Origin of the sequence: Hyphococcus lacteus (assembly GCF_041058985.1) — a bacterium.
In the GTDB taxonomy this organism is placed as follows: domain Bacteria; phylum Pseudomonadota; class Alphaproteobacteria; order Caulobacterales; family Parvularculaceae; genus Hyphococcus; species Hyphococcus lacteus.
In genome coordinates, this window is sequence record NZ_JBEHZE010000001.1 from 2,570,253 (window position 1) to 2,683,989 (window position 113,737).

Here is a 113,737-nt window from a genome sequence, read left to right on the forward strand (position 1 = left end):
CGCTTATCGGGTTTATGACAACAAGCATCCTCGCGCGACCAATATATTGGTTCGCTCGACGCCAAGGCCCCGTCGTCTTGCTTGTTATCGTGCTCACTTCGACCATTTTGATGGCAATCGCAATGTCAGCGATGAAAGCGCAGACCTTCGGCTTTCTTTTTGGCAATGCATGGATGGATTTACGCGGTGCGAGCCTCGGTACAACAAACTATTTGTTGCTGATCGTTCCCGATCTTCCCGTGAACATCTTTTTACTTGGGTCATGGGCCGGGTTTTATTTTGGTATCAATTATTACTTAAAATTCCGCAGCGAAATGGACCGGGCATTACAATCGGCACGGCTCGCAGACCAGGCACAGTTAAAAATGCTGCGATATCAATTAAATCCTCATTTTTTGTTTAATACGTTGAACGCCATTTCTACACTCGTGATGGAGCAAGATGGCAAACAAGCCAACGCTATGCTTACACAGCTATCTGCCTTTTTGCGATACTCGCTCGATAGCGATCCATTGCAAAAAACAACGCTAGCTGACGAAGTGCGCGCACTGCAACTCTATCTTGATATTGAAAAAACTCGGTTTGCGGACCGACTAAATGTAAAGTTTGACATCGACGAAGATACAATGCGTGCCTACGTACCCTCACTCATTCTTCAACCTGCTATCGAAAATGCGATTAAATATGCCATCGCCCAAATGGAAAGCGGTGGCGAAATTCTAATCGAAGCAAAGCGTGAGCGCGACACCCTTGTATTGCGGGTGTGTGACAACGGACCAAACGCGCCTGAAGACCCGCATGCACTGTTGTCAGACGTAAAAAATGGCGTGGGACTCGTCAATATGCGGGACCGGCTTTTGTTTATGTATCAAAAACGAAGTGAATTCCAACTTGAAAAAATCGATCCGCAAGGGCTTTGCGTCAATTTGCGGTTACCGTACGAAACACGGGGATAAAAATGACAGACGAAAAAATTCGCGTCCTTTTAGTCGACGATGAACCATTGGCCCTTCGCGGCTTAAAGCTCCGGCTAGAGACCTTTCCTGAGGTTGAAATCATCGGTCAGTCCACGAATGGCCGAGAGGCCGTAAGAGATATCAAGGCGCTATCACCGGACCTCGTGTTCCTCGATATTCAAATGCCGGGGCTTGATGGTTTCGGCGTCGTACGGGCGATGATTGGTGCGCCCGCTCCTTTGTTCATATTCGTCACAGCCTACGACAAATATGCGATCGAAGCTTTTGAGGCGAATGCGCTCGATTACATCGTAAAGCCCGTTGAAGAAGAACGTTTAAGTGATGCGCTACACCGCGCACGCGAAGCGATTAAAAACAAAGTGGCATCAAAAAGGGAGTCAAAATTGATTGAAATGTTAGCATCGCTTTCGGACGATGACCGCGATCGCATAAAAGAATTGATCAGTGATCCAGCATGGACCGAAAAACAGCGCTATTCTGAACGGCTTTCATTCAAAGATGGCTCAAAAGTTGTCGTGCTCATGGCCGAAGAAATTGAGTGGATTGATGCCGCTGGTGATTATATGTGCATCCACGCGAGCGGAAAGACACATATTATTCGTGAAACAATGAAAGCGCTTCAATCCCGACTTGACCCTGCCCGCTTCCAACGCATTCACCGTTCAGCCATCGTCAATATCAGCAAAGTAAAAGAGCTACACCCCCATTCTAATGGTGAGTACTTCATCATCCTCGAAAATGGGGCCGAATTAAAACTCTCACGTTCTTACAAAGAGGTCGTCGCTCGTTTTCTCTAAAATTTGGCGCTGGCCTATCGCAGGATCGGTGACTAGATTGAGCTTTTTGCGAGCACGTTCATGTCGGTCCTGCTAGCCACTTTATTTTTCATCACGGCCGCGCTTTATGCATCCGTCGGCTTTGGCGGCGGATCGACCTATAATGCGTTACTCGTTCTATACGGCGTAGACTACCGTGTCCTCCCGACTATTGCATTGGTGTGCAACATCCTTGTGGTCGCGGGTGGATCGTGGCGTTTCGCAAGTGCTGGCCATCTCAATTTTAAAAAGCTTTTGCCCTTTGTGGCGACATCTATTCCGCTTGCGTGGTTGGGCGGGCGAATTCCAATTTCCGAAACAATTTTTATTGGCGCGCTTGGCTTTTCTCTCTTAGCGGCGGGCCTTCATCTCAGCTTTGGTCAAAAAAATAGTCCTATCGAAGCCACAAAACCATCATCGCCCTACATTGGTGCATTGGTCGGCGGCAGCATTGGATTTCTATCCGGTTTGGTTGGTATCGGTGGCGGAATTTTTCTTGCGCCGGTCCTATACTTTCTTCGCTGGGGACGGCCAAAAGAAATCGCCGGCGCGTGTAGTCTTTTTATACTTGTGAATTCAATTTCCGGACTAACTGGACAGGTCACTAAACTAAACGATCTGGGGACGCTGACACTTGTATCGCAATATTGGGCACTTTTTCCGGCAGTATTAATTGGGGGGCAAATAGGATCTCGGTTCGCCAATTACCGATTAAAAAATGCAACTATAAAACACCTAACAGCCATTCTGATTTTATATGTCAGTATTCGACTTATTTTGCGTTGGGTTAATTTAGTTTTTTAACGCAGTCGAATGATCTCGACTTCATGCCCGGCACTTAATGCCGACGCATTCGCTGGGCATCGTATCAGAGCATCTGCGAGATCGAACGGCAAAAGTAGCGAGCTATCTTGATTAGGTGATGCAACTACTTCTAATTTATTATCTGTTTCAAACATTTGAGCACGGAGGTATGACTCCCGCGCGCCATTCGCTGCAATGGCTTCTTTTAATGATGCAATTTCCCGAGCCGACTTGAAATCCTCACCCGCTAGTTTTCGCACCAATGGTTGAAGAAAAAGCGCCGCTGTAACAATAGCCGAAGCCGGATTCCCAGGAAGACCGATTACGCGCGTTTTGTCGATATTGCCAAACCAGGTTGGTTTTCCCGGCCTAACCGCAATTTTTGAAAAGACAATGGTGCCGCCAACCGCCGCGAAAGCCGACTTAACGAAATCATAGTCACCAACTGATGCCCCACCAATTGGGACAATAATGTCTGCATCCTGACCACGTTCAAAAAAACGACACAAGGCCGCTTCGTCATCGGGGGCGCAGCCTAAATAAATTGGTTCTCCGCCCCAACGTTTTATCATTGCGCTCAACGCAAAATGATTAGCGTTCACTATCTGGCCAGACGTTAATTCCGATCCCGGCTCGACCAATTCGTCGCCATTGGAAAAAAGCGCAACTTTCGGTCTGCGTCGCACTGAAACTTTCCCAATATTCGCAGCAGCACAAATTGCGCCATGAATTTCATGAAATCGAGTCCCTTCGCCGACAATCACATCGCCACTTTGAAAATCTACACCCGCTGGACGGATATGCGCCGGTGATTGTTGCTCGCTATTCACCCGAATAACATCGCATTCACGAACAACATCTTCTTGAATGATCACATGGTTCGCACCTTCAGGAACAACGCCGCCAGTAAAAATCCGCACTGCTTCATTCGGCCCTACGCAACCATCGAATGGCACGCCCGCCGGTGCCTCGCCAATAATCGATAAAACCGCGCCTTGACCAGCACTAGAAAATTGAACCGCATAACCATCCATCGCCGAAGCAGAAAATGGCGGCTGGGTCATATGAGCAATGACATCGCTAGCTGCAATACGCCCGGGCAAAGCGGAAAGAGAAACGAACTCTGCGCCAATAGACGTTACGCCACTTAGAATATGATCAATGGCCTCATCAACGCTGATCATTTTACCGCCCGCTTAAATTCACCAGATTTACCGCCCGATTTTTCCATCAATTTGACGTCTTCGATCACCATCGATTTATCAACTGCCTTAGCCATATCGTAAATCGTAAGACAAGCAGTCATAACCGATGTTAGCGCCTCCATCTCAACCCCTGTTTTACCGGTGGTCTTAACTTCCGCCGTCACAACGAAAGCGTGATCATCATCGTGTGGCAGCACAGTTAAATTCACGCCCGTAATAGGCAACGGGTGACAGAGCGGAATTAGGTCGCTCGTTCGCTTGGCGCCCATAACACCTGCAAGCTCGGCGATACTACCGATATCTCCCTTTTTGACGCCCTCGCGACGAATAATATCATAGCTGACTTGGGAGAATACAACACGGCCCGTCGCTTTTGCGCTTCGCATTGTGTCACCTTTGTCGGAGACATCTACCATCCGTACACGACCGTCTTTATCGAAATGCGTAAGCTGATCGGTCATTACTTCTCCATCAGGCGCGGCATTAATTCCACTAAATTACATGGCCGGTACCGCAAATCTAGCTGATAAGAAATAACCTTATCCCATCCATCTTTCACGGCACCATTTGACCCCGGCAAGCAGAAAATGAAGGTTCCACGCGCTAAGCCCGCAGTCGCGCGCGATTGCAACGTCGACAAACCGACGCTTTCGAAACTCACTTGATGAAAGATCACAGAAAATCCTTCGATCTCTTTTTCGAACAACGGTTTTACGGCATCTGGTGTTACGTCCCGCCCCGTAAGCCCGGTGCCGCCAGTTGAAATAACTACATCAACTTCTGGATTGTCTATCCACATAGAGACCTGATTTTGAATAGCGTCTTTATCATCACGCACAATCGAACGCTCAGCGAGGACATGCCCGGCCGCTTCAATCCGCTGAGCCAAAACATCGCCTGATGTGTCATTTTCCGCTGTTCGCGTATCAGAGACCGTCAGTACAGCGACGCGTACTGATTTGAAATCCAATGCTTCATTTATGCCATGCATTCTTTTTAGCCCTTATCCCAACGTTTTACGTCATCGTAATCTTCTGTACGCGGTTCAATCCACGCTTCGCTGCCCGACCGTATCTCTTTTTTCCAGAACATCGCTTTCGTCTTTAAAAAATCCATCAGGAAATCTGCGGCTTCAAAAGCTTGACGTCGATGTGCGGCGCTAACACAAACCATAACAATAGGCTCTCCGGGTGATAAATCACCCACGCGATGAACAATCGACACACGATTAATCGACCATCGTTCAAATACGGTTTTCATAAATTCTTGGATTGAACGCTCAGTCATCCCCGGAAAATGTTCCAGTTTGAGTGTCGTCACCGCTTCATGTTCGGCCTGACCGCGAACCTTACCAACAAAACTAACAATTGCGCCGTCATCCGACGAGCCGTTCTGAAAAATTGACAACTTATCTGCTGGATCGAATGGTTCTTTAGCAATCTCGATCACGGCATTACCCTCCGCTCACAGGAGGTAAAAATCCAATTTCATCACACTCGTTTATGGTCTGAAATCTATCCACTATATTTTCGTTGATAACGTAGCGCACAGAAATTTCGCCGATCGCGTTACCCAAGACGTGATCATCTTTTTCAATCGCTTTGATCAAGTCGTTAAGTGTATTCACGCCGGCCGGAAGCGGTATCTTGCGCTCTCGTCCGCCTGCTAGATCTCCAAGTTTTCCAAAAAACAAAAGGCGGGCCACTCTAACCTCCGGTCACTGACATATGTCTTGATACCGATGGCTGTTCACCACGTTTTGATATGTCAAACGCATGGCGCTCTGGCTTCCTTAACATTGCGCGATCCAACGCTGCGTCTAATGCCTGCTGAGGGTTATCGCCACGCATAGCAGCACGCAAATCAATGCGGTCAGAATGGCCTAAACACATATATATCTGGCCTGTACATGTAACTCGCACACGATTGCATCCCGCACAAAAGTTATTTGTAAGCGGCGTGATAAAACCTAGCGTCCCGCCCGTTTGCTCAACATTAACATAGCGCGCAGGTCCGCCAGTTCTTTTTTCTATTGGTGTAAGCGTCCAACCTTCTTCAAGACTGTCCCGGACAACACTCAAAGGCAAATATTGATCTACGCGGTCTTCGTCAATCTCGCCAAGCGGCATAACTTCGATCAACGTCAATTCCATCCCGCGCCCATGCGCCCACTCAATCATCATGGGAATTTCCTGATCGTTGATATTTTTTAGGGCGACTGTATTGATCTTAACTTCGAGGCCCGCATTTTGGGCCGCATCCAACCCGCGCAGCACCTGTGATAACACGTTTCGCCGAGTTAATTTCTCGAATTTCTTATCGTCGAGCGTATCAAGCGAAACATTTATTCGTTTTACCCCCACCGATCTCAAAACATCCGCATGGTGATAGAGTTGTGTCGCATTCGTCGTGAGGGTTAGTTCGTCAAAGTCACCTTTATCAAGGAGCCTTCCTAAGCGCGCCATCAGTGTCATTATGTCTTTTCGGGTTAACGGCTCGCCGCCCGTCACCCGAATTTTTTTAACACCGCGATCAATAAAGGCGCCGGAGAGGAACTCCAATTCTTCGAGGCTCAGCACTTCACGTTTGGGAAGAAACGTCATTTCCTCCGCCATGCAGTATGTGCAGCGCAAATCACACCGGTCCGTCACTGACAAGCGCAGATAATCAATATGTCGGCCAAAGGTATCTTTTAGTGGTTTCAAGGACATTTGGCTCTAATATCACGGAAGGTCGATAAGCAGCAATCAGGACAAGCTTCACCGTAGCGTGAAGCGACCACGTTAAAGACGCTCCATATGCCAACGGACGTGATCTTCAACAAAGCTCGCAATAAAGTAATATGAGTGATCATAGCCGTCTTGCATTCGCAGTGTATAGGACTGCCCGGCCCGGTCGGCGGCAGCGGCAAAAATTTCGGGCTTTAACTGCTCTTTCAAAAAATTGTCTGCTGTTCCCTGATCGATAAGTATATTGGTTTTACTCGGAATCCGAGAGACCAATACTGATGCGTCATGCTCCGCCCAGGCAGCCTCATCGGGTCCTAAATAATTTGAAAGTGCCTTTATACCCCAAGGCACCTGCGACGGCGCTACGATTGGCGAAAACGCGGAACATGTCTTGAATATTTCCGGATTCTTCAAGTGGATCGTCAACGCCCCATGACCACCCATCGAATGACCAAAAATTCCTGATCGCGCAGCATCAACCGGAAACGCTGTTGACACTAACGTTGGCAACTCACGGGCAATATAGTCATACATATTATAATGCTCTGACCACGGGTCTTGACTCGCATTAACATAAAACCCCGCCCCCAAACCAAAATCATACGCCTCGTCGGGGTCGTCAGGCACCTTCGGACCTCGTGGTGAAGTGTCAGGTGCAACGATAACGACACCCAATTCAGCGGCGATACGTTGTGCACCCGCTTTGGTGATGAAGTTTTCTTCGGTGCACGTCAGCCCCGACAACCAATAGAGAACCGGAAACGTGCCTTTTCCACCTTTATCTTCTGGCGGCAGATATACTGCGAATTTCATATCACAGTTACAGGCTTCACTCGCGTGTGAATAAATCGACTGCGTACCGCCGAAAGACTTAGTGCTGCTTTGTAGATTAATCGTACATCTCCATCCGTGAATAGCGCGACTTGTATAGGCCCCTAAAAAACTACGACCGAACGGATACTTTTGCCTTCATGCATAAGATCAAATGCATCGTCAATTTTTTCTAGCGGCAATGTATGTGTGATCAGGTCATCAATATTGATTTTTTTATCCATATACCAATCAACAATCTTAGGCGTATCCGTACGGCCCCGGGCACCACCAAATGCAGACCCTTTCCAAATGCGCCCCGTAACGAGCTGAAAGGGCCTCGTTGAAATTTCTTTTCCGGCCTCGGCGACACCAATAACAACCGACGTCCCCCACCCCCGGTGACAGCATTCTAACGCTTGGCGCATGACAGCCGTGTTGCCTGTGCAATCGAATGAATAGTCTGCGCCGCCACCGGTAAGTTCAACAATTCTATCAACAACATTTGACGCGCCAACTTCCGCAGCATTTACGAAATCGGTCATACCAAACTGTTCAGCGATCTGGCGCTTTGACGGATTAATATCGACACCAATTATTTTATCTGCACCGACTAAAGCGGCCCCTTGAATGACATTTAGTCCAATTCCGCCAAGACCAAAAACAACAACATTGGCACCTGGCTCAACGCCCGCGGTCCATATCACTGCACCGACCCCCGTGGTTACGCCACAACCAATGTAACAAGCTTTGTCAAACGGTGCATCTTTTCGAATTTTAGCAACAGCAATTTCCGGCATCACTGTAAAATTCGAAAACGTTGAACACCCCATATAGTGATGCAATGTTTGTCCCTTATAGGAAAATCGACTTGTCCCGTCGGGCATCAAACCCTTCCCCTGCGTCGCGCGGATTGAGGTGCAAAGATTAGACTTTTGCGAAAGGCATGTTTTACAGGTTCGGCATTCTGGCGTGTATAGCGGAATTACGTGATCACCAGGAGCGACCGAAGTCACACCCGCACCAACTTCACGCACAATTCCAGCGCCTTCGTGCCCCAGAATTGACGGAAAAATGCCTTCGGAGTCTTTGCCCTCTAGCGTGTAAGCATCTGTGTGACAGATCCCAGTCGCCATTATCTCAACCAGAACCTCACCAGCTTTTGGTCCCTCGAGATCAACCTCTTCGATAACAAGGGGTTTATTAGGCTCAAAAGCGATTGCGGCTCTGGTTTTCATAGAGATTCTCGTGTTTTCCAAAGGTTCAACGGATGAAGATCCTTATATTCCAGCATTGAGCATGTTTCCAGAGTGATGAACCATCGAAATTGAGGCATTTCCGCACTATTTGGATGTACGCTCAAAAATCCACGTCACGGCAAGGGTTAGCGGATCACTCGCAAGGCCAACGGGCAAAATCCTACCTAACAGATTTTCTATTTTCATCGTATACGGATTTTTTATACACATTAAAACACGACAGTTTTCGGACCGTTGACCAAAACTCGATCCTCGAGGAAACAGGTAACGGCGCGTGCGAGAACCCTACGTTCTACATCACGCCCCCGATGAACTAAGTCTTCAGGCGTATCGGCATGTGATATATGTTCGACGTCCTGCGAAATGATTGGCCCTTCGTCGAGATCTGGCGTTACGAAATGCGCAGTCGCACCTATAATCTTCACACCACGAGCATGAGCCTGATGATAGGGTTTAGCCCCCTTAAAACCGGGCAGAAAGCTGTGATGAATGTTGATGCAACGCCCCTCAAGGAAATGCGCGAAATCATCTGATAGGATTTGCATGTATCGGGCAAGCACAACGAGATCCGCACCCGTTTCATCCACGATTTTTTTGATTTTAGATTCCTGATCGAGCTTCGTTTCTTTTGTGACCGGCAGATAGTGATATGGCGTGTCACGAATAGACGTTAGATTCAGTGCCTCGCGCGGGTGATTAGACACAATGCCTACAATATCCATGTTCATCTCACCAATTCGGCGACGATAGAGGAGATCTCCCAAACAATGATCGAACTTAGAAACAAGAATCAAAACGCGTTTGCGCTCTTCTTTCGGTCGAATACGCCAATCCATACTGAATTGATCAGCAACCGGATTGAATTTCGAAACAATATTTTCATGCGAATATTGTTGATCATCAAGATCGAAAACAACACGCATAAAGAACTTGCCCGTTTCGGTATCGTCAAATTGCTGCGCGTCGAGAATATTCCCGCCGGCATCGAACAATAAGCCCGCCACCGTTGCGACAATTCCCGGCTTATCTTTACATGAAAGCGTTAGGATATAAGGCTTCTTCATACGCATATACTCGGTTTCATTTATGAAAATGCAGGCGGGCGGGCATCTTGGACACCAAGTGTTTTTTCAAGCGCAGCCCCAATCGCAATAATTTTTCGTTCTTCAAATAAATCTGACCAAAGACTAACCCCTCTTGGAGCTTTAAATGTTTGTTTTTGTATGGGCTCATCGAACAATGAAACAGTCGGTCGTTGCGAAAATCCGGCTCTCAGCGCCAGCTGCGGATGACCTGTCGCGTTGGTCGCGAGCAAGGCACCGCCGGCAAAATGTGGGCCAATAAGCGCATCAAATCCGTCAAATGCACTGTTCATCGCCTCCATTACGCGGCGACGTAGCCGATCTATCTGTATATAATCAACTGCAGAAACAAACCGTGCAGCGCGCCATGAATTGGGCCATGCCTCCTTCGCCTGCCATGCCAGCTCATCGTCACGATCAGTCAATGTCAGATCTGAAAACGCAGCGGCGGCTTCTACTTGGACAATTTCAGACAAAGCGCTGAGGTCGATTTCCGGCCAAGGAAATTCCTTTAGGGTTATCCCCAATGACCGCAATGCTTCTAATGCTTTTCGGTCTGATTCATCGCCCTCTTCGAACCATTCAGGTACGTAACCAACTGTCATCTGTAATAAATCGAGTGGTTCATATGTAAAGCCAACCCGCGCAGCACCAGGATCATCCGCATCATAACCATTGATAGCGGAAAGGACGGCTGCATTATCCTCCACAGTACGACAGATAGGGCCGACCTTATCAAGCGACCAACACAATGCCATAAAACCAGCGCGGGATACTCTTCCGAATGTTGGTCGCAAGCCGGTTGTCCCACATCGCTCAGAAGGCGAAATGATAGATCCTAATGTTTCTGTACCTATTGCAAAACCACATAGCCCGGCCGCAACAGCAGACGCAGAACCAGCGCTAGATCCTGACGAGCCTTCGTCGCTGTTCCACGGATTGCGCGTGCGTGCGCCAAACCACTGATCACCATAGGCAATAGCCCCACAAGCGGTTTTCCCTAAAAGAACAGCGCCCGCGAGTCGTAATTTTCGAGTAACCTCAGCGTCACTGTCAGGAATTCTGTCTTTGAATGGCGTAGCGCCCCAACTGGTCAATATACCTTTCGTGTCTGCCAAGTCTTTTAGACCATAAGGTATGCCGTGAAGCGGCCCCCGATCACGTCCATTTGAAAAATCGACATCGGCCTTTGCTGCTTGTTCTCTGGCTAATCCTTCCGTGATGGTAATAAAAGCATTAAGCTCGCCATTATGCTTCGTAATCCGGCGAAGATATAAATCCGTCAACTGAGCACTTGTAAGTGATCCGTTGCGCAGCCAATGCCCCAACTCGTTTACGCTCGCATAGGCAATATCTGCTTCGTTCTCAGGTAATGCACGCGATATCAGGGGTAGCGACAAACGGTTTTTCTGAGAGGAAATTTTCTTACGGGGCAGTTTCGGATTGAATACCATTGCTGGCGCTAAACCGTTGGGCATATCCATCAACCGTAAACCGGCCAGTGTTGTTAGGCGGTTCTCGATATCGTCGAGCATCATCCCGCGCTCAGCTGCTGAAAACGAAATTCCCTGTAGTTTTTCAGCTTCGGCAATAGACCGAGTTGTGATTTTCGGATCAATATCAGTCGATGGATTGGCGGCAACGGACCTGATTTGAAAGCGTTCACATCCGCCAATAGCCCCAACCGCGCCGGTAAATGCCGCTCCACGCAATAGCGCGCGCCTATCGGTTTTAATGCTCACCCGTGCCCCCAGCTAATGTTCGGTGCGTTATTATGACGAAATTGCCCCGAACCCTTGTCATTCACAAGCAAAAACCGCCAAGCCTCTGTATTTACTCGTTATTGTCTGTCATTGACGCAGTTGGCCAGTGGCGCCAAACCATAGGGAAGAACGAACGGGATTACGAGGAAACTATGCGCCAAACTTTTTACAACCGAATCGCTGACACAATTGCGGACATCCACGATCAGGGACTGGAAAAGATCGAGCGGCAGATCACATCGCCGCAAGGTCCGGTCATCGAAGTCGATCACAACGGTACGCGAAAACAGGTGTTGAATTTTTGCGCAAATAATTATCTGGGCCTTGCCGATAATCCGGAAATCGTAGAAGCCGCCAAGTCCACGATGGACGAGTATGGGTTCGGGATGGCGTCTGTTCGCTTTATCTGCGGCACCACAGACCTTCACCGAAAAGTTGAAAAAGAGATTGCCGCATTTCTCGGCTATGAAGATGCGATTTTATTCGCCGCATGTTTTGACGCGAATGGCGGCGTTTTTGAGCCACTCCTCGAAGCCGAAGACGCAATTATTTCCGACAGCCTCAATCATGCTTCGATCATTGATGGTGTCCGTCTTTGCAAGGCCAAACGCTATCGCTTCCCAAATTCAGATATGGGCGCGCTACGCAAACAACTGGAGCAAGCCGATCTCGACGGCGCACGGACCAAGCTCGTCGTGACCGACGGCGTTTTTTCAATGGATGGCTATATCGCAAACCTACGTGAGATTTGCGCCCTTGCTGAAGAGTTTGGCGCATTGGTTATGGTCGATGATTGCCATGCTACTGGCTTCATGGGCCCCCACGGTGAAGGAACTCCGGCCCATTGTGGCGTGGCCAAAAATGTAGATATCCTTACCGGCACGCTCGGCAAGGCCCTTGGCGGCGGTATGGGCGGCTATATTTGTGCGAGCAAAGACGTCGTCCATCTTTTGCGCAATCGTGCGCGACCATATCTATTTTCAAACGCACTGACACCAGCGCTGTTGGGCGCAACGCTAAAAACAATCGAGTTGGTTCGAAATGGCGGCACGCTAAGAGAGCAACTTTTTCGGAATGCGACACGCTTTCGCAAACAAATGACCGAAGCTGGTTTTGACCTTTTGCCAGGTGAGCATCCAATCATTCCAATCATGATTTATGATGCACGCAAGGCCGCTCAACTTGCTGACGAGTTAATGGAAGAAGGCGTTTACGTAACCGCCTTTTCTTTTCCTGTCGTCCCAAAAGGAAAAGCCCGTATCCGCACTCAAATGTGTGCGGGCCACAGTGATAGTCAAGTCGATACTGCCGTCGCTGCATTTGTGAAAGCCGGTAAGAAAATTGGTGTGATATAGGAGTGTTCAATGAAAGCATTGATGAAAGCCAAAGCCGAAGAAGGCATCTGGATGGTCGACACCAGCCGACCAGCGATCGGACCAAATGACGTTCTTATCAAAGTCAAACGAACCGCTATCTGCGGAACCGACATGCATATATATAATTGGGATGCATGGGCACAAAAAACAATTCCTGTACCGATGACTGTGGGGCACGAATTTTCCGGAGAAATCGTGGAAATCGGCTCAGAAGTTCATCTTGAACATTTCAATATGAAAATCGGTGACCGCGTGTCAGCCGAAGGTCATGTCACATGCGGATATTGCCGGAACTGTCGTGCGGGCCAACGGCACTTATGCCGTAACACAGTCGGAGTAGGCGTAAACCGCCCTGGCTCTTTCGCCGAATATGTCTCTGTGCCTGCGTTCAATGTCTATAAATTACCAGCTGACATTTCAGATGATATGGGCGCGATTTTTGATCCGTATGGAAACGCTACCCATACTGCCCTCGCCTACGACCTTGTCGGCGAAGACGTTTTAATCACGGGTGCCGGCCCAATAGGCATCATGGCCGCAGCCATCGCCCGTTTCGTTGGCGCGCGCCATGTGGTCATCACTGACGTCAATGACTACCGCCTCGAACTTGCCGAAAAAATGGGCGCAACATGCGCCGTGAACGTTACCAAAAAACCACTGCGTGATGTGATGAATGACCTCGGGATGACCGAGGGCTTTGATATTGGGTTGGAAATGTCGGGCGTTCCGACTGCTTTCGAATCCATGCTCGACACAATGAACCATGGCGGCAAAATTGCCATGCTCGGGATTATGCCGAACGGTGCCGGGATTGATTGGGACAAAGTTATTTTCAAAGGACTAGAGATCAAAGGCATTTATGGCCGTCGAATGTTTGAGACCTGGTATAAGATGGGAGCCATGTTACAAGCCGGGCTTGATCTTTCACCTATCGTCACGCACCGGTTTTCGATCAATGACTACCAAAAAGGCTTTGACGTAATGGGCTCTGGTCAATCTGGTAAAGTTATTTTGGAATGGTAAGTTAGGTTCCGTACGCGGCCCAATGAACGCAATCATAAAAATATCCTTTGGGCTTATCGCCGTAGCACTTCTGGGTGCTGCGGCTTTTACTAGTGATATCATTCCCGGATCTGCATCATCAGCCGAGCAACGCCTGCTTACCAAAGCTAATGCTGCGCTTTCGAATACCCCCAGCATACGTCTACAGGTTAATGGACAAAAACTGATCATCTCTGGCGAAGTGCCTGATATTGAAACACGGACGCGAACCTTAGCCCGTATAGAGAACGCGGATGGGCCAGGCGGTATCGTGATCGGCGGCATCACCACAATTGATGCTTCTGCATTAAAGGTGATCCCACAACTGCCTGTCGCCGATCCGTTCATTTGGATTGCAGAAAATGAGGGCGACGCGCTTGTCTTCTCCGGATTCGCCCCAAGCGAGGCTGCGCGTAATTACCTCTTTCAGCTCGCAGAAGAGTTATTCGGCAATCACGAAATTTCCGGTACGCTCGAATTGGCGAGCGGTTTACCGGCAACAGAAAACCAATGGCTCAAATCCACTGACACTGCTCTCCGCAGCTTAAGCCTTTTAAAAGACGGTGTCGCCGAAGCAAATGGCATTCAGTTTTCGCTGAGCGGTGAAGCGCAAGATATCGATAGTCTCAATAAAGCTCGGACTTCAATGGAAAATGTTGCCGATGTTTTTCAAACACAAACCCAACTCAATCTCCGGCGTACACCTACTTCCATCGAAGATTTAATCACTGAGACCGTTCTAGACGATCCGATTATATCCTCAAACATTGAAGAACCAGCTCAAACGGAAGCCGTCGCTCAATTACCTTCCTGCCAAAGCAATATTGAGACGGCGATCGATCAACGAAAAATTGGGTTTTCCAGCGCCCTTGCGGACATCGACATTAACGCCCGTACGCAGCTGCGTGAGATCGCTTCAATACTCGCCGATTGCGAAAATATCCGCCTACAAATAACCGGTCACACTGACTCAAGCGGCAATGCCGCCCGCAATCTACAGCTTAGCGGCTACAGGGCGGATGCCGTTCGCGCGTTTTTAATTTCCGTCGGTGCCCCGGCCAACCGATTATCAACCCGAGGGGCCGGATCAGCAGAGCCTATCACGAGCAATGCAACCCCCGAAGGTCGCGAACGCAATAGGCGCATTGAGATCGAAGTCGTTAGCGAAAATGGGTAGGTGTTTTAGCGCTCTACCCTTGCAAATCATACGGAAAGACCACACTAAACCAACCTGAAAGACATCAAACGCAGGAGTATCACATGTCTCGCATTGACGACCGTCTCGCAGAACTTGGCATCACATTGCCCGATCCGGTTGCCCCCGTCGCTAACTATGTCCCCTATGTGAAATCAGGAAACCTCGTTTTCATCTCTGGTCAGGTTTCTATAGGCGCAGATGGATTGATTACCGGTAAGGTCGGCGAAGACCTTTCGCTTGAAGACGGCGTCAACGCTGCAAAAGCATGTGGAATTAGCCTGATTGCCCAACTCAAAAATGCTTGTGATGGTGATCTGGATCGCGTTGTCCGCGTGATAAAACTCGGCGGGTTTGTGAACTGTCGTGAGAATTTCACCGACCAACCGAAAATCGTAAATGGAACTTCCGATCTTATGGTCGACGTTTTTGGCGATGCTGGCCGTCATGCCCGCGCCGCAGTTGGTGCACCCGCACTACCACTCAATGCTGCTGTCGAAGTTGATGGGGTTTTCGAGATTAAGTAATGCCAGACGGGCCCGGTTCAGTTACAGCGCGAACACTCGCCTCAATCTCTGAGGTTCGCGCTGAAGTCTGGAATGGATTGGCTAATCCACCGGGCCAAATTTTTAATCCATTTGTTAGCCACGAATTTTTGTCAGCACTTGAAACGTCTAAATCAATTTCGCCCGAAGTTGGCTGGGCACCCATGCACCTCGTCCTAGAGGACGCAAATACAACTACTGGCGTTGCGCCGCTATACGCTAAAGGGCACAGCCAAGGTGAATATATTTTCGACCACCATTGGGCCGATGCCTATGCACGTGCAGGTGGCCAATATTATCCAAAACTTCTATGTGCTGCACCATTCACGCCAGCCCAAGGCCCACGGCTTTTGGCCCAGAGCGAAGCCGCCAAAGTTAACCTTGCCATCGCACTTCGCCAGATATCAGAGCGGATAGGCGCTTCTTCCGCCCATGTAAATTTCATCAATGAAGGTGACAAAACCACGTTGGAGAAATCCGGATATCTACTCCGTATGGGTGAGCAATACCATTGGCTCAATAAAGGGTATGAGACTTTCGATGATTTCCTCGCTGCGATGTCTTCGCGCAAACGCAAAGCCATTCGTCGTGAGCGCCGCGAAGCCAACAATGAGCTTACTATTCGGCGTTTAGTGGGTGATGAAATTACCGAACGTCATTGGGATGCTTTCTGGATTTTTTACCAAGACACCGGTGCTAGAAAATGGGGTACACCCTATTTAACGCGTACTTTTTTTCGGCAAATTGCCGAGAGCATTCCCGAACAAATTCTAATGATTGTCGCTGAGCGAGATGGTGAACCCATCGCCGGTGCACTCAATCTTATCGGTGGTGACACACTTTATGGCCGTTACTGGGGCTGTACCGAAGATGTTCCGTTTTTACATTTCGAATTGTGTTACCATCAGGCTGTTGACTTCGCCATTGAGCGCGGCTTGGCGCACGTCGAAGCGGGTGCGCAAGGTCAACACAAAATTGCAAGAGGGTATGAGCCTGTTTCTACTTGGTCGGCTCATTGGATCAATAATGATAGCTTTCGCGATGCGATATCACGCTACCTTGAAGCTGAGAGGGAAAGTACAAACCTTGAGATCGAGGCACTGAAAGACTTTACGCCTTATAAAAAATCCTAGCGCAGAGGCACCGAATGAAAACGATTAAACGCACCAAAGATCAACAAGAAGCAAAGATCATCATCAGCTACCTTCGGGCAAATGGCATTGACGCTGAAATTTTGGATGGTGCCATTAATTCAGTTTTGCCCGTTATGCCGGGCGGCGTTCGAATTGCCGTTCCTGAGCACCAAGAATCCGAAGCAATAGGGCTTCTTGAGTTAGCGCAATCCGGCGGTGCCGCATTAAACGATGGTGATGAGCAATGAGCCTTTTTGAAACTTATGACGACGACAATATTTTCGCGAAAATCATTCGTGGTGAAATTCCATCGGTGAAACTCTACGAGACTGATTCCGTCCTTTCATTTATGGATGCATTTCCCCAAAGCCCTGGCCATTGTTTGGTTATTCACAAACAATCGACAGCAACAAATCTGTTTGATGTTCCCACTGACGCTCTCGCGGAAATCATCACCACAACGCAAAAAATTGCCGCTGCAGTCAAGGATAGCCTAAAACCAGATGGCATTAGAATTATGCAATTCAATGGCGCACCTGCAGGACAGACCGTATTCCATCTGCATTTTCATATAATTCCAATGTATACTGAACAATCAATCGGTAAACACGCGACCGGCGGCCCGGCTGACTCAGAAAAACTCGAAGAATTGGCGACCAAAATTCGCAGTAATCTGAAACAAAATTAACCTCACATTTGCTCTCGGATATGTGTTTTGCATCATGCAATCCGCATCGCTATTTGTTGTTTCGCTGACGGGAAAAAGCCCCCCTTGAACGAAACGCATTCCCCCCTCAATGCAATTCGTTTCTCCCGTCGGCTGTGTTGTCGCACCCCTGCGACACATGATCTGAACTAACAGGTGCATTAGCCCCCCGCTAATTTTGGTGTACCTGTTCAAGACCGCCGCGTTCCTTCCCTCGCGGCGGTCTTCTTGCATCCGGGGCCCGGCTGGTGACATCATGCTGTTCCCAAAAGCCATGGTCGCCGGTTTATGATTGAAATTTCAGCGCAAGACACTCGAATTCAAATTGCGCCCGAATTCGGTTGCGCAGTGACCCAATTTCAATTTGGTGAGCGCAATATTCTTCGTGGAACATCATCTCTTAGTGCAGTTGCTAACGATCCACGGGAAGCCGCTTGCTTTCCCTGCGTCCCATGGTTCGGACGACTTACGGAACCGCTAGTCTCTGGCACAAAACAATACGCTATCAAGTCAAATTTACCGGTCTGCGATGACCAGTTCGCTATTCACGGTGACGGCTGGGTAAATGCTTGGGTGCCTAGCGTGGTTGATGAAAGCGCCCTCACCTGCACTTATTTGCACCAGCCGACTCGTGGTAATTATCCATTCAAATATAGCGCTCAGCAGCGCTTTTGCGCGACCCCGGCAGGATTGGAAATTTCGCTCGGCGTGAGAAATGAGAGTATGAACGCAATTCCTGTCGGATTGGGGTTACATCCTTTCTTTCTGCGAACGGCGACGACTCGCTTAACAGTGAGTGCAGATGAAATATGGACACCACCGAGCCATGACCAGCCCGGCGATCAACGGCCAACAGAACCATCGACGGATTTCAGGCAAACTAATGTGCTGCCCGACAGCGGCATCGACCACACCCTTCTCGGCTGGGACGGTATTGCTAGAATCGAAAATTCCGGTGGTGTCACAACGTTAAGAAGCGACGCGCCATACCTTCATCTTTATGCGCCAATAGGCCAAGGTTATTTTTGCCTTGAACCGATCACACAGCTTCCAGGAAAGTTCGGGAACAGACTTCTCAATACCGGTGAAGACCATGTGCTTACTCTTTCAATAGAGTACACACCAAACTGACCCGCATTTTTACATGCGGGTCAATGATTTTAATTTACTCAACCAATGCCGGAACATTAGAGCCGTCACCACCATCTTTTGGTTTGTCGACATTTTCTGGATCAGGCAAATATTCAAAATCTAGTTTTGTTGGATCATCCTTATCAAGAATAACACGCACGATGCCACCTTCTTTTAGGCTTCCAAAAAGAATTTCATCGGCGATTGGCTTTTTCACATGTTCCTGAATGATGCGAGAAAGCGGACGTGCACCCATTTCATCGTCGAAACCACGTACAGCTAACCACCCTGTGGCCTCTTCCGATAATTCAAAAGTGACACCGCGATCAGCAAGTTGCACTTCGAGTTGCAATACAAATTTCTCCACGATGCGATTGATAATGGCGGGAGAAAGTCCAGCAAATTGAATAGTAGCATCAAGCCGATTGCGGAATTCCGGCGTAAACATGCGTTTAATCGCTGCTTCCGTTTCATCGACTTTTTTACCACCAGCAAAACCAATAGCAAACTTGGCAGCGTCTGAGGCACCCGCATTGGTGGTCATGATTATAATCACATTACGGAAATCGACCTTTCGGCCATTTGCGTCCGTAAGCTGACCATTATCCATAACCTGAAGAAGAATATTGAAAATTTCCGGGTGTGCTTTTTCAATTTCATCCAATAGCAAAACACAATGCGGGTTTTGGTCGATAGCATCAGTCAGCAAACCGCCTTGATCGAAACCGACATAACCGGGAGGCGCACCAATCAAACGTGAAACCGTATGGCGTTCCATATATTCGGACATATCAAAACGGACCAGCTCAAGCCCCATGACAAGGCCCAGCTGTTTTGCGACCTCGGTTTTACCAACGCCTGTAGGACCCGCAAACAAATACGACCCAATTGGTTTTTCCGGCTCACGAAGACCCGCACGCGAAAGCTTGATTGCCGCCGCGAGTTGATCGATCGCTTCGTCCTGGCCAAATACAACCCGGCGCAAATCTTCGCCCAGTTTTTGGAGGCGTTCGGTATCCGATTTCGATACGCTTTTTGGTGGGATACGGGCCATTTTCGCAACGACCTCTTCAATTTCCGGCTCGTCAATGACACTCTTGCGCTTTTCGGCAGTGTAAAGCATCTGGCGTGCGCCAGCTTCGTCAATGACATCAATGGCCTTATCGGGCAATTTCCGATCCGTCATATATTTAGAGGACAGTTCCGCCGCCGCACGAATCGCTTCGTCCGTATACTTAATTTTATGATGCTCTTCAAAATAAGGCTTAAGGCCCATTAGAATCTGTACTGTGTCTTCTTTAGAAGGTTCCAACACATCAATTTTTTGGAACCGGCGCGCGAGTGCACGGTCTTTTTCAAAATGCTGACGGTATTCCTTATACGTCGTTGATCCCATGCAACGAAGTGCCCCTGATTGAAGCGCAGGCTTCAACAAGTTCGATGCATCCATCGCACCGCCAGACGTCGCCCCAGCACCAATGACAGTGTGGATCTCGTCGATAAACAAAACAGCATCTTCATGTTCTTCAAGTTCTTTGAGAACGGCCTTGATGCGCTCTTCAAAATCACCGCGATACCGAGTACCCGCGAGGAGCGAACCCATATCAAGCGAATAGATTGTCGAATTCGCTAATACCTCGGGCACTTCTTCATCAACGATTTTGCGCGCGAGGCCCTCAGCAATAGCCGTTTTGCCTACGCCCGGATCTCCAACCAAAAGCGGGTTGTTTTTTCGCCGACGACATAGAACCTGAATTGAACGTTCAACCTCAGCGTCGCGTCCAATAAGTGGGTCGATTTTGCCAGAACGCGCTTTTACGTTGAGATCAACACAATATGATTCTAACGCGCTTTCTTGTTTCCCGGCCTGAGCCTCAGCTTCTTCACTGGTTCCACGCGGAGCTGAGCGTTGCTGGTTTTCACCGGCCCGTTTTGCAATACCGTGCGAGATATAATTGACCGCATCGAAGCGGCTCATATCTTGCCCTTGAAGGAAATGCGCAGCATGCGACTCGCGTTCTGCAAACAACGCAACAAGCACATTCGCGCCAGTGACCTCTTCACGTCCTGAAGCCTGCACGTGAATGACGGCGCGCTGAATAACGCGCTGAAAACTCGCCGTTGGTTTGGCTTGCTCACCATTTTCAAGTTTTAAATTGGCGAGATCGTTTTCGATAAATTCGTAAAGTTGGCGTCGCAATAAATCGACATCAACATTACAAGCGCGCATGACGGCCGCTGCGTCTTGGTCGTCTGTCAGCGCTAACAAAAGGTGCTCTAGAGTTGCCAGTTCGTGATCGCGCTCTGTTGCCAGGGCGATCGCACTGTGGAGGGCTTCGTCGAGATTTCTACTGAATGACGCCACTTGCTACTCCCGTTCCATTGTACATTGCAGCGGATGCTGGTTGCGGCGTGAATATTCCATTACCTGCGCCACTTTGGTTTCGGCAATTTCGTAAGTGTAAACACCACACACACCGATACCGCTTTGATGCACATGCATCATGATCCGCACTGCCTCTTCTGCGTCTTTCTTAAAGACCGCCTGAAGAAGCCACACCACAAACTCCTGTGGAGTGTAGTCATCGTTCAACAAGAGCACCTTATAGAGAGAAGGCCGTTTCGTCTTGGGTGCTGTTTTAGAGACTACCCCTACGCCTTGTCCTGGCCCTTGGCCTTGATCGTCGTCATGTTCGTGGTCGTCAGCCATATTACTTCAGTTTCCGTATCCCGGCAGAATTTCTGCGATCCGCCGTTTCCGTCTTTAACACTCAAATTCCGCTCTATTAGATATGTAATCGGATCAGGTTGAAAAGGCGCAAATTTTTCGTAACACCAGAAAGTTTCCAAAATTAGGACAAAAAAAGGCCCGGCAATACGCACCGGGCCTTCACGCAACTGTTTACAAAGTGAACGCGTACTAAAACTTTTAAGGACGATATGCCTGAATTTTCTCGACGAGATCGCTGTAGCGTGTGGTCAAAGGCTCGACCGAGTCCTTCGCGGTTTCAGAACAGATGTCTGCCACCTTGTTGATTTGACCGAGGTTTTTCTCGATTGACGTGCGTACAAATTGGCTATTCAGCTCAACCGCATCGTTCAAAGATTTTGTTGCTGACGCCGCCTTTACGTTTGCAACAGTTTCTTCAAAAGCGGCCTTAGAGAACGCTGTTTGTTCAGCAGTCAACTTTTCGATACCTTTTGTGAACGCGCCGGCAGAAGCCATAATCGCACTCAATGATTCTTTTTGGAAATCAGCGAAGGATGAAACGCCTTCGGCAAATTTCTCATAGCCTTCTTTAAAGCTTTCGGGGCTGAACGCCTCAATATCGAAAGCATCGGCAATATTTGTCGTCTTGGCAGTTGCCATGATTGTCTCCCGGATAATTCTAAACGCTACTGATTTGTTTCAATTGCGTTCTAACCACCAGAACGCCCATTGTGCAACGCAACATAGTCGCTAATGTTACTATAGTCAAGCATTTTTGTGCGATGCACAATTTTCTGCGCGCCGCTATCTGTAAAGTTTTTGTTAACTTTCCATTTACCGCGCTCACCCATAATCTGAGTTCGGCATGGTGTTTGCTCATATTTAGCTCTGATCTACCAGAAATGGGACGGGATCCGCGCTAAAAGGGGTGTGAGCGAAAAAAAACGCCAAATCTTGGGGCTGCGCGTCTCTCGAATATTGAAAACGACTTTGAATTAGGCGAGGCTCGCTGTATGGTAATGGCGTTTCGTAGCGTAACAATCTGGGCATTAGCGTTGACCGTGGGTTTATTTATATCCCCACAGGCTCATGCCAACTCAAAATATGCCGCTTTTGTTATTCATGCCGATTCTGGCGACGTCTTTTTTGACCGTTATTCAACGGGCAAACGGTATCCCGCCTCATTAACCAAGATGATGACGCTCTATCTCCTCTTTGAAGCCATAGAGGAAGGAGATCTGACCCTTGAATCTAAGATTAAAGTGACTGCCCATGCGGCCGGACAGCCTCCTTCAAAGCTTGGGCTGACGTCTGGCTCCACAATTAAAGTTGAGACCGCGATCAAAGCCCTCACCGTAAAGTCGGCGAATGATGTCGCAGCCGCGGTTGCCGAGGCGCTCGGCGGGTCGGAATGGCGCTTCGCCCAGACGATGACCGCGAAAGCTCGAAAATTGGGAATGCGGAATACTACTTTCCGGAATGCATCTGGCCTACCCAATTCAAAACAAGTGACCACAGCCCGCGACATGGCCATCCTTGGACGCCGGGTGATGCAGGATTTCCCGCAATATTATCATTATTTCTCAACCCAGAGCTTCACATGGGATGGCCGGACATACCGCACACATAATGCCCTCGTCCGAACCTTCGACGGCGCGGACGGCCTGAAGACCGGTTACACACGCCGCTCAGGCTTTAACCTTGCGACGTCTGCAACCCGTGACGGCAACCGCCTTATTGGTGTGGTCCTTGGTGGTCGCTCGTCTGCTACTCGCGATGCACATATGCGCAAAATTCTGAATGAAGCTTTTGCAGCAATCAAACAAAAGCCTACCCTTATCGCATCGCTCCATCGCAACACGCCAGAACCTCGAATAAAGCCGACATTAATGGCTACCCTTACCTCACAAGCTGGTGCACCAACCATCGCGGAAAATAACGCGATGCGCGAAGAAATTACGATGGCCGCCGCCACATTTGTCTCCGACAACGGCGTCAGCCTCGACAAAACAAACGACAGTATTGGTGCATTAATCGCTTTAGCAGACACCGATGATTTCAATGAGTTCCAACGAAATCGTCTCGCGGCTCTTTCTGCAGAGCCTGAATTCGCCAGCGAAGGCGACACCGACAGCAATATTGATTTCACGTGGAGCGTTCAAATCGGGGCTTATTCCACAAAGGATATGGCTCAACGTGAATTAGAAAATGCGGTCCAGCTTTCCGGAATGGATAATCGCGATCGCGCCGTGCTGCCCACACCACGCGACAGTGGCAATATGCTTTACCGCGCCCGCATCACTCGGTTGACCGAGATTGAAGCTACCGCAGCATGTAAGGCTTTAAAAACCAATCGCAAAACCTGTTTCGTGGTTTCGGACGCGGATACGAAACTGAATTAATCTGACACTGCTGCTTGGCGACCATTCGGCGACGACGGTTTGAACGTCACGCCCGTCGGTAAACTTTAAGTTCCGTAGCGGTCATTAGAAATAGACGCAGCGTCTTTTGCGCTCGCAATCGACACCCCTTTCCTAAGGCAAGCATTAGAAAATATTATGCCCGCCGCAGTTTGCGCAGTGTCATTGTATCCACTATCTTCCGAGAAAAATGCCGGAGAGAAACAATGACGCACGACGCTATTTATAAAGTCACACCCGACGCCGCCAAAATCACACTGACAACTAAAGAAAAGGCGGAGGCTGATCGTGCACGCGCAAAGGAAAACCCCGAAGAATTTTGGGCGAGTGTGGCTCAACGCCTGACATGGTCAAAGCCCTTCACCAAAGTAAAAGACGTATCCTTTGACGCAAAGGATCTGCACATTAATTGGTTTGAAGATGGCGAGTTAAATGCGTCTGTAAATTGCCTCGACCGCCATCTTGAAAAACATGGCGATGATATTGCCATCATCTGGGAAGGTGATGATCCTGATACGCATAAAAACATCACTTATCGCGAAGCTTTTGAAGAAACCTGCCGGATGGCTAATATTTTGAAAGCGCGTGGGGTCAATCGCGGGGATCGTGTGGCTATCTATATGCCAATGGTGCCAGAGGCCGCATATGCCATGCTAGCTTGCGCGCGTATTGGCGCTGTTCATACTGTTGTCTTCGGTGGTTTCTCCCCCGACGCCCTGGCTAGCCGCATCAACGACTGCAATGCCGTTGCCGTTATCACCGCCGACGAAGGTGTTCGTGGCGGACGAACCGTTCCCCTTAAAGCCAATGTCGACAAAGCGCTTAAGCAAGTTGATAGCGTTCGATTTGTTCTCACCATTGAACGTACCGGCGGCAAAGTAGAGATGACACCGGGCCGGGATCTGTTTTGGTATAACGAAGCGCGTAATGACGTTGCACCCGATTGCCCAGCTGAGCCAATGAAAGCTGAAGACCCGCTTTTCATTCTTTATACCTCAGGCTCGACTGGTACGCCAAAAGGCGTATTGCATACGACGGGTGGTTATTTAGCCTTTGTCGCCTACACCCACGAAGCCGTGTTCGACTACCGCCCTGGCGATATTTATTGGTGTACGGCAGATGTGGGTTGGGTTACAGGGCATTCATACATTGTTTATGGTCCGCTTGCGAACCGGGCAACGACACTCATTTTCGAGGGTGTTCCAACCTACCCCGATGCTTCTCGCTTCTGGAATGTCATCGACAAGCACAATGTCGAGATTTTTTACACGGCACCAACAGCACTTCGCGCATTAATGCGCGAAGGCGATGAGCTTGTTAAGAAAACTAACAGATCCTCGTTGCGCCTTTTGGGGTCCGTAGGAGAACCCATTAATCCCGAAGCATGGTCGTGGTATCACCGTGTTGTTGGTGACGGAAAGTTACCGATTGTAGACACATGGTGGCAGACAGAAACCGGCGGTATATTGATCTCTCCATTGCCTGGTGCAACGGACCTAAAACCCGGCTCAGCAACATTACCACTCCCCGGAATTGAACCTGCCATCGTCGACGCGCAAGGGAATTTCCTCGAAGGTGCGTGCACCGGTAATCTGGTACTAACAACATCATGGCCGGGTCAGATGCGTTCAGTCTATGGTGACCATCAACGTTTCATCGATACTTATTTCAAGACATATCCCGGCATGTATTTTACTGGCGATGGCGTGCGCCGCGACGAGGACGGGTATTATTGGATCACCGGGCGGGTAGATGACGTTATCAATGTATCCGGGCACCGCATGGGCACCGCCGAAGTGGAAAGCGCCCTCGTCTCTCATCCGGCCGTCGCGGAGGCCGCCGTCGTTGGCTATCCCCACGACATCAAAGGTCAAGGCATTTACGCCTATGTTACTTTGATGGAAGGTACAGAACCGTCTGAAGCGTTAGAAAAAGAACTGTCAAAAACGGTTCGGGCAGAAATTGGTCCAATCGCAAAACCAGACCTTTTACACTTCACTCCAGCGCTTCCGAAAACTCGATCAGGCAAAATCATGCGTAGAATTCTGCGCAAAATTGCGGAAAACCATTTCTCAGCTCTTGGCGATACTTCGACCCTTGCTGACCCTAGCGTCGTCGACGCGCTAATCGAAGGCAGAAAAAACCGGTAAATCTAGCGAGAATGTAACCTACGGCTGGGTCTTTCTTAACAAAACGGAAACGCCCGGCCACTAATGTCATTGGCGGGCAATTCCGGAAAGAAACCGCCGCGTTGAGCGAAGCACTATTACATAAAGGTCGCAACCAGTGGGCCGCGCCAATCGCCATTTTTGGCGGCTTTGTAATTGTGTGCATCGGTACGTTGCACCCGACAGCACTCGACATGGCGCGCCAGTGGATATTCTCATCGACATATCATCACGGAATTCTTGTGGCTCCACTTGCCCTATGGATGATATTACAGCGCCCCCTACCCACACCGAACACTCATTTTCCATCACTTTCGATCATTATCGTTGCTGCCTTAAGTTGGTTGATCGGCCGCACAAGTGGGATTGCGTTAATAGAACAACTTAGCTTCGTCGGTATACTGATCGGTGGTGTCGGCGTTATCTTCGGTAGTAACGCGCTAAAGCAATGGGCATTTCCGCTCGCTTTTCTCTTCTTCATGGTTCCGTTTGGCGAAACCATTGTCCCATTCTTGCAGGATATGACAGCCGCAACTGTTGTTTGGCTATTAAATCTATTCGGGTTTCAAACTTCTATTGACGGTATTTTAATTAGAACTTCCGCCGGTGTTTTTGAAATAGCCGAAGCATGTTCGGGTCTCAATTTTTTGCTTGCTGCACTAATGATTTCTAGTCTTTACGCCTATTTATCATTACGAACCTTTCGTTCACGCATGGTTTTTGTCTTCATCGCCGCTGTTGTTGGGTTAGTCGCAAATTTTATACGAGTCTTTTTGTTGGTTCTCGTCGCAACAATCACCAATATGAAAATTGCTGTTGGTCCTGACCATATGATTTTAGGGCTGGCGTTCTATGCTCTTGTTTTTCTATCGCTGTTTTATATTGGCGAACATATGCGTCTAAACGCCCCCGCAATAACTGCCAATGCTCCTCTCGTCACTCATGATCATTGGCGAAGTTGGGTCGCAGTTACAGCCGCTTTACCGGTGATTTTTGTCAGTCTCTATACAAATTTTCTTGGCATATATACCGCGCAAGACATAAACACAGCCGACATCGACCCATTACAAGCAACGCAATGGCGGATGCGTACCGCACCCGAAAATTGGTCACCGGTTTTTGTAAACCCAGATTTCAAAACTGGGGCAACATATGAAAAATCAGGAGATGCGGTTTATGTAAACCTTGCGGCCTATACTCATGACCGTCCAGGCGCAGAAATTATTACCAGCATGAACCGGGCTTGGGATGATCGGGATTGGCACCGCATTGCCACAGAAAAATATGTCATTTTTCTGTTCGGGCGGTCACAACAAACAAACGTCGATATCGTCGCTGGCACCCAAGGAAGGCGACTTGCTGTTGCAACCGCGTATTGGCGCGGGTCAGAAGTCTATTTAGACAAGAAAAAATTCAAAATTGATCAGACCCTTGATAAGCTAAAAGGTGTGAACCCTCCGGGCGGTATTGTGATGATCGCAGCGACTTTCGTGAACGACCCAGAAGAGGCCGTACGCAAAATCCGCGCCTTTACAGGTGACGTTGAAAAACTCAGCGTCTGGCAAGCGCGCAACAAAGTCATTCCTTAACGTGTGCGGAATAGCAGGCATTTTTGATCTTCGCGGGGAACGGGATGTTGATCGCCGTGCCCTCAAAGCGATGAACGACCAATTAATCCATCGTGGCCCCGATGGTGAAGGTTATTACTTCGCCCCTGGTATTGGCTTTGCTCATCGCCGATTGGCGATCATTGACCGCGAAGGGGGCGCACAACCATTTCATACTCAAACCAATGAAGCCGTTTTAAGCTTCAACGGTGAAATCTATAATTATCGCGATCTGGCGCGGGGTCTAACCGGTGTTTCTCTTAAAACTCGTTCGGATACAGAGGTTTTGGCCGAAGGTCTCGCACTCCAGGGGCCAAAATTCCTACATGAACTGCGCGGCATGTTTGCAATTTCATTTTGGGATCCAACCTCAAAAAAACTATTATTGGCGCGTGACCGTCTCGGCGAACGGCCCCTTTATTACGCAACAACGAATGATGGTTTTTTGCTCTTTGCCTCTGAAATCGGCGCGATCATCGCCTCGGGCCTGGTTGAAACCGGTCACGACCCCCGAGCCATCTCCGACTATTTCTACTACGGCTATGTCCCTGATCCAAAAACGATCTATCGTGGTATTTATAAGCTCCCGCCTGCTCATACGTTGACTGTAAGGTCCGGCGGCAGAGTTGAACCTGAGCGATACTGGCGGCCAGTATTCGCCAACGGGTCGACGTTACCGTTTGGCGATGCGTCTGAACAGTTAAGAGAAAAAGTCGATCAGGCTGTAAGCTACCAAATGGTTTCCGACGTACCTTTAGGTGCTTTCCTCTCTGGTGGCGTCGACTCGGCCAGCATCGTCTCGTCGATGGCAGAAACGAATACGGATATTATTGCGTGTACGATTGGATTTGATCAAAAAAGCCATGACGAACGCGCTGCCGCCCGTGAGATCGCATCGCAATTCGGCGCAACCCATCATGAAGGAATGGCCGAATGTGACGCCACGTCACTGATTGATGTGATTGCGACAACCTATGGCGAACCATTTGCCGACGCGTCAGCATTACCCTCGTATCTCGTAGCAAAAATCGCACGGCAACATGTAACGGTTGCACTCTCAGGTGACGGCGGCGACGAAATTTTTGCGGGTTATCGGCGTTATCCATTTCATTTGGCTGAAGAAAAGCTGCGCTGTCTTGCGCCGCATGCTCTTCGTCAGATGGTTTTTGGTCCTGCTGGCGCATTATACCCAAAACTTGATTGGGCACCGCGCCCACTGCGGTTTAAAACGACGTTTCAATCACTCGCACAGTCTTCTGCGGCGGGCTATGCGTCGGCAGTCGCAATCAATCTACCCGATAGAATCGACAAAATGCTCAATGGCGATTTTCATCGGACTTTGTCGGGGTACCAACCGCAATCGATAATCAGCGATGCCATGGATAAAGCAGGTACGGCCGATCCACTTGCCCGTGCGCAATACGCGGACCTGATGACCTGGCTGCCCGGACGCATGTTGACCAAAGTTGATCGAGCGTCGATGGCGCACTCATTAGAGGTTCGTCCACCATTGTTAGATCACAAAATTGTCGAATGGGCCGGATCGTTACCTGCCAACTATAAGCTCGAAGGACATCTTGGTAAGCGTGTTTTGAAAGAAGCGTTTACACCGCGTCTTGGTGAGGCATTTATCGCACGGAAAAAACAAGGATTTGCACCGCCAATAAGCGAATGGATGCGCCGTGAAAACAATAACCCGGCGCTTCGGCTAAATGCTTCTCGGCATTGGCGCGAGGCCGGCATTTTTAATGAAAAACAAATCGATAAAATGATTATTGATCATAAAAGTGGCAGCACTGATTGTGCACAAGAGCTTTGGAGTGTTGTCATGTTTGATGCATTCTTGCGCACCAGTCGAAATTAACGCGCAACAATTTCAGAAAATATCTCTGTATAACGATTAATCATTTGATCGCGAGAAAAAGTACTGCGCGCTTTTTGCTGATTGGCGAGACCAATCGTTTTTCTCAACGCGGGTGATTCAATCAACGCCTCCATCGCCGCATGATAAGCATGCTCATCACCCAGCGCGGTGATATATGGCTTGTTTTCATCTGAAACCATTTCGCGAATATCACCGACATCAGTGGAAACCACGGGCAGCCCTGCGGCCATCGCTTCCATCAAACTTATTGGGGCCTGTTCCGTATCTGACGACAATGCAAACAGATCAAATGTTGCAATAGCATCCGCAGGGGACGATGTGGCACCCGGAAGCATTATATTGCTTGTGTCGCCAATTCGTGCCGCAAGCGACTGTCGCTCCGTTCCCTCACCGACGATTACTAGCTGAGCGTCAAAACTGCTCTCCAGCGCACGAAAAGCAGTGATCAAGCGGCTGTAATTTTTCTCTGGCCGAAGCGACCCAAGCGAGCCAATGTTAACCCTTTCCCCTGTCGGTCGTGGCCGGTCAAATCGAGCGAGATCAATACCGTTTTCTACGCGGCGAACGTTTTTTAATTTCCATTGTTCGCGCGCTGCGCGCTCAAGCCCATGCGAAGGTACGATGACCATACTTTGACGCAACAAAAACCGGCGACCCAATACCCTTTTATTCGACTGTTGATCAATTTTTTCGTCTGGCCCAAAGCCATCCTCAAAATGCAAATTCGGAATATTCGGCCCTGCTCGGTTCGCTATAACAGCTTCGATTGAACCCCAATTATAGGTGCAAACGATGACGGGCTTACATTTCTTTATAACCCCCATCAGACCACGGATGTTTGTCAAACTGATCCCTGATGATTTTTTCATCGCAAAACTTGAATAGGCAACATTGGCGTTTTCTGACACCAATCCGCGCGCCGAATGATCACCATCAAGGGCGACAATATGATGAGAAAATTCAGCCCCGAGGCCATCAATGAGCGTCGCCAGCCGCGCTTGCTGTCCGCCGAATGCAAAACTCGGAATAATATGTAGTAACGCTGTTAGGTCCGTCTTCTGACCCTTGCCATGCGTTTTGAATTTGATTCTCGTCATGCGGATAGGTTTGGCAGAAATCGCGTCACGCGCAAAGCCCTTGAGTCCGACCCCGCTAAACCACAGCAGTCAAAATATAACGCGCCTCGCCAGGTCCGTAATAATCCTCATCGCGTTCGATTTCACGAAATCCGATTGATTTATAAAGGCCAATCGCAGGCGCATTCTCTGGACTTACAGTTAACGTGATCGTTTTCACGTCGCGCGATTTAGCCCATACAAACGCGGCATCAAGTAGTGCCCGGCCCAACCCAGCGCCCCGGGATTCAGACGAGACGGCAACCGAGTAAATTTCTGCGATTGAGGCGTCACCGTTATGCTGACCAATGATCAAATAACCACAAGGCCGACCATTCAGCATAGCCACCAAAAATCCATCGCCAAAAATGGATAAAGCCTGGCGGAAGAAAAACGCCGGATAGATTGCCGGTGACATCACTTCACGTTCGATCGCGGCGATGCGATCGATATCACTCAGTACGGCTGTTCTTATAGTCGCACTCGATTTATCGACCGCGGCCATAAATGCGATCAAGCGTAAATGTCGGTGAAGAGTTCAGACGTTGCTGGTTCCGGGCTTTCGAGTGAGAAATCAGCGGCTTCTTTAACGATTGCCTTAATTTCTTTGTCCATCTCTTTAAGCGCGGCTTCGTCCTTAAACCCATTATCCGCAAGGCGTTTTTCACAACGTTTAATCGGATCATTATGCTCGCGGATGTCATCAACTTCTTCGCGACTACGATATTTCGCGGGGTCTGACATCGAGTGACCACGATAGCGATAGGTTTTCATCTCGAGGATATAAGGGCCTTCACCATTGCGTGCATGCTCTACGGCCTGACGGGCAGCCTCACGAACGGCAAGCACATCCATGCCGTCGACTTCCATGCCTGGAATACCGAATGCGGCACCGCGACGATAAAGATGCGTATCGGAATGAGATCGCGTAACGCTCGTTCCCATTGCGTATTGATTGTTTTCAATGACGAACACCACCGGCAACTTCCATAGCTGGGCCATGTTCATCGCTTCAAAGACCTGTCCCTGATTGGATGCGCCGTCGCCAAAATAGGTCAAACTGACTTTTTTCTCGTCGCGATAACGATTGGCGAAGCCAAGACCAACACCCAACGGGATCTGCGCACCAACAATACCGTGGCCGCCATAGAATTCTTTTTCTTTGGAGAACATGTGCATGGAGCCCCCCTTACCTTTGGAGTAACCGCCTTCGCGGCCGGTAAGTTCAGCCATCACACCTTTTGCGTCCATCCCACATGCGAGCATGTGGCCGTGGTCACGATATCCAGTGATCGTTTGGTCGCCCTCTTGCTTGACGGCTTCCATGCCCACCACAACCGCCTCTTGGCCGATATAAAGGTGACAAAAACCGCCAATATGGCCCATGCCATAAAGCTGGCCGGCACGCTCTTCAAAACGCCGAATAAGCAGCATGTCGCGGTAATATTGTAATAGCTCTTCGTTGGTCGCAGTCAGGTTTGATTTAGCTGAGGCGTCAGCGGCCATTTCTTGTCTCTCCACAGTATTTTGGCCCACTCATACGCGGGCAGATCGCTGGCGACAAGATCTATGGTCAAACTGTATACGAAAAAACGATTACTCGCCGAGAATCCGGTCTAATTCTCGACGCGGAACCACTACGTCGCCCTTCCGAGAGTAGCCCAAAATAGCGCGGATGCGCTCATCGAGTATATCTGGATCAAGTGATTTAGAATTCAAAAGGTCCGCATTTTTCTCAAGGGCCTGTCGGCGTGCGATCAAAGCTTCGAGTTCCGCTGACTTCGTCTCAGCTTCCTTGCGGGCGTCAGCCAACGCCCGATAGCCCGTATCGCTAACGACCGCACTGTAAAGCAGCACACTGGTCAAGCACATCACCAGTGCCGGAAACGCAATTTCTAAGAGGAAGCGACTACGCAACATAAGATTGTTTCTTTTCGTTGTTGCGTTTCAAAAGAATCAATCTTGGTTAAAAATTGATTAACATAGCGCTGAAGTCGGAAATTATAAATCTAGGGCCAGTGCCTGATCACACCGTCGCTCTAGCCCGATTGTATCGGAAGGTTGAAATCCGTGTTTTTGATAAAGGCCGACGGCCTCTTCCAAAACGCGAGCCGTTTGCAATTCTATGCGCTTAAACCCCAACTCTTTTGCACGCGCGATAGCATGGTTCAAAAGCTTCCTGCCATAGCCGCGCCCACGGAAATTGGACTTGAGATACATTTTGCGTAACTCACAGACACCGTTCCCCAACAGTTCTAACGCCACAGTTCCAATGATAACGCCATCAGTCGTTTCAAGAACATCGAAAATACCATCGGCATAATATCCCTCGATATCACTTAGATCCCGATCCGTCGTTTTCGGGGCCGGCTCCATATCATACTCATCAAGGATGGTAAAAATTAGCGCCCGAATATTCGGTCCGTCATCATTGGTCGCTTTACGGATGACCAGAGATATAGAAGGATTATTTTGCAAAAGCTTCGCCGCCAGCATAACGCGCTGTATCGCCCAGTTCTTGTTCTATACGCAGTAATTGATTGTACTTTGCGAGCCGGTCTGAACGAGCAAGTGAACCCGTTTTGATCTGACCGCAATTTGTCGCGACCGCCAGGTCTGCAATCGTCGCATCCTCGGTTTCACCAGAACGATGTGACATCACAGCCGTATAACGTGCCCGGTGGGCAACATCGACCGCCGCGAGTGTTTCCGTCAGTGTACCAATCTGATTTACTTTTACGAGGATTGAGTTGGCGCAACCAAGCTCTATCCCCTTCCGAAGTCGTGTTTCATTAGTAACAAAAAGATCATCGCCAACTAACTGGCATTTATTGCCGACAGCATCGGTTAGCGCGCGCCAACCATCCCAGTCATCCTCTGCCATACCGTCTTCGATCGACACAATTGGGTAACGGGCGACCAGATCAGCAAAATAAGCGGCCATCCCCGCGCCATCGAGAGATTTCCCCTCACCTGCGAGTTCATATTTACCGTTTTTGTAAAACTCAGTAGACGCCGCATCGAGAGCAATGAAGACATCTTCACCGGGACGGTACCCCGCACCCTCGACAGCTTTCATGATGAAACCCAATGCATCGTCTGTTGAGCTTAAATTTGGCGCAAAACCACCCTCGTCACCAACATTGGTGTTGTGCCCTGCATCTTTCAGGCCTTTTTTGAGGGTATGAAAAATCTCTGCCCCCATCCGCAGCGCGTCAGAAAAACTTTCTGCGCCAAGCGGCATGATCATAAATTCTTGAATATCAATGGGGTTATCCGCGTGTTCACCACCATTTATGATGTTCATCATTGGCGCAGGAAGCACGCGTGCTGAAACACCGCCAACATAACGATAGAGCGGCATCGCCGACGCATCGGCCGCAGCTTTTGCAACTGCAAGCGAAACACCCAACAGGGCATTTGCGCCAAGGCGACTTTTGTTTGGCGTGCCATCTAGGGCGATCAATGTTTCGTCAATCTCAGCCTGTTCTTCGGCGTCATAACCAGACAACGCATCGAAAATCTCGCCGTTGACCGCATCAACAGCCTTGAGCACGCCCTTGCCGCCATAACGTTCGCCACCATCGCGCAACTCGTGGGCCTCATGAGCCCCTGTTGAAGCCCCAGAAGGTACGCCCGCGCGGCCCATCGAGCCATCTTCTAGCGTAACATCAACCTCAACGGTCGGGTTGCCCCGGCTATCAAGAATTTCACGGGCAAAAATATCAACAATCGCGGTCATTTATGTGGCTCCGTTCGCGGCAGGAATCTCTCCGGGCCTTATTAACGCGAATGGAGCCACGCGCAACGGCTAGCGGTGTTCTTCTTCTGAATTACGCTCACCTCGAGCCGGCGGGTTTGGCTTCGACGGTCTACGTCGTGGCGGAGTAGCTCGAGGCGCTGGCGCAGACGGGGTAGCCTTTGGTGGCGAAGATTGAGGCGGACGACTTCTAGGAGGCTGATTCCGGGGTGGACGGGCGCGCGGCGGTTGGCCCGCTGGCGGCGTCACATTATTATCGTTCCGCGGTGGACGGTTGCCGCGTGGCGGTCGCTGACCTTGACCGGGTCTGGTACGTGGGTGGTCATAAGCATTATCGCGTCGTCTATCCCGCCGTTGATTCCGTCGGCGCTGTTCCCGGTCATATCGGCGGTTGCTTCGATGAATCCGGCGACCATGACGACGATTATAGTAATAATCGGTGCTCGAGAAATAATTGAAGTTGAAGAAAAACCCGTTTTGAGGCCCCCAACGACTATATTGTCCCGTCCATGGCCAATTATCATATCGATTATATGCATAAGCCGATGAATATTGGGTGTCATATGCCGACGCGAAGCACTGATTGGCTTCATAGTCACAATCGGCGTGACATGCGCGATATTCGCTTTCGGTATCAGCGAAGTCTTCGCAATATCGGTAACACGCCCCTGCCTCGTAGTCACAAGACGAAAACGCTGTTTGATATGGATCTGTGGTAACGCAGCCCGCAATCGCAAATAGCGACGCAATTATAATCGCTTTGACCAGGTTCATCCCAATCCCCCTCGACATGTCATCGCACCCGGCCCCGGAAGCGATACCAGCATAGGATTGAGGTTCCGCAAATGCAAACGCCGCCCAGAAGGGCGGCGTTCAGCGAATAGAAAAATGGCTAAAAGCCAGAACCAATTAATCTTCTTTTGGCTCAAGAACCTGACGGCCACGGTATTTGCCGGATTTGAGGTCGATATGGTGCGGACGACGAAGTTCGCCCGAATCTTTGTCCTCAATATATGTACCGCCGTTCAAGCGATCATGCGCACGACGCATGCCGCGTTTGGACGGCGTGACTTTCCGCTTAGGAACTGCCATGGGAAAACCTCTGTAACTTCTCTATAGGTCAATGCTGCGACGCAGGCAGGGCAACAGCCCATTCCGCGCGCACGCGCAAATGCGAAGTTCGGTCGTCTAAGCCAGAGCGAGGCGCTTGGCAAGGCTATCCCTGAGGAAAATCATTATTTTCCAAATTAACTAGAATCGGAAAATTTGAAGAGATCCTTTTCAGCCGCTGGAAAGAGCTGATGCGTATGGTAGCTTAAATCTCTCGGGGGAATGACCTTTGCCGATACGACCGATTATTTCAGCGCTGTGTTTAGCGGTAATTGCAAACTCCGCAAATGCACAAGATCACCAACAGAGCGCACATTTTGCGCCCGTGGACGCTTCTGCCCTAGCTGACCAAATACCTAGTACCCGCGAAAAGCCAAAACTCGCTTCCCTCACCCGTGGCGAACCTGGGGCGGCGTCCGTTTTCGTCGACCTCGTTGCGGCTGATTTTTTCGAACACCAATTGCGGCTCACGCAATCACGGAGGATCGAAGCGGCGACAGCCGATCGTTATTTATCGCTGTCTTCAAAAGAGCGCGAACTCTATCGCCAGGAACGACAGAAAATCTGGATGGAGATGACAGATGCGGAACGTGCATCCCTACGCTCAGTGAAACGTCCACGTTTTGCCAATCTTGATGAAGGACAAAAACAGACATTTCGGCGCATCGCGTCAGAAGAGCTCGGGCGCACTAATCTCGCACCCGAAAATGTCGCCCACAAAGACGACATTTAGTTCACGACAAAAAATTAGCCATTAGTGCGCGGACGATGCGTCAACAGATATTCACGCGCTTGACGTTGAGCTTCGGCGACTTCTTCTGTCGTCATCTCATTAGCCAGCTCTGCGCGATAGGCGCGTGCCTCAAGATTGCCTTGCATCGCCGCTAAATTGAACCACTTATGCGCAGTAACCAGATCAAATGCGCCCTGCTCGCCGCCCGTTGATGCGACTAAGCCCAATTGATACATCTCTGCATCGTTCATGATTGGCTCAGCGGCGGCTTCTAGTACCTCGGCACCTACAACTATTGACATATTCTTTTCCCCTTTATCGATCCCCACATAAGTCGGGTCCAAATGAATTAACCAAGTCGAGGATGATAGGGAGAGAACTAAATTCTCGTTAATGACGCGTTAGCCAATCCTTTACGTTTCGCAAAGGTTTTGTTAACAAAGTCATTTAATCCGTATTCTGAATAGTTTATTCAAAAACAACAAAATCCAAGATAAATACTAGGCAATATCCAAATCGCGCGTTTTATCCATACTATGATGAAGGGCTGTGTATTCCCGAGTTAAAATTACTCAGGCTGAGAAATTTCTTTTAATTTTTCAAAATTTCCAAAAGAACAGGACCCAACCGGCGTACCAAAATTGCTGACAACGCGGATCGTATCGCCCCGACACATTTTATTAGTGGTCGCATCGTGGATGTATCGTTGCTCTCGCCCGAGACCAATACACCGCCCATGAAGCTCGCTGAGATAGACCTTTCCGCCCTGCGCCATAATGATCATCGCGTGGTCATCAATCGCCTTCGTTGAACGAACGGCGGTTAAAGAGAGGCAGTAAACACTCTCTCCGGTTTTTTCGAATTGGGCGAGAATTTCCTTGGCTTGCTCGTCCTGCCGCTTGGTAGCAGCGGCTGCGTTAGACGCAACCGCCAGCGATATTACAACGCCAGTAATGACCGCATTGGATATGTATCGAGAACTCATCAGTTGGTTTCTTCTCGGTTATTCAGCAGCATCGTCTTCGGGAATTTCCTGTAATTCCTCAAACGAGCCGAGACCGCACGATCCAACGGTCATATTCAACGTATTGTCTACCACCGTAATAATTTCATTTCGGCAGAGCTGGTTCGATGAAATGCGATACTGCAAACGATTGCCAGACCGACTCGCGCCGCTACATTTTCCCGAAACCTTGTTCAGATACACATCGCGGCCCGTCCCGCGTACCAAAAACGTGTAATCATCAATTGGATCAATCGACCGAATTTGGGTCGTACTGAGACAAGTGCGCGTTTCGCCTGTTGCTTCGTATTTCGCTAACTCTAACGCGGCCTCTTCAGACATTTCCTGATCGCCCGCCTGTGCTGAGACACATGCCGACAATCCGATCGCCGCACCCGCTAATATAAATAAATTCTGTTTCACGCTCGTCCTCCTAGACGCCCCTGCCCTTGAAGACCTCAGGCGACCAGCGCCGCCCATCCAAATCATACTACTAGAATTCGAACACGCGTAGAGACCTAATTGTTCAAATTTACGCGATCACTAGCGCAGCACCTTACGCAGAAAGCTGATAACCGGCTGTAGAGCGTGAAATTTCCATCTCTTCCGCACTCATAACCGCCTCAACATCCGCAAATAGTGGCGTTGATAGGTAGCGTTCACCTGTATCAGGTAACATACAAAGAATATTGGCACCTTTGGATGCGGAATTCGCAATTTCCATTGCTGCCGCAAATGTCGCCCCAGCCGATATCCCCGTAAAGATGCCCTCGCGTTGCGCCAATGCCTGAGACCACTTAATGCCGTCTTCTGGAGCGGTCTTCAAAACCTTGTGAATCACGCCGGTCTTTACCGCCTCATCGGTGATGGCTGGAATAAAGTCAGGGCTCCAGCCTTGGATCGGGTGCGGTGCCCACGCTGAATGTGATGCGGCCGGACTGCCATCGTCATGCCGTTCTTGCACTTCGCCGCTTGAAAGCATCGCGGCCCCGGCTGGTTCGCAGACAACAATTTTCGTGTCCGGACTATGTTTTTTCAAAACCCGCGAAACCCCCGTCAGGGTACCGCCTGTACCAAAACCCGTAATCCAGTAATCCAGATTTTGCCCCTTGAATGCTTCAATGATTTCAGGCCCGGTAGTTTTTTCGTGAATCGCAGGGTTTGCGTCATTTTCGAATTGGCGCGTTAAGAACCAATCATTTTTCTGTGCGAGTTCTTTCGCTTTTTCGACCATGCCCGTGCCTTTGGCCGCGGCGGGGGTTAAGACTACTTTTGCCCCAAGAAAACGCATCAATTTTCGTCTTTCGACGGAAAAACTCTCCGCCATAACGATCACTAGCGGATATCCCTTCGCCGCGCAGACCATAGCAAGACCGATCCCGGTATTGCCGCTTGTCGCTTCGACTACGGTTTGGCCCGGTTTCAAATCACCGGACTTTTCCGCGGCCTCGATGACACCCAGTGCTAAACGGTCTTTGACCGAACCGAGCGGATTAAACGCTTCAAATTTGACGAAAATATTGACGCCTTCGGGCGCTAGCCTGTTAATTCGGATCACAGGCGTATTACCAACGGTTCCGAGAATATTGTCGTGTATCATTGGCTTTCTCCTGACTATTTTTAACAAACTAGGCCCTCAGCGAACCATCATCAATAAGAGCTATTGCTTTGATAGCTCTTTTAACATGACATACCAGTGATCGAGGCCACCATAGAACGCATCCACTGCTAGGCGTTCATTCAGACCATGGGCAAACATATCGGTCGGCTTACTCCACGCGCCTGAGATCGCCACCGTGTCATATCCTTTTGTCCGGTAATGCATTCCGTCAGTGCCACCCGATTCCATGTAAGGTATAATCGGAGCATCCAAACCGCGCGCATTCAATGACGCCTTGATCGCATTCAAAACATCCGGGCGCAATTTCGACTCCGGACTTTCGGTTACATCGGTCATTAATTTGAATTGCACAGCGTCGTTATCGACGACCTTTTCTAGCGTTTCCTGAGTAGCCGCAACACCAACTCCTGGGAAAATACGACAGTTCACTGTTGCCGTCGCTGATTGCGGCAATGCGTTTTCGGCATGACCCGCCCTTAACATCGTCGCGACACAGGTGGTACCCGTGGTCCCGACTGTTTCGGGGTCAGCCCTTAGCGTCGCAATCGCCTTTTTATTTTTTGGATTTTTCGAAAAGTCCCGCATTGCTTTTCCCAATGCACCGGGTGTCACCGCACCCGAGGCGTTGAATGATGCGAGGGTCAAGTCAGAATAGCGAACCGGGAATTTATAAGCTTCAATATTTTTCAGAGCACTGGCGAGATCATAAATCGCATTATCACTACGCGGACGAGAAGAATGCCCGCCCGGGTTCGTAATAGTCAGCTCAAAAGTCGCAAAGGTCTTCTCTGCACCCTGAACTGAATAATACAAAGGTGATCCATCTTCGGCGAGAACACCCCCACCAGCATCGGTATTAAGAACAAACGCGGGGTCAATGTTTTCTGCGACAAAATTCGCTTGATCCCGGGTAGAAATCATGCCGGTTTCTTCATCACCACTGAAAACGATGACAAAATCCCGACTGGGTTTCCATCCTTCTTTCTTTAGGCGGATGAATGTCGAAGTGATATTCGTGACGCCGTATTTGTTATCCATTGTTCCGCGCCCAAAGAAATATCCATCTTTTTCAGTGAGGGAAAATGGCGCACGCTCCCAATCAGCGGCTAACGCATCGACAACATCCATATGTCCCAAGATAACGACCGGCTTTTGTTTCGGCGTACCGTCGGCGCGATAATAGACCATCAAGCCTTGGGTATGTTCGCCATTAGCATCATAATCCGTAACTTGAATATCTTCATCTGCGAAACCCGCTGACTTTAACTGTGCAACCAGATAGTCAACCATCGCTGGCACTTGCTCTTGCCCACGCGCGGTACGGAAAGAAATCACATTTTCATAGATATCACGGGCCATTTGATCATGTTCAGACCGCTCTTGCCCGTTAGCCGTCGGTATTGATACCGCTAATGACAGCGCCAAAGCCAATGGAATATTTGAAGTTTTCATGCTGCTCCCCTGAGTTGATTATAGTATGCCCTTTTCGCGGACATGACCTGCGCCACCGTAAACCGTTCGGTGCAGATGTCACCACAAAAGCCTCAGGCGTGATGCGGCGAGCGCCTACAACACCACTCTAAGTTTCCAACATAGCCAAACCACAACTATTCAACGCCGAGTTTCTTGCGGAGCAATTCGTTGACTGCTTGCGGGTTAGCTTTACCGCCAGTCTTTTGCATCACTTGCCCGACGAACCAGCCCATTGTCTTCGGCTTTTCTTTAACCTGCTCGACCTGTTTCGGATTTGCCGCCATGATTTCATCAATCACAGCTTCAATTGCGCCCGTGTCGGTAACCTGTTTCAAGCCGCGCTTTTCAACAATTTCTGCTGGGTCGGATTTTTCCTCGCCAGAGAACATCAATGCAAAAACGTCTTTGGCTAGCTTACCTGAAATGGTTTTGTCAGAGATCAAATCAATCAGCTTGCCAAGGTGGTCAGCACTGATGGGGCTGTCGATAATGTCGATATTTTCTTTATTCAGCGCACCAAATAACTCACCTGTAACCCAGTTGGATGCCATTTTACCATCGCGGCCATGAGCAACTTCTTCAAAATACGCAGCGCTCGGCTTGTCGGCGGCAAGAACCGCCGCGTCATACGGTGAAAGACCGTAGTCGGATACAAAACGCCGTTTCTTCGCGTCGGGAAGTTCAGGCAAGCTCGCACGAATTTCTTCCACCCACGCTTGATCAATCTCTAGTGGCAATAGGTCCGGATCAGGAAAATAACGATAATCATGTGCGTCTTCTTTTGACCGCATGGTTCGTGTCGTACCAGATTTGACATCGAACAAACGGGTTTCTTGATCGATCTCGCCACCACCTTCGATCACTTCGATCTGGCGGCGCGCTTCGTAATCAATGACCTGGCGAACATAACGAATTGAGTTGACGTTTTTCGTCTCTGTCCGGGTACCTAGATATTTAAAATCCCCTGTTTCGCGGAATTTATCGTAATTGCCAGCACGACACACGGACACATTCACGTCTGCCCGCATGGAGCCTTCATCCATGTTTCCATCACAAGTGCCGAGATACCGAACAATAGTCCGAATTTTTGAAAAATACGCAGCGCCCTCTTCGGCAGAACGCATATCTGGTTTCGATACGATCTCCATCAACGCGACACCCGAGCGGTTCAGATCAACGTAGGATTCTTTTGGCGCAAGATCGTGGATGGACTTGCCTGCATCTTGCTCTAGGTGAAGACGCTCGACACCGATGGTGACAGTTTCACCATTATCAAGCTCGACCTCGATCTCGCCCTCGCCCACAATCGGGTCTTTGTACTGCGATATCTGATATCCCTGCGGCAGGTCGGGGTAGAAGTAATTCTTACGATCAAATCGCGACCAAAGATTGATTTTCGCGTTCAAGCCGAGCCCGGTCCGAACAGCCTGTTCGACGCAGTATTTATTGATGACCGGCAACATGCCCGGCATCGCCGCATCAACGAGCGAAACATTCTCGTTCGGACCAGCGCCATATTCCGCCGATGCCCCTGAGAAAAGCTTGGATTGAGATGATACCTGCGCATGGATTTCCAATCCGATTACAACTTCCCAGTCGCCAGTTGCACCTTGCAGCAGTTTTTTTGGTTCAGCGCTCATCTCTTTTTCCTGTCCTAGTCACAAGCAATCAGGCGGTTTTGCCCGCGCTTTGCGCTTCATGCAAGCCGTTCTAACCAGTCTATTGCTCTGCTCGTGCAATTACCCGCTGGATCGCCCGATGCAGACGGCGCGGATATTGGACTTCGAGATAATGCGTCCCGCCGGGAATGATCTCTAGGCTCGCATTTGCCTCAGGGCCCAGAGCTTCCATCAGCGTGTGGGCATTAGATCGCGGTACCAAAGCGTCAAAATCGCCGTGAAGGACCTCTACAGGCTTTTTCAACGATGGCAGTGCGCCAAGCAAAGGGCCGATTTGCGCACGTCGCCCGGCGATCTCTGTCCTAACTCGTTGCCAACGATTAGGCACAAACGGCTCGATCGCGCTTGCGCCACCTATTTGTTCAAGCTTAAGGGCATAATCATGTGGCTCGTCGATAAGAGCCGCGACCGTCACAACGCCATGGACCTGATCGGGGAAGTCGAGCGCGGCCTTGAGCGCAAGCTCGCCGCCATAGGAGACACCCAGCGTGATGATTTTCTTGTCGCCAAATTCGCCACCGGGCAAAAACGGTTTTATCGCTGCCAACTGATCGTCAAAGTCAGGGTAAACATTCACATGGCCTCGCCCAAAACCGGGCCGCGACAACACCACCATATCGATGCCCTGTGGTGCAGTACGCAATAGACGGGTGAATAACAGCCGATTGCAAGGCGATCCGGGAAAAACCACCACACGCCAGCGACCAGAGGCCGGCAAGTGGAATGCATCCATTTCCAGCGGAGACGACAAAGGTGCAGTGAAGTTAATCTCTCGAAAGCGGCCAAACATATGGTATTTTCTCACAACTAAAGTGCAAAATTGTTTCAAAGAAATTATATGCTACATTTACGCACTCAGTGGGGAGTGGGTCAAAGTATTAAGCCGAACCAACGGGACGAAAAGCGTGTCTACTGAGTCTGTACAATCTTTGCGAGATCTCAAAATCATCGCGCGCGATGAAACACGGGGCTTTCAGTGGCCAACCTTGTTTTTTTCGCTGTTCGTCATTTCAATGACCTTAGCTTCGACCTCAATCGCCGTTGCCGGATATATCCCGCTCTGGCTCGGCATGATCATCAATGCGTTTTTCATGACCCAGGGCTATACGGCGGTGCATGAATGTGCCCATCGCAGCATGAACGGAAAGCACACCAAGCTACGATGGATTAATGATGTCTTTGGAGTCGCTGGGTTTTCGTTCACCCTGCACTCATTCACCGTGCATTGTCATGTGCACCGGCTGCATCATGCACACACAAACGATCCGTTTCGCGATACCGACGCATGGGTTTCAGACGCACCAAACCTACTCTCTGCAATCCTGCGGTCATTCGCATTCTATTTCTATACAAACTATCATATTTTCAAAATCTATCCGTTGGTGCAGGATAAAAAAAACTTTGTTATGCGCGCAGTTCTTGAAACAGCCGTCCCGATTGCGCTAGCCATCTTCTTCGCCTCTATCGGTTATTGGCGTGAAGTGCTGTTGCTTTGGGTAATCCCTGCGCTCACAGCCTTTGCGGGCGTAAGCTTTTTTGTGGATTGGCTACCCCATCACGTCAAAGACAAATCCGACTTGATGCAATCAACGGCAATCCGCGTTCCAGCCAAAGGGTTACGCGGCAAGGTGTTTTCGTGGCTGTATAACTTCCACAATTTCCACCTTATTCATCACCTCGTCCCGAGCGTACCGTGGTACGCGCAGGAGAGGACTTTTGCTAAAGCAGAAAAATTTTTGAACGAAAATGGTGCCCGGATCAAATATTCAAAATCCGCTTAAGCCCACCATTCATTCGGACGGCGCGTGACGTTCGCGGCTTGCTCAAGCGCATACATACCCTTGAACATCGTTTCTTCGTCGAATGGGCGCGCAAGCAATTGTAGCCCCAGCGGCAGCCCATTGGCGTCAAAACCGGCTGGCACGGACGCGCCGGGAATTCCCGAAAGATTACCCGTTACAGTGAACACATCGTTGAGATACATCTGAATAGGATCATTTGATTTTTCACCTAAACCAAATGCCGCCGATGGCGCTGAAGGCGTCAGGATCAAATCGACCTTGCTGAAGGCACCGGTAAATTCATCAAAGATCTTTTTCCGGACCTTTTGCGCACGAAGATAATATGCGTCGTAATAACCTGCGGACAAAACATACGTCCCAATTAAAATTCGGCGTTTTACTTCGTCGCCGAAACCCTCCGCACGGGTATTTTCATACATCGATAAAATGTCATCGTATTTATCGGCGCGATGACCAAACTTTACGCCATCATAGCGCGCAAGATTCGACGATGCTTCCGCCGGTGCCACAATGTAATAAACCGGCAACGCATATTTCGTCAGCGGCAATGAAATATCGACAATTTCACAACCAGCGTCTTTCATCCACGCAATTCCATCAGCCCAGAGCTTTTCAATTTCGGCGGGCATTCCGTCAAGCCGGTATTCTTTTGGGACACCGATCTTTAGGCCCTTAACCGATTGACCGAGGGATGCCTCGTAGTCAGGCACCGGACGATCTACGGATGTAGAATCTTTGGGGTCATAACCCGACATTGATTTAAGCATGATCGCCGCGTCGCGAACATCTTGGGTAATTGGCCCTGCCTGATCCAGCGAGGAGGCAAACGCCGCAACGCCCCACCGCGATACACGACCATAGGTTGGCTTTACACCAACCGTAGACGTCAGTGATGCCGGTTGGCGAATTGAACCACCGGTATCGGTCGCCGTTGCCGCCGCACAAAGCCGCGCGGCGACCGCAGTCGATGATCCCCCAGAAGACCCGCCGGGCGTTAGCGGCGTATCATCACCTTCGCGACGCCAAGGATTAATGACATTGCCGTAAAAGCTAGTTTCATTCGATGAACCCATGGCAAACTCATCCATATTGAGCTTGCCAAGCATGACGCCGCCATCGCGCCAAAGCTGGCTCGTGATGGTTGATTCATAGCGGGGCGTAAAACCATCAAGGATGTGCGACGCTGCGGTCGTTAAGGTCCCCTCGGTACAAAACAGGTCTTTAATCCCAAGCGGCACACCTTCGATCGGGCCGCCCTCGCCTTTGGAAAGCTTCTCGTCGGAGGCTTTGGCCATCTCTCGCGCTTTGTCACCAGTGACGGTGATAAAAGAATTGAGCGCTTTGGCCGCTTCCATTCGATCAAGATAAGCGTCGGTCGCCTCTAGCGAAGTGACAGTTTTCGTTTTCAGCGCATCACGTAGCTGTGCGAGCGTCAGGTCAGCAATTTTCGTCATTATTCAACAACCTTCGGCACGACGAAGAAATGGTCTTCGGTTTTTGGTGCATTCGCGACGACGTTATCTGGCTGCCCACCGCCCGTCGGCCCGTCTTGAAGCACATCTTCGCGGAATGGCATTGCCATATCGACAGCCGAAGCCATTGCCTCAACGCCCTCAATATCGACTTCATTCAATTGCTCAATCCAGCCGAGAATGCCGGAAATCTCTTTTGCAAGCGGCTCTAGGCGCTCTTCGGGCTCCGCAATTCGCGCTAGACGCGCAACCTTGCGCACAGTGTCTTTATCAACTGACATGAGGCTCTCTTATTTTTTCGCAGTAGCGTTGTTGACTATCAATGCCCCGCGCCGCTGGCAAGCATTCTGGCGCGCAGACCTTGGTAAATACTTATCGTGCCACCGCTGACGCTTCGTCAAAAAGCTCATTGATCGCTCGCTCTGGGTCCGCAAATGGCGTTCGCGCAAACCGTCTAAGCATACGGGCAAAGGCCGGGCTATCGGTACGTTCGGCCACCAACGCGAAATACATCTCGTCGTTGTAACCCTTTCCGCCACCCTCAGCGCGTCCAATAAACGCGCGCCAAAACTCGCCAGTGGAGGACTTGTCGGCAAGGCTTACGGCCTGTGCAATGACTTGCCCACAAGCATATAGCGCTCGAAAATCGCTGCGTTTTTCCGCGCTGCTAATGGGGCCGTAATAAAGCCGCTCAGCACATTCTTTGCGGGCACGGGCCTCGTCTTCATGAAAGTCAGCGCCATCCCAAAGGCCGGTCGTTACCAGAATCTCTGCCGTGATAGCGTCCGCCGCCCCTTCATGTATCCACCCCGGCACACCGCCAGCCGACGGACGTGCAGCCGCCTGCCACAAATGCACGGCCTCGTGGACCGTAGAATGAACAAAGACCTTGCGTCCCTTGTGGCTGGGATGCGCCCATCCCTGACCTTCAAGGGTGATTTGAAACTGACCAGGAAGTGCATCACCTGCATAGCTAAGCCGTCCGGGGTCATCACCAAGCCGAACCGTCAGGAACAGATTAGGTTTATGATCTGGGCCATAACCAAAAATATCCGAAAGCACATCAAAACTGCGCGGCACCACCGCATTAAATTCTTGCGCTATCCATGCGGGCGTTTCCGGGTCAATTAGCGCAATCACCTGTTCGGTTTCGATCGGTTTAATTGGCCCCATATAAACAAAGGCCGGATGATTGATCGGGGATTGCCACGAACGAAATTCAGAGGCGGGCTCACCGAAACTGAAAACTGCGTTCTCAGACAGGGGTGAAAAATTGAACCGCGCCTCAGCGCGTTTTCCATTTTGGTCAACCGGCCAGAAATGCCCCGTAAAGACCAGCACGCCTGCATGCCCATACTGTACGACAGGTTGGTAATCTTTGCTCAAGCGATTTACGTCCGGTACAGCATTGATCTCCGCGTGGGAGAATTTCCGCCGGTCGTCTCTGCGAATTTCATTACTTCGTGTGAACGTGAAATCGTCGTTTTCAAGTTTCCATTGACGCGCGCGGTAATCATTCGGCAGTTTGTTGAACACGAGCGCGCTTTGCGGTTGGTCCCAATCATAGCTTATCGCTAAAGACCCGTCGGCATTTTGGGCAAATGTTACACGCACCGGCGATGTCGGTGCGGGGCGCGAATAGACATATGCGGTGCCCCCCAACAGAGCCGCAATCACTACCCCAAGCACAATCAGGCGTTGCCCGCTCATTCGTTCTTTGCCTTTTGCCGTTCTAACCCCTAAGTCGCGAGGTTTGACGAAGAGTGATAACATTCAGCCATGACAGATCAATTAGAACAACAGGCAGCCGTTTTTGGCCCCAAAGGTGCCCTTATGGGGCTAGACCTTGGCGAGAAAACCATCGGCATTGCCGTCTGTGACCCCTCGCGTATGGTCGCGACCCCCGTTGAAACGATTCGCAGACGGAAATTCACCATTGATGCTGGCCGCCTTGGCGCGCTTGCGACCGAGCGAAAAGTCGTCGGATATATTTTGGGATTGCCCCTTAATATGGATGGGTCTGAGGGTCCCCGCGCCCAATCTACGCGGGCTTTCGCAAGAAATCTCGCAAACGCACAATCTCTACCCGTGGCATTCTGGGATGAGCGTATGTCCACCATGGCCATGGAGCGAGAGTTGATCGCACTGGACACCAGCCGCGCAAAACGTGCGGAAAAGATCGACGAAATGGCAGCAACCTTTATACTCCAAGGTGCAATTGACCGGCTGAGGGGCTTTTTTCCATGAAACCACTAGTGCTTCGTCATATCATCATTGGCCTGTTACTGGTCACCGGCATCTTTCATCTATTGGTCGCCATGGTGAATGCCGCACCCGGCATGGGCACAGGTCTCGCCGTTTTTGGCGTGATTTATTTCTTGCTGAGTTTTTATGTACGCCGCGACGTTCACGCAAAGGCCATTACGAAGAAGAACAAACACCCAGGGAAATACGCAATCATGTTGGCAATGGCAGCGTGCGCACTTGGGATAACCCTTGGCGGTTATAGCTATATCCAGAACGGCGGCCCGTTGGCGCTACCTATGATGTTCGCCATTGATGTTGTCATCATAATTGCGGGCGCGATGTGGTTATTGAAGACACAAGTCAAAACCTGAAATTTGGTCATTGCCGACTCGGTATTCAGTCACTAAAGCTCGGGATTTAATGACAATGAGTGAACGCCCATCCCCGCCCACTAGCGGATTTTCCGCACGCCGCTTGATCTCTATCGAAGATCTGAGCGACGACGAAATCCATTATGTTCTCAATCTGGCTGAATATTACGCTGGCTACCTTAAGCGCGCAGCGCCTGCGCCGCGACGGCTGGCAGGCAAAACCCAGATCAATCTCTTTTTCGAGGACTCAACCCGGACCAATCTTTCCTTTGACCTTGCGGGCAAAAAACTTGGCGCAGATGTCATCAATGTGCCGGTCTCTGCATCATCTGTGCATAAAGGCGAAACATTGGTTGATACCGCGCAGACCCTTAGCGCCATGGGCGCGCATGTAATGATCGTTCGCGCAAAAGAAGAGGGCCTTCACCAGACGCTCGATCAAACACTCGATTGCCCGGTCGTGAATGGCGGCGCTGGCAAACTCGAACACCCAACCCAAGCGCTTTTGGATGCGGCAACCATACGATCAGAGTTCGGATCGTTGAAAGGGCTTACAATCGCCATCTGCGGCGACATCAAACATTCGCGCGTTGCCGGATCGGACGCACGACTTTTCCGGCGTCTTGGCGCAGAAGTGCGTTTTGTTGGACCAGAAAACCTAATGCCCGCAGACGATCAGTTCACAGATATTAAACGTTTCTCTAACCTCAAAGACGGACTTGACGGCGTCGATGTTGTGATGGGATTGCGAATGCAGTTTGAACGCATGGAGGGCGACGGACGCGCCCTCGCCCAAGGCTTCTTCGATGAATTCGGCCTTACCCACAAAACAATGCAATGTGCGAAAGACTCTGCCCGGGTCATGCATCCTGGGCCAATGAACCGTGGGGTAGAAATCGACGGCGAACTCGCTGATGATCCTGAGCGTTCGCTAATCTTGCGACAGGTGTTTTACGGGGTCGCAACACGAATGGCCTGTCTGGATGCGTTGATCACCAAGGGGCTGTGATGGATATCATCTTACCGGCAATTATCGGCTATCTCCTTGGTGCTATTCCGTTCGGGCTCGTCATTACAAAAATGGCTGGGCTGGGGGACATCCGCGCTGTTGGCTCCGGCAATATCGGTGCAACAAATGTTCTGCGTACAGGCCGCAAGGATCTGGCCCTGGCCACCTTGTTGCTTGATGGTGGTAAAGGGGCAATAGCAGTCTTCATTGCCGTCACACTCGGGTGGCGACCAGAAATCGCGGGCGCTGCGGCGTTTCTCGGCCATTGCTTCCCGGTCTGGCTAAAATTCAAAGGTGGCAAGGGGGTTGCCACATTCATGGGGACGCTTTTTGCGCTTCATTTCATCGCCGGAATATTTGCCGGCGCGATCTGGCTCAGTGTTGCGTTTATCTTGCGCTACTCGTCCTTGTCCGCATTAATCGCCGCCGCTGCAACACCGTTTGTGCTTTTTGCGCTCGGGCAACCCGGCTCCGCAGTTGCTGCATTATTTATGACGATCCTGATTTTTATTCGACACAAAGCCAATATTGCGCGTTTGCTTAGTGGTTCAGAACCAAAAATCGGCACAAAGAAAACAGCTACGATCTAAACGACTCAATCAGGCGATACCGATGAACTCAGAATGTTTGCTTCCTGTGCCCGCTTGATCTGTGCTGAAAACCGCAACACGAGAATTGCACCGATAATAGCAATAAGCGCGGAACCGATATCGATCATCAACGAGTCAAGATAACGCTCTACATTGGTCATCTCTTCGCCTAAGGCTCCGGAACTCAGCAGCATTTGCCAAGACACTTTGTCGAGCAGGCTTCCTAAGAGCCAGAAACCCCACCACCATCCGATAATTGCTGGTACCGTGACATTTGCATTGGCCGGATCATGTGATCCGCGCCAAATTTCACGAACCGCAACAAGCGGTTTCCAAAGACTTAAAAACGGAACAAAAAAATATCCAATCGTCCAAAAAGGACTGATGTGTAAATCCGCGGCTTCAACAATCTTTAGATTATTCATGGCCCGATAGTAAAACCGGCAATAAGCAACAATGCACGCAAAATAGATAATTACGTATAAGCCTCCTAATATCGCTTGATGCAAATCAATGAATTCCGCTTCGGACATCGAATAGACCGCTCCATCATTGACAGCTTTGATCCAGGAAAATGCATACGCGTTTGAAACGGCCAATAAAATATCGCCAATGATTGATGCAACGAACGCATATCTTAAGAATACCCAGAGCTTCCCGAAAGGGCGCGGACGGTCTTGCATTTCTTGTTCGACTACGGGATCATTTGTCACGGTCATTATTGTTCAATGCTGCAATATTTGATCTGGTTTAAGTATTGTTATTGTAATTGAAAATAATCACAAGATATTTATGAATTCATTTACTTCAAATGAGCGTTGCGACTGGATCCAGCTGATCCGTACCCCAAATATTGGGCCGATTACGTTTCATCGATTAATCGCAAAATATGGCACCGCTTCCGATGCGCTTGCAGCGCTCCCCGAACTTTCGCGCAAAGCTGGTCGCAAAACACCATTCAAGGCGTCAGAACGTTCTGCCGCTGAAGCGGAGCTAAAAAATGCCGATCGGCGCGGCGCACAGATCATTGCCGCCTGCGAAGACGAATACCCGCTAGCACTCAAAGCCATACCCGACCATCCGCCCATCTTATATGTTCGCGGACACTTATCGCTTTTTGAAAAGCCTGGCATCGCCATCGTTGGCGCGCGCAACGCATCAGGCGTCGGTCGTAAGATGGCGCGGATGCTTGCCACTGAATTAGGCGAAGCGGGCTATGTAGTCGTCTCGGGGCTTGCGCGCGGAATTGACGGCGCGGCTCATGCGGCATCGCTGACCACCGGCACGATTGCCGTCGTTGCTGGTGGTGTTGATGTCATTTACCCGCCCGAGCACGACACACTGACCGAGAACATAGCCAACCAAGGTGCCGTGATTTCTGAATCCCCCATGAGTGCAAAACCAACCGCGCGGGATTTCCCTAAACGCAATCGCCTAATCTCTGGTCTATCGCGCGGGGTCATCATCGTCGAAGCCGCTGCGCGGTCGGGCACTTTACTGACTGCGAACTTTGCGTTGGATCATGGTCGAGAGGTCTTTGCCGTGCCAGGCTCCCCTCTTGACCCGCGATGTCAGGGCGCAAACCGGCTTATCCGTGATGGGGCCACCCTAATAGAAAATGCAAACGATGTTATCGAAGCATTGGCAGCGCAATCTGGCGGTGGGATGCAATCGCCGGGGCGCGATCTTTTTGATTGGGCCGGAAATGATGGCATGGACGAACCTGACCCGGTCGCGCTCATTAGCCTGCGGCGAACCCTTCTGGAACTCCTCAGCTTCACACCTTTGCATCGCGATGAAATCCGCCGCGAAGTCGATGCATCGCCCGGTTTAGTCGCAGACGCCCTTTTAGAACTGGTCCTCTCCGGCGAAGCGCTTGAGCATGACGGCGGAAGATTTTCGCTAAATCCAGATAATTGACAAAAGCGATCTGACTTGCGCACCGTCACGCTGACCTTCGCACAAAGAAATTTTATATAACCAATTGTTATTATTAAGTTATACGGAATTCTCTGAGACTTTAGGGCATCTAAAACTTTACATTACGCGCAAAAATTGCGCCGGGGTTTTCGACAAAACTGTTCGCGTCGATTTTCGCGCTACAGTTGACATGCCCCCTGCGAGCGCCCCATAGGGCGCGCCAACCATTTTTTCCGTTATTCGGTTTTGGGGACAATTCCTGCATGCAAGTGGTCATCGTCGAATCGCCATCTAAAGCGAAAACCATCAATAAATATCTCGGCTCCGGTTTTACGGTGCTGGCCTCCTATGGGCACATTCGTGACCTGCCTTCTAAGGATGGTTCAGTGAAGCCAGATGATGATTTTTCCATGATCTGGGAATCTGACACCAGCTCTAAAAAGCGGATGAACGAAATTGCCGCCGCCGTTAAGGGCGCAGAACGCCTCGTTCTCGCGACCGACCCGGATCGCGAAGGAGAAGCGATCTCCTGGCACCTATTAGAAGCACTAAGCGACAAAAAAGCTCTGAAGGGCGTTCGGATCGACCGCGTCGCCTTTAATGCGATCACGAAATCCGCCGTGCACGAAGCCATGGCGCATCCGCGTGAAATCGACGGCAATCTTGTTGACGCATATCTTGCGCGGCGGGCACTCGACTATCTCGTGGGCTTCACGCTCTCTCCAATTTTATGGCGCAAATTGCCCGGCTCACGTTCAGCGGGCCGCGTTCAATCGGTTGCCTTGCGGATTATCTGTACGCGCGAGCTGGAAATTGAGACCTTCGTTCCGCAAGAGTATTGGTCCGTTAAGGCGCAAGCCAAGTCGGGCGCGTCTATGCCGTTTGAGGCACGTTTAGTTCTTCATAATGGCGAGAAGGTACAAAAATTCACGCTCGGCGACGAGAGCGCTGCCATGGCCGCCAAGGCTGCGGTTGAAAATGGTTCATTCACCGTCAATGCGGTCGAGGCCAAACCCGGCAAGCGTAATCCGCCCCCACCTTTCACGACATCGACCCTACAACAAGAAGCTGCGCGTAAGCTCGGTTTCAACGCGCAGCGCACCATGCGAACAGCGCAAGGATTGTATGAAGGTATTGATATCGGCGGAGAGACCACGGGCCTCATCACCTATATGCGTACTGATGGCGTTGATATGGCACCAGAGGCCATACAGGACGCGCGCCGCTCGGTCGGCTCCCAGTTCGGTGACAATTACGTTCCGTCGTCACCCCGTATGTATAAGTCTAAGGCGAAAAATGCGCAGGAAGCGCACGAATGTATTCGCCCGACATCGTTCTCGCGGTCACCAGATAAATTACGCGGCCTCGATTCAGATCAACACAAGCTTTATGAATTGATCTGGAAACGCGCGATTGCCAGCCAAATGGAATCTGCACGACTTGAGAACACAACGATTGACCTTTTGACCCAAGATAAAAAAACCGGCATGCGCGCAACCGGTTCCGTGATCTTGTTTGACGGCTTCCTCGCTCTTTACGAAGAAGGACAGGACGACCAAGAAAACGAAGATGGCGGCGGCGTATTGCCGAAACTAACTGTTGGTCAAAGTGCCGACATTAATGACGTCAACGCTGATCAACATTTCACACAGCCGCCTCCCCGCTATTCAGAGGCGAGTCTTGTTAAACGGCTGGAAGAACTCGGTATCGGTCGCCCGTCGACTTACGCTTCGACGCTCACAACATTGCGCGACCGTGGTTATGTCACGATGGACCGCAACCGGTTCATCCCTGATTCAAAAGGCCGGATCGTTACGGCATTTCTTGAAAACTATTTCAGGAAATATGTGGAATATGATTTCACCGCTGATCTTGAACAAAAGCTCGATTCTATCTCCGCCGGCGATGCAGACTGGAAAGCATTTCTCAGGAATTTCTGGTCCGAGTTTCACGCAACGGTCGAAGGCATCGGTGAACTACGCATTACCGAAGTTCTTGATGCCCTTAATGAGTCGCTTGGTCCCCTTATCTTTCCAAAGAAAGACGATGGATCTGACCCGCGCAAATGTCCCAACTGCGAAGATGGCCGCATTTCATTGAAAACGGGCCGCTTTGGTGCATTTATCGGGTGTTCCAACTATCCTGATTGTAACTACACCCGCCAGCTTTCTGCGCTCGGTGAAGGCGATGACCCATCTCAAAATTCAGATCGCGTTTTGGGCCAAGATCCCGAAACTGGACTGGACGTTTGGCTAAAGGTTGGGCGCTTCGGCCCCTATTTCCAACTGGGTGAACCCGAAAAAGGGTCAAAGGAAAAACCTAAACGCGCAAGCTTGCCGAAAACCTGGAATCTTGAAGAGGCCGACCTCGAAAAAGCGTTGATGATGTTGTCATTACCGCGCGAAGTTGGTCCGCATCCAGAAGATGGCGAAATGATCGAAGCAGGTCTTGGCCGCTACGGGCCATTCGTCAAACACGGCAAAACCTATGCGAACCTTCAGAGTATCGACGAAGTTTTTGAAGTCGGTCTCAATCTTGCTGTAACACTCATAGCTGACAAAATTGCCAATCCGCGCGGTCGCAAAGCTGCGGCGGCTCTCAAGGAGTTAGGCCCGCACCCCGTAACCGGCGAGCCCGTCAACGTCATGAATGGGCGCTATGGTCCCTACGTGAAGCACCAAAAAACCAATGCTACGCTACCGAATGGTGTCGAACCAGAAGCGATCACCCTCGAGCATGCTGTCGAGTTGATTACGGCCAAAGAAAAGAAACCGGCGAAGAAGAAAGCGACCAAGAAAAAGGCAACGAAAAAGAAAGCCACAAAAAAGGCCGCAACCAAGAAGGCAACGAAAAAAGCGACCACCAAAAAAGCGGCTACAAAGAAAACGACCAAAAAAACCACAGCTAAAAAGGCGACAAAAAAAGCAACCAAGAAAACGGCAACAAAATCCGCCGACTAACGGTGGTCTTTTTTCTAAAGCCAGAGAATCCAATGCCGGGCATCTGCCCGGCATTTTCTTATTCGGACACCTTCAAACAATTGATGGGTCGCGTTTAACTTTCCCCTAGCCTTATCTCGCTCTAACATAAGCGACGTTTTGTTGTTCGAGGCTTTTTGTTGATGTCACTCAACCAGTCATTGTTGCTTTTGGTACTTTTCTTGTTCCTAAGCGCTTGCGCGTCTACACCAAGGGGATCAGGTGCAACATCAAGCGGTATCGCCTCGTCGCTAGCCTTATGTTCCGGCACAGTCATTTCAAATGCGCCCCCGATTGATACGCGGCGAAATATCATCGGCTATGATCCGCTCACGAATATTCGCGGTGTTGCGATCTATCGCGCGCCTGTTGCTAGTTGTGTCTCTTCGGGTTTTGGCCCTCGACGTGGTGGCGCAGGCAGTTTCCACCATGGGGTCGATCTATATACTCGCGCACCAAGTACGGTTTATGCGGGCGCAGAGGGGCGCATAGAAAGCATCGGGTCTATAAGGGGCTATGGTAAAACCATTGTCATTTCACATTCCTCTGGCATCAAAACCCGATATGCGCATCTTTCGGAATACACGCGCGGCCTTCGCCGAGGCGACCGGGTTGCGCGTGGCGCCGTGATCGGTCGAACAGGAAATACCGGCAACGCGACCGCCGTTCACCTTCATTATGAAATCATAATAGACGGAAAGCCCCATAATCCGCTGATTGTTGGTCGTTGATTGATTGCGACTGTGCCAATACCAAAGCCGTTCATTCGCGCTTTTGCCCAAAGCGTGGTACGGGCATATTTAGTGCAAAGTTCAAAAAAGGCATCGAGTTGACGAAACGTGGAAAACGGACCGCCGGAAAACCAAAACCGGGCCTTCCGACAAAAGCCGAGATCATCGCTTATCTAAAAGAGAGCGATACAGAGGTCCATCGCCGAGACATCGCCCGTGCATTTGGCGTAAAAGGCGAAGCAAGAGCAGTCCTGCGTTCAATGCTCAAGGAATTAGATGCAGACGGCTCTATTAATCTAAAAAACGGAAAGCGAGTTGAGCGCGCAGATTCTCTGCCGCCTGTGGCACCGGTCGATGTCATGTCGGTGGATGACGATGGTGATTTGATATGTATGCCCGCAAATTGGGGCGGCGGCGATAAACCGCCAATCATCACAATATCCGCGCGGCGCGCAGCAAAAGAAAAACCAGCGCCCGGTGTCGGTGATCGCCTTTTGGTTCGGCTGAAGCCCGCCGGTGATGCTGGCTATGAAGCCGATATCATAAAACCGATTGGCAAAGGCGCACATCGCTTTCTTGCGGTCTTCCGGCCAAAACGGCGGGGCGGCATAGCCGATCCGGTTGAACGCCGCGCCCGCAATTCCTTTACGATTGAGGCCGGCGACGAAGGAACCGCAAAAGATGGTGACCTAGTTTGGGTGGAAACCAAAAACGCTCGAGGCTATGGCCCACAAAAAGCGCGGGTCCGTGGTATTGCAGGTCATATCGACGACAAGCACGCCTATTCGACAATCGCACTGGCCAATCACGATATCCCCACAGATTTCCCGTCGGCAGTGCTTGAACAAGCCGAGAAAGCCACGCTCCCCCCGCTTGGTTCCCGCACGGATTTACGCGACGTACCGCTTATCACGATCGATCCGGCTGACGCGAAAGACCACGACGATGCGGTCTTTGCTGAGCCGGACGACGATGAAAACAATCCCGGTGGTTATCGGGTCATCGTCGCCATTGCCGATGTTAGTTATTTCGTAAGCCCTGATTCAGCGCTCGATAAAGAAGCCTTGAAGCGCGGCAACTCAACATATCTTCCAGATAGAGTCGTGCCGATGTTGCCGGAGCGGCTATCGAACGACCTATGTTCATTGCGCGAGAATGAAGACCGCCCCTGCATGGCCGTTGAGATGATTATTGACGCGAGCGGCACCAAAAAAAGCCAAAGATTTATGCGCGCGCTGATGCGTTCTCACGGCAAGCTTTCCTATGAGGACGCACAGGCCATCAGCGAAGGCGGCGAAGCACCAAATAATTTAGGCCCAGTCGTCAGCGCACTTTACGACGCTTATCGTATCCGCATGAAAGAACGCGCAAAACGCGCACCGCTTGATCTCGATCTCCCAGAGCGAAAAATCATTCTGGACAAAGACGGTAATGTAGAAAAAGTCATCAAACGCGAACGATTTGACGCACACAAAGTCATCGAAGAGTTTATGATTCTCGCCAATGTTGCCGCCGCTGAGGCACTAGAGCGCGCCAAAACGCCGGTTATATATCGCGTCCATGATCAACCAGATCCTGAAAAGCTTGAAACAATTCGCGATTATCTTGGTACGCTGGATTATAATTTGACAAAGGGTGGTTCTGTCCGGCCTGCAAATTTCAATCAGCTCTTGAAAATTGCTGGCGAGCGCGACCAAAAGGAAATGGTGTCAGAGGTCGTGCTTCGATCCCAGCGACAAGCGATCTATGACGTTGTAAATGTAGGTCATTTTGGACTTAACATTCCGCGCTATGCGCACTTCACGTCGCCCATTCGACGTTATGCTGACCTAACTGTCCATCGAGCATTGGTCAAAGCCTTTAAACTTGGCGAGAATGGCCAAACCGAAAAGGAAGCGAAAGCACTTCCTGAGATTTCACAACAAATCTCCGATCTTGAGCGGCGTTCCGTGGCCGCAGAACGTGAGTCCAACGATCGATACCTCGCCGGTTATCTAGAAGAAAAAGTCGGCGTTGAGTTCGAAGCGCGCATCCGTGGTGTGACGAAATTTGGTTTATTCATCATGCTCGACGAAAGCGGTGCTGACGGGTTCATCCCTATGCGCAGCATCGGGTCAGAACGATTTCGGTTCGAGGAAAAAGAACACGCTGTCATCGGAGAAAGTAGCGGCGGTATTTTCCGCCTAGGGCAACCCGTCCGGGTGTCCCTGGCCGAAGCTGCCCCCCTGACCGGTAGCCTACGTTTTGAGATGTTGAGCGATCCACTGCCGGGTGAAAAGAAAAAGCCTCGTAAAAAGCCCACCCCCCAAACATCGCGCGAACGGGCCAAAGCAAAGAAAAAAGAACACTTGCGTAAAGCCAGTCGGGCGAAAAACATTCCTAAAAAAGCCAAGCGCCGAAAATCGAACGCAAAACCAAAACGTGGATAAAAAACGCCCCGAAATTAAATGTTCGGGGCGCTTTTCAATCTATTTGTGTTTGACTGGTTCTACGTTTTCGTAGCCCCATATTTTTAATGCAAAGGCATAAAGATGTGCCGTTTCTTCCAGGCGCTCAAAGCGTGCTGCGGAACCGCCATGACCTGCACCCATATTCATCCGCATAACAAATGGACCGCCTGTTGCTTCATCACGCAAACGCGCAATCCACTTCGCTGGTTCCCAATAGGTTACCCGATAATCCGTTAGGCCACCCGTCGCCATAATTGGCGGGTAGTCTGTGTTTTTGATGTTATCATAGGGTGAGTATTCTGCGATCCAACCATACTCTTCCGCGCTGGTGATCGGATTGCCCCATTCTTCCCATTCTGGTGGTGTTAAGGGCAAGTCGCCATCTGAGATGGTGTTTATCACATCCACAAATGGGACCGCCGCAATAACACCCCCAAAAAGATCAGGCCGCAGATTAACGGTTGCACCAACCAATAGCCCGCCTGCGCTTCCGCCATAAATGACGATTTTCTTTTTTGCAGTAAAACCAGCATCAATCAATGCATCGCCAGCAGCAGCAAAATCAGAAAAAGTGTTCTTTTTCTTTGCGAGCTTACCATCCAGATACCATTGGCGCCCTTTATCGGCACCGCCGCGAATATGCGCGATTGCATAAACCGCACCACGGTCAACAAGCGGGAGTACCGTTGTCGAAAACCCAGAAGGCATTGCATAGCCATAAGACCCGTAGCCATAAAGCAGTGCAGGTGCGGAGCCATCCATCGGTGTAGTTTTAAGACGTAAAACCGTGACCGGCACTTCGGCACCGCCCTCACCCTTAGCCGTAATCCGCTCTACAACATAAAGCGAAGCATCATGGCCGCTCGGTACATTTTGGGTTTTCACCAATGTCCGAGACCGGTCTGACATTTTATAATCAAAGGTCTGTTCCGGCGTAGATGGTGATTCATATGTGAAACGGAATTCATCCGTGTCATACTCAAAACCTGAACTCATGCTTAGGCTATACGCGGCCTCGTCAAACGAAACCGTATGAGAGTCACCACCATAAGTGGACACCACAATCCGAGGCAGCGCATTCTCACGCTCTACTCGTACCAAGTAATCTTTAAACGGTGTGAATGTAACAATCTGGCTGCCTTCATTATGTGCGAGCCAGTCAGTCCAATTATCTCGCCCCGGAGAGGAAACCGGCGCAGTAACGATTTTAAAATCAACCGCCCCATCAACATTCGTCATGATAAAGAATTGATCACCATGGTGCTCGGCATAATATTCAACACCGTTCTCTCTTGCTGCGATCAATGTCGGCGTTAGGTCAGTGGCATCAGCGCGAATAAACCGGGATTCGCTCGTGATCTGACTGCCGGAGGAGATAAATATGTACTCGCCGCTTTGACTTTTCGAAACGCCTAGGAAAAACGCATCGTCATCCTCCTCATAGATAACCGGATCATTCGCAGGGTCCGAGCCAAGTCGATGCAATTTCACCCGTTTAGGGCGCTGATTATCGTCTCGTTCAACATAGAAAAATGACTGAGAATCGGCTGCCCAAATCGCGCCGCTCTCATCCGCACTCTCTATTGTTTCGTCATACTCGTCTCCGGTTTCCATATTCCGAACACGGATGGTAAAAAACTCTGATCCCAAACGATCAACCGCATAGGCCATTAGTTTCTGGTCGGGGCTATGCGTTATCGAACCAATATCAAAAAACTTGGAATCACCGCGTTCTTTGTCGCCATCAAAAAGAACCTGTTCCCCGCTTCCATCGAGAGCCGCCCGCATATAAATCGGGTACTCACCACCATCGAGATATTTGACCCAATATTTCCAGTCGCCATCTTTGCGCGGAACCGAACTATCATCTTCTTTGATGCGTCCCCGCATTTCAGCAAATAAGGTTTTACGAACAGGTTCCAGATCAGCCGTTACGGCGGCATAATATTCATTCTCTGAGTCAAGAACGGCTTTAATATCTGAATCCAGCGCAGAGGTATCACGTAAGACCTCTTGCCAATCTTCATCCCGAAGCCATGCATAATTATCCGTACGCGTAATACCGTGTTGTGTGATCTCTACGGGACGTTTTTCAATCTCCGGTGCCTTAATGGAGCGGGCATCGGCGAATGGGTCTTCAGTTGTCATGTTTTTCTCATCTTTATTCATCTGGGGTTTGGCGTCATTCTGGCCACAGGCAGAGATAGAAAACGCCGCGATTGCCCCGATTATAAGTTTATCAATTTTCATAAATCCCCTCGCCATTTATTCCGAACCTAAGACTTAATACGGAACCCTGCCGCTCGGCAACGGGGTTAAGCGGCGCTATCTATCTGGTGGTGGCACATTGAACTGGTTGTAACGATTGGGTGATGGTGGGTTCAATCTCGACGGCAAAGGTCTATCTTTGCCCGTAGTAACCCTCGGGAGCCGCCTTTGAAACGCCTTATCATAGCTCTTATCGCCGGAATTATCGGAACTGCGACCATTACCATGGCTCAACCCAATGATGCGCCGCAAAATGGGTCAGCGCAATCAGCCACAGCCGTATTCGCCGGAGGGTGCTTTTGGTGCATGGAAGCAGATTTTGAAAAGCTTGATGGCGTTGGCGATGTCGTCTCTGGCTATGCAGGCGGGGTTATGGAAAACCCGACCTATGAACGTCACGGTCGGCACCTTGAGGTCGTTCAGGTTCCCTATGACCCATCGGTTATTAGCTATCGTGAGCTTGCAGATTATTTCTTTAGACATATTGACCCACTTGATGAGAAAGGTCAGTTCTGTGATCGCGGGCATGCATATACGACCGGGCTATTTTATTCGACTACGGAAGAATATGACGCCGCGAAAGCTGCTAAAATTGATGCCGAAAATGTCTTGAACGAATCCGTTGTAACACCGCTCATTGAATTACAGAAATTCTGGAAAGCAGAGGGCTATCACCAAAATTATTACAAGACCAACCCGATCCGATATAAGCTATATCGAACAAGCTGTGGTCGCGACCGACGAGTCAAACAGCTTTGGGGAAGTCACTAAAAAAAGCCGCAGTAGTTAGCTGCGGCTTTTTCAATACTATAGCACCCTATCTTTCAGTGTTTTAGTTTTCGCTGCTATCCGTATCAGGAAGCGGAAAGCCTCGATCACGCATCAAGGCCTCTATCCGCGCTTCACGACCTCGGAATTTCAAATATGCGTCCGCTGGGTCAATAGAGTTTCGTACTCGGAATAAGTTATCGACGAGACTCTTCGCAACGTCTTTATCATAAAATCCGCCTGGCGCTTCGGCGAAAGCCTCGGCCGCATCAGCCGTTAAAACATCAGCCCACATATAACCATAATAGCCTGCGGAATATCCCTCACCTGAAAAGATATGACCAAAATGCGGTGACCGGTGGCGCATGACAATCTCGTCCGGCATACCAAGTTCTGCGAGGGTCTCTCGTTCAAATGAATCGGGGTCTATACCGGTTGGATCGCTCATGTGATAGCGCATATCAACCAATGCCGACGCCAGATACTCGGTAGTTGAAAAACCCTGATTGAATGTTGATGCCGCTTTGATTTTTGCGACAAGCGCATCAGGGATCGGCTCTCCGGTTTCGTGATGTACCAGATAATTATCAATCACCTGGTCCGTCGGCAGCCAACGCTCCAACAACTGTGATTGGAATTCTGTGTAGTCCCGAACACCACTATTTAGCGTCGGGTAATCAACATTCGATGACAACGCGTGAAGTGCATGGCCAAATTCATGGAAATATGTCGTAGCGTCATCCCACGAAATTAAAACAGGTTCCCCCGGTGCACCTTTGATAAAGTTTGAATTATTCGATGACAGAACAGATTTCTCGACCCCATCAAGTGTATCGTGACTACGATACCCCGTCGCCCAAGCACCGGAGCTTTTACCAGGACGCGCAAACGGATCAAGATACCAAACACCAATATGCTTGCCTGAGGTTTTATCAGTGACTTCCCAAACCTTGACGTCCTCGTGCCAAACCGGAACTGAGCCATCATTGATTGGTGTGAAATTGAAATTGAACAACTCACCAGCAACAAAGAACATCGCATCGCGAAGCTTGTCGAGTTGAAGGTATTGCTTCACTTCATCCGAATCGAGATCGTATTTATCTTGGCGTACTTTCTCCATGTAATAGCGATAGTCCCACGGCGCGATTTCAAAATCCCCGCCCTCCGCATCAACAATTGCTTGCATTTCCGCGACCTCTTCGGCCACGCGGGCTGTTGCAGCGGGCCATACAGCCTCCATCAGGTCTAATGCGCGATCTGGCGTCTTGGCCATTCGGTTCTGGAGCCGCCACGCTGCGTAATTTTCATAACCCAGTAACTTTACGCGCTCATCCCGTAGCTGAAGAATTTCAGCAATGATCGCATTATTATCATGCTGATCACCGTTATCACCACGGCTATAATAGGTCCGCCAGACAGTTTCGCGCAGATCACGTTCGTCGGAATAGGTCAAAAACGGATCCATGGACGACCGCGTATTTGTAATCGCATATTCCCCCGCGCGTTCACGGCTTTCCGCCGCGGCGGCAGCCGCTTTGATAAAGCTTTCCGGCAATCCGCCTAACTGATCAGCGTTGATATAGGTTACATAGCCTTCTTCATCAGCAAGAACATTATTAGCAAAATCTGTATGTAGTGTCGCAAGACGTTTGTTGATTTCCGCGTAGCGCATCTTTTCTGCACCATCCAACGTCGCACCATTTGACGCAAAACCATCATAGGTAAGCCACACTAAACGTTGTTGATCCGGGCGCAGATCACCCATCACATCGCTTTCATAAACAGTCTTCACACGCTGAAAGAGTTTGTCATTTTGATTGATCTTGGACTGAAACTCGGAAAGCTTTGGCGACATTTCACCTTGTATTGCACGAAACTCAGGTGACGACATATTCGACGACCAAATTCCCCAATAGGTAAAAACCCGGCCCAGCTCATCGCCCGTCTTTTCAAGTGCAATAATGGTGTTGGCAAAAGTCGGAGGTTCTGGATTGTTTGCAATCGCGTCCACTTCAGCGAGGCTTTTTTCCATGCCCGCTTCTAATGCAGCCTTAAGGCCGTCGAGATTCATTTCGTCAAAATGCGGAACTCCCTGATACGGCCCCTCATAGGGCGCCAACAATTTATCTGCATTTGCATCGCCAGTGGTTGCGGCTTCAACGCCAGCGAATAAATCGCCAATGTCTTCGTTTATTGGCTCTGATGACATTTCTGTTGGCTCACTCTTAAGTTGGGCGGTGTCTGTCTTTTGTGCATCACCACAGCCATAAAGCGCCGTCATTAGCGCGATTGTCGATACTAAAGAGGTTTTCCGCATGCTGGCGGCTCCTTCCATTGTCACTGGCAAAAATTTTAATTCGCCGCGACAATCGCCGCAGCACCCCGATTTTTAAACCTATCCTGATACCGCCCGCTAATGGTTGCAAGCGAGATTACAGTATTCGGGAAACGACTCGTCGCTTAATCAGCTCAACTCGTCGGCGCAAAACATATCGGTTCAAACTGTGGGCTGTTGTTGTGAAATGCAGTGAAACGACCCGCCACCAGTGAGAATATGTGACGAATCCACTGCAATGAAATGCGGCCTATCCAGCGCACTTTTCAAGATTTCAACGGCCTCTATACCCGGCGCTGAATCGCCACTAAGAACACCATAGACGGGGATAACAACCGAATGATTGGCAATATAAAAATTCATATGACTTGCCGCCGCTGGTTCGCCGTCAATTTCGATGCGCCCGGGCGAAGGCAGCGTGATCACCTCAAGCTTGCGCCCATTCGCATCTGTCGCCTGTCGTAACGTCGCTTCGATAGCGCTAAGAACTTTCGCATTCGGGTCATCATCGCCAAATGGATGCATACAGACGACCTTTCCGGGCGCGATAAATCGTGCGATATTATCAACATGACCATCCGTGTGATCGCCTACAAGGCCTTCATCTAGCCATATGGTTTTTTCGATGCCGAGCGCCGATTTCATCACGGCCTCAACATCTTTTTCGCTCATGTTCGGGTTTCGATTTTTATTCAAAAGGCATTGCCGCGTGGTGATTAACGTCCCCTCGCCGTCAACTTCTAGCGCACCCCCCTCGCCGGTGAAATCATCAAACCGGCGTAATCGGACATTTGCATGCCCCGCAATTTCATCAGCAATTTTGTTGTCTGAAGGCAATTGGTATTTTCCGCCCCAACCGTTGAATCGAAATGCACTGGCAACAAGCTCTCCAGTTTCCGATGTGGCGAAAACCGGACCCGTATCGCGCAACCAGATGTCACCGAGCGGCGCTTCATATAGCGCAAGCAGGCTTGGGTCGGGCAATCGTCCGCGCATAATTTCGGCTGCACTTTTTGCTTCAGCGCCACGATAAACGAGATTGACGCGTTCACCGCGAATGTCTGATCCGTCGCCGCCGGGAAAAAGGATGCCGCGGACAAAATCCTCCACTTCTGCGCGCGCTGGGCCCAGATTGTCTTCCCATAAATCCGCAGCGCTGGGCCACCCGATCCACACGGCATCATGGTGCGCCCATTCGGCTGGCTGGCGGCGTGGTGTCATCATGGCTGCTCCTTTCCTCGCTGTGAGGTGCATATATTCATGAAATGGTTCCCGCAAAAGAAAAAGGCGACCCGAAGGCCGCCTTTTCTGTAAATCAATGTCTTTAGCGGATTCATCCGCCGGTCCGACTTAGAAGTCGTAACGAAGACCGAAGTTAATTTCCCAAACAGACGTATTGAAGATACGTGATTGTTCTGCGGGGCCATCATCAAATGACTGGAACTCATACTGGCCGCCAGAAATAATCGCAGAAACGATCTCGGCATTGTGGCCAGAGTTACCAAAGGTTTTCTCACGATAAACACCCCAGTCGTCGTTGAGGAGATTCGTGAAGTTATCGACGTCGATGATAAAGCGCAGACGGTCGCCCGAGCGAAGACCAGGAAGTTCCTGTTCAAAGCGAAGGTCAACCTTGCCCCACCAATCTGATTCAAAGCTGTTACGCGGTGCAATCTGTCCACGATATTCGTCGAGGCCAGTGGCCGCGAGGAATGCATTGAAACCAGCAAGGTCGAAACCACCAGCGTAAGCAACCAATGGATCATCCATCGCACCTGGACCTGATGGGATATAAAGAAGCGAACGATCTTCTGAACGGTCGCTATCACCAAAGAGGTTTGTTCCACCAGCAATCGCATCACCTGAGCTAGAGCCTGATGTGTCGAATGTGTAGCTGAATGGCTTACCGCTATTGAGCTGACCAGTCAGCGAAATGCGGGTTTTAAGGTCTTTGATGAACTCATAGCCAAGATCGATACGGCCCGTGAACGCATGTGTCAGACCATAGTTAGAGCGAGCAACGATTGGATTGTTATAATCAATCGCAGCGACGTTTTCAAAGTTCGACTGCTGGGTCGAACTTGTGCCTGGGTTCACATCTTCAGCATCAGTATACGCATAACCACCGTAGATTTTTGCGGTAAAGCGATCTTTTTCAAACTCTTTCGCGAAGTAACCGGAGATAACTTTAGTCCGGGGTGTCGTATCAGAGTTTGTCAGCATCAGAACGCCACCATTACGGTAGCCAAACTGCGAGTTGTAAACAGGGCGACCGTCAGGTGCAGTGTCGATGACACCAAGATCAAGGTTCTGCCAGATATTTGGATTTTCCTGAATGTTATAAAGGAAATCGACACCAAAATCCCAATCGTCACCAAGGCCAATGGCTGAAAGGTCAGCAACATACTTAGCGCCAAGTGTGAAACGCCAGATTGAAGACATCGTATAGTTGATATCGACCAACGCTGTCGCACCGGTACCACCCGCTGCCGAAGAGGTAACATCAGCTTGCATAGCCGCTGGAAGTGTAAAGCCATCAAATCCGTTGATCACAGCTGGGTCATTCGAGAATGAAGAACCCGGCAGGAAGCCCGTATTTGAGAAGCTGTTCGACAACCAAACTGAGGGGTCCCCACCAGAGAAACGACCAGCACCAGCAGTGATGCTCAGACGTTCTGTGGCGTCCCAGTTAACACCAACGCGTGGCTGAAGAAGTGAAAGACCGTCAAAATTAGTGTCGTTTGGAACGTTGAAACGATCAACCACTGTCTGGTTAAACGCCGGAGCCGTGTCCATAGAAATCCAGTCATAACGAAGACCGGTAGTCACCAATACGGTGTCGCTGACTGTCCAGTCGTCCTGAATATACATTGAATTCAGTGTACGTTTGAACTGAGCTGCACCATCAATTTTATTGTTTGTGCCTGCATTCTGATAAAAAATTGAATCAGGCATCTGGTTTTCTAAATCGTCGATTGAGTTAAATTCTGCTTGACCTTCTGAAAATGGAAGGAACAGGTTAAACGCTTCATAGATGTCACGCTCATAACCAGTTTTGATCAGGTGGTTACCCGCATCATATTCAGCTTTGAACTTTATGTTCCATACATTTGACGAAAGCGCGTTCCCGTGACGGAATGAGTCAGGGCCAACAAAGATAGACCCGCCACCGGGCGTCACGATTTCGAACTGAGCGAAATCAGTACCATTTAGTGAGTTCTGACCCGTTACACGGTCTTGATAGGAAACCCGCATTTCGGTTGAGAACTGATCCGTCCAATCAGAGAAGATACGAGCTGAATAAGCTTCGAGATCTTCTGAACGCGCATACCCGTTTGAAAGAAGACCAAGTTGTCCGTTTGATGAGCTTGTGTTTTGCGGAACAATCGTATCGCCGAATGTGTCCTGATATGCCAATTCAAAACGGTGATTATCAGTGATGAAACCGTTCAGCTTAACGTAGAAGCGCTCGTCTTTTGTTGCGCCGCTCGTTGGTACGCCAAGTGGATCGAAGCCATAAACATTGTTCATGATCGATGTAACGCGATCTACATCAGCTTGCGTAACTTCATCAACTTCGTTCGGAAAACCAGAACCGGCAGGGCCAGTATTGAAAGTTTCGGAACCTTTGAATTTTTCGTAGGCCGCGGTGAAGAACAAACGGTCTTTGATGATTGGGCCGGTGATAACTGCGCCGTAGGATTTTTCATCAGCGTCCGGTTTGTTGACGGGGTCACCTTCGAGTGAATCGCCGTGCATGCTCGCAAAATTGTAATCAACAAACGCACGACCGTGGAACTCGTTGCCGCCTGATTTCGTGACAACGTTGACGTTACAACCAGTGAAGCCACCATATTCAACGTCGATTGGAGCGATCTCAACTGCGACCTGCTCTGATACGTCGAATGGGAATGGAAGGCGCTGTGTTGGGTAGCCGTTATTGTTGAGGCCGAAATCGTCATTCTGACGAACACCATCAACAGTCAGCGAATTAAAGCGCTCGTTTGAACCAACGCAGCGGATGCCGCGTTCAAATGACTCGTCGATCGTGATCCGTGGATCGAGACGAATAACGTCTTTGATGTCGCGGTTAACAACCGGAAGATCTGAAAGGTCAGCAACACCAAAAACAGCCGATGGGCCAGAAGCCACTTCTGCGGCTGAGCTACGGGTCGCGACAACTACGATTTCATCGCTTGAAGATGAACCGCTCAAACGTACCACAACATTTGTTGTGTCACCCAAAGACAAACGGATGTCTGAGATTGTTTGGTCGGTAAATGTGTCCGTGTCGACGCTAACTGAATAGCGGCCAGAGACTGACAGACCACGTGACGAATAAGTACCGCCAGAACCGGTCACAACTGTTGTTGAGGCACCTGTTGTTGTGTCTGTGATTGTTACGCGAGCGCCGGATACTGGCTGGCCATCTGGGCCAACAACTGTACCGCGGATCGCACCCGTTGTTGATTGCGCCATAGCGGGCGATGTCACAACCGTGGCAAACGCCGTAGTTAGCGCGATCGCTGCCACACCGGCAGAGAGCGTCTTCATAAGTGTCATATTGGTATCCCCAAGCTGATCTGGATGACCGCATTACCTTTTGCACTGCGGTATACGCGACTGCCCATAGGTAATTTAGATGACAGTCCCGTGACAATGTCATGCACTGAACATGAATTTTCATTTCAAAGACCGCGTTCGTAACAACGCGCATCACGTGTGGATAATTTATGATGCAATCACAGTGCATTAGAGATCGTAAAGCCGAAAACCGTCAGAATGCCCAGTTTTTACGATTCGATTTTCAATCTCAGGTGTGTGTAATTCGCAACAGATTTTCTGGCTACATCCGTTCCGGCGCATCGAGTCCAAGAAGCGATAGGACGAGATCAAGCTGCCCGCCGGCAATCGATGCAAGACTGAGTCGCGACGCACGCTTTTCCGCGTCCGCTTCATCAACCATTCGGCAAGCCGCATAGAATTTTGAAAACGCCTGCGCCAAAGAAAATGCGTGGTCACATAAGATATGCGGCATCCGCTTTTCGTAGGTTTCGCGCAGTACATCAGCAAAATTAAGGATCACCAAACCAAGATCGCGCTCGGCGGCTTCGCCAACCTGAACAGGACCGGGATCTCCAGCGCCAGCGGCTTTCGCTTTTCCGAGAACGGACCGTACCCGAACGCTCGCATACAAGAGGTAAGGCCCGGTTTTACCTTCGAACGCCATAAAGCGATCAAGGTCAAAGATGTAATCGCTGGTGCGCGGATTAGAGAGATCGGCAAATTTCAGCGCTGCGATTCCAACCTGACGCGCAACTTCATTGGTTTCGGCGACATCATAACCGTCGGCGAATCCATTTTCTTTGAGCCGTTCAAGCGCTCGGTCCGTCACCATATCAATGAAATGACGTAGTTTTAGCGTCCCGCCCTCGCGCGTTTTGAATGGCTTACCGTCCTTGCCGTTCATCGTCCCGAACCAAAGATGTTCAAGATGGTCTTCGGCGTAGTATCCAGCGCGTTCAACCGCGCGGAAGACCTGCTCAAAGTGGAGCCTTTGACGCGCATCAACCACATAGAGAATGCGGTCGGGATCAAGTTCCCGCTTGCGGTCCACGATCGTCGCCACATCGGTTGCGTGATAGCCGACTGCCCCTTGTGAATTCACAAAGATGATCGGCGGCATTTCCTTTTTATCGCTCTCGCGCGCCACATGAATAATCTGCGCTCCGTCAGATTCTTCGATGACATTCCGCGCCTTCAAATCTTCCGTCAGTTCAGGGATCAGCGGGTCCGCATCCGCCTCGCCCTTCCAAAGATCAAACTCGACATCTAGATCGGCGTAATCTTTCTTCATGGCAGCGACAGAAAGATCGACGAAATGTTTCCAGAGCGCACGGTAACCGGGGCGACCATCTTGGAGTTCTTTTGTGGCCTTCCGCGCAAGGTCCGCACGAGCCGGATCGGCCTTGGAAGCAGCTGACGCCACCGGATACATTTCCTCGAGGTCCTGAAGATTGATCGGTGACTCGACTGGATAGGGTCCAGATTGAGCTGGGTCGAAATACACGAGATCGGGCTGACGGATTTGCAATTCGGAAATGAGTTGCCCCATCTGCAACCCCCAATCGCCGAGATGGACATCGCCTGTAACGTCATCCCCGGCAAAACGCAGAATACGTTTTAGGCTTTCGCCGATAATGGCCGCCCGCAAATGCCCTACATGCAGGGGCTTCGCGACGTTTGGCCCGCCATAATCAATAACGATCTTTTCTGGCGTTTCATGCAGCCAACCGCCAAACCGGCTTCCATCATTCACCGCTTCGATCTGAGCGGACATGAATTCATCCGCGAGCTTTAGGTTGATAAAGCCCGGCCCCGAGACACTCACTTCGCTAAATTGCGAAGCATCGCCAAGACGCGCGGCAACGGCCTGCGCGATTTCACGTGGGTTCTTTTTTGCCAACTTTGCGGCTGGCAACGCGCCATTACACTGAAATTGTGCGAGATCAGGCCGGTCGGCTGACTTTACCGCACCCAACGTATGATCAAGGCCCTCGGCGGTGAATGCTTCACCGACGATTACCGATAGGTCGTCTTTTAAGGTCATTTTAAATCAGGGAATTTGAGGCTTTTACCAGAGCGATTAAAAATCGCTTGTTTCGGCGTCACGTTGAAACCAACAATAATCTCGAAGTTCAAACCTGAGACTTCTTCATCACGGCGGGGGATGGTGATTTTATCAATATTAACCCGCTCAACCGCAACCATGCGGTCATTGCTGAACTTAGCCGGTACCGCAAACTCATTTTTCTCAATGACTTCAAGATCTTTCCGCGTAACGGCAACGAAATAGGTGAAGACTTTTTCAGCGTCAGTCCCCTTGGGGCCTTTACCAAAGGCAAAGTCTAACGACAGCTCTGCCTCAATCGGTCGGTCGCCGTAATAGCGGCAAGTGGTGCTCACATCGACGATTTCGCCAGAATATGCGACGTTCTCAGCACTTTCTTCACCTTCAAAATCGATAAACCGTGCGGCCTCTTTGAGGACGACAATATTGGGACACGGCGCAGGATTGGCTTCGCGGGCTTTTTTCGCATTGCTTGAACAGCCAGCAACTGCGACTGCGGCGATTAGCGCTACGGCGAGGAGTTTGTTCATCGAACTGAACCCTTATATCTGAACATGAAATCGCCTTGAGCTCGCCCCAAGGTTACCCTTAGGCCGCCGCGCTGGCGCCCGCTTATCAGGGCAACTTCTCGTAGCGCCTCGCTGCCGATGGCGCAACGCCTCAGATGAGGGCAATGGAGCCAAATTGGCGCAAGGACCGATCTAAAAGAAAGACCCCAAGGATGCGCACCGAAATTTTAGCGCCCACAATGCCAACCAAAACCCCCGCTGAAAAACGCGCAAAGCCGCGAATTACCGTACGTTTATCGTCACCCCGGGGTTTTTGCGCAGGGGTCGAACGTGCCATCAAAACCGTAGAAGAAACATTATCGCTCTATGGTGCGCCGGTTTATGTACGCCATGAAATTGTTCACAACGCCCATGTGGTCGCCCGGCTTTCTGCCATGGGGGCGGTGTTTGTCGAATCAGTAGCCGAAGCCCCGACGGATCGCCCAATCGTCTTTTCCGCACATGGCGCACCGCAATCCGCCCATGCCGACGCTGCTCAGCGCAAGATGGTCAAAATAGATGCAACCTGCCCGTTAGTTCTCAAAGTACATACCCAAGCGCGCCGGCATGTGGCAGCGGGTCGCCGGGTTCTTCTTATTGGTCACGCTAACCACCCCGAGGTTATCGGCACGATGGGACAAGCCCCAGATGGTGAAATTCTGCTTGTGCAAACCATTCAAGACGCGAAAGACATCACAATCCCCGATGATCGCCCCCTCGCCTATGTCACACAGACGACGCTCTCTGTTGATGATACGGCGGGAATCATTAGCGCCCTGAAAAACCGCTTTCCTGATATCGCTGGCCCCGCAAAAGAAGACATCTGCTACGCCACGTCAAACCGGCAAGACGCCGTGAAAGCTTCGGCACCCGGCACCGATCTTTTCGTGGTGATCGGCTCGCCCACATCATCGAATTCAGTTCGCTTGGTGGAAACCGCCAAAGCTGCCGGTGCCAAACATGCCATGTTGGTCGAGGACGCTGAACAATTCGACTGGGATATGATTGATGGCATTTCGACTATTGGCCTTAGCGCTGGTGCCTCCGCGCCGGAATCTCTTGTCGAGGACTTCCTGACAGCGCTTGCGAGTGAACACACGCTCGACATCAAAACGATTGAAACCGCGCGCGAAAATGTTGTTTTCAACACACCATTACGTTTAGCCAGTTAAAACTGGTTTTCCTCAAATGCGTAGCATCGCTTGCGTTCTTGCAAGACGCAGCCTTATGACGGTCTTCTCAAATTTGCAGGATTCCGATGATCGAAATTTACACTGATGGCGCATGTTTAGGAAATCCCGGCCCAGGTGGCTGGGGCGTTTTGATTATCGAAGGCAATGAGCGCCGTGAGCACAATGGCGGCGAAGCAGAAACCACCAATAATCGAATGGAACTTATGGCCGCTATTCGCGCGCTAGAGGAAACATCAGACGCGCCCAAGGTTACTCTTCATACAGATAGCCAATATGTAAAAAATGGGATCAATAGCTGGATTCATAACTGGAAGCGCAATGGCTGGAAAACCGCCGCGCGAAAGCCAGTAAAGAACAAAGATCTCTGGGAGGTGTTGGACGCGCAAATCACCGGACGTGATATCGAATGGCGCTGGGTAAAGGGACATGCCGGTGATCCCGGCAATGAGCGCGCAGACGAATTAGCAAGTTCGGCGGCGCAAGCATTCGCTTAAGCGCCGCCTAATTCTATCGCTGTCTATTATAGCTGGCCGAGCATGTGTTCTGCGCTGGATACGTCAAACGCGCCGGGCTCTTCGACGTTCAGCTCTTTGACTGCGCCGTCTTCAATGACCATAGAAAAACGCTGCGCGCGTTCGCCCATGCCGAACCCTTTGCCGTCCATTACAAGACCGAGGGCACGTGCAAAATCGCCATTGCCGTCTGCAAGCATTTCGACTTTGTCACCAGCATTCTGATCTTTTGCCCAAGCGTTCATGACGAATGCATCATTGACGGACATGCAAACGATCTTGTCGACGCCTTTTGATTTAAACTCGGCTGCTTTTTCAACAAAACCCGGAAGGTGTTTCGCAGAGCATGTTGGTGTAAACGCACCGGGTACGGAAAATAATGCAACTTTACCGGAACCCAGCAGTTCGCTCGTTTGCGCGGCTTGCGGGCCTTCAGCGGTTGCGAGCATTACTTTTTCATTCGGGATTTTATCGCCTTTAGCAATAGCCATAAGAGTGTCTCCTTTTCATTTCCGCCCCGAACCAAATTGAGAGCGGACCAGTGGAATATGCGGTTTTCTACGGCGCGAAAGGGCTTGCGTCCACCTGCAAATACCAACCCTTGCATCATGTTGTTGTGAACCTTACTTTCAGTTCATATGAGTGAAAGCGACAATATAACAAGCCCTGCATCCCGCGATTTTCTCGTGGGTAAAATGTTGATTGCCATGCCGAGCATGGGTGATTCACGTTTTGACCGTTCAGTGATCTTTATGTGTGCCCATGACGAAGAACATGCCATGGGCGTCATCGTGAACAAGCCCCTAGATGATGTGGAATTGTCCGAGCTACTCCAACAATTAGAGATCGCGCCCCAGGACGACGCAGATGACACGCCGGTGTTTTTTGGCGGGCCAGTCCAGACCGAACGTGGCCTTGTCTTGCATACACTCGATTACCAATTAGACGCGACTTTGGCGCTCAACGAAAACATTGGGCTAACCGCTAGCCGGGATATCCTAAATGATATTGCGGGCGCGGTACCAAAACGCCCGCCACCACGCCGATATTTACTGGCAATCGGTCACGCCGGTTGGGGCCCGGGTCAACTCGAAGAAGAAATTGCGATGAATGCTTGGGCCCATTGTGACCCCGATGAGCAAATCATTTTTGATGGCATGACCGAAGCGTTATGGAAACGCGCCTTGTCAAAGCTTGGCGTTAGTAGCGCAATGTTGTCACCAGAATGGGCAACGGCCCGCCGAGATGACGGGCCGCTTAACTGACGATCTAAATTCGCTTAGCGAAGATCGCCCGCCCCGCCCCAAAAACGCCAACGCCGGTTTTTTGGCTCATCGCTTTCTTCTGCATCGAACCCAACTTTTTCTTCTATTTCTGCATCCACATTATCCTCAGCCAGATTAGCTTCGGTTTGCGGCTCTTCCCCGGCGGATGCTTCGCTATCAGTACGCGATGGTCTTTCCGCGACGAGCAAGGCATCGTCATTATCGGGCGCCTCTGCTGCAAAGGCAGCCTGTTCTTCTGGCGTTTCCACCGGCGCTGAAACTTGCGCCGTCTCGGTTACAACCGGCTTGCCAAACAAAAACCCTTGTCCAAAAGAACACCCCATCTGACGGGCTTTATGCGCGGCCCCCTTGGTCTCAATCCCTTCAAGAATTACCTTCAGCCCGAGATCTTTACCAAGGCTCGCAAGCGCATTGACGATTTTCGCGTTGTCACCGCCCGCTTCAAGTTCGCTCGTGAACGACTTGTCTATCTTGAGAAAATCAAAGTCGTATTTGCGTAAGTTTGAAAGACAAGTGAACCCTGCGCCAAAATCATCAAATGCTAACGCTGCGCCCGCATCTTTCAGCTTACGGAATACCTCGCCGGCCAAGGCGACGTCTGAAATTGCGTCAGCCTCTGTCAATTCAAGAACGAGTGCTTTTTTTGGCAGGTCATATTTCGTAATTGCTTCTTTGACCGCAATGGCAAAATCTTCGTCGCGAATTTGTCCCCACGACACATTCATCGCCACAAATAAATCTTTGCGGCGCTGCTCGGTTAGCGCTTCACTAAGAAACGCTGCCGCCTGATCAAGCATCGTCCGCGCAAGTGCACTACCTTGCCCAATACGCTCAGCGGCCATGACAAACTGCTCTGGCCCTTCGTCAGCACCATCTTTCTGATCGCGCCACCGCGCCAATGCTTCAAAACCTGCAACCTTGCCATTGTCGAGCGCAACAACCGGTTGGAACGCCGCTATGATATCGCCGTTTTCAAGCGCTGACGACAAGTTCGCTGACATTGCGCTGGTCGGCACGATCGCAGCTTCCGTCGCAGAACGCAGGGAATTTTCATTTACGCCATTTGGTGCGGCCGAAACTTCTTCGACAAACGCTACAAGCCGTTCAATCTCACCGGTGTCTTCGTCAGCGGCACGGGCACCGCGCATCCGCACGACACGACCATCAAATAACCGAAGTTTAGCGTCAAACGCGCCGTCGCCACCGGACATAACCTCGCTGTCAAATCGCGACGCATCATCTGCATGAATAAATTCGCGCATCGCTTCTGGCGTGAAAGGTGCGTTTGAATCCGCGCCCATCAACGCCGGAAGCGACGTTGTTTGATCCATGGCATCGACACCCCAATCCCATATGCCAACCCCGGAATAATCAAGCACCTTTGCAATCTGGCTATCGAGAACGATCTCAGATGACTCACGTGACGCGCGATATTCGCGGTGGCGCTCATGACCATTGGAAGGGGCTTTATGAGAAGACCGGAACGCAAATTGCTCTGATGAATTAGGGATTTGGGACGTCGGCAGTTCGGTTAGCGCCACAAGGCTTGCGGCCAAAACACCTAGGGTGAAAAGACCGTGCGAAGCCAAAACCACTGCACCAGATTCGGCGGAACCGAACATCGCCAATAACGGCGCTGCGGCTGCAAGGGCGATACCCGGCAAAACGAGGCGCGCGCCGCCATCTCCGCGTACGGCCTGTATCGCTGAAAGAACAACTGCAAATCCGCCCACACTGATCAAAGACCAACGCATAAGGCCGCTTAACTCGATCCGGTCGAGGAAATTAATTGCGCCCATGCCCGCGATGACGAGCGCCGCCGTAAACATAACGCCGCCCAAAAGCGGATTATAACGGGCCGCGCCGATAGCTGCCGACAAAAACACAATGGCCGAAGCACCAAAAAGCGCCTGCATCATGACTGTGCCTTCGGCTGGCAAGCCAGCGAAAAACCCTAACCAAGAAAATTCTAATGCCGCCGCACCCGCGACCATAACCATCGCACAGACCGCCAGGCCACTACGGCGGATGGCGGCATAACCCGCCAAAAATGCCAGTGCGACGATGAATGCACCAGCTACGGCCCCGCGTAATAATTCAGCATGCGCTAGTCCAGAAACACCCTCAGATACGCCAAACACACTCATTGTGATCATGTTATCCCAACACCCCTAGCATAAAGCCAACCTGCCGACCCAAACTTGGTCAGCTGGTTAGCTCCCCACAATTTTCGGGCCAAGTTGCTATCAACATGGCCCAACCCTTTTGCGCGAACCTCGTGATTCGCGCGTGCCCGCCATCATCATCACGCTTGTGTGACATTATCGCAAGGGGTCGCGTGCAGTGGGAAAAAAATTAATCAACGAGTTGGCGGAATAATCAGGTCAAATTTTGATTTTGGGATCTGACGAAAGCTTGCTGAAAATGTGGTGATCATGCCACTGGCCATTGATCTTAAGATAGCTCCGGGCAATCCCTTCTTGGGAAAAGCCGCATTTACTCAATAACCTTTGCGACGCAACATTCTCAGGCTGGCATGCCGCCACGATCCGGTTCAGGTCAATATTATCGAACGCATGATCAAGCATCGCTGTCACAGCACCGGTTGCATAACCGCACCTCGTAAATTTGGCACCGATCCAATAGCCCAACAAACCGGATCTTGATGCACCATAACGTATATTGGTCAGTGTCAGTCCACCCACCAGCGTCTTATCGGAACGCCGAAAGGCCAACAAAGAAAGCCCACCACCACGACGGCGGTCACGGTCATAATTTTTAAGTCGCCTTTTGAAAGATGCTTGGCTTATCTGATGCGGTGCCCACTTTTCTTCCCACCGCGTGAGGTGTTCGCGACTATCTTCGCGAAGATTTCTCCATGCTTCAAAATCATCGAGCACCGCCGATCGTAACATGATCGGATCATGAACGAGCACCGGATCAAACGCCGGAAGGCTTGGGGTTTTGGTCAAGAACATGGGGGCATTATAGATCAAAAGCGCACAAGCGCGACAGACGCAATTCGGCGCACCGTCGTCGTCAGGTCAATGAAAAACAGCCTCAACCCCGGCGACATCCCCGGGGCCAACAATCGACACCGCATGTTTTCCCGAAAGCGCACGTTCGCCACAACGCTTGAGGTCTGCCATGGTAACAGCATCAATCTTGGCAAGGATTTCTTCGGGGCTCATGAGCGCACCATAGACCATTAGTTGTCCTGCCGCTGACTCAATTCGCGCCGCCGGGCTTTCAAGCCCCATCATCAATGATGATCGCAACAAAGCACGCGCGCGGGCCACTTCGCTCTCATCTAATCGTTGGCTGGCGGCTTCCATCTCGCCACGGATGATTTTTGCCGCTTCGATGATATGCTTTTCTTCGGCGTTCACATAAGCGCCGAAAAGACCAGATTGCTCAAACCCATCGGCAAAAGCATATACGGAATAAGCAAGGCCGCGTTCTTCGCGTATTTTCTGGAACAACCGCGAAGACATGCCGCCACCCAAGACGTCAGCGAAAAGGCGCGTTGCAAAAAAATCTTCGTCGCTCGAAGACACACCCGGAAAGGCAAGCGCCAGGTGGGTTTGTTCAATATCGCGATTGTCCTGGCGCACACCACCACAAAACTCGGCTTTTTGGCGCTTACCGCCCTCGCCTTTTGACGTGTATTCTCCGAAGCAATCTTCGGCGAGCGCCATCAACTCGCTTTCGTCGATTGCGCCAGCAGCGGCGATAATCATATCCTGCGGGCGGTAACAGCGATCCATAAACCCACGCAGGGATTTTGGCGTCTGGGCACGAACGCTTTCTGGTGTGCCCAGAATTGACCGCCCCAATGGATGCACATCCCAAGCGGCCTCTGTCAGCAGTTCAAATACGATATCGTCCGGCGTATCAAATGCTTCGCCAATTTCCTGAACAACAACTTCGCGTTCTTTGGTAAGTTCGGTTTCGTCAAAAAGTGGGCTTTGCAAGATATCCGAAAGAATATCCGCACCAAGCGCCAAGTCATCTTTCATAACACGCGCGTAATAGCCCGTACGCTGATGAGATGTAGCCGCATTCAGATATCCGCCAACTGACTCGATGGCCTCTGCCAGTGCTAGCGCCGAACGGCGTTTGGTGCCTTTGAACGCCATATGTTCGAGTAAATGCGCAATACCATGTTCACCATCGACTTCATCAATCGAACCGGCATGGACCCAAACGCCTAGCGCGGCGGTTTGCAATCCCGGCATCGGGTCGGCAACAACCCGAATACCATTTGAAAGCGTTTGCACGCGTTTCATCACGCCGTCCCGAACGCGTCGCGGATGATCGACTTAATTGCGTCTTCGCTAGCCGTCGCTTTGACCATTTCTTCGGGGCGATCAAAAAGGTCTGAAAAGAAATCAGGCAAGTCCGGATTTTTGCCCGTCGCCTCTTTGACAGCATCGGGGAACTTCGCTGGATGCGCCGTAGAAAGCGTCACGGTCTTGCCTTTCAAATGACCATCTTCGCGCAGGCGAATAGCTGCCGAACGTCCCACCGCCGTATGCGGATCAATTAATGCACCGGTCGCTTTTTCGTGGCGTGCAATTTCCGCCAGTGTCTGTGCTTCGGAAACCGCACAAGAGACAAAGTCTTTACGGATCGCAGCAAGTGTCTGATCGTCGATCTTCATGCCTTTGTCGCGCGCAAAATTTTCCATGATTTCGCGCAATGCGTCATGATCGCGGTTTTTCGCCTCGAACAACAACCGTTCAAAATTACTGGCGACCTGAATATCCATAGACGGTGAAGCCGTTGGCCGAACGCCCGCCGGGGTGTAATCCCCATTTGATATCGCGCGGTGAAGAATATCATTGGCGTTTGCCGCAACACCTAGCGTTGCAACAGGAAGACCCATGCGCTTTGCAGCATATCCCGCAAAGACATCACCAAAGTTACCGGTCGGAACAACAAAATTGACTGCCTCATCACCGTCGGCAATCGCCGCCCACGCAGTAAAGTAATAGACTGTCTGCGCGGCAAGGCGCGCCCAATTAATTGAATTGACGCCGCCGAGTTTAACGTCATTCACAAATTTTTCGTCAGCGAACAGCGATTTCACAATCGCCTGACAATCATCGAACGAGCCATCAATGGCAATGTTGCGAACATTCGGCGCAATGACACTGGTCATCATCCGGCGCTGCACATCACTGACGCGGCCTTCGGGATGAAGCACAACCACGTTAACGCGCGAACATGCCTTCAACGCATCAATCGCTGCCGCCCCCGTGTCGCCAGAAGTCGCCGCGATAATTGTCAGATGTTCATCTCTTCGCGCTAATGCCGCATCAAACATCCGCCCCAAAATCTGCATGGCGAAATCTTTGAATGCCAATGTCGGGCCATGAAACAATTCAAGAATATAATCGTCGTCACCAACCTGAACCAACGGTGCAACGTCATCAGCATGAAAGCCGCCATACGCATCTTTGGTCATCGCGAGCAACGTGCTTTGGTCAATAGCGTCGCCCGTGAACAACGATAGAACCGACGCTGCGGCCTCGGCATAGGGTTTCTCGCCCAGCGCACGGGCGTCAGCGGGGCTTAACTGCGGCCATGCGTTTGGCATATATAGACCGCCATCGGGCGCTAGACCCGCCAGAAGCGCGCCCTCGAAATCAACGGCGGCAGACCGCCCACGTGTAGAAATATAATGCATGGCGCGTGTCTTGGCTTAATCGACGCTCTTAGGCAATTCGCAAAACAGGAATTTTTCGTCGTAAAGGGCCCCAATTAGCAATTTATTGGCTAATCGTGCCGCTACGGTGGTTGCCGATATCTCGGCACCGTCATTCCGATAGACTGTTGAAACTGCACCGCTCGGGTCAATTTGAAAAACCTCAGATGCCGCATGGGCCTTTCGGTCTGATAATAGCTGCGGGACAGTGAGCGGCTTTGGTAATGCGCCCACCCAAATAGAACCATTTTCGTCAATATTGAGATTGTCTGGTGATGACGGCAACGAAATTGCCTGCCGATGGCGGAGTGCGCCATTGACGGCATTACGGTCATAGACCTGAACCGACTTACCGGCGGTCTCGGCCACATAGAGCGAGCCGCCATCAGGGCTAAGAGCAAGACCATTGGCAAACTTCAGACCTTCGGCCTCTAGCCGCCACGCTTTTCCATCAACGTAAAACACCTCGCCAGAGCCAAGTCGGAACAAGAACGCCAGGTTCGCCATGGGGCCAACACGCCCACCCCGCACATCATTGGTCACATAAAATGCGCGCGACCCAGTCGCCACAATATTGTTGGGGCTCATGAGGCGGCGCTCACTCATAGTTTCCACATGGGTAAGGTCGCCATTATCGGCCACGTCGAAAATCTCTATGGCCGGTCCGGCCTCGTTAACGACAAATAGTCGGCGAATGTCCCCGTCCTCATAATAATCAAGGCCCAATGGCCTAAAGTCTTCGGGAACGCCCATAGTACGATCACGGAACCCGGCAGCCGCTAATGGGTCGTTTAACGCAAAGACATGGATTGCACCGCGCGATTGCGCTGAACGCCGGTCGAGCGACGAGATAAACGCCCGGCCATGGCGGGGATCAATTTCGATGTCTTCAGGCCCGGGAATTCCCGAAACCGGTGTGCAATGGGCAATGGAGATCGATTCGATTCGCGAAAAATAATTGAAAACATGCAGATTGAATGAAAGAACGCCAAGAAGAACAACCAAAACAGCGAAGATAAACAACCAAAAACGCATGAATACCGGGGGAAACAGCATGACGGAAATGCCCGGAATACCGGGCGGCGAATAAGAATACCCATAGCACCACCGTTAATCAGCCGCTAGGCCAGAGCCAATTCCGCGCAATCTGGCGGAATTTTCGAATTCGGGGTTGCACGTCAGCCGTGGCTTGCGTATATGCGCCGCTCTTATCTCCAGTTTTAAAGTTTTCCCGTGCGAAGGGCTGCCGTCATGAAAAAAGACATCCATCCGGATTACCACACGATCAAAGTCGTGATGACTGATGGGTCCAGCTTTGAAACCCGCTCTACCTATGGTGAGCCAGGGAAAACGCTCAACCTTGATATTGATCCGTTGAGCCACCCTGCTTGGACCGGTGGTCCTGCTCGTATTGGTGAGCGCGGCCGCGTGTCGAAATTCAACCAGAAATTCGGCAGCTTCGGTCTCAAAAAGTAAGACCTTTTTCAGCGCTAGAATTCATAAGGCCCCGGAATTTCTTCCGGGGCCTTATTTCGTTTTCATCAGGTAATTGGACCGGATTTAACCAAGTGTGCCGAAGGCTTTGAACAAAGCGCGCTGTTGAGCGGCAGCATCGTTCTTTTCTTCAACAGCCTCTTCACCAACAAACAACTCATGATCGAGACGCGTGATTCGGCTATAAAGCTGATGGGCGGCATCAATCAGAACGACCAGTTGTTGCGGTAAACCATCTGAATTAAACTGAACCTTGGATGCTTCGGTGGGTGTCAGGCGATATTTCTGATCACTCGCCTCGCCGATTTTCATCTCGCCCTCGCGCACTGCGCGTAACACCAACAACCATGATGCGATCTGCATGAGCTGTGTGGTTAACCGCATTGATGCACCAGCATAGGTAAGCGCTGTGTCTCTCCCGAGTTGTTTTGATGCGTCGCGACCTTCGCCATCAAGATAATTGGCTGTTTCCTCCACAAGGGTCATGCCCTCGCGGAAAGTTCGCGCAAATAGCTCAGACTGCACAAAGCTTTCTGTGCCGGCCCGGGTTGCTTCGTTATCGATTGAAATACCCATACTCATCATTCGATCTGCTGTCCTTAAAATGCCGCCTCAAGAGAGACCTTACAAGCAGTGATCGCGCCAAATGGGATCAACTCTGACCCACCACGACGAAATTCCGCAATATTCAATAGGTTTCAGCAATGGTCATGCCAGCAACCAGAAGGCGAATTAAAAGAAGCCCGTGACCGCTAGCCCGGCCACTATAGCAAAATCATACACCGACCGTGAGTACGCATTTTCCAGCCGGAATATTGGTTAAAATGGGGATTATTCGTTGCGACCGAGTTCGCGATAGACCACAGCGTTCAACGAGGCCTGCACGCCAATCACGAAGACCTGATAGGCAACCATCAGCGCAAACAAGATTCCCTGGAACAAAAACCCGACAACACTGAGCATACCCGCGCCGCCAAGGCTGGCCATTTGTTCAAGAACACTTGTGACGAGCGAATAGATCATTCCCACCAGCATCAAGGCTATACCGAACAATAGATAAAGGCCGAGTAAGCTCAGAAAATGCCCCTTGGTCATTTGCAATGAGCCAAAGAACAAAAGCCGGTTTTCTGCGGCAGAGCCCGGGGAAAATGGCGTCAGCCGGATGTTGATAATCAGAATAGGAATAATCGCAAAAAATATCCCAAGAAAAAGCGGGCCAAGCGGCGCCGCCAAACCTTCTAGGGTGGCGGCATCCGGTTGTCCCAATGAAGGGTCCACTGCCGACGCCTGTATCAACACCATGAACGCGCTCAATGCCTTGAACACAGCACCAAACGAAGTGCCCGACATGATGATCATCACAACCACAAAGAGCAGCAACACAAACATAGTGATCAGTGTCGTAATCGTTTGCGCCCAAAAAACCCGTTTTGCGGGACCGTCAAAACGTAGATCTACCAAACCGGTGCGTTCTTCACCTAGTGCAACCAGCCGATAGATTGACGCGAGCAAACCGCTAACCAGTGCGACCATAAAAACCACAGCGATGAGGGTTAAACCAAAGGCAAGGAATGGCGACACACGCATGACGTCTACCATTTTGAAGGACTCGCGAGATTCGATAGCGACCTTCAAAGCCTCGGCATCAAAAATGAGATGCTGCAATCCGAAGACGACGAAGCCTGAAATCAGAAGCGGCAACCAACCCAAACGGAAAACTGTTGGCCAGCGATGAAACCCGAACTGGAAACTCTCGTTCAGAACTTCACCGACCCGTATGCCTTTTGACATGTAAACAGACCTCCGCTGGGAATACGCAAAACAACAGCGCTATTACTGCGCCGTTTCGCTCTCGCGGTAAAGTCGGCCATAGAGCGCCGCCCAGACCCCAACGGAGAAAACGGTCCAGACAAGATTGATGATGATTTTGGTGATGTTCCAAATCCAGACAAAAGTCGGCAACACCCAATCCGCCACTTGGCCGCTATTCACGAGCTTGGTTGAGACCGCCGTTGCGGCGTAGAGCATATTGGCGACTTGCGGCAGGAACGTGCCGAGCAGCAAACCGTTGATAACGAACGATTGCGCGATCAACAAAACGCCACCGATAAAACTAACGATCACCCAAAGACGCACTAGGTTCCATCCGCGCGACACCCGAAGCGTACCCCCCGGCCCTATTGATCCGCGGCACACAGCAACGCCCACATAGGGAAGCAAACGAAGGCTCACATAATTCATCAAAAAGAATGACGCTGTGCCAAAGAACAAGAGCCGGTTCACCGGCGACTTTACCAAAAACTCGATGCCGGCTTTGAGCGAAGTGAGATCAAGCGCGAGACTATCGTGGAGCGCTTTGCCCTGTTCAATGAAACTCGCAAATGCAGCGAGGAACAACGCATTTGTTTGGAACTGTTGAACCACTGTTTCGGCCAACAGAAAATATGTCCCCACCAGACCAATCAATGTGATCAGCAATGTCACAATTAAACGCGCAATAAAATTGCCTTCACCATTGGTGGCGGGACGGTTGCGCGGATGAAAATGGAAAAACAAAACCATCCAGATCAAAATGATCAAAGGCGCGACGCCGACCAACGGAATAGCGTGATTGTAAATCCAATCCGAACCATTCGCTGCCATGGTTTTGCCGGCGGTGGTAATTTCTACGGTGTGCAGACTGGCCGGGTTCGGGAATGAAGCCACCGTTTGCGAAAGCGCTTTGGCAATATATTTCAGCGTATAGAAACCGGCGACGGCTATCGGCACAAACATCAATATTGCCGTGAACAAAAAGCTAAAAATGCTGGCAAACACGAACCGAAGTTGATCCGGTCCAAAGGCAAGCCTTATGGCACCGGGGCGAGGTTTTATCCCTAATCCTGAATAACGAATGAGCGGGGCCATGTATGATGAAATCAAAAGCCAGCTGAAAAGGAGATTAATGACCGTGATCATCCACATCTCAGTGGGGGATTCAGAAAATCCCTTGGCGGCATATTGTGCGAAAGTCAGTTGCGCTGACGCATAAGAGGGAATCTCGGCGAATGTAATTAACCGCCCAGCGATGACCGAGAGATAAGCGAAAATCGACGCCATGTTCGAGATGAGCAAAAGCACCAGCGGCAACCACGCGACTCGCGCCGCAGTCTCCATTCGGCGCGCACCAAGATTTAGTGCCTCGCCGACCACCGGAAAAATACGCAACCCCATAGACGCCCCTCAACCCGGATAAATAGCCGCCCCCACAGCCATATCTACCGCTATTTTTGAATAGGCTAACCGCAAAATTCACCAAGCGCCACTCGAAGGCTGCATTTGCGCCCTGTGGTTGTGAAACGCACGGCATCAAGGACTGAACGCGGAATTGCCCTAGGAAACGCCATGTTCTGCCGGAATGTCCGCCATTGGGCCATCGGGCCTGCGGAGCAATTCCTCGTCCGGCGAACCCGCACGATGGCGTTCAAGTAACGCATCCGGGTCATAAGTCACGCCAATCGGATTAGCAGCAAATTCTTCGCCTTTCATATACGCAATAGAATCTTCGGAATCGTAGCAATCGACCTGAAGCTCAATGCGATTGCTATCCGGGTCAAGGTAGTAAAGCGAAAGCGTCATTCCATGATGGACCGGCCAATAGGGCGTAATCCCCTGATCGCGCAGCCGCTCATAAACCCCAAATAGATCACCCACATTCGCATAGGTATATGAAAGATGATTGACGCCACTTTCAGCAATGCCCGCCCCTTTGATAGGCTCGGGGCGAAGGATATCTAGATTGGCAAAACCAAATCTGTGATTTTCGTCGTCATAGGTCAGAAACGCGACGGCAGGGTCGCGATGGACCGTGGTCGCCTCAAACAGGTTCTCATACCATTTTACCATTTCCTCGAAACGGCGTGTCGAGAACAACACATGCGCAAATTTGATCGGCTTGGCCATCACTATCCCCCCGAATATAGAGTACTTTGGGTACCTTAAAGGTGACGATCCGTAAAGCTTAGGATATTGCACTCCGCGTCAGCTACAGTAGAAGCCAGCCATGGAAAATAAAGAGTCACAAAACACCGTTCATATCATTGGCGCTGGCCTTGCCGGGTCCGAAGCCGCATGGCAGGCCGCGAACGCTGGCGCCCATGTCATTCTTCATGAAATGCGCCCAGTCGCCGAAACTGATGCGCATCAAACCGGTAGCTTTGCCGAAATGGTTTGCTCAAACTCGTTTCGGTCCGATGATGCAGAAACCAACGCCGTTGGCGTATTGCACGAAGAAATGCGCCGCGCTGGATCCATCATCATGCGCGAGGCCGACGCCAACAAAGTTCCTGCGGGCGGAGCACTTGCGGTGGACCGCGATAATTTTGCCGAAGGTGTAACCCGCGCCATCGAAGGCCATCCCAATATTGAGATCCGCCGAGAAGTCATCGAAACATTGCCGCCCGAGGAGTGGAGCAACGTAATCGTCGCGACCGGCCCCCTTACCGCCCCACCATTGGCCGAAGCTATTCGCGCTTTGTCGGGCGAAGAAAGCCTCGCATTCTTTGATGCGATCGCGCCGATCGTATACAAGGACTCGATCAATTTTGACGTTGCTTGGTTCCAATCGCGCTATGACAAAAAAGGTCCGGGTGGCGACGGTGCTGATTACATCAACTGTCCCATGGACGAAGATCAGTACAAAGCATTTATCGACGCACTCGTGACCGGCGACAAAACTGAATTCAAAGATTGGGAAAAATCAACGCCCTATTTCGAAGGTTGTCTTCCGATCGAAGTTATGGCCGAGCGCGGCCCGGAAACATTACGCTTTGGCCCCATGAAGCCAGTTGGGCTAACTAATCCGCATACGGGTATTAAGGCCCATGCGATCGTTCAGCTTCGTCAGGATAATGCTCTTGGTACGCTCTACAACATGGTCGGCTTCCAAACGAAACTAAAATATGGCGCACAAAAAGACGTCTTTCAAATGATACCGGGACTTGAAAAGGCCGAATTCGCGCGACTTGGCGGCATTCACCGCAATACTTTTCTCAACTCACCCAAGTTGCTTGATGAGCGCCTGCGGCTGAAGGCGCGGCCATCGTTGCGTTTTGCCGGTCAGATCACTGGGGTCGAGGGATATCTCGAAAGTGCGGCCATCGGGCTATTGGCTGGGCGCTTCGCAGCCGCAGACGCCCAGGGCCAAGAGATAGCGCCACCGCCACCCACGACTGCATTTGGTGCGCTTTTAGTACACATCACCGGCGGACATATCGCTGACGGGGCTGGAAAGGCATTTCAGCCAATGAATGTGAATTTTGGATTATTTCCTGAAATCAATACGCCGCGCGTCGATTCAGACGGAAAACGGATCAAAGGAAAAGAGCGCGGGTTCGCCCGCAAACGGGCGATGAGCGCACGCGCGCTCGATGACGTCAGTACATGGGTGAAAGAACTACCCTTAGCATCTGTATAAATTCAGCAAATCATGCCAAAGACTTCAGAGTGGGCTGCGGTAAGTTACCTCACCGCAGCCCCCCCGACGTGCAGCAGGGGGAGAACACCGCACAGCCGGGAAACGTGTTTGAATATGACTACAGCTTATTCAGGCAGGTTGTCCAAAGTTAAACATTTTGATTAGGTCATGCGACCTAACACGGAGTCGGCCATTTAGGGGGGAGCGATGACGTCGTCAACACAGGGGAACGAAAATTCCTCGAAAAAGAGCTTAAACAGTCAACAATTTTCTGCGAGCGAGAAAGATAAAGCACTTGTTACCATCTTAGACCACCTCGACTTCCTACGGGGCGGTCGTCCGTCGCCTCAGGTCATCGACGCGAAATCAGAGCGTACCCAACGGACAGTCGAGCGCATTATCGACGCCGCAAGGATCGTATTTACGGAGCACGGCTTTGGTGGTCTGTCTTTGCGAAAAGTCGCCGATGACGCCGAAATTGCGGTCGGCAACCTCACCTATCATTTCCCCAACAAACAAACCCTTGTTGAAACCATGCTTCGCGAAACCCTCGCGGAATATATCCGAGAGAACCTGGATCAGTTCCACGCCGGTCGTGATAGCCCCGTTGATATCCTCATGAATATTATCAGGTTCAACGGTCTTCATGCGAAAAAGCACTACCGTTTCTTCTTCCAGGCATGGGGATATGCCGCATCAAACGAACAAGCACGCGCAACAGTCCGGGAGCTTTATCGTCCCATTGGGCGGTTTATTTTTCATCTGGTTCGCGCGGCCAATCCATCACTCAACAAGACCGAGGCCCGACGGGCGGCGCTTCAGGTTTTCAGCCTTGAGGAAGGTTACAAACTTTTTATCGGGGTCGGCCCAAACGATGAAGGCGCAACGGAAATGGCCAAGGAAGATGTCGAACATCTTGTTCGTCACATTATCGGTATCACTTAGCTGATAACTTGCCTGACGCATTTCCGTACGCCACATTACGCCTATGAAAAATGCTCCTCTTATTATCGAACCACGCAAGCGTGATCTGGGTGGTTTCACCGTTGGCCGCGTTTTGCCTTATGCGAAACGCCGCACGGTTGGGCCGTTTATTTTCTTTGATGAAATGGGCCCCGCGCAATTCAAGCCGGGAACCGGCATTGATGTTCGGCCCCATCCGCATATCGGGCTTGCGACCGTCACCTATCTCTTTGACGGCGAGATCCGGCACCGCGATAATTTGGGCTTTGATCAGGTCATTCGCCCCGGCGATGTAAATTGGATGACCGCTGGTCGAGGCATCGTTCATTCGGAACGAACCGACCAAGCACACCGTGAAAATGGTCAGTTCATGCACGGCATTCAAAGTTGGGTCGCCTTGCCCGAAAGCGCCGAGCGGACCGATCCGTCGTTCCATCACCACCCCAAAGATACCCTGCCTGAGATCAATGAACCCGGCATCAAAATGCGCCTTATTGCCGGGACCGCATTCGGCAAAACATCGCCAGTTAAGACGTTTTCGCCAATTTTCTATTTGGCCGCAGAGGCCCAGAGCGGTGCGACACTTCCCCTGCCCGACAGCTATGAAGAACGCGCGATTTACGTGGTCGATGGCGAAGTCGAAATCGACGGCACTGCATATAAAGGTGGCCGCATGGTTGTGTTTGACGACGGTGAAAACCCAACCATAAAAGCGACCACAAAAACCCGTGCGATGCTGCTTGGTGGTGCCCCCATCGGCAAACGATTCATCTGGTGGAACCTCGTTTCAACGGATCAGGCATTGATCGAAGAAGCGAAGGCCGCATGGACAGCATCAGCGCAATCGAACTTTATCGATAGCGTTTTTTCGCTGCCGCCTGATGAAACGGAATTTATTCCGTTGCCGGATGAATGAATCAGAACTTAAAAAGCTTTTCTGCCTCTGACTTGGATGAACCGCGATCGCTCTTTGCCGCTTCGCACCGTTCAATTTCCGCCTTCAGGGAAGCAATACGGTCATCAAGATCATTCACCGAAAGGCTATAAAGATCTTGTTTCGCCAGATACCCTAGCGTCAAATCCGGATTTTCATTGAGATCTTCTGGGTCCATGATGCACTCCTGACGAAATCTGTTGCCAATATCCGCTTATCGGCAATTTAGCGGGATGGTTTCCGCCGACGCAACCATAAGCACCACACGCAAAGGTTAAACCAATGACCGATATTTCAAAATCCATGCGCGCTATAGAAATCTCTACACCCGGTGGCCCAGAAGTTCTCAAAATCACTGAGCGTCCGACGCCAATCATTCGCGAAAACGAAGTGCTGCTTGCCATAAAAGCCGCCGGCGTGAATCGCCCCGACGTCCTACAGCGCATGGGCATGTATCCGCCGCCTCCGGGCGCTACCGACATTCCCGGCTTAGAGGCCGCGGGTGTGGTTGCGGCTATCGGTAAAAATGTTTCCGACATCAACGTTGGCGACAAAATTTGTGCGCTTTTGCCCGGTGGTGGATATGCGGATTTTGCGACAGTAGACGCTGGCTCATGCTTGCCGGTGCCAACGGGGTTCACCTTTGAACAGGCTGCTGCCCTGCCCGAAACGGTATTTACGGTTTGGGCCAACATGATTGATGATGGCGATTTGAAAGCTGGCGAAACATTACTCGTTCATGGCGGAACCAGCGGCATCGGCGCAATGGCCATCGCAATGGCAAAGGCGTTTGGCGCAAAAGTCATTGCGACCGCCGGCAGTGACGAAAAATGCCAAGCGGCACTCAATTTGGGGGCGGACGCCACTTACAATTATCGCGATGCCCCGTGGGATAAAGAAATCGCTGATAATGGCGGGGCTGACGTGGTGTTAGATATGACCGGCGGCGACTTCGTTGCGCGAAACATCAGTTGCCTTAACCACGGCGGACGTCATGTCTCCATCGCATTTCTACGCGGTGCCGAAGCCAAGATTAATATCCTGCCGATAATGCAAAAACGCCTGCGATTGTCCGGCTCAACCATGAAAGCCCGTGCGCTTTCGGAGAAAGCCCGGCTCGCCCGAGATATTGAAAAACAGGTCTGGCCACATCTGGAAAGCGGGAAAATGGCGGTCACAATCGACAAAATTTTCCCGCTCGAACAGGCGTCAGAAGCCCATAAACACATGGAGTCTGGGGCCCATGTCGGAAAAATCATCCTAAAAACCCGGTAAAACCGCCTTGGCGGCGACCGCCAAACGGTTTATATGCGCCATAGAAATTCGCTTTCCCCCAAAATTTCCGGCGGTTAGCGCGGCTCACCAGACCGGCGGGCCGCCCGTTTTGACTTTTGATCGTTCTGGTTTTGGGCATACCCTTTTTGGAGACTATTCATGGCTGATCTTCCACTCATGCCGATTGCGACTGCGGTTTGGCTCATCGACAATACGTCGCTGACATTTGACCAAATTGCTGATTTTTGTGGCGTGCACCCGCTACAGGTAAAAGGCATTGCTGACGGTGATGTTGGTGCTGGCGTACGAGGCATCAATCCGATCACGACAAACCAGCTCACCCGCGATGAACTCGACATAGCCGAAAAAGACGGCGATCACCGCCTGAAATTGTCTCGTCCGAAAACAATCGTGTCCGATAAACCGCGAAAAGGTGGCCGTTACACGCCGGTGTCTAAACGCCAAAATCGCCCAGATGCGATTGCGTGGATGGTACGTAATCACCCAGAAGTCACTGACGCGCAAATCGGCAAATTACTCGGCACAACAAAGACAACGATCTCTGCTGTGCGTGATCGTAGCCATTGGAACACTGCCAATCTTACGCCGCGCGATCCGGTTGGTCTTGGCCTTTGCTCACAAATTGATCTCGACATGGTTGTGCGCAAAGCGGCAGCGAAACGCGCCAAGCTGATGAAAGAAAACCCCGAAGCCTTCCCGAATGAAGGTCCATCGCTTGAGCCAACACAAGACAATGATGACGAAGCAGACAATCAAAATCGCTCATTCGATCCTGAAAAAGTATTTTCCGAATTTAGCAAAGGCGATCAGTCATCTGATGATTAGACTGACCAAGCTTGCCTGAACGGATAAAAAACCCGCCACTGGCGGGTTTTTTTATAGAAGGCTACCCTTCCTAAGACGGTTTCTTTTTGACGATACTGCCGGAATTCACTGCCAGTTTTCCGCCATCCACATAAAGAGTTTGACCGGTCACATAAGACGCTGAGTCACTGGCGAGGAAGTGCACCACATCAGCCACCTCATCCGGGTCGCCGATCCGTTGAAGCGGTGTCGCCGCGCGTTCGCGGTCCCGTGCATTTTCATCGACTGACTGTCCCTTGAGGGTGCCTACACCCACCAGATTTGCCCGCACACCATAGGGCGACATGGCCATTGCGATCGCTTTTGTAAGCTGGCTTAGACCACCTTGCGACGCCGCAAATGCGACATGATCAGGATCAGCGGTCACCGCTTGAACAGAGCCGATATTCACGATAACGCCCGGTGACGCTGGGCGGTTTGCGTCATCAAGGCGTTTCACAAATTGTTTCGCAACGGCCTGATTGATCAAAAAAGCGCCGCCGACATTTCCGTCAACGACACGATCAAAATCTTCTTCGCTGGTTTCAAGAAACGGCGCTGCAAACTTTACCATCACCGTATGGGCTAAAACGTCGATGCGGCCATAAGCATCTATCGCCTCTGCGATAATATTGTGAACCTGAAGCCGGTTGGCGACATCAGCGTGAACATAGGTCACTTCGGCACCCGCTTCACGCAGTTCGTCAGCTAATTGCTTACCTGCATCTTCGTTGGGGTCAGCCAAAACAAGCCTGTCACCGTCGCTTGCAAAGCGTCTTGCGCAGGCCGCGCCCACGCCACGCGCGGCTCCGGTGATGATGACTGATCTGTGCGGCATTTCATTATTCCAAAATAAAGACGCGGCGCACAAATGTGCGCCGCCCATGATAGATATTCGAATGTCTGTATTGTAATCTTCCGGTCATAGGATAACAACCCAATGCCTTTGATTACGTCCCTAGTTAATTCGGACTATTGTTCTGTGTCCTGAACTCTCTAAGTTGGTCTTTTATCTTAAGTTTCTTTCGTTTTAGTTCCACAATGCGAAGGTCATCAGATCCCGGGTGTTTGATTTCAGCTGAAATAGCCGCCTCCAACTCCTGGTGCCGCTGGTTGAGCGAATCCATATGAGCCTTAATTGCCATAATTGGCCTCCTTTGCTTCGTGGGATAGCATATTAAAGCACAAATACCCCCACCTTGTCACGCATAGTTGTGTTAAGAACCATCAATCCTGTCGCATGGTGATTGATACAATTTTACGCTATGGAACGAACGGCCAAGACATTGAGATTGTGATGAAAACACCCCGCCGAATCATTGTTGGCGTTACTGGCGCATCAGGCGCAATTTACGCGAAACGCACGCTCGAAGCGCTGCGTGGAACTGACGTCGAAACCCACTTGGTTCTTAGTCGCGCCAGCGAGATCACGATTCGCTATGAGCTTGATTTGGCCGCCAGCGATATAGAAGCACTAGCCGACCAGCGTTATGCTGTGGGCGATATCGCTGCGCCGATTGCGTCCGGTTCATATAAGACGATTGGTATGCTGATTACCCCTTGTTCTGTGCGCACCATGTCAGAAATTGCAACGGGTATCACTAGCTCTCTACTCACGCGCGCCGCAGACGTCGTGCTAAAAGAAAAGCGCCGATTGGTTCTGATGGTGCGTGAAACGCCATTGCATCTTGGGCATTTGCGCACGATGACATCCCTCGCCGAGATGGGGGCTATTATTGCGCCGCCACTGCCTGCTTTTTACGCAGAACCACAAAGCCTCGACGATCTCGTTGATCAATCCGTAGGTCGCGCACTTGACCTGTTTGATGTCGATACGCCGCTTGTCAAACGCTGGGGTGAAGACCTCGAAAAAGGGCGTCGTTAATTGCGTGCTGACGATAATCCTTTTTGGCTATGGTCGCTCGCCCATTATGGCCGGGCGGAACTAACCTTGCTGCGCCTTCAAGACGAACATCAATGCGACGTGAATATCATTTTGTTTTGTTGTTGGTGCTCGGAAGAATATGCGGCGTTGGATCAAACCGATTTAAATGCCGCCATCACCCTAAGCCAAGATTGGACGGCGCAAATCATCAAACCGATCCGGGCGGCACGAAAACATTTGAAAAATGCGATCCCGCCCCAAGAAGCATTGCGCGACACAGTCAAAAACGCAGAGCTTTCGGCCGAACATGCGCTTCAGAATATGCTTTATCAATTCGCAACTGAACGTCTGAAAAGTGCAAAAAATAAGAAGAATAATCAGGCAAACGAAATCGCACGTAAAAACCTTGGGTTTTATGACGCACAATTATTACCCAAAGATCGCGCGCGTGAGGCGTTGCTTCAGGACCTAATCCCTCATATTTTTGCCACGTCGCACGACCCGAACTAGGCGGCCACATGATCAGGATGACGCGATGACCGACGACATAACGCCGCCAAACGATAACGAACCCAACAAGGGTGATCCGGCTAACAGCGAGAAGAAGCGCACAAAATCCGTATTGCTGTCCGGGATTGTCGATGGCCCTTATGACAAAGACTTTGCTGGTGCCAATGACGAAGCGTTGGTCATTCGACTTGCAACCCTCGAAGAGGAGCATCGCGATCTAGATGCGGCGATCACATCGCTCGAGCTAAACTCGCCTTATGAACGCCTGACGATTGCGCGTCTTAAAAAGAAAAAACTTCAACTCAAAGATCTCATTCAGGATGTCAAAGACGCGATGCTGCCCGATATCATCGCCTAAAATTCAGCCGCTTTTCTGGCGTGCTTTAACTTCGTACATCGCACTATCGGCGCGCTCCATGGCCTCATCGGCGGACAGGCCCTTCGCAATTTCGACAACGCCACAGGAAATTCGCGCCGTAAACGACTCTTCTTTCCACGATACCGGCACGGCCGCCACAGCTTCGGTCAACTGAGACGCTTTCAGTTCTGCTGTTTGTTTGTCAGCCTGATTCAGCAACAAACCCAGCTCATCTCCGCCCAAACGCCCGATCACATCAGTCTGGCGAATGTTCGTCGTCAGGATTTTGCTCACATGCTGAAGCGCAGCGTCACCGGCACCATGGCCCATCCCGTCGTTGATTTTTTTCAAATCATTGAGGTCGATAAAAACGAGGCTCGCACGCATGCCATAACGCTCGATCATCGCCATGGCCCGGTTCAATTCGCGCACGAAAGCGCGGCGATTAAACAAATCCAAAAGCGGGTCACGATCTGCGAGACGTTCTAGTTCAAAAATGCTCTCGCGCGCATCAGCAAGCTCGTTGCGTAAGGTTTGCACCTCGGTCATCAAGGAAACCAACGCATCGCGCACTTTTGGCGTTAATTCAGCTTCCGGGATACCGCCAAGCGAAACAACATCACTAATGCTCTGGGCATCACGCGGTGTCGATGAGGCCGCATTCGCCCCCTGTTTTCGCCCGAGGCGGGAGCTCGCCATCGATTTCGGTGCGTCACCAATTTTCATTCAACACTCCCGGCCCGACTCGTGCCCGACCCCTGTCATGGTAGTCAATACGGCCACCTTACCAAATATCCATACAGTGATTGCATTTCATCCGCCAACAATAGCACTGCGCATTTTTTCACGGAAACACACCTTGTTTTAAGGCCCAAAGACCTTAGTCGGTGCGGGGTTCAACCATTCAGCGCAACCAATGCTCGGTTCAACGCTTGTGCCTTGTGACAGGCGTCGCGGCGGCCCAATTTAACTCTTGCGGATATGACCGTGCGGAAGTCCCCTTCAACAGCACGGTTGCTCCCGCGTCCGGTGAGAGGAGACGTTGGTTTTCGCGCCCCCGTCAAACGGCTAGCGTCTCCTCGTCGGTCGCCATTCAAATCACTGCATTTTGTAGCAATTTTCGGCTTTTCCTTGCGCCATTGCCTGCCCCTGCTATAAGCGCCGCTTCTTTGGCGAGGGAGACAAAATCATGGGCCAAGCGCAAGAGCGCCCCACAGTCGGCATTATCATGGGCTCGCGCTCAGATTGGCCAACCATGACGCGTGCCGCAGAAATGCTCGAAACCCTTGGCGTCCCCTTTGAAACAAAGGTGGTCTCCGCGCACCGGACCCCTGATCGGCTTTATGACTACGCCAAAAACGCGAAATTGCGCGGGCTAAAAATCATCATTGCGGGCGCTGGCGGCGCGGCCCATCTGCCCGGTATGGCCGCATCAATGACCCCCCTTCCCGTGATTGGCGTCCCGGTTCAATCAAAGGCACTCAAGGGGCTTGATAGCCTTTTGTCGATCGTTCAGATGCCGGCTGGCATACCGGTTGCGACGGTTGCCATCGGCGAAGCTGGCGCGGCCAATGCGGGTCTGATGGCTGTTTCTATTCTCGCGACCACCGACGACGCACTCGCTGCGCGACTTGATGCTTTTCGCGAAAAACAATCGGCCTCAGTGTTGGAGACTGTCGAAGACGAATGACCGGCGCGATCAATCATCCCGATATCATCGAACCAAACGGGACCATCGGCATTCTCGGTGGTGGACAGTTGGCGCGGATGCTCGGCACTGCTGCCGCAGAGCTAGGCCTTAAATGTCACATCTTCTGCCCGGACGAACGCGCGCCCGCCTATGACATTGCTGCGCAAACCACCATTGCATCTTACACGGATGAAAAAGCACTGGCGGCTTTTGCCGCTGCGGTTGATGTTATCACCTATGAATTTGAAAATGTCCCGGCTGACTCGGTCGCCTATTTGACATCGCTCGGGGCCAAAGTCCGCCCCGGTGCAAAGGCGTTAGAGACGTCACAAGACCGTTTGGTAGAAAAGCAATTCATCAACGAGATTGGCGCAAAAACAGCAGCCTTTCATCCCGTTGATGATCTTGAAAGCCTAAAGACTGGTCTTCAAAACGTTGGCCGCCCGGCGATATTAAAAACGCGCCGCCTTGGTTATGACGGGAAAGGCCAGACACGGATCAAAACCGCTGAGGCCGATCTTTCCGCCGCTTATGAAAAAGCGATTGCCTTTGCTTGGGAAGAAGTCGGCGCGGCACCATCAATCCTCGAAGGTTTTGTGCCTTTTGAACGCGAAATCTCAGTTATCGGTGCACGCACAAGCGAAGGCGACATTCAGCTCTATGACCCTGCGGAGAATGTTCATCGCGACGGAATTTTAAAGACCTCAACGGTGCCCGCGAACATCACCGACGCGACGGCCAATAACGCCCGCGCGATCACAACAAAAATGCTGCAAGAACTAGATTATGTTGGTGTGATGGGCGTTGAGTTTTTTGTACTCAAAGATGGCAGCTTGATCGTCAATGAATACGCGCCGCGTGTACATAATTCCGGTCACTGGACCCAAGATGCCTGCGCGATTTCACAATTCGAGCAACATATTCGCGCTGTTGCCGGCTGGCCGCTTGGCGATCCGCGTCGTCATTCAAACGCAGTGATGGAAAATCTAATCGGCAATGAGGCCCATAACTGGCGTGAGTTGGCCAACGAGCCAAACACGGGCCTCCATCTTTACGGCAAACGCGAAGCCCGGGCTGGCCGTAAGATGGGGCACGTCACTCGGATCACAAAATCTTAAGGCGACCAATAAGGCGCATCGCTGGCCGGAAATGTTTCTTCCAGTGCCTCGTCAATTTTATCCTCTGTCTTTAACGAAGCATCTTTATCACCGGGTGTTTTCGGACGCGCGTGTTTTTTAGTATCTTCCGTTTCCGCATCACCTTTGCCATAGCGGAACTGCGCCAGCCATTCGAGCGGCTTGGACGGGTCAATATTCAGCTCACGGACCTTTTCTTTTACCTTTTCGATTTGCATGACATTCTCGATGCGCGCATCCAAAAATGCATTGGTCGCGCGCTCTGTCGGATCATCATCGGAAAGCCATCGCGCCAATGTAGATGTCCAAACAGCCGTCAGGATTCCGCGCTTGGTGTAGTAATTGAAGTCCGTGGATTTATCGCCAAGACCCCGCCAAACCGTATCAGCGGTCTTCCACGCAAGGTCGGCGGCAATCGGCGCATAAATCGGCAAGGCAAGCGTTGCGGCGGCACGCCGCGCGGCCTCTTTGTCTTTGCGAATTGCCTCAAGACGCGCACGTACGGCAAAAGCGACTTTCTCGCGGATTTTGAGGGTTTTGAATTCTGGCGCTTCCATCGCAGCACCCATGGCCTTATCTGACCGCGCTGACCACACCCTGATCGCATCGACCGCACCGCGCGGAAACGCTGCTTTCGTTGTAGCTGATTCAACGCCGGCTTCGTGTGCCGCAAGGCCAATGGCTGTGTCCGTCCAGCCTTCAAATGGAACCAGCGGCAATAGTTTTTCGAGAATCAGCTCTCGCTCATTCTCAAAACCATCAATTAGCGGCTCGGTTTCATTCGTGTTTCGAGCAGAATTTACGTCAGATTCGGCGTCTGAACCGTTGTTTTCTGTGGATTTTGGGTCACTAGCCATTGATGACCATCCTTTCGCTCGCTATCTCTTCTGCGGTTGTAGACAATAGGTTGGCCATTTGGTATAGGCCGCCCTCGCCTCGCGCGCTTGCTTAACACAGGCGCTTGCTGAGTTAGATTGTATTTTGCGTCGCGGTCTACAACCCGTGGCGCTTTTGTTTCATAGGAGCCTGAAGTCCTTGGTCCAGATCTTTGTCCGCGACAATAATGTCGAACAAGCCCTCAAAGCGCTGAAAAAGAAAATGCAGCGCGAAGGGACGTTCCGCGAAATGAAACGCCGGAAGTTCTTTGAGAAGCCGTCTGAAAAGCGCGCTCGCCAGAAAGCCGAAGCGGTTCGCCGTGCACGCAAGCTGGTTCGTAAGCGCCTTCAGCGCGAAGGTGGCCTCTAGGTCCCGCTTTGTGCCCGGCGCGGAACGAATAACGCGCCCCTATTGTTCTGAAATACTAGTAGACCCGAAATGGTTCTGCTAGTTTTGGTGAGCGTGATCAGGCTTTCTGGTCTCGCTCTTTGTTTTGAATGGGGTTTTTTATGCGAATTCTTTCCCTGATTTTGGCACTCAGCTTCTTCCTGTCAGCATGTGAAACCGTCAAGGGCGTTGGCCGTGACGTTGAAAGCGCTGGCGAAGCGATGGACGATGCAATCAACGATTAAGCGACATTCGCTTTTTTGATCGGAATTACCGGCCGCTTTGCGCGCCGGTTTTTTTGTGTCTGCCAAATACTAATTGCCCATAAATTCCCATAATGTAGGCTCCGAATCGCCTAAACATGCTGGAAATTAATGAAAACCAATGAATTTTGTGACGATAATGCGCATGGTTGTGATGTAAATGCGATATTCGCGCGATAAAATGAAAAGACATAATCGACGGGGAACGGCGCTGTGGCGCACTGGGTTAGGTGCTGTATGAGGGAATTTCCAAAAAACTACGGGCTAAAAAGCAGTGGGATCACGGCGATAGCATGTCTAGCAGGCTTGATGACCCTTGCGGCTCAACCCGCATCCGCACAACGCCAGATTGACGACCCAGCGCTAAGCCCCATGCTTTTTGGTCCGACCGAAAAAGAAAAGCGCGACAAAATTCGCCAAAGCGAAAAAGAACAAGAAGAAGCGCTTTATCTGACGGCTGAGCAAGAGCGCGACGCCAACGCCCTGGATGACCCAAAAGTGCGCCCAATATTTGGCACCGAGGGTGAAGATAATGATCGCACGAAAACCCGCATTACACTCGGCGAAAAAGATGAAAATCGCGGCTTTTTTGGTGCGCTGACATTCCTCGTACCCGAAGAGACCAATCTTAGCATTGGCGTTGGTCCGGTCTATGAGCCTGATTATTTTGGCTCCAACGATTACGAGTTTAATGCCGACCCACAGCTTTATGTGAAGTTCCGAGATTTCGTTTTTCTTGACGATGACGGCGCAGATTTCGGGCTTATCGGCTTTTCGCGCTTCCGTCTCGGTCCGACTGTCCGGATTAAAGCCCGCCGAGATCAAGACGATAATCCCGCACTGGCCGGGCTTGGCGATGTCGGCACCACGTTTGAATTTGGCGGCTTTGTCGCGACGACTTTCCTTGATCGTTTTGCGTTCAAAGCAAAAGCCCGTCACGGCCTTAAAACTGGTCACCGTGGCACCATCGTTGATGGTTATATCACTGCCCTGATTTTTCGCGCAGGCCCGGTTTCGGTTTCAACCAGTGGCCAAGCAAGCTGGATCGGCAATCGATATGCGGATGCTTATTTTTCTATCTCACCGGAACAGGCCGCTCGCACGAACGGGCGTTTAGCCGCTTATAACACGGATGCGGGATTCCGGGATGTTGGTGGTTCCGTAAACGCTTATATCAACATCCGTGACCGCTGGTCACTTAATCCGTATGCGCGTTATAATTATATTTTCGATGATTATGCCGAAACGCCCATCATCAAGGATTTTGGCGACCGGCACCAATTCGCGGTTGGCTTTCACATCATGCGCGAATTTACCTTTGGCGGATCAAATAACTAAGCAACATTGCTAAAATCAAATGCTACACCCAATGACAAAAAGCCCCCGGCGTTTCCGTCGGGGGCTTTTTTTAGCAACTTGAGAAACCAAATTATTCCGGTTTTTTGAATTTCAATGTCATCCGATCAGACTCCCCAATCGCGCGCATGGCCTCGGCGGCGGCTGGATCGTCGGCACTTCCGGCCAGTGTTGGTGGTAAGCGCCAAACAAAATCATCCTCGGTTGGTTGGTCTTTGGGGTTGGCGTTGATCTCACTTTGATCAACAAGTTCAAAGCCGCCGGCCTCAAACGCAGCGACAATCGCTGATTGCTTCACATAACCATTGTCACCGGTCGCCCAAGCATCATCATTGCCCTCTGGTGCGCGGTGCTGAACAACACCGACAACGCCGCCGGGTTTCAAAAGCTTATACATGTCAGCAATCGCTTGAGTTCGATGATCGCCTTGATCCTCAAAACGGTTGAAATGGTGCATCGAGCGGATTTGCAAAATCACATCTGCTGTGCCCGCCATATCATCAGACACAGAACCAAATGCAACCGCACCAACGCTCGCGTCACCTTCGTCGCGCCAGCCTTCAGCTTTTTCGGTCCATTCAGCGGCCCAATTTGCTTTGGCACCTTCTGGCGGCGCAAATGATCCGAACAATGACCACATCTCTGGTGAATAGTCAGCGCCAATCACTTTGCCCTCGGGGCCAAGATAATCGAGCAGAATTCCAGCGTACCAAACTTCGCCCGGTAACGTATCAACGACGGTCATGCCCGGCTTGACGCCAAAGAATTTGAGTGTCGCTGCTGGGTGGCGATATTCGTAACGCGCCTTTGCCTCGTCCGGCTGCTCAGCCAGCACAGCATCAAGCTGCTGCCACGCCGTCGGTACCTCTACAGTTTCACCGCTCGGTTTATCAGCCGCCATCTTTGATGCGTTGTCGCTAGACGCATCCGCAGCATTATCTTGAGAGCATGCGAAAAGTGCGAGCGCAGCTGCGCCCAATAATAAATGTTTCATGGTTTTCTTCCCCTAACCCATGTGATGACGGACATCACCACTTTGAAAAAGGCACCAACGAAACAAATGCTACGCCGCTAAAGCGCCTTGACCACTTCTTCGCACATTTTCTTGGCATCGCCGAATAACATCATCGTGTTATCGCGGAAGAACAACTCGTTCTGAACGCCCGCATAGCCAGCGGCCATTGAGCGTTTGACGAATAGAACCGTTCCGGCATTTTCGACGTCAAGAATGGGCATGCCATAGATTGGCGAGGTTTTATCAGTTTTCGCCGCCGGATTGGTAACATCATTCGCACCAATCACGAACGCCACATCTGCCGTACGGAATTCGGCGTTGATGTCTTCAAGCTCAAAGACCTCGTCATAGGGCACCTGCGCCTCTGCCAACAGAACATTCATATGTCCCGGCATACGGCCGGCGACCGGATGGATTGCGTACTTTACTTCTACGCCTTCGGCCTTGAGCGTATCTGTCATCTCTTTGAGAGCATGTTGCGCTTGGGCAACCGCCATACCGTATCCCGGCACGATGATGACTTTGTTGGCGTTCTTCATGACAAAGGCCGCGTCATCCGCAGAGCCCTGCTTAATCGGACGGTCATCTTCGCCAGCGGCACCGGCTGCGGCGTCATCGCCGCCGAACCCGCCAAGGATAACCGAGACGAACGAGCGGTTCATGGCTTTACACATGATGTAGGAAAGGATCGCCCCAGACGAGCCAACCAATGCGCCCGTGATAATCAGCGCCATGTTTTCCAGCGTAAAGCCAATACCAGCCGCGGCCCACCCAGAATAAGAGTTAAGCATTGAGACAACCACCGGCATGTCCGCGCCGCCGATCGGAACAATCAACAAGAACCCGAGCACAAATGCCGTAAGCGTCAGCAAGAAGAAAATCATTGGCGATTGCTCGCCGGTCATCAGCATCCCAATAAAGATCAGGATTAAAAGCCCAAGCCCAAGATTAATCGAATGGCGGAAAGGAAGCATGATCGGTTTGCCCGACATGTTGCCGTTCAATTTAGCAAAGGCGATGACCGAACCGGAGAATGTAATCGCACCAATCGCAACGCCCAAAGACATCTCAACGATGGATTGAATATGAATGTGTCCCGGTTCGCCAATGTTGAATGCAAGCGGCGCAAGGAATGCGGCCCATGCGATAAACACGGCTGCAAGACCAACCAGTGAGTGAAACGCCGCCACCAATTGCGGCATCGCTGTCATCGGAATTTTGCGCGCAATATAAATCCCTGGCACAGCGCCAGCGCCAACTGCGAGCAGGACCAGAACCCAGGTTCCAAAGCCTTTGTTTTCAAGCACAAAAAGCGTGGTCAGAACGGCAATGCCCATCCCGATCATGCCAAAGCGATTTCCCTGTCGCGCTGTTTCAGGCGACGAAAGCCCGCGCAATGCAAGGATAAAAAGGATGCCCGAAGCGACGTAAAGAAGCGCTGGTAAATTATCTGCCATGCTAATCCCCTAGCGTTCTTTTTTCTTGTACATCGCCAACATTCGCTGGGTCACAAGGAACCCCCCGAATATATTCACGCTAGCCAGCGCGACGGCGAGAAAACCAAATAATTTTGGCGCAAAACTGTTTGCTGATTGCGAAAGATCAGCCCCAAGCGCAATGAGCGCACCAACAATCACCACCGATGAAATCGCGTTGGTCACCGCCATCAACGGCGTGTGCAAAGCGGGTGTCACCGACCAAACCACGTAATAGCCGACAAAGATCGCCAACATAAAAATCGTCAGCAAAAAGACGAAATCAGAAATCGGGCTCGCTGATGCAATCACCGCTAGCTGATCGGCGATCATGCGCGCATGTTCTGCGGCGGCGGTTGCGGCTTCTGCATTTCCGCTTGCATTCGCCGCTGCTGCCTCAGCGGTTTGCGCAGCATGTTCCGCTGCTTTTGCGGCTTCTTCGAGTTGTTGTGCTTTATCCGGCGCGGCCATCAGGCTCCTCCAGGGATGTTATTCGTTGCCGTCAGATGACGACGACGTTTCGACTTCTTCAGTTTCAGTAGCGGCCGATGATGTCTCAACTGGTGCTGGCTCGGCCTCTTCTGGTTCAAACGCGGCATGGACAACCTTGCCATCTCGGGTCAGCGAGACACCCTTGATGATGTCGTCTTCAGGGTCCGCAAAGAAATTGCCGCTTTCTTTATCAGTGAAGGCGGCAATGAAATTATAAATGTTGCGCGCATAGAGGCTCGACGCGTCAGCGGCCAATCGGCCCGGCACATTGGCAAAACCAAGTATGGTGACGCCATTTGTCTCAATCGCCTCGCCTAGCCGCGCGAGTTCAACGTTACCGCCAGCCTCAACCGCAAGATCAACCATCACCGATCCAGCCTTCATTGACCGAACCATATCAGCGTCCACAAGGCGCGGCGCCGGACGACCCGGAATAAGCGCCGTTGTGATTACGATGTCCTGTTTCGCAATGTGACCGGCGACGAACTCTGCCTGTCGCTTTTTGAAATCATCCGACATTTCCTTGGCGTAGCCGCCTTCGGTCTCGGCTTCTTTCATGGCTTCTTCATCGACCGTGACGAAAGTCGCGCCGAGGCTGTTCACCTGTTCTTTCGCCGCAAAGCGTACGTCAGTTGCAGAGACCACAGCCCCAAGACGGCGGGCGGTCGCAATCGCCTGAAGTCCTGCAACACCAGCACCCATAACAAAGACCTTCGCAGCAGCAATCGTGCCCGCCGCAGTCATCATCATAGGAAGCGCGCGACCATAATAAGCCGCCGCATCAATAACTGCTTTATAACCCGCAAGGTTCGATTGAGACGACAAAACGTCCATCGACTGCGCACGGGTAATCCGCGGCATGAAATCCATCGCCATGGCGTCAACGCCCATACGGGCATAGGCCGGCACCGTGTCAGGTGCATTATAAGCGGACAGAATCCCGATCAGTTTCACGCCGCGCGCAAAAACCCGCATCTCTTCGCTCGAAGGCGCCTGCACCTTTAGGATAATATCAGCTTCCTGCACCGCATCCGCAGCGCTGGGGCAAATTTTGGCACCGGCATCGGCATAATCGGCATCAGAGAAACGGGCTGCTTCGCCCGCTCCGGTTTGAACACTGACAGAGGCCCCAAGACCCAAATATTTTTTGACGGTCTCAGGTGTCGCCGCAACCCGGGTTTCGCCGGGGCGCGTTTCTTTCAGGACGGCTATTTTCATTATGCCTCCGAAGGCGGGTCACTACATTAATGCGAGAAGAATAGTTTCACGACGACGTGTGAAAAGATATAAACGCCAACACCTGCAAGTATGGAAATTAGCAGTCCGTTTGACATCACCAAACTGGTGAACATCGTCGCCAGGCCCAAAGATGCAGGCACGCCAACTTCTGTGGCGGCACCCATAATCGCATCATATGATCTGCGGTGATCTTCGTTGTCTTGGATCCGCTGTTGCGCTTCGTCAGTCATGGAAACTCCGTATATTTTTCAGTGTTTTGGCTGATATCAATCAATTCGGCAAGACTACTACTGCGCCGAAAATGTAACTCAATTATATATTTTCTACTGCTTTCAAGGCTATCGCAATATTACTTCAAAGGCGAGGTTGTATCGACCAATTCTCGTATACAATTTGCTCAAAATACTAAACCCCAAATCGCACTGGCCATGCACTGAGCAGTGTACGCAACGTAGAAACAAACGCCAAAGGTTGATCCATCATCAAATGATGATGCGCGTCGGGAATCACCACGAAGGGTGACCTGCCGCGCGCCTGTTCCTGAAGGTGTTGGAACCCATCACCCTGTGCGAATTGCGATTTTTCGCCATAGATAAAAGCAAGCGGGCAACGCGCCGCGCGCAACAAATCGCGCTCAAAATGTACCTCAAACCGACCGCCTTTGACCGGATCAAACTTCCACGTCCAACCTTTAGACCCGTCCTGCATGGTTTCTGGGCGCAATCCCTCGCGAGCAATATAATCAAGCAGGTACAAATTCTCAGCTGGCTGGTTCGGCAAAAGACGGAACCGCGCGATCATTTCTTCGCTCGTCTTATATATATGGGCGCTGCGTTTTGCCTCTTGGGTTTCTTCTTCTGGTTTTTTCTTGATGACGTTGTAACCCTCATGCGGGTCCGGAACGCCGAGCGGGCTATCAACCACGACCGCCCCACCGAGCTTTTCACCATCGCGTTCCACCGCCGCGAGTGTTACCCAACCGCCGAAACTATGGCCCACCACAATGGGACGTCCGCGCGTCGCGAGGCCCGCTTTATCGATTACGGCGAAAACTTCATCCACGAGCAGATCAAGAGAATAGGAATCGCGCCAGTCAGAATCCCCCATGCCCGAAAGATCGAGCGCCGCAACCCGGCGGTTTTCCGCAAAAAATGGCGCAAAAGGTCGCCACCAATTTCGATGGGCCCGTCCACCATGAACAAACAAAAGGCCGCGTTGACCTTCTTCGCCCCAAACAGAATAGCGAATTCGCGCGCCCCCTACCTCGACCGCACCCTCTTCTGACGGGGTCGCAATGGCTTTTTCAAACCAACTCGGTGCCGGCGGCTTTTGTCCGCCAAGATGGGTCAAAGGCCGGATTAGCTCTTCACGTTCGGATGTTTCTGATTTCTTGCTCATAACCATGCCCAATTCATGGCCCATCGATAGCCCAAAGCGCAAAAAACGCAAATCACTAGGACAGTACGATCAAGATCGAGAACGGTGTCAGCGCTTGGGGCAATCATAATGGCGCTGATGGTTCTGCTATTTTGCGACCACTTAAAGTAAACAATAAATTAATTCGTAAACTAATCTTTACCACGAAGCCCAAGCGCTAATTTCTTCGTTGAATTGTCGCAAAATCGTATCGGAATGACACGGTTTTAAACCGATCTTTACTCTGTGGGTCCATTTTCTCCTGAATATTTCAATCTCAGAAGGGCCTGCCACTCATGGTGAAAACGGTTTTAATCGTAGATGACGATCCCACCCAACGCCGCCTTATGCGCGCCGTATGCGAGAAAGCAGGTTATCCAGTATTAGAATCTGCTGACGGCGAAAGCGCCCTCTCCTTGCTGCAAAGCCAACAAGGACAAGACATCGCATTGATCATGCTTGATCTGCGTATGCCCGGTCTTGGCGGCATGGAAACGCTAAAACGCGCAAAATCCTTCCGCGAAGAATTGCCGGTGATCGTTCTAACCGCGCAAGGCGGCATCGACACCGTCGTTGAAGCCATGCAAAGCGGCGCCGCCGATTTCTTTGTAAAGCCTGCGTCGCCCGAACGCGTGATTGTTTCTATAAAGAATGCTTTGAATTTGACGACACTTCAGGGCGAAGTATCGCGCCTCAAACGCAAACGCGAAGGCGCGATGGGTTTTGAAGATCTCATCGGCGAAAGTGGCGCACTGCGCCATGTAACGCGCCTTGGGGAACGCGCCGCTGTTTCGAACATTCCAATTTTGATTACAGGCGAGTCCGGTACGGGTAAGGAAATGATCGCCCGCGCCATTCAAGGATCGTCAGACCGCGCGGGTCGTCCGTTCATCACAGTCAACTGCGGCGCCATTCCGGAAAATCTAGTTGAAAGCATTTTGTTCGGTCACGAAAAAGGGTCTTTTACTGGTGCAAACGCCAAACATATTGGTAAATTTCAGGAGGCCAATGGCGGCACGATCTTCCTCGACGAGGTTGGCGAATTGCCCGCTGATATGCAGGTCAAATTGCTGCGCGTGCTTCAAGAAGGCGAAGTCGATGCGATTGGCTCTAAACGTCCAACCAAGGTCGATGTTCGCGTAATTTCCGCAACCAATCGCGAGCTAGGCGAAGAAGTCAAAAATGGTCGCTTCCGCGAAGATTTATTTTACCGTCTCAACGTCTTCCCGATTGAGATCCCATCATTGCGTGATCGCCGTGAAGACATCCCCGCGCTAATCGAGCATTTCATCCATCGCTATAATGCCGAAGAACGCCGCGACGTTCGCGGTGTACGTAACGAAGTGTTGGAAGTGCTTTGCGAATATAACTGGCAGGGCAATGTGCGGCAGTTGGAAAACACTATTTTCCGCGCTGTTGTACTGGCCGAAAACCCATATCTCTCTGCCGAAGACTTTCCGCAAATGGCGGATGAGTTCAAAGCCGCAGGCATCGAAGCTGGCCCGCCGCTATTGTCAAACGATAGCGATAGCAGCACAGAACAGCCACCTAAACTGAGCAATTTGATCTCGCCCACAGAGACCAATGATGCCGTAGCGATTTTTGATCGCGCCGGTCATTTGCGGTCACTGCAAGAAATCGAAAAAGACCTCATCGCTCTTGCGATTGATACCTATGAAGGCAAGATGTCCGAAGTCGCCCGTCGCCTCGGCATGGGGCGCTCGACGCTCTATCGCAAATTGCGGGAGCATGATCTGGAAGTTAAGCGCGCAAGTTAATTGTGCGCTTACGCTTCACCAAGGGCCGCTAGATAAAGATCAAGCATCGCTTCTTGTTCTTGGCGGTCCGCTTTTTCCATTTTGCGAATACGCACAACCTGGCGCAGGGTTTTGACATCATAGCCGTCGCTTTTGGCTTCGGCATACACTTCTTTGATGTCATTCATGATGGCGGCTTTGTCTTCTTCCAGACGCTCAACCCGCTCAATGAACGACCGCAGTCGGTCTGCCGCAATGGTGGTTACGCCTTCTACACTCGCCGATCCGTCCGCCACGTGCACACTCCCTTACAATTAATCATGACACGGATAAAATATCCGCATGCTTAATCTATAGGTTTAGGATTGGCCGCCTGTAAGGCCAAGCACGAACGACGTCAGTGGGGAAAATTAAATTTCTTGACCGTCAATTTCACGGCGGAGCTGACGCGCCCGATCACGGGCATTTTCGTCATGAGGATTCCACTCAAGCGCCTTTTGGAACATGTCATAAGCTTCGCGCTTAGCGCCGCCGGCCAACAAAATCTCCGCCAGCGTTGTGCGCACCACAAATTGCCGTGGCTCCAACTCTAGTGCGCGGGAAAAGTCCTCTATGGCCCCGGCCCGATCATTTTGGGTTAAACGCACAGACCCGCGCAGCGCATAGCTTTGGGCAAAATTCGGCGCGAGGCCGACAATATGATCGAGAAGCGTAAGCGAGAGATCAAACGCACCATTATTGGCGCTTAGTTCCGCCCGCACATACAAAAGATCCACCGTATCGCTTTGGGCGTCGGTCCAGATCTCAATGATTCGGGAGACATTTTCTTCAGCGCGGATCGCGTCGCCCACGCGCAATTCTTCGAACAAATGATCAAGGCGCGGGTCCGTCTGGTCCGCAAATGCAGGAACAGCCGCAAAAACGGTTAGCAAAAAGCTGGAGAAAAGAGCACAAAGGCGCATTCGCATAGGCGAAAGCCTACCGCGTAAGTCATTAAAATCCAAGGAAAAACCTAGCTGACAAGGTGTCAGGGATTAGGCCTGTTTGGCCTTAAAACGACGCTGCGTTTTATTGATCACATAAAGGCGGCCCTTGCGCCGGACGACCTGACAATCTTTGTGTCGGTTTTTCAACGACTTAAGGGAACTGCGGACTTTCATGAGACTAGCTTTCAATTCGTGCGTGAGCGGCGGAAAATAATCAAAGCGACGGCCTGTGTCAACCGCTACGCCCCGTTTCGCGGGCAATCACTTAAGGAAAGTCCACATTGGTCAGCTTGAGCACGGTTAATTCGCCCGCCGCGTCCCAGACATATTCGAAATGCTCGCCCTGCTCGATAGGTAAAGGCACCGCCGTCGGCCGGAAAATACAGATATTCTCGCCGCCATCACGCCGAACCGAATCATAGACCAGCGCATCCACCGGCTTTTCGGAAAATGGCCAGCGATGATTAAGGGCAAATAGCTGAGACCCCGCATAGTCGTCTTTGTCGTAAAGCACCGGGTCATCGACCCCGCGCAAATCGAGGCAGCGCATATCCACATTCACCACCAGTTCGCGTAACTGAATCCGGTTCGGGAACCCAGCATCCGACATCCGCAAGCGTCGCTCATTATGATAGACCGTCTCGGCAATCGCTGTTCGCTGATCAAGTGCCGCATACCATGCCCCGAGCCGCGATGTATTGAAACGTCCACCACTATCAGAGCAATGCAGAAACGCCGCCATGGCGATTGACGCGGTCGGGCCAGTCACCACCCCGCCCTCGGGCAGCGCCGCCAATCGCCGATAGGGTTGCAACCGGCCATTGGTCATGGCTTCGAGTTCAAACGCCACGCGCAACTCGTCTTCGTTTTCCGCGATGTCTTCAAAAACACCAATGGTCGGATAGCGACTGGCGATGATCCGGTGTGTGCGTGATGTAACCTTGCTCGACTTCACGGGGTTACTTCATGCCCCGCCACGCATCGAGATAACGCCGCACCGCGTAAAGGTCGTTGATGCTGCCTTGGGTCATCCGGTCGAGCGGCGGGCGGCCAGCAAATTCAAACTCGTGGTTATTGGCCTTGAGCCAGCGGACCGCATTATCGTCGGAGGCGAAGACCAGCCGCAATCCTTTTAAGGTACCGAGCACCAGCGAAATACGCTCTAGCTGATCGCGCGTGAGCGAGGTCACACTGCCCTTTTGCCAGTTGTAATAGGTCTGTTTCGACACATCCCCGAGGATCGCCCGGCGCTGATCGACCGTAAGACCCCAAAGATCCGCCACCTTAAAGAACAACTTGATCGCGGGTGCAGACATGCGTTTGCGCTCGTCCGGCTCACGAAGGGCCAGATTGTCGTCTGCGGGGGCGTCGAGCACGGTCGCGCTCATGGGATTCACCTCATGGTCTATTTATGGACTATATATACATATTTAGACTATTTTTGCAAGATCAGCGCCATTTGTTAGATCAGCAACTGGTGCCACCCCCCAAAAGATTCACAATGTCAAAGAGCCGACCCCAGCCGGGCAATGCTCGCCGGTGCCTGGCGCTGTGATGGGTCGTAATGCGTTTACGGGGTGATTTACCGCCGCCTTTGGTCCGGGCCCTATCCAGCACGAACCGCACTATAGGCCCACCCAGAACCACGGGGATATCTATCCACCAAATGCGGGCTTGAGGGTGATTGTATTGACATCGTCCATACAAATCGCCATTATGGAGCATGGACAATGTCCATACGAAAGGATTGCGCATGCTCTCGGCCGATAAAAAACATCCCACTGAATCCAGCGACGCGGTGAAAATTCAACTCCGCGCGCCCAAAATTGTACGCGATAAGATCGACGAGGCTGCTGCGCTTCAACATATTTCACGCACCGAATTCATGCTCAGAGCAGCGTCTTCGGCTGCCGAAGACGCGCTTTTGGATCGGCGCTTGTTTGCGTTGGATGAAGACCAGTTTCAATCCTTTGAAACCGCGCTTACGGCCCCTCTTCCGAAAACCGCAAATCTGGAAACCTTGTTGGCTAAAAAACCGGCATGGGAACGATAGACGCCGATCAGCCTGACGTCGTCGCTGCGCCGGAGAGAATATCTTCTGCGCATAATTTTGATAATTTCGACTGCGGAAATGAAGCCCTGAATAATTGGGTTCAAAAACGCGCACTCGCAAACAACAGTCGCACCAGCCAAACTTTCGTCATCCAACAAAATGACAGGGTAATCGGTTATTACTCATTAGCGGCAGGGTCCATCGACCGGTCGAGCGCCGCAAAAAAACTAAGCCGCAATTCTGTTGATCCGATACCGGTGATCGTGCTGGCCCGGCTCGCCATCGATAAAGCGCACCATGGCAAAGGTCTGGGCGCTGATTTATTGCGAGACGCGTTATTGCGCTCTGTAAGAGCATCTGAGGACGTGGGCATCCGCGCGATCCTCGTTCACGCAATCGACGACGATGCAGTCACATTTTACAAGCGTTTTGATTTCCTAGAATCGCCCATCCAGCCAAGAACGCTGATGCTGCCCCTCGACGCCGTTGCGGCGCTATTACCGCGCTAGGCAGTCACCCCCCACATCCATCTTTCGTTGCGAGGGCGGCCATTTCGGCCGCATAGCGAATATCGACAGGTTGGAATTTGCCGCTGGCGTCGTCATAGGAATCTACGCCACCGGATTTGATGTCATAGACCCAACCGTGAAGTTGGATGTCGCCCTTCTCTATTCGTGTCATAATAGCCGGATGGGTTTTAAGATGCGCAAGCTGGAGGATAACATTCTGTTCCGTGAGCATTGCGATCCGCGCATCTTCGTCCAGGTCTTTGCCATGCTCGCGCACATAGTCGAGCGCGCCGGTGGCAAACCCGAGCCATTCACGAATATGGGGCATATCAGCCGATAGCGCGGGTTTCATCAACGCGGCCATCGCGCCGCAACCCGTGTGACCACAAATCACAACATGCGGTACATTAAGCGCTGCCACCGCGAACTCGATAGACGCCGTGTTCCCGCCCGCATTGACCACATGGGGCGGCACAATATTGCCGGCGTTTCTAACGATGAATAATTCGCCCGGTTCAGTTTGGGTGATCATTGCGGTTTCGATCCGCGAGTCGGAACAGGTAATGAATAACGCCTCTGGTGTTTGCCCCTCTGCCAGTTTTTCAAACAACGCTCGTTTTTCGGGAAAGACTTCGTTTTGGAAACGAACAACACCGGCGGCAAAACGAGGCATAGCAAACTCCTGAAATTACCCTTTTCCCATAAGGTTAGGGCCGACATTTTGTCAATGTCGGCCCCGCACGCAACTACGTGTTATCCCGCCGCACCCAATCAGAGATTTTGAGCAGCAACCATGGCAAATAACATCGGGATCGAAAGAACCGTGTTCGTCCGTGAAAAGAGCATCGCCGTTCGGCCCGCCGCCGCTTTTGCGTCGGGCGCTAGGTCAGGATATTTGTTGTCGATGTTCAGGGCTTTTTGCTGGTTCGGCCAGATAACGAACCAGACATTGAACCACATGATAATGCCCATCCACATGCCAATGCCCAAAAGCACGTGGTTACGGATAGCAAAACCATCAACCGCACCAAGCGTCAGTACATTGACGATATAGCCGTTCAACATCGCAAGGATGAGCCCGGTAACGATCGTTGACATCGCACCCCAGCGGAACCACCAAAGCGCTTTCGGCGCGATGTGCTTACCGACTGCGGGTTTTTGATCATCGGGGATCGATGGCATCAATGGAATTTGGACAAAGTTGAAATACCACAACAACCCAATCCACATGACTCCAGAAAGCACATGCAGCCAACGGAACAAAAACCGCGTATAATTACCGTCAAACGCGCCGCCCATCAGCATGTATAAAATCGCAAGCAGGATCGCGAGCACAAAGCCCGTTATCACCGCATTGCGTAAATTAGAGAGAATGCCCGCCATTGTTCCGTCTCCTGTTCAGTTTTGTTTTTTTTGAAACGCAACACTTTTTAGAAACGCAAATTAGAAACGCAAAATTGTCCGGATACCGCAACAAGATATCCGGACTAAATTACATTTAACCGTGAATCGGCGGCATTAGGCAAGCAAAGGATGTTTTCTTAACAGGATCTTCCTTCTTGTATCGACGGACATTTAACATCCCCGAATGAACAATAGACGCAGCAATCTCCGGCCATCGGTTTTAATACCGCACGGCACCCTTCACAATCATAAAAATACTGACACGCGTCCGCGGGCATAGAATTCGTTGATTTATGACCGCATTCAGGACAGGTTATTGTAGATTTAAATTCGATTTCCAAGCTCATACCTCAATCCACCGTACGATGCTTCCTTCAAAGAAGGGGAGTAAAATCGCCAATATGGTGAACAAACTTGCTATTATCAGTAAACAAATCATTGCACCACTAGGACGCCGCCCATTTCGATAGACCGCAAGAAAACTCAAGCCTACTAACCCTATAGAAACAGCGGTTAAGTAAGGCTTCGCCGCCGAAAATAATGCCAAATTTCCGATTACAGCCGAACCCAATCCTAGATTGATAAGCACAAGCGGTAAAATACAACAGGATGCACCGACAACCGCGAACGTCGCGGCAATTAGACCACCGCCCGCAAAAAACCTGCCCATAAATTTTGATTTTTTAGACTCGATATTTTTTTTCATTTTGCGATACTACAACCTGTAGTAACTACAGGTTCAAGAAAAATGTCGGACAACCAAATCACAATCGGGCGATTGAGCAATTCCACCGGCGTCAACATCGAAACTATTAGATATTATGAAAAAATAGGGATATTGCCGATACCCCACCGCTCCGCGGGTGGCCATCGGCTTTATAACCGTTTTGAATCTGATCGTCTCAAGTTCATCCGACGCTGTCGGAAGCTCGGGTTCTCTTTGGATGAAGTTCGCACGCTTCTCCGTGTCGGTGATGATCAGTTCTCATGCGATACGGTCAAAAAAATTACCGAAAATCAAATTAAGTCCATACGGACGCGCATACGTGATTTACGGAAATTAGAAAAACGTTTGGTCGAGCTAGCCGATCAATGCAACACGAATGATAATACATCCTGTCCGATGATCAATGCACTTTACCAATCTTAATTATCAAGGTTATTTCTCGACCTTTTTGTCGTTTACATAAACGCTGCCGCCGCCCGCGCGGGTAATCCGCCCCGTGACGCTATTCATACGGACTTCCGCAGAGCCATAAAGCTTAAGGTCTGGTTGTGTCACTGCACCGCCGAAAAACACGAGACCCGAACCATCAATGATCGCCCGCAACTTGTCGGCACCGCCAGCTTTAACCATCACTGCACCGGACCCCGCGATACGCGCCGTCATCGGGCCATCCACCCGGGTAGATCGCACAAGACCGGAACCGGCGATAGAAACATCAAACATCCCATCAATATCGCCGAGCACCACATCCCCCGGCCCGGCAATATCGACATCAACGATAGACGCATCCCCGACGCGCACATCAGCATCGCCCGATACATCAATTTCCAATCCGCCCCTGACATTACCCATCACGAGACGCGAACCGTGAACAACGCCAATGACAGCCTCCTCGACATCGCTCGTCTCGCCATAAACATAACACGCATCAAGTTTAAGCGCGCCGCCGAGACGTTCCATCGCGAGCTTAATCCGTGCATCAATAAATTCGACATTTCCCTCATAGGGCATCAAAATTTCGATTGTTGGATATTCCGCAAACAGGCCCTCATCCACCGGCTCGCCAGTGGTTAGCTTTCGACCTTCACGCGGGTGGAACTCGCGATTGATACGATTATCACAGCAATTACGGTCGCCATCATTTTTCCAGCGCTCGCCAGTGATGATGACGGTTCCATCTTTTTCCTCAACCATAACTTGATGATAGGTTTTGCCTTGACGGATCACGATGTCGATCTCGTCGCCGCTGGTCGTTTTGATCTCAATAGTGCCCGTCACGTCCCGTAATGACACATCCGCCGCCGAAAAAGTTTCCGCATTTGAGACACTTGTTAGCGCTAAGCCCCCCACGCAAATGACCGCAAAGCGGCTGAATAGCTGGCGAAAGGTCGATATTTGCGAAATTCCAAAAAGCATGGCGTCACCTGGTTTCCGTTCCCACTGCCGAATGATACCTCGTCGGCGGAATGAACTCAGCAAAAACTACGCCGAAATGCCGGAATTACGTTTTATGGGCACTGGTGATCTATATTGGCCATAAAAAGACGAATGGGGATACACTGACCGAATGTGGGATAAGATCTATATCAACGCAGTGCTCGCGACCATGGACGGGAATGCCCCTTATGGCCTGATTGAGCGCGGTGCATTGGCCATCGAACAAGGCAAAATCAGTTTTATCGGCACCATGGACAGTCTGACTGGGGCGGCGGATAGCTTGGCCCACGAAGTCATTGATCTTAGTGGGCGGTTGATCACGCCGGGATTGATTGATTGCCATACACATTTGATTTTTGGTGGTGATCGCTCCGGTGAATTCGAAGCCCGGCTATTGGGCAAAAGCTATGAAGAAATTGCCAAGGCTGGCGGCGGTATCATCTCTACGGTGCGTGCCACGCGAGAAGCCAGCGAGGCAGAGCTTGTGGCCCTCGCCCTACCACGGCTTGATGCATTCATTGCCGAAGGCGTTACCACCATCGAGATTAAATCCGGCTACGGACTGACGGTCAAAGACGAGATAAAAATGCTGCGTGCCGCACGGCAACTAGAACACGAACGCCCGATCCGGGTGCGCAAGACCTTACTTGCGGCCCATGCCGTGCCGCCAGAATTTAAGGGTAATGCGGATGGTTATATTGATCTGGTGTGCAACGAAATTATGCCCGCCGCCCATGCCGAAGGATTAGTCGATGCAGTCGATGGGTTTTGCGAAGGTATTGGGTTTTCGACCCAACAGATTGAACGGGTTTTTGAAACAGCAAAGACCCTTGGCTTACCGATAAAGCTTCATGCGGAACAACTATCTGATCTTGGCGGTGCGCGCCTCGCCGCCAAATATGGTGGGCTTTCCGCAGATCACCTTGAATATCTCTCGCCGCAAGATACGCAAATTTTGGCCAATGCGGGAACGGTGGCCGTGCTGCTTCCCGGCGCATTTTATTACCTGCGCGAGACCAAACTACCGCCCATCAAAGCGCTGCGTGACGCAGGCGCCCACATGGCCATCGCCACTGATTGCAATCCGGGCACATCGCCAATGACC

117 protein-coding genes (2 of these 117 only partly in view) are annotated in these 113,737 nt (G+C 51.0%); 48 read left to right on the forward strand and 69 right to left on the reverse strand.

Translation table 11 applies throughout. The features are described from left to right. The 3 genes in view from ABFZ84_RS12190 to ABFZ84_RS12200 are tightly spaced (at most 60 nt apart) and all read left to right on the forward strand, a layout consistent with a single transcriptional unit that may run on beyond the window. Window positions 1–956 carry the 3' portion of a sensor histidine kinase gene (locus ABFZ84_RS12190; protein ID WP_369314290.1) on the forward strand. 262 nt of this gene lie to the left of the window's left edge, so only the last 956 of its 1,218 coding nucleotides appear in the window; the start codon falls outside the window, past its left edge; it ends in the stop codon at window positions 954–956. Window positions 957–958: 2 nt separating this feature from the next. Then, a complete protein-coding gene (locus ABFZ84_RS12195; RefSeq protein WP_369314291.1) occupies window positions 959–1,774 on the forward strand; it encodes a LytR/AlgR family response regulator transcription factor in 816 nt (271 codons plus the stop codon). Between the two features lie 60 nt (window positions 1,775–1,834). Further along, window positions 1,835–2,596, forward strand: coding sequence for a sulfite exporter TauE/SafE family protein (locus ABFZ84_RS12200; RefSeq protein WP_369314292.1), 762 nt, complete (start codon window positions 1,835–1,837; stop codon window positions 2,594–2,596). On the opposite strand, the gene ABFZ84_RS12205 is transcribed toward ABFZ84_RS12200, so the two are convergent. From ABFZ84_RS12205 to ABFZ84_RS12250, 10 genes are all read right to left on the reverse strand, one after another. Further along, window positions 2,593–3,780 carry a molybdopterin molybdotransferase MoeA gene (locus ABFZ84_RS12205; RefSeq protein ID WP_369314293.1) on the reverse strand — a complete coding sequence of 396 codons (1,188 nt, stop codon included), beginning with the start codon at window positions 3,778–3,780 and terminating at the stop codon, window positions 2,593–2,595. The two genes, ABFZ84_RS12200 and ABFZ84_RS12205, sit on opposite strands and share 4 nt — an antisense overlap. Continuing rightward, on the reverse strand, window positions 3,777–4,262 hold the full coding sequence (moaC, locus tag ABFZ84_RS12210; protein WP_369314294.1) for a cyclic pyranopterin monophosphate synthase MoaC: 486 nt from the start codon (window positions 4,260–4,262) through the stop codon (window positions 3,777–3,779). The genes ABFZ84_RS12205 and moaC overlap by 4 nt, the downstream gene beginning before the upstream one ends. Next, window positions 4,262–4,792, reverse strand: a complete 531-nt coding sequence (moaB, locus tag ABFZ84_RS12215; RefSeq protein WP_369314295.1) for a molybdenum cofactor biosynthesis protein B — start codon at window positions 4,790–4,792, stop codon at window positions 4,262–4,264. Before moaB ends, moaC begins: the two co-directional genes overlap by 1 nt. Before the next feature lie 5 nt (window positions 4,793–4,797). Next, a complete protein-coding gene (locus ABFZ84_RS12220) occupies window positions 4,798–5,250 on the reverse strand; it encodes a molybdenum cofactor biosynthesis protein MoaE (RefSeq protein WP_369314296.1) in 453 nt (150 codons plus the stop codon). 4 nt (window positions 5,251–5,254) lie between these two features. After that, window positions 5,255–5,506, reverse strand: coding sequence for a MoaD/ThiS family protein (locus ABFZ84_RS12225; RefSeq protein WP_369314297.1), 252 nt, complete (start codon window positions 5,504–5,506; stop codon window positions 5,255–5,257). A gap of 1 nt (window position 5,507) precedes the next feature. Continuing rightward, complete coding sequence (gene moaA, locus ABFZ84_RS12230) at window positions 5,508–6,512, reverse strand: GTP 3',8-cyclase MoaA (RefSeq protein ID WP_369314298.1); 1,005 nt, start codon at window positions 6,510–6,512, stop codon at window positions 5,508–5,510. Between the two features lie 72 nt (window positions 6,513–6,584). Continuing rightward, window positions 6,585–7,424, reverse strand: coding sequence for an S-formylglutathione hydrolase (gene fghA, locus ABFZ84_RS12235; protein WP_369314583.1), 840 nt, complete (start codon window positions 7,422–7,424; stop codon window positions 6,585–6,587). A gap of 41 nt (window positions 7,425–7,465) precedes the next feature. Beyond that, the gene (locus ABFZ84_RS12240) at window positions 7,466–8,578 is read right to left on the reverse strand and encodes an S-(hydroxymethyl)glutathione dehydrogenase/class III alcohol dehydrogenase (protein ID WP_369314299.1); all 1,113 of its coding nucleotides are present in this window, start codon (window positions 8,576–8,578) and stop codon (window positions 7,466–7,468) included. A gap of 230 nt (window positions 8,579–8,808) precedes the next feature. Next, window positions 8,809–9,663: a formyltetrahydrofolate deformylase gene (gene purU / locus ABFZ84_RS12245; RefSeq protein ID WP_369314300.1), complete on the reverse strand. Its 855-nt coding sequence runs from the start codon at window positions 9,661–9,663 to the stop codon at window positions 8,809–8,811. A 20-nt stretch (window positions 9,664–9,683) separates the two neighbouring features. After that, window positions 9,684–11,423 carry an amidase gene (locus tag ABFZ84_RS12250; protein ID WP_369314301.1) on the reverse strand — a complete coding sequence of 580 codons (1,740 nt, stop codon included), beginning with the start codon at window positions 11,421–11,423 and terminating at the stop codon, window positions 9,684–9,686. Between the two features lie 173 nt (window positions 11,424–11,596). On the opposite strand from ABFZ84_RS12250, the gene ABFZ84_RS12255 reads away from it, so the two are divergent. The 8 genes from ABFZ84_RS12255 to ABFZ84_RS12290 all read left to right on the forward strand — a co-directional run bounded on the left by ABFZ84_RS12255 (window position 11,597) and on the right by ABFZ84_RS12290 (window position 18,571). After that, window positions 11,597–12,799: a glycine C-acetyltransferase gene (locus ABFZ84_RS12255; RefSeq protein ID WP_369314302.1), complete on the forward strand. Its 1,203-nt coding sequence runs from the start codon at window positions 11,597–11,599 to the stop codon at window positions 12,797–12,799. Between the two features lie 9 nt (window positions 12,800–12,808). Then, the gene (gene tdh, locus ABFZ84_RS12260) at window positions 12,809–13,843 is read left to right on the forward strand and encodes an L-threonine 3-dehydrogenase (RefSeq protein ID WP_369314303.1); all 1,035 of its coding nucleotides are present in this window, start codon (window positions 12,809–12,811) and stop codon (window positions 13,841–13,843) included. Between the two features lie 22 nt (window positions 13,844–13,865). Beyond that, window positions 13,866–15,038, forward strand: coding sequence for an OmpA family protein (locus ABFZ84_RS12265; protein ID WP_369314304.1), 1,173 nt, complete (start codon window positions 13,866–13,868; stop codon window positions 15,036–15,038). Window positions 15,039–15,121: 83 nt separating this feature from the next. Beyond that, a complete protein-coding gene (locus ABFZ84_RS12270) occupies window positions 15,122–15,583 on the forward strand; it encodes a RidA family protein (protein ID WP_369314305.1) in 462 nt (153 codons plus the stop codon). Continuing rightward, a complete protein-coding gene (locus tag ABFZ84_RS12275; RefSeq protein WP_369314306.1) occupies window positions 15,583–16,734 on the forward strand; it encodes a GNAT family N-acetyltransferase in 1,152 nt (383 codons plus the stop codon). The genes ABFZ84_RS12270 and ABFZ84_RS12275 overlap by 1 nt, the downstream gene beginning before the upstream one ends. Before the next feature lie 14 nt (window positions 16,735–16,748). Further along, the gene (locus tag ABFZ84_RS12280) at window positions 16,749–16,982 is read left to right on the forward strand and encodes a putative signal transducing protein (RefSeq protein WP_369314307.1); all 234 of its coding nucleotides are present in this window, start codon (window positions 16,749–16,751) and stop codon (window positions 16,980–16,982) included. Further along, on the forward strand, window positions 16,979–17,422 hold the full coding sequence (locus tag ABFZ84_RS12285; RefSeq protein WP_369314308.1) for an HIT family protein: 444 nt from the start codon (window positions 16,979–16,981) through the stop codon (window positions 17,420–17,422). The genes ABFZ84_RS12280 and ABFZ84_RS12285 overlap by 4 nt, the downstream gene beginning before the upstream one ends. A gap of 306 nt (window positions 17,423–17,728) precedes the next feature. Further along, window positions 17,729–18,571, forward strand: coding sequence for an aldose epimerase family protein (locus ABFZ84_RS12290; protein WP_369314309.1), 843 nt, complete (start codon window positions 17,729–17,731; stop codon window positions 18,569–18,571). Between the two features lie 34 nt (window positions 18,572–18,605). Here the strand turns inward: ABFZ84_RS12290 and clpA are convergent, their stop codons facing one another. From clpA to ABFZ84_RS12305, 3 genes are all read right to left on the reverse strand, one after another. Beyond that, the gene (gene clpA, locus ABFZ84_RS12295) at window positions 18,606–20,936 is read right to left on the reverse strand and encodes an ATP-dependent Clp protease ATP-binding subunit ClpA (protein ID WP_369314310.1); all 2,331 of its coding nucleotides are present in this window, start codon (window positions 20,934–20,936) and stop codon (window positions 18,606–18,608) included. A 3-nt stretch (window positions 20,937–20,939) separates the two neighbouring features. Further along, a complete protein-coding gene (gene clpS / locus ABFZ84_RS12300; RefSeq protein WP_369314311.1) occupies window positions 20,940–21,281 on the reverse strand; it encodes an ATP-dependent Clp protease adapter ClpS in 342 nt (113 codons plus the stop codon). Window positions 21,282–21,500: 219 nt separating this feature from the next. Continuing rightward, window positions 21,501–21,941, reverse strand: coding sequence for a phasin family protein (locus ABFZ84_RS12305; RefSeq protein ID WP_369314312.1), 441 nt, complete (start codon window positions 21,939–21,941; stop codon window positions 21,501–21,503). A gap of 359 nt (window positions 21,942–22,300) precedes the next feature. Between ABFZ84_RS12305 and ABFZ84_RS12310 the strand changes: the two genes are divergently transcribed. The 4 genes from ABFZ84_RS12310 (at window position 22,301) to asnB (ending at window position 29,340) form a co-directional block, all read left to right on the forward strand. Continuing rightward, the gene (locus tag ABFZ84_RS12310) at window positions 22,301–23,683 is read left to right on the forward strand and encodes a D-alanyl-D-alanine carboxypeptidase (RefSeq protein ID WP_369314313.1); all 1,383 of its coding nucleotides are present in this window, start codon (window positions 22,301–22,303) and stop codon (window positions 23,681–23,683) included. A 224-nt stretch (window positions 23,684–23,907) separates the two neighbouring features. Beyond that, window positions 23,908–25,851: an acetate--CoA ligase gene (gene acs, locus ABFZ84_RS12315; RefSeq protein WP_369314314.1), complete on the forward strand. Its 1,944-nt coding sequence runs from the start codon at window positions 23,908–23,910 to the stop codon at window positions 25,849–25,851. 101 nt (window positions 25,852–25,952) lie between these two features. Next, window positions 25,953–27,458 carry an exosortase A gene (gene xrtA, locus ABFZ84_RS12320; protein ID WP_369314315.1) on the forward strand — a complete coding sequence of 502 codons (1,506 nt, stop codon included), beginning with the start codon at window positions 25,953–25,955 and terminating at the stop codon, window positions 27,456–27,458. After that, window positions 27,406–29,340 carry an asparagine synthase (glutamine-hydrolyzing) gene (gene asnB / locus ABFZ84_RS12325; protein ID WP_369314316.1) on the forward strand — a complete coding sequence of 645 codons (1,935 nt, stop codon included), beginning with the start codon at window positions 27,406–27,408 and terminating at the stop codon, window positions 29,338–29,340. Before xrtA ends, asnB begins: the two co-directional genes overlap by 53 nt. Here asnB and ABFZ84_RS12330 read toward each other — a convergent pair. The 8 genes from ABFZ84_RS12330 to rpmF form a co-directional block, all read right to left on the reverse strand. Beyond that, on the reverse strand, window positions 29,337–30,458 hold the full coding sequence (locus tag ABFZ84_RS12330; protein WP_369314317.1) for a glycosyltransferase family 4 protein: 1,122 nt from the start codon (window positions 30,456–30,458) through the stop codon (window positions 29,337–29,339). The two genes, asnB and ABFZ84_RS12330, sit on opposite strands and share 4 nt — an antisense overlap. 55 nt (window positions 30,459–30,513) lie before the next feature. Beyond that, window positions 30,514–30,981 carry a GNAT family N-acetyltransferase gene (locus tag ABFZ84_RS12335; protein WP_369314318.1) on the reverse strand — a complete coding sequence of 156 codons (468 nt, stop codon included), beginning with the start codon at window positions 30,979–30,981 and terminating at the stop codon, window positions 30,514–30,516. Between the two features lie 8 nt (window positions 30,982–30,989). Beyond that, entirely contained in the window at window positions 30,990–31,982 is a 993-nt protein-coding gene (gene pdhA, locus ABFZ84_RS12340; RefSeq protein ID WP_369314319.1) for a pyruvate dehydrogenase (acetyl-transferring) E1 component subunit alpha, read from the reverse strand. Window positions 31,983–32,072: 90 nt separating this feature from the next. After that, window positions 32,073–32,396: an FtsB family cell division protein gene (locus tag ABFZ84_RS12345; protein WP_369314320.1), complete on the reverse strand. Its 324-nt coding sequence runs from the start codon at window positions 32,394–32,396 to the stop codon at window positions 32,073–32,075. Window positions 32,397–32,477: 81 nt separating this feature from the next. After that, complete coding sequence (locus ABFZ84_RS12350; protein WP_369314321.1) at window positions 32,478–32,954, reverse strand: GNAT family N-acetyltransferase; 477 nt, start codon at window positions 32,952–32,954, stop codon at window positions 32,478–32,480. Next, window positions 32,944–34,218, reverse strand: a complete 1,275-nt coding sequence (gene eno, locus ABFZ84_RS12355) for a phosphopyruvate hydratase (protein ID WP_369314322.1) — start codon at window positions 34,216–34,218, stop codon at window positions 32,944–32,946. Before eno ends, ABFZ84_RS12350 begins: the two co-directional genes overlap by 11 nt. Before the next feature lie 263 nt (window positions 34,219–34,481). Continuing rightward, window positions 34,482–34,919, reverse strand: coding sequence for a hypothetical protein (locus ABFZ84_RS12360; protein WP_369314323.1), 438 nt, complete (start codon window positions 34,917–34,919; stop codon window positions 34,482–34,484). A 226-nt stretch (window positions 34,920–35,145) separates the two neighbouring features. Then, window positions 35,146–35,328 carry a 50S ribosomal protein L32 gene (gene rpmF / locus ABFZ84_RS12365; RefSeq protein WP_369314324.1) on the reverse strand — a complete coding sequence of 61 codons (183 nt, stop codon included), beginning with the start codon at window positions 35,326–35,328 and terminating at the stop codon, window positions 35,146–35,148. Window positions 35,329–35,575: 247 nt separating this feature from the next. Here rpmF and ABFZ84_RS12370 point away from each other — a divergent pair, with 247 nt between their 5' ends. Continuing rightward, window positions 35,576–36,079, forward strand: a complete 504-nt coding sequence (locus ABFZ84_RS12370; protein WP_369314325.1) for a hypothetical protein — start codon at window positions 35,576–35,578, stop codon at window positions 36,077–36,079. A 14-nt stretch (window positions 36,080–36,093) separates the two neighbouring features. On the opposite strand, the gene ABFZ84_RS12375 is transcribed toward ABFZ84_RS12370, so the two are convergent. The 7 genes from ABFZ84_RS12375 to ABFZ84_RS12405 all read right to left on the reverse strand — a co-directional run bounded on the left by ABFZ84_RS12375 (window position 36,094) and on the right by ABFZ84_RS12405 (window position 42,645). Next, window positions 36,094–36,381 (reverse strand): hypothetical protein, encoded by a 288-nt coding sequence (locus tag ABFZ84_RS12375; protein ID WP_369314326.1) that lies wholly within the window; start codon window positions 36,379–36,381, stop codon window positions 36,094–36,096. A gap of 266 nt (window positions 36,382–36,647) precedes the next feature. Next, window positions 36,648–37,064 carry a DUF6491 family protein gene (locus ABFZ84_RS12380; RefSeq protein WP_369314327.1) on the reverse strand — a complete coding sequence of 139 codons (417 nt, stop codon included), beginning with the start codon at window positions 37,062–37,064 and terminating at the stop codon, window positions 36,648–36,650. A gap of 18 nt (window positions 37,065–37,082) precedes the next feature. Next, window positions 37,083–37,505 (reverse strand): DUF6491 family protein, encoded by a 423-nt coding sequence (locus tag ABFZ84_RS12385; RefSeq protein ID WP_369314328.1) that lies wholly within the window; start codon window positions 37,503–37,505, stop codon window positions 37,083–37,085. A gap of 133 nt (window positions 37,506–37,638) precedes the next feature. Further along, a complete protein-coding gene (gene cysK / locus ABFZ84_RS12390) occupies window positions 37,639–38,682 on the reverse strand; it encodes a cysteine synthase A (RefSeq protein WP_369314329.1) in 1,044 nt (347 codons plus the stop codon). A 60-nt stretch (window positions 38,683–38,742) separates the two neighbouring features. After that, the gene (locus ABFZ84_RS12395) at window positions 38,743–40,155 is read right to left on the reverse strand and encodes a M20/M25/M40 family metallo-hydrolase (protein ID WP_369314330.1); all 1,413 of its coding nucleotides are present in this window, start codon (window positions 40,153–40,155) and stop codon (window positions 38,743–38,745) included. Window positions 40,156–40,310: 155 nt separating this feature from the next. After that, window positions 40,311–41,816, reverse strand: coding sequence for an Asp-tRNA(Asn)/Glu-tRNA(Gln) amidotransferase subunit GatB (gene gatB / locus ABFZ84_RS12400; RefSeq protein WP_369314331.1), 1,506 nt, complete (start codon window positions 41,814–41,816; stop codon window positions 40,311–40,313). 79 nt (window positions 41,817–41,895) lie between these two features. Continuing rightward, entirely contained in the window at window positions 41,896–42,645 is a 750-nt protein-coding gene (locus ABFZ84_RS12405; RefSeq protein ID WP_369314332.1) for an alpha/beta fold hydrolase, read from the reverse strand. A 115-nt stretch (window positions 42,646–42,760) separates the two neighbouring features. Between ABFZ84_RS12405 and ABFZ84_RS12410 the strand changes: the two genes are divergently transcribed. Further along, a complete protein-coding gene (locus ABFZ84_RS12410; RefSeq protein ID WP_369314333.1) occupies window positions 42,761–43,636 on the forward strand; it encodes a fatty acid desaturase in 876 nt (291 codons plus the stop codon). On the opposite strand, the gene gatA is transcribed toward ABFZ84_RS12410, so the two are convergent. The 3 genes from gatA to ABFZ84_RS12425 all read right to left on the reverse strand — a co-directional run bounded on the left by gatA (window position 43,633) and on the right by ABFZ84_RS12425 (window position 46,839). After that, window positions 43,633–45,111 carry an Asp-tRNA(Asn)/Glu-tRNA(Gln) amidotransferase subunit GatA gene (gene gatA / locus ABFZ84_RS12415; protein WP_369314334.1) on the reverse strand — a complete coding sequence of 493 codons (1,479 nt, stop codon included), beginning with the start codon at window positions 45,109–45,111 and terminating at the stop codon, window positions 43,633–43,635. The two genes, ABFZ84_RS12410 and gatA, sit on opposite strands and share 4 nt — an antisense overlap. Further along, entirely contained in the window at window positions 45,111–45,410 is a 300-nt protein-coding gene (gene gatC, locus ABFZ84_RS12420; protein WP_369314335.1) for an Asp-tRNA(Asn)/Glu-tRNA(Gln) amidotransferase subunit GatC, read from the reverse strand. Before gatC ends, gatA begins: the two co-directional genes overlap by 1 nt. A gap of 91 nt (window positions 45,411–45,501) precedes the next feature. After that, window positions 45,502–46,839, reverse strand: a complete 1,338-nt coding sequence (locus ABFZ84_RS12425) for a hypothetical protein (protein WP_369314336.1) — start codon at window positions 46,837–46,839, stop codon at window positions 45,502–45,504. A gap of 69 nt (window positions 46,840–46,908) precedes the next feature. On the opposite strand from ABFZ84_RS12425, the gene ruvX reads away from it, so the two are divergent. From ruvX to plsY, 4 genes are read left to right on the forward strand one after another with little or no spacing between them, the layout of a single operon-like run. Continuing rightward, the gene (gene ruvX, locus ABFZ84_RS12430; RefSeq protein WP_369314337.1) at window positions 46,909–47,376 is read left to right on the forward strand and encodes a Holliday junction resolvase RuvX; all 468 of its coding nucleotides are present in this window, start codon (window positions 46,909–46,911) and stop codon (window positions 47,374–47,376) included. Beyond that, complete coding sequence (locus ABFZ84_RS12435; protein ID WP_369314338.1) at window positions 47,373–47,747, forward strand: hypothetical protein; 375 nt, start codon at window positions 47,373–47,375, stop codon at window positions 47,745–47,747. The genes ruvX and ABFZ84_RS12435 overlap by 4 nt, the downstream gene beginning before the upstream one ends. Window positions 47,748–47,802: 55 nt before the next feature. Beyond that, complete coding sequence (locus tag ABFZ84_RS12440; protein WP_369314339.1) at window positions 47,803–48,756, forward strand: aspartate carbamoyltransferase catalytic subunit; 954 nt, start codon at window positions 47,803–47,805, stop codon at window positions 48,754–48,756. After that, window positions 48,756–49,346, forward strand: a complete 591-nt coding sequence (plsY, locus tag ABFZ84_RS12445; protein WP_369314340.1) for a glycerol-3-phosphate 1-O-acyltransferase PlsY — start codon at window positions 48,756–48,758, stop codon at window positions 49,344–49,346. Before ABFZ84_RS12440 ends, plsY begins: the two co-directional genes overlap by 1 nt. 5 nt (window positions 49,347–49,351) lie before the next feature. Here plsY and ABFZ84_RS12450 read toward each other — a convergent pair whose 3' ends face one another. Next, a complete protein-coding gene (locus tag ABFZ84_RS12450) occupies window positions 49,352–50,065 on the reverse strand; it encodes a DUF4328 domain-containing protein (protein WP_369314341.1) in 714 nt (237 codons plus the stop codon). A 73-nt stretch (window positions 50,066–50,138) separates the two neighbouring features. On the opposite strand from ABFZ84_RS12450, the gene dprA reads away from it, so the two are divergent. From dprA to rnr, 4 genes are all read left to right on the forward strand, one after another. Further along, window positions 50,139–51,266 carry a DNA-processing protein DprA gene (gene dprA, locus ABFZ84_RS12455; RefSeq protein ID WP_369314342.1) on the forward strand — a complete coding sequence of 376 codons (1,128 nt, stop codon included), beginning with the start codon at window positions 50,139–50,141 and terminating at the stop codon, window positions 51,264–51,266. A 263-nt stretch (window positions 51,267–51,529) separates the two neighbouring features. Further along, window positions 51,530–54,226 (forward strand): type I DNA topoisomerase, encoded by a 2,697-nt coding sequence (gene topA, locus ABFZ84_RS12460; protein WP_369314343.1) that lies wholly within the window; start codon window positions 51,530–51,532, stop codon window positions 54,224–54,226. A gap of 161 nt (window positions 54,227–54,387) precedes the next feature. Further along, a complete protein-coding gene (locus ABFZ84_RS12465) occupies window positions 54,388–54,975 on the forward strand; it encodes a M23 family metallopeptidase (protein ID WP_369314344.1) in 588 nt (195 codons plus the stop codon). A gap of 98 nt (window positions 54,976–55,073) precedes the next feature. Further along, on the forward strand, window positions 55,074–57,404 hold the full coding sequence (rnr, locus tag ABFZ84_RS12470) for a ribonuclease R (protein WP_369314345.1): 2,331 nt from the start codon (window positions 55,074–55,076) through the stop codon (window positions 57,402–57,404). Between the two features lie 39 nt (window positions 57,405–57,443). Here rnr and ABFZ84_RS12475 read toward each other — a convergent pair whose 3' ends face one another. Continuing rightward, window positions 57,444–59,675, reverse strand: coding sequence for a S9 family peptidase (locus tag ABFZ84_RS12475; protein WP_369314346.1), 2,232 nt, complete (start codon window positions 59,673–59,675; stop codon window positions 57,444–57,446). A 186-nt stretch (window positions 59,676–59,861) separates the two neighbouring features. Between ABFZ84_RS12475 and msrA the strand changes: the two genes are divergently transcribed. Further along, window positions 59,862–60,464: a peptide-methionine (S)-S-oxide reductase MsrA gene (gene msrA, locus ABFZ84_RS12480; RefSeq protein WP_369314347.1), complete on the forward strand. Its 603-nt coding sequence runs from the start codon at window positions 59,862–59,864 to the stop codon at window positions 60,462–60,464. A gap of 61 nt (window positions 60,465–60,525) precedes the next feature. Here msrA and ABFZ84_RS12485 read toward each other — a convergent pair whose 3' ends face one another. From ABFZ84_RS12485 to ABFZ84_RS12505, 5 genes are all read right to left on the reverse strand, one after another. Next, a complete protein-coding gene (locus ABFZ84_RS12485; RefSeq protein WP_407067111.1) occupies window positions 60,526–62,670 on the reverse strand; it encodes a M3 family metallopeptidase in 2,145 nt (714 codons plus the stop codon). Window positions 62,671–62,958: 288 nt separating this feature from the next. Further along, window positions 62,959–64,020 (reverse strand): agmatine deiminase family protein, encoded by a 1,062-nt coding sequence (locus tag ABFZ84_RS12490; protein ID WP_369314349.1) that lies wholly within the window; start codon window positions 64,018–64,020, stop codon window positions 62,959–62,961. Window positions 64,021–64,146: 126 nt separating this feature from the next. Further along, window positions 64,147–67,359, reverse strand: coding sequence for a TonB-dependent receptor (locus tag ABFZ84_RS12495; RefSeq protein WP_369314350.1), 3,213 nt, complete (start codon window positions 67,357–67,359; stop codon window positions 64,147–64,149). A gap of 283 nt (window positions 67,360–67,642) precedes the next feature. Continuing rightward, the gene (gene argS, locus ABFZ84_RS12500) at window positions 67,643–69,406 is read right to left on the reverse strand and encodes an arginine--tRNA ligase (protein ID WP_369314351.1); all 1,764 of its coding nucleotides are present in this window, start codon (window positions 69,404–69,406) and stop codon (window positions 67,643–67,645) included. After that, the gene (locus ABFZ84_RS12505) at window positions 69,403–69,957 is read right to left on the reverse strand and encodes a hypothetical protein (protein ID WP_369314352.1); all 555 of its coding nucleotides are present in this window, start codon (window positions 69,955–69,957) and stop codon (window positions 69,403–69,405) included. The genes argS and ABFZ84_RS12505 overlap by 4 nt, the downstream gene beginning before the upstream one ends. A 218-nt stretch (window positions 69,958–70,175) precedes the next feature. Between ABFZ84_RS12505 and ispH the strand changes: the two genes are divergently transcribed. Together ispH and rnhA are read left to right on the forward strand one after the other, a co-directional pair. Continuing rightward, complete coding sequence (gene ispH / locus ABFZ84_RS12510; protein WP_369314353.1) at window positions 70,176–71,147, forward strand: 4-hydroxy-3-methylbut-2-enyl diphosphate reductase; 972 nt, start codon at window positions 70,176–70,178, stop codon at window positions 71,145–71,147. 86 nt (window positions 71,148–71,233) lie between these two features. Further along, window positions 71,234–71,662 (forward strand): ribonuclease HI, encoded by a 429-nt coding sequence (gene rnhA / locus ABFZ84_RS12515; RefSeq protein ID WP_369314354.1) that lies wholly within the window; start codon window positions 71,234–71,236, stop codon window positions 71,660–71,662. Window positions 71,663–71,688: 26 nt separating this feature from the next. On the opposite strand, the gene ABFZ84_RS12520 is transcribed toward rnhA, so the two are convergent. Beyond that, window positions 71,689–72,171 (reverse strand): peroxiredoxin, encoded by a 483-nt coding sequence (locus ABFZ84_RS12520; protein ID WP_369314355.1) that lies wholly within the window; start codon window positions 72,169–72,171, stop codon window positions 71,689–71,691. A gap of 147 nt (window positions 72,172–72,318) precedes the next feature. On the opposite strand from ABFZ84_RS12520, the gene ABFZ84_RS12525 reads away from it, so the two are divergent. Beyond that, window positions 72,319–72,945 carry a YqgE/AlgH family protein gene (locus ABFZ84_RS12525; protein WP_369314356.1) on the forward strand — a complete coding sequence of 209 codons (627 nt, stop codon included), beginning with the start codon at window positions 72,319–72,321 and terminating at the stop codon, window positions 72,943–72,945. Window positions 72,946–72,959: 14 nt separating this feature from the next. On the opposite strand, the gene ABFZ84_RS12530 is transcribed toward ABFZ84_RS12525, so the two are convergent. The 5 genes from ABFZ84_RS12530 to ABFZ84_RS12550 form a co-directional block, all read right to left on the reverse strand. Continuing rightward, the gene (locus ABFZ84_RS12530) at window positions 72,960–75,122 is read right to left on the reverse strand and encodes an EAL domain-containing protein (protein WP_369314357.1); all 2,163 of its coding nucleotides are present in this window, start codon (window positions 75,120–75,122) and stop codon (window positions 72,960–72,962) included. A 228-nt stretch (window positions 75,123–75,350) separates the two neighbouring features. Then, window positions 75,351–75,944, reverse strand: coding sequence for a GNAT family N-acetyltransferase (locus ABFZ84_RS12535; protein ID WP_369314358.1), 594 nt, complete (start codon window positions 75,942–75,944; stop codon window positions 75,351–75,353). A 66-nt stretch (window positions 75,945–76,010) separates the two neighbouring features. Next, window positions 76,011–77,255: a M16 family metallopeptidase gene (locus tag ABFZ84_RS12540; protein ID WP_369314359.1), complete on the reverse strand. Its 1,245-nt coding sequence runs from the start codon at window positions 77,253–77,255 to the stop codon at window positions 76,011–76,013. Beyond that, entirely contained in the window at window positions 77,255–78,658 is a 1,404-nt protein-coding gene (thrC, locus tag ABFZ84_RS12545; RefSeq protein WP_369314360.1) for a threonine synthase, read from the reverse strand. The genes ABFZ84_RS12540 and thrC overlap by 1 nt, the downstream gene beginning before the upstream one ends. 15 nt (window positions 78,659–78,673) lie before the next feature. Further along, window positions 78,674–79,732 (reverse strand): SMP-30/gluconolactonase/LRE family protein, encoded by a 1,059-nt coding sequence (locus ABFZ84_RS12550; protein ID WP_369314361.1) that lies wholly within the window; start codon window positions 79,730–79,732, stop codon window positions 78,674–78,676. A 195-nt stretch (window positions 79,733–79,927) separates the two neighbouring features. Between ABFZ84_RS12550 and rpmE the strand changes: the two genes are divergently transcribed. Further along, window positions 79,928–80,152, forward strand: a complete 225-nt coding sequence (gene rpmE, locus ABFZ84_RS12555; protein ID WP_369314362.1) for a 50S ribosomal protein L31 — start codon at window positions 79,928–79,930, stop codon at window positions 80,150–80,152. 84 nt (window positions 80,153–80,236) lie between these two features. Here rpmE and rcdA read toward each other — a convergent pair whose 3' ends face one another. The 4 genes from rcdA to ABFZ84_RS12575 all read right to left on the reverse strand — a co-directional run bounded on the left by rcdA (window position 80,237) and on the right by ABFZ84_RS12575 (window position 84,112). Beyond that, window positions 80,237–80,755, reverse strand: a complete 519-nt coding sequence (gene rcdA, locus ABFZ84_RS12560; RefSeq protein WP_369314363.1) for a protease adaptor protein RcdA — start codon at window positions 80,753–80,755, stop codon at window positions 80,237–80,239. Window positions 80,756–81,001: 246 nt separating this feature from the next. After that, complete coding sequence (locus ABFZ84_RS12565) at window positions 81,002–81,961, reverse strand: hypothetical protein (protein ID WP_369314364.1); 960 nt, start codon at window positions 81,959–81,961, stop codon at window positions 81,002–81,004. A 42-nt stretch (window positions 81,962–82,003) separates the two neighbouring features. After that, complete coding sequence (locus ABFZ84_RS12570; protein ID WP_369314365.1) at window positions 82,004–83,383, reverse strand: hypothetical protein; 1,380 nt, start codon at window positions 83,381–83,383, stop codon at window positions 82,004–82,006. 159 nt (window positions 83,384–83,542) lie between these two features. Continuing rightward, window positions 83,543–84,112 carry a VOC family protein gene (locus ABFZ84_RS12575; protein ID WP_369314366.1) on the reverse strand — a complete coding sequence of 190 codons (570 nt, stop codon included), beginning with the start codon at window positions 84,110–84,112 and terminating at the stop codon, window positions 83,543–83,545. A gap of 100 nt (window positions 84,113–84,212) precedes the next feature. On the opposite strand from ABFZ84_RS12575, the gene trmFO reads away from it, so the two are divergent. The 3 genes from trmFO to ABFZ84_RS12590 all read left to right on the forward strand — a co-directional run bounded on the left by trmFO (window position 84,213) and on the right by ABFZ84_RS12590 (window position 87,504). Next, window positions 84,213–85,625, forward strand: a complete 1,413-nt coding sequence (trmFO, locus tag ABFZ84_RS12580) for a methylenetetrahydrofolate--tRNA-(uracil(54)-C(5))-methyltransferase (FADH(2)-oxidizing) TrmFO (protein WP_369314367.1) — start codon at window positions 84,213–84,215, stop codon at window positions 85,623–85,625. A 207-nt stretch (window positions 85,626–85,832) separates the two neighbouring features. After that, window positions 85,833–86,570, forward strand: coding sequence for a TetR/AcrR family transcriptional regulator (locus ABFZ84_RS12585; RefSeq protein WP_369314368.1), 738 nt, complete (start codon window positions 85,833–85,835; stop codon window positions 86,568–86,570). Window positions 86,571–86,613: 43 nt separating this feature from the next. Continuing rightward, entirely contained in the window at window positions 86,614–87,504 is an 891-nt protein-coding gene (locus tag ABFZ84_RS12590; RefSeq protein ID WP_369314369.1) for a pirin family protein, read from the forward strand. Between the two features lies 1 nt (window position 87,505). Here the strand turns inward: ABFZ84_RS12590 and ABFZ84_RS12595 are convergent, their stop codons facing one another. Continuing rightward, a complete protein-coding gene (locus ABFZ84_RS12595) occupies window positions 87,506–87,700 on the reverse strand; it encodes a DUF1192 domain-containing protein (RefSeq protein ID WP_369314370.1) in 195 nt (64 codons plus the stop codon). 104 nt (window positions 87,701–87,804) lie between these two features. On the opposite strand from ABFZ84_RS12595, the gene ABFZ84_RS12600 reads away from it, so the two are divergent. Further along, complete coding sequence (locus ABFZ84_RS12600; RefSeq protein WP_369314371.1) at window positions 87,805–88,797, forward strand: NAD(P)H-quinone oxidoreductase; 993 nt, start codon at window positions 87,805–87,807, stop codon at window positions 88,795–88,797. Between the two features lie 159 nt (window positions 88,798–88,956). Next, the gene (locus tag ABFZ84_RS12605) at window positions 88,957–89,643 is read left to right on the forward strand and encodes a DUF1013 domain-containing protein (protein ID WP_369314372.1); all 687 of its coding nucleotides are present in this window, start codon (window positions 88,957–88,959) and stop codon (window positions 89,641–89,643) included. A 70-nt stretch (window positions 89,644–89,713) separates the two neighbouring features. Here ABFZ84_RS12605 and ABFZ84_RS12610 read toward each other — a convergent pair whose 3' ends face one another. Then, entirely contained in the window at window positions 89,714–90,499 is a 786-nt protein-coding gene (locus ABFZ84_RS12610) for an SDR family NAD(P)-dependent oxidoreductase (RefSeq protein ID WP_369314373.1), read from the reverse strand. A 124-nt stretch (window positions 90,500–90,623) separates the two neighbouring features. Beyond that, window positions 90,624–90,806: a YdcH family protein gene (locus tag ABFZ84_RS12615; protein WP_369314374.1), complete on the reverse strand. Its 183-nt coding sequence runs from the start codon at window positions 90,804–90,806 to the stop codon at window positions 90,624–90,626. Window positions 90,807–90,958: 152 nt separating this feature from the next. Here ABFZ84_RS12615 and ABFZ84_RS12620 point away from each other — a divergent pair, with 152 nt between their 5' ends. From ABFZ84_RS12620 to ABFZ84_RS12630, 3 genes are read left to right on the forward strand one after another with little or no spacing between them, the layout of a single operon-like run. Further along, window positions 90,959–91,546 carry a UbiX family flavin prenyltransferase gene (locus tag ABFZ84_RS12620; RefSeq protein WP_369314375.1) on the forward strand — a complete coding sequence of 196 codons (588 nt, stop codon included), beginning with the start codon at window positions 90,959–90,961 and terminating at the stop codon, window positions 91,544–91,546. Continuing rightward, the gene (locus tag ABFZ84_RS12625) at window positions 91,547–92,056 is read left to right on the forward strand and encodes a TIGR02444 family protein (RefSeq protein WP_369314376.1); all 510 of its coding nucleotides are present in this window, start codon (window positions 91,547–91,549) and stop codon (window positions 92,054–92,056) included. It abuts the gene before it with no gap. Between the two features lie 25 nt (window positions 92,057–92,081). Continuing rightward, window positions 92,082–92,414, forward strand: coding sequence for a YdcH family protein (locus ABFZ84_RS12630; RefSeq protein WP_369314377.1), 333 nt, complete (start codon window positions 92,082–92,084; stop codon window positions 92,412–92,414). A 3-nt stretch (window positions 92,415–92,417) separates the two neighbouring features. Here the strand turns inward: ABFZ84_RS12630 and ABFZ84_RS12635 are convergent, their stop codons facing one another. Beyond that, window positions 92,418–93,140 carry a GGDEF domain-containing protein gene (locus ABFZ84_RS12635; RefSeq protein WP_369314378.1) on the reverse strand — a complete coding sequence of 241 codons (723 nt, stop codon included), beginning with the start codon at window positions 93,138–93,140 and terminating at the stop codon, window positions 92,418–92,420. 463 nt (window positions 93,141–93,603) lie between these two features. Here ABFZ84_RS12635 and purE point away from each other — a divergent pair, with 463 nt between their 5' ends. Continuing rightward, on the forward strand, window positions 93,604–94,104 hold the full coding sequence (purE, locus tag ABFZ84_RS12640; protein ID WP_369314379.1) for a 5-(carboxyamino)imidazole ribonucleotide mutase: 501 nt from the start codon (window positions 93,604–93,606) through the stop codon (window positions 94,102–94,104). Next, window positions 94,101–95,222, forward strand: coding sequence for a 5-(carboxyamino)imidazole ribonucleotide synthase (locus ABFZ84_RS12645; protein ID WP_369314380.1), 1,122 nt, complete (start codon window positions 94,101–94,103; stop codon window positions 95,220–95,222). The genes purE and ABFZ84_RS12645 overlap by 4 nt, the downstream gene beginning before the upstream one ends. Here ABFZ84_RS12645 and ABFZ84_RS12650 read toward each other — a convergent pair. Further along, window positions 95,219–96,097 carry a COQ9 family protein gene (locus ABFZ84_RS12650; RefSeq protein WP_369314381.1) on the reverse strand — a complete coding sequence of 293 codons (879 nt, stop codon included), beginning with the start codon at window positions 96,095–96,097 and terminating at the stop codon, window positions 95,219–95,221. The two genes, ABFZ84_RS12645 and ABFZ84_RS12650, sit on opposite strands and share 4 nt — an antisense overlap. A 145-nt stretch (window positions 96,098–96,242) precedes the next feature. Between ABFZ84_RS12650 and rpsU the strand changes: the two genes are divergently transcribed. From rpsU to ABFZ84_RS12665, 3 genes are all read left to right on the forward strand, one after another. Further along, on the forward strand, window positions 96,243–96,485 hold the full coding sequence (gene rpsU, locus ABFZ84_RS12655; RefSeq protein ID WP_369314584.1) for a 30S ribosomal protein S21: 243 nt from the start codon (window positions 96,243–96,245) through the stop codon (window positions 96,483–96,485). Between the two features lie 140 nt (window positions 96,486–96,625). Beyond that, window positions 96,626–96,748 carry an entericidin A/B family lipoprotein gene (locus tag ABFZ84_RS12660; RefSeq protein WP_369314382.1) on the forward strand — a complete coding sequence of 41 codons (123 nt, stop codon included), beginning with the start codon at window positions 96,626–96,628 and terminating at the stop codon, window positions 96,746–96,748. Window positions 96,749–97,075: 327 nt separating this feature from the next. Continuing rightward, entirely contained in the window at window positions 97,076–98,104 is a 1,029-nt protein-coding gene (locus ABFZ84_RS12665) for a MipA/OmpV family protein (protein ID WP_369314383.1), read from the forward strand. Window positions 98,105–98,195: 91 nt separating this feature from the next. Here the strand turns inward: ABFZ84_RS12665 and ABFZ84_RS12670 are convergent, their stop codons facing one another. From ABFZ84_RS12670 to ABFZ84_RS12695, 6 genes are all read right to left on the reverse strand, one after another. Continuing rightward, window positions 98,196–99,116 carry a class I SAM-dependent methyltransferase gene (locus tag ABFZ84_RS12670; protein WP_369314384.1) on the reverse strand — a complete coding sequence of 307 codons (921 nt, stop codon included), beginning with the start codon at window positions 99,114–99,116 and terminating at the stop codon, window positions 98,196–98,198. Window positions 99,117–99,193: 77 nt separating this feature from the next. Beyond that, complete coding sequence (locus ABFZ84_RS12675; protein WP_369314385.1) at window positions 99,194–100,594, reverse strand: NAD(P)(+) transhydrogenase (Re/Si-specific) subunit beta; 1,401 nt, start codon at window positions 100,592–100,594, stop codon at window positions 99,194–99,196. Window positions 100,595–100,603: 9 nt separating this feature from the next. Further along, window positions 100,604–101,083 (reverse strand): NAD(P) transhydrogenase subunit alpha, encoded by a 480-nt coding sequence (locus ABFZ84_RS12680; RefSeq protein WP_369314386.1) that lies wholly within the window; start codon window positions 101,081–101,083, stop codon window positions 100,604–100,606. An 18-nt stretch (window positions 101,084–101,101) separates the two neighbouring features. Then, window positions 101,102–102,322, reverse strand: a complete 1,221-nt coding sequence (locus ABFZ84_RS12685) for a Re/Si-specific NAD(P)(+) transhydrogenase subunit alpha (RefSeq protein WP_369314387.1) — start codon at window positions 102,320–102,322, stop codon at window positions 101,102–101,104. A 26-nt stretch (window positions 102,323–102,348) separates the two neighbouring features. Next, window positions 102,349–102,573 carry a hypothetical protein gene (locus tag ABFZ84_RS12690; RefSeq protein WP_369314388.1) on the reverse strand — a complete coding sequence of 75 codons (225 nt, stop codon included), beginning with the start codon at window positions 102,571–102,573 and terminating at the stop codon, window positions 102,349–102,351. A 175-nt stretch (window positions 102,574–102,748) separates the two neighbouring features. Further along, the gene (locus tag ABFZ84_RS12695) at window positions 102,749–103,741 is read right to left on the reverse strand and encodes an alpha/beta fold hydrolase (RefSeq protein WP_369314389.1); all 993 of its coding nucleotides are present in this window, start codon (window positions 103,739–103,741) and stop codon (window positions 102,749–102,751) included. 314 nt (window positions 103,742–104,055) lie between these two features. Between ABFZ84_RS12695 and ABFZ84_RS12700 the strand changes: the two genes are divergently transcribed. Beyond that, window positions 104,056–105,537, forward strand: a complete 1,482-nt coding sequence (locus ABFZ84_RS12700; protein WP_369314390.1) for a sigma-54-dependent transcriptional regulator — start codon at window positions 104,056–104,058, stop codon at window positions 105,535–105,537. Between the two features lie 8 nt (window positions 105,538–105,545). Here ABFZ84_RS12700 and ABFZ84_RS12705 read toward each other — a convergent pair whose 3' ends face one another. From ABFZ84_RS12705 to ABFZ84_RS12725, 5 genes are all read right to left on the reverse strand, one after another. Further along, on the reverse strand, window positions 105,546–105,812 hold the full coding sequence (locus ABFZ84_RS12705) for a DUF2312 domain-containing protein (RefSeq protein ID WP_369314391.1): 267 nt from the start codon (window positions 105,810–105,812) through the stop codon (window positions 105,546–105,548). Between the two features lie 114 nt (window positions 105,813–105,926). Then, entirely contained in the window at window positions 105,927–106,484 is a 558-nt protein-coding gene (locus ABFZ84_RS12710; protein ID WP_369314392.1) for a tetratricopeptide repeat protein, read from the reverse strand. A gap of 66 nt (window positions 106,485–106,550) precedes the next feature. Then, entirely contained in the window at window positions 106,551–106,676 is a 126-nt protein-coding gene (gene ykgO, locus ABFZ84_RS12715; RefSeq protein WP_369314393.1) for a type B 50S ribosomal protein L36, read from the reverse strand. 91 nt (window positions 106,677–106,767) lie between these two features. Then, complete coding sequence (locus tag ABFZ84_RS12720; protein WP_369314394.1) at window positions 106,768–107,457, reverse strand: RES family NAD+ phosphorylase; 690 nt, start codon at window positions 107,455–107,457, stop codon at window positions 106,768–106,770. 4 nt (window positions 107,458–107,461) lie between these two features. Beyond that, window positions 107,462–107,890: an antitoxin Xre/MbcA/ParS toxin-binding domain-containing protein gene (locus tag ABFZ84_RS12725; protein WP_369314395.1), complete on the reverse strand. Its 429-nt coding sequence runs from the start codon at window positions 107,888–107,890 to the stop codon at window positions 107,462–107,464. Window positions 107,891–108,255: 365 nt separating this feature from the next. On the opposite strand from ABFZ84_RS12725, the gene ABFZ84_RS12730 reads away from it, so the two are divergent. Then, window positions 108,256–108,555 carry a type II toxin-antitoxin system TacA family antitoxin gene (locus tag ABFZ84_RS12730; RefSeq protein ID WP_369314396.1) on the forward strand — a complete coding sequence of 100 codons (300 nt, stop codon included), beginning with the start codon at window positions 108,256–108,258 and terminating at the stop codon, window positions 108,553–108,555. Then, window positions 108,543–109,064 carry a GNAT family N-acetyltransferase gene (locus ABFZ84_RS12735; protein ID WP_369314397.1) on the forward strand — a complete coding sequence of 174 codons (522 nt, stop codon included), beginning with the start codon at window positions 108,543–108,545 and terminating at the stop codon, window positions 109,062–109,064. The genes ABFZ84_RS12730 and ABFZ84_RS12735 overlap by 13 nt, the downstream gene beginning before the upstream one ends. 4 nt (window positions 109,065–109,068) lie before the next feature. On the opposite strand, the gene ABFZ84_RS12740 is transcribed toward ABFZ84_RS12735, so the two are convergent. The 4 genes from ABFZ84_RS12740 to ABFZ84_RS12755 form a co-directional block, all read right to left on the reverse strand. Then, window positions 109,069–109,737: a carbonic anhydrase gene (locus tag ABFZ84_RS12740; protein ID WP_369314398.1), complete on the reverse strand. Its 669-nt coding sequence runs from the start codon at window positions 109,735–109,737 to the stop codon at window positions 109,069–109,071. Window positions 109,738–109,835: 98 nt separating this feature from the next. Beyond that, the gene (locus ABFZ84_RS12745; protein ID WP_369314399.1) at window positions 109,836–110,447 is read right to left on the reverse strand and encodes a urate hydroxylase PuuD; all 612 of its coding nucleotides are present in this window, start codon (window positions 110,445–110,447) and stop codon (window positions 109,836–109,838) included. 158 nt (window positions 110,448–110,605) lie between these two features. Continuing rightward, window positions 110,606–110,809, reverse strand: coding sequence for a GDCCVxC domain-containing (seleno)protein (locus ABFZ84_RS12750; protein WP_369314585.1), 204 nt, complete (start codon window positions 110,807–110,809; stop codon window positions 110,606–110,608). Between the two features lie 2 nt (window positions 110,810–110,811). After that, window positions 110,812–111,174, reverse strand: a complete 363-nt coding sequence (locus tag ABFZ84_RS12755; RefSeq protein ID WP_369314400.1) for a mercuric transporter MerT family protein — start codon at window positions 111,172–111,174, stop codon at window positions 110,812–110,814. Between the two features lie 42 nt (window positions 111,175–111,216). Between ABFZ84_RS12755 and ABFZ84_RS12760 the strand changes: the two genes are divergently transcribed. Then, entirely contained in the window at window positions 111,217–111,618 is a 402-nt protein-coding gene (locus ABFZ84_RS12760) for a MerR family transcriptional regulator (RefSeq protein ID WP_369314401.1), read from the forward strand. Window positions 111,619–111,627: 9 nt separating this feature from the next. Here ABFZ84_RS12760 and ABFZ84_RS12765 read toward each other — a convergent pair whose 3' ends face one another. Continuing rightward, a complete protein-coding gene (locus ABFZ84_RS12765) occupies window positions 111,628–112,611 on the reverse strand; it encodes a hypothetical protein (RefSeq protein WP_369314402.1) in 984 nt (327 codons plus the stop codon). A 151-nt stretch (window positions 112,612–112,762) separates the two neighbouring features. Between ABFZ84_RS12765 and hutI the strand changes: the two genes are divergently transcribed. Then, window positions 112,763–113,737 carry the 5' portion of an imidazolonepropionase gene (gene hutI / locus ABFZ84_RS12770; RefSeq protein WP_369314403.1) on the forward strand. Its footprint extends 234 nt past the window's final position, so 975 of the gene's 1,209 nt are visible here — the first part of the coding sequence; the start codon lies at window positions 112,763–112,765; its stop codon lies beyond the right edge, outside the window.

What these genes read in the sequence shown, in the direction of transcription:
- ABFZ84_RS12195 (WP_369314291.1), top strand. Translation starts at nt 959, where the DNA reads ATGACAGACGAAAAAATTCGCGTCCTTTTAGTCGACGATGAACCATTG.
- ABFZ84_RS12200 (WP_369314292.1), top strand. Translation starts at nt 1,835, where the DNA reads ATGTCGGTCCTGCTAGCCACTTTATTTTTCATCACGGCCGCGCTTTAT.
- ABFZ84_RS12205 (WP_369314293.1), bottom strand. Translation starts at nt 3,780, where the DNA reads ATGATCAGCGTTGATGAGGCCATTGATCATATTCTAAGTGGCGTAACG.
- moaC (WP_369314294.1), bottom strand. Translation starts at nt 4,262, where the DNA reads ATGACCGATCAGCTTACGCATTTCGATAAAGACGGTCGTGTACGGATG.
- moaB (WP_369314295.1), bottom strand. Translation starts at nt 4,792, where the DNA reads ATGCATGGCATAAATGAAGCATTGGATTTCAAATCAGTACGCGTCGCT.
- moaA (WP_369314298.1), bottom strand. Translation starts at nt 6,512, where the DNA reads ATGTCCTTGAAACCACTAAAAGATACCTTTGGCCGACATATTGATTAT.
- ABFZ84_RS12240 (WP_369314299.1), bottom strand. Translation starts at nt 8,578, where the DNA reads ATGAAAACCAGAGCCGCAATCGCTTTTGAGCCTAATAAACCCCTTGTT.
- purU (WP_369314300.1), bottom strand. Translation starts at nt 9,663, where the DNA reads ATGAAGAAGCCTTATATCCTAACGCTTTCATGTAAAGATAAGCCGGGA.
- ABFZ84_RS12255 (WP_369314302.1), top strand. Translation starts at nt 11,597, where the DNA reads ATGCGCCAAACTTTTTACAACCGAATCGCTGACACAATTGCGGACATC.
- tdh (WP_369314303.1), top strand. Translation starts at nt 12,809, where the DNA reads ATGAAAGCATTGATGAAAGCCAAAGCCGAAGAAGGCATCTGGATGGTC.
- ABFZ84_RS12265 (WP_369314304.1), top strand. Translation starts at nt 13,866, where the DNA reads ATGAACGCAATCATAAAAATATCCTTTGGGCTTATCGCCGTAGCACTT.
- ABFZ84_RS12270 (WP_369314305.1), top strand. Translation starts at nt 15,122, where the DNA reads ATGTCTCGCATTGACGACCGTCTCGCAGAACTTGGCATCACATTGCCC.
- ABFZ84_RS12275 (WP_369314306.1), top strand. Translation starts at nt 15,583, where the DNA reads ATGCCAGACGGGCCCGGTTCAGTTACAGCGCGAACACTCGCCTCAATC.
- ABFZ84_RS12280 (WP_369314307.1), top strand. Translation starts at nt 16,749, where the DNA reads ATGAAAACGATTAAACGCACCAAAGATCAACAAGAAGCAAAGATCATC.
- ABFZ84_RS12285 (WP_369314308.1), top strand. Translation starts at nt 16,979, where the DNA reads ATGAGCCTTTTTGAAACTTATGACGACGACAATATTTTCGCGAAAATC.
- ABFZ84_RS12290 (WP_369314309.1), top strand. Translation starts at nt 17,729, where the DNA reads ATGATTGAAATTTCAGCGCAAGACACTCGAATTCAAATTGCGCCCGAA.
- clpS (WP_369314311.1), bottom strand. Translation starts at nt 21,281, where the DNA reads ATGGCTGACGACCACGAACATGACGACGATCAAGGCCAAGGGCCAGGA.
- ABFZ84_RS12305 (WP_369314312.1), bottom strand. Translation starts at nt 21,941, where the DNA reads ATGGCAACTGCCAAGACGACAAATATTGCCGATGCTTTCGATATTGAG.
- ABFZ84_RS12310 (WP_369314313.1), top strand. Translation starts at nt 22,301, where the DNA reads ATGGCGTTTCGTAGCGTAACAATCTGGGCATTAGCGTTGACCGTGGGT.
- acs (WP_369314314.1), top strand. Translation starts at nt 23,908, where the DNA reads ATGACGCACGACGCTATTTATAAAGTCACACCCGACGCCGCCAAAATC.
- ABFZ84_RS12330 (WP_369314317.1), bottom strand. Translation starts at nt 30,458, where the DNA reads ATGACGAGAATCAAATTCAAAACGCATGGCAAGGGTCAGAAGACGGAC.
- ABFZ84_RS12335 (WP_369314318.1), bottom strand. Translation starts at nt 30,981, where the DNA reads ATGGCCGCGGTCGATAAATCGAGTGCGACTATAAGAACAGCCGTACTG.
- pdhA (WP_369314319.1), bottom strand. Translation starts at nt 31,982, where the DNA reads ATGGCCGCTGACGCCTCAGCTAAATCAAACCTGACTGCGACCAACGAA.
- ABFZ84_RS12345 (WP_369314320.1), bottom strand. Translation starts at nt 32,396, where the DNA reads ATGTTGCGTAGTCGCTTCCTCTTAGAAATTGCGTTTCCGGCACTGGTG.
- eno (WP_369314322.1), bottom strand. Translation starts at nt 34,218, where the DNA reads ATGACCGCGATTGTTGATATTTTTGCCCGTGAAATTCTTGATAGCCGG.
- rpmF (WP_369314324.1), bottom strand. Translation starts at nt 35,328, where the DNA reads ATGGCAGTTCCTAAGCGGAAAGTCACGCCGTCCAAACGCGGCATGCGT.
- ABFZ84_RS12375 (WP_369314326.1), bottom strand. Translation starts at nt 36,381, where the DNA reads ATGTCAATAGTTGTAGGTGCCGAGGTACTAGAAGCCGCCGCTGAGCCA.
- ABFZ84_RS12380 (WP_369314327.1), bottom strand. Translation starts at nt 37,064, where the DNA reads ATGAGTTCTCGATACATATCCAATGCGGTCATTACTGGCGTTGTAATA.
- cysK (WP_369314329.1), bottom strand. Translation starts at nt 38,682, where the DNA reads ATGATACACGACAATATTCTCGGAACCGTTGGTAATACGCCTGTGATC.
- ABFZ84_RS12395 (WP_369314330.1), bottom strand. Translation starts at nt 40,155, where the DNA reads ATGAAAACTTCAAATATTCCATTGGCTTTGGCGCTGTCATTAGCGGTA.
- gatB (WP_369314331.1), bottom strand. Translation starts at nt 41,816, where the DNA reads ATGAGCGCTGAACCAAAAAAACTGCTGCAAGGTGCAACTGGCGACTGG.
- ABFZ84_RS12405 (WP_369314332.1), bottom strand. Translation starts at nt 42,645, where the DNA reads ATGTTTGGCCGCTTTCGAGAGATTAACTTCACTGCACCTTTGTCGTCT.
- gatA (WP_369314334.1), bottom strand. Translation starts at nt 45,111, where the DNA reads ATGACGAAAATTGCTGACCTGACGCTCGCACAGCTACGTGATGCGCTG.
- gatC (WP_369314335.1), bottom strand. Translation starts at nt 45,410, where the DNA reads ATGTCAGTTGATAAAGACACTGTGCGCAAGGTTGCGCGTCTAGCGCGA.
- ABFZ84_RS12425 (WP_369314336.1), bottom strand. Translation starts at nt 46,839, where the DNA reads ATGAGCGGGCAACGCCTGATTGTGCTTGGGGTAGTGATTGCGGCTCTG.
- ruvX (WP_369314337.1), top strand. Translation starts at nt 46,909, where the DNA reads ATGACAGATCAATTAGAACAACAGGCAGCCGTTTTTGGCCCCAAAGGT.
- ABFZ84_RS12435 (WP_369314338.1), top strand. Translation starts at nt 47,373, where the DNA reads ATGAAACCACTAGTGCTTCGTCATATCATCATTGGCCTGTTACTGGTC.
- ABFZ84_RS12440 (WP_369314339.1), top strand. Translation starts at nt 47,803, where the DNA reads ATGAGTGAACGCCCATCCCCGCCCACTAGCGGATTTTCCGCACGCCGC.
- plsY (WP_369314340.1), top strand. Translation starts at nt 48,756, where the DNA reads ATGGATATCATCTTACCGGCAATTATCGGCTATCTCCTTGGTGCTATT.
- ABFZ84_RS12450 (WP_369314341.1), bottom strand. Translation starts at nt 50,065, where the DNA reads ATGACCGTGACAAATGATCCCGTAGTCGAACAAGAAATGCAAGACCGT.
- dprA (WP_369314342.1), top strand. Translation starts at nt 50,139, where the DNA reads ATGAATTCATTTACTTCAAATGAGCGTTGCGACTGGATCCAGCTGATC.
- topA (WP_369314343.1), top strand. Translation starts at nt 51,530, where the DNA reads ATGCAAGTGGTCATCGTCGAATCGCCATCTAAAGCGAAAACCATCAAT.
- ABFZ84_RS12465 (WP_369314344.1), top strand. Translation starts at nt 54,388, where the DNA reads ATGTCACTCAACCAGTCATTGTTGCTTTTGGTACTTTTCTTGTTCCTA.
- ABFZ84_RS12475 (WP_369314346.1), bottom strand. Translation starts at nt 59,675, where the DNA reads ATGAAAATTGATAAACTTATAATCGGGGCAATCGCGGCGTTTTCTATC.
- ABFZ84_RS12485 (WP_407067111.1), bottom strand. Translation starts at nt 62,670, where the DNA reads ATGTCATCAGAGCCAATAAACGAAGACATTGGCGATTTATTCGCTGGC.
- ABFZ84_RS12490 (WP_369314349.1), bottom strand. Translation starts at nt 64,020, where the DNA reads ATGATGACACCACGCCGCCAGCCAGCCGAATGGGCGCACCATGATGCC.
- ABFZ84_RS12495 (WP_369314350.1), bottom strand. Translation starts at nt 67,359, where the DNA reads ATGACACTTATGAAGACGCTCTCTGCCGGTGTGGCAGCGATCGCGCTA.
- argS (WP_369314351.1), bottom strand. Translation starts at nt 69,406, where the DNA reads ATGACCTTAAAAGACGACCTATCGGTAATCGTCGGTGAAGCATTCACC.
- ABFZ84_RS12505 (WP_369314352.1), bottom strand. Translation starts at nt 69,957, where the DNA reads ATGAACAAACTCCTCGCCGTAGCGCTAATCGCCGCAGTCGCAGTTGCT.
- ispH (WP_369314353.1), top strand. Translation starts at nt 70,176, where the DNA reads ATGCCAACCAAAACCCCCGCTGAAAAACGCGCAAAGCCGCGAATTACC.
- rnhA (WP_369314354.1), top strand. Translation starts at nt 71,234, where the DNA reads ATGATCGAAATTTACACTGATGGCGCATGTTTAGGAAATCCCGGCCCA.
- ABFZ84_RS12520 (WP_369314355.1), bottom strand. Translation starts at nt 72,171, where the DNA reads ATGGCTATTGCTAAAGGCGATAAAATCCCGAATGAAAAAGTAATGCTC.
- ABFZ84_RS12525 (WP_369314356.1), top strand. Translation starts at nt 72,319, where the DNA reads ATGAGTGAAAGCGACAATATAACAAGCCCTGCATCCCGCGATTTTCTC.
- ABFZ84_RS12530 (WP_369314357.1), bottom strand. Translation starts at nt 75,122, where the DNA reads ATGATCACAATGAGTGTGTTTGGCGTATCTGAGGGTGTTTCTGGACTA.
- ABFZ84_RS12535 (WP_369314358.1), bottom strand. Translation starts at nt 75,944, where the DNA reads ATGTTCTTGACCAAAACCCCAAGCCTTCCGGCGTTTGATCCGGTGCTC.
- ABFZ84_RS12540 (WP_369314359.1), bottom strand. Translation starts at nt 77,255, where the DNA reads ATGAAACGCGTGCAAACGCTTTCAAATGGTATTCGGGTTGTTGCCGAC.
- thrC (WP_369314360.1), bottom strand. Translation starts at nt 78,658, where the DNA reads ATGCATTATATTTCTACACGTGGGCGGTCTGCCGCCGTTGATTTCGAG.
- ABFZ84_RS12550 (WP_369314361.1), bottom strand. Translation starts at nt 79,732, where the DNA reads ATGCTGTTTCCCCCGGTATTCATGCGTTTTTGGTTGTTTATCTTCGCT.
- rpmE (WP_369314362.1), top strand. Translation starts at nt 79,928, where the DNA reads ATGAAAAAAGACATCCATCCGGATTACCACACGATCAAAGTCGTGATG.
- rcdA (WP_369314363.1), bottom strand. Translation starts at nt 80,755, where the DNA reads ATGATGAGTATGGGTATTTCAATCGATAACGAAGCAACCCGGGCCGGC.
- ABFZ84_RS12565 (WP_369314364.1), bottom strand. Translation starts at nt 81,961, where the DNA reads ATGTCAAAAGGCATACGGGTCGGTGAAGTTCTGAACGAGAGTTTCCAG.
- ABFZ84_RS12570 (WP_369314365.1), bottom strand. Translation starts at nt 83,383, where the DNA reads ATGGGGTTGCGTATTTTTCCGGTGGTCGGCGAGGCACTAAATCTTGGT.
- ABFZ84_RS12575 (WP_369314366.1), bottom strand. Translation starts at nt 84,112, where the DNA reads ATGGCCAAGCCGATCAAATTTGCGCATGTGTTGTTCTCGACACGCCGT.
- trmFO (WP_369314367.1), top strand. Translation starts at nt 84,213, where the DNA reads ATGGAAAATAAAGAGTCACAAAACACCGTTCATATCATTGGCGCTGGC.
- ABFZ84_RS12585 (WP_369314368.1), top strand. Translation starts at nt 85,833, where the DNA reads ATGACGTCGTCAACACAGGGGAACGAAAATTCCTCGAAAAAGAGCTTA.
- ABFZ84_RS12590 (WP_369314369.1), top strand. Translation starts at nt 86,614, where the DNA reads ATGAAAAATGCTCCTCTTATTATCGAACCACGCAAGCGTGATCTGGGT.
- ABFZ84_RS12595 (WP_369314370.1), bottom strand. Translation starts at nt 87,700, where the DNA reads ATGGACCCAGAAGATCTCAATGAAAATCCGGATTTGACGCTAGGGTAT.
- ABFZ84_RS12600 (WP_369314371.1), top strand. Translation starts at nt 87,805, where the DNA reads ATGACCGATATTTCAAAATCCATGCGCGCTATAGAAATCTCTACACCC.
- ABFZ84_RS12605 (WP_369314372.1), top strand. Translation starts at nt 88,957, where the DNA reads ATGGCTGATCTTCCACTCATGCCGATTGCGACTGCGGTTTGGCTCATC.
- ABFZ84_RS12610 (WP_369314373.1), bottom strand. Translation starts at nt 90,499, where the DNA reads ATGCCGCACAGATCAGTCATCATCACCGGAGCCGCGCGTGGCGTGGGC.
- ABFZ84_RS12615 (WP_369314374.1), bottom strand. Translation starts at nt 90,806, where the DNA reads ATGGCAATTAAGGCTCATATGGATTCGCTCAACCAGCGGCACCAGGAG.
- ABFZ84_RS12620 (WP_369314375.1), top strand. Translation starts at nt 90,959, where the DNA reads ATGAAAACACCCCGCCGAATCATTGTTGGCGTTACTGGCGCATCAGGC.
- ABFZ84_RS12630 (WP_369314377.1), top strand. Translation starts at nt 92,082, where the DNA reads ATGACCGACGACATAACGCCGCCAAACGATAACGAACCCAACAAGGGT.
- ABFZ84_RS12635 (WP_369314378.1), bottom strand. Translation starts at nt 93,140, where the DNA reads ATGAAAATTGGTGACGCACCGAAATCGATGGCGAGCTCCCGCCTCGGG.
- purE (WP_369314379.1), top strand. Translation starts at nt 93,604, where the DNA reads ATGGGCCAAGCGCAAGAGCGCCCCACAGTCGGCATTATCATGGGCTCG.
- ABFZ84_RS12645 (WP_369314380.1), top strand. Translation starts at nt 94,101, where the DNA reads ATGACCGGCGCGATCAATCATCCCGATATCATCGAACCAAACGGGACC.
- ABFZ84_RS12650 (WP_369314381.1), bottom strand. Translation starts at nt 96,097, where the DNA reads ATGGCTAGTGACCCAAAATCCACAGAAAACAACGGTTCAGACGCCGAA.
- ABFZ84_RS12660 (WP_369314382.1), top strand. Translation starts at nt 96,626, where the DNA reads ATGCGAATTCTTTCCCTGATTTTGGCACTCAGCTTCTTCCTGTCAGCA.
- ABFZ84_RS12665 (WP_369314383.1), top strand. Translation starts at nt 97,076, where the DNA reads ATGACCCTTGCGGCTCAACCCGCATCCGCACAACGCCAGATTGACGAC.
- ABFZ84_RS12670 (WP_369314384.1), bottom strand. Translation starts at nt 99,116, where the DNA reads ATGAAACATTTATTATTGGGCGCAGCTGCGCTCGCACTTTTCGCATGC.
- ABFZ84_RS12675 (WP_369314385.1), bottom strand. Translation starts at nt 100,594, where the DNA reads ATGGCAGATAATTTACCAGCGCTTCTTTACGTCGCTTCGGGCATCCTT.
- ABFZ84_RS12680 (WP_369314386.1), bottom strand. Translation starts at nt 101,083, where the DNA reads ATGGCCGCGCCGGATAAAGCACAACAACTCGAAGAAGCCGCAAAAGCA.
- ABFZ84_RS12685 (WP_369314387.1), bottom strand. Translation starts at nt 102,322, where the DNA reads ATGAAAATAGCCGTCCTGAAAGAAACGCGCCCCGGCGAAACCCGGGTT.
- ABFZ84_RS12690 (WP_369314388.1), bottom strand. Translation starts at nt 102,573, where the DNA reads ATGACTGACGAAGCGCAACAGCGGATCCAAGACAACGAAGATCACCGC.
- ABFZ84_RS12695 (WP_369314389.1), bottom strand. Translation starts at nt 103,741, where the DNA reads ATGAGCAAGAAATCAGAAACATCCGAACGTGAAGAGCTAATCCGGCCT.
- ABFZ84_RS12700 (WP_369314390.1), top strand. Translation starts at nt 104,056, where the DNA reads ATGGTGAAAACGGTTTTAATCGTAGATGACGATCCCACCCAACGCCGC.
- ABFZ84_RS12710 (WP_369314392.1), bottom strand. Translation starts at nt 106,484, where the DNA reads ATGCGAATGCGCCTTTGTGCTCTTTTCTCCAGCTTTTTGCTAACCGTT.
- ykgO (WP_369314393.1), bottom strand. Translation starts at nt 106,676, where the DNA reads ATGAAAGTCCGCAGTTCCCTTAAGTCGTTGAAAAACCGACACAAAGAT.
- ABFZ84_RS12725 (WP_369314395.1), bottom strand. Translation starts at nt 107,890, where the DNA reads ATGAGCGCGACCGTGCTCGACGCCCCCGCAGACGACAATCTGGCCCTT.
- ABFZ84_RS12730 (WP_369314396.1), top strand. Translation starts at nt 108,256, where the DNA reads ATGCTCTCGGCCGATAAAAAACATCCCACTGAATCCAGCGACGCGGTG.
- ABFZ84_RS12735 (WP_369314397.1), top strand. Translation starts at nt 108,543, where the DNA reads ATGGGAACGATAGACGCCGATCAGCCTGACGTCGTCGCTGCGCCGGAG.
- ABFZ84_RS12740 (WP_369314398.1), bottom strand. Translation starts at nt 109,737, where the DNA reads ATGCCTCGTTTTGCCGCCGGTGTTGTTCGTTTCCAAAACGAAGTCTTT.
- ABFZ84_RS12745 (WP_369314399.1), bottom strand. Translation starts at nt 110,447, where the DNA reads ATGGCGGGCATTCTCTCTAATTTACGCAATGCGGTGATAACGGGCTTT.
- ABFZ84_RS12755 (WP_369314400.1), bottom strand. Translation starts at nt 111,174, where the DNA reads ATGAAAAAAAATATCGAGTCTAAAAAATCAAAATTTATGGGCAGGTTT.
- ABFZ84_RS12760 (WP_369314401.1), top strand. Translation starts at nt 111,217, where the DNA reads ATGTCGGACAACCAAATCACAATCGGGCGATTGAGCAATTCCACCGGC.
- ABFZ84_RS12765 (WP_369314402.1), bottom strand. Translation starts at nt 112,611, where the DNA reads ATGCTTTTTGGAATTTCGCAAATATCGACCTTTCGCCAGCTATTCAGC.